The organism is Mucilaginibacter sp. UYCu711 (genome assembly GCF_050433825.1).
Lineage (GTDB): Bacteria > Bacteroidota > Bacteroidia > Sphingobacteriales > Sphingobacteriaceae > Mucilaginibacter.
On sequence record NZ_JBNPWM010000008.1, the window covers coordinates 1 to 115,343 of the forward strand.

A 115,343-nucleotide genomic window follows, 5' to 3' on the forward strand; every position below is an offset into this window, starting at 1 on the left:
AATATTCTTTAACAACCTTGCCTTTAAAAATTTCATCGTGCTTCTTATTCATAAAAATGCCCCCAAATAGTGTCTAACTTTTTGGGGGCAGTCTATAACGGTTAGCCTTTTTTGTTATATGTTGACGCCTTATTATTCAGACGGGATCAAAACCAGTTTCATAGTTATAGGCGAAGTTGGTTTAACAGGTACACCGCCATTAACAGGTTGCGAATACACCACCATATGCAAAGTATTGTTGCTTACATAGTGAAAATAGCTGTATGATACGCCATTAAAAACTTCCGGAATTTGCTCATATACGTTACTAAAGAATGAGAAATAAACTAAAGTAGCATCTGTCTTGCTAAAAAACTCAATTCCTTGTGGTAGCGGGATATCAACAGAGTCTGATTTACCATCAGTAGTTTGTTTCCAATCTGCCGGCTGAATAGCCGGGTTTGTTATGAACGTCTTGTTGGGCACATTTGCCACGTTAGTTATATATTCTTTTTTACAAGAAGCAAATGCTGCCACTACAAGGGCCAGGCATGCGATAGATAATATTTTTTTCATGGTATTGTTGTTTTATACATCTGTAAGATGTTTGTAGAACGAAAAGGTTTAATGTTTAGTTTACTTTTTTTTTATTTTTTAAAAACCGGGAAATGTATATAAAAAAAGTGCCCCCGGTTTTCGGGGGCTCTTTGATATTATAAGCTTAATTTTGCTCTTCCTGCTTTGGTTTTTTAGTGGAAGCTTTTTTGGCAGATATGGTTATCTCCTCGGCTTCTTTATTATAATCAACCATCATGGTATCGCCTTCATGCAGCTCGCCTTTTAGTATCTCTTCGGCAATTGGGTCTTCCAGGTATTTCTGGATAGCACGTTTTAACGGGCGTGCACCAAATTGCGAATCGTAGCCTTTATCGGCAATGAACTTTTTAGCTTCAACTGTTAATTCAATTTTATATCCTAAGGCGTTAACACGGCCAAATAAAGCGGCTAACTCAATATCAATGATCTTGAAGATCTCTTCCTCGCCTAACGAGTTAAATACAATCACATCATCAACACGATTCAAAAACTCGGGAGCGAAAGCGCGTTTTAAAGCATTCTCTATTACACCGCGCGAATGTGAATCAGCTTGAGTGCTCTTGGCGTTCGTAGTAAAACCTACACCCTGTCCAAAATCTTTCAACTGGCGTGCACCAATGTTTGATGTCATGATGATAATAGCGTTCCTGAAATCAACCTTACGGCCTAATGAATCAGTTAACTGTCCTTCATCCAACACCTGTAACAGTATGTTAAATACATCCGGGTGAGCTTTCTCTATCTCATCCAGCAATACTACAGCGTATGGTTTACGGCGTACTTTCTCGGTAAGCTGTCCGCCTTCTTCGTAACCCACGTAGCCCGGAGGCGCTCCTACTAAACGGGATACCGCGAATTTCTCCATGTATTCGCTCATATCAATCTGTATCAGCGCGTCTTCGGTATCAAACATAAAGCGGGCAAGCTCTTTAGCTAACTCTGTTTTACCAACACCTGTAGGGCCTAAGAAGATAAACGAACCAATTGGCTTTTTAGGATCTTTTAGCCCGGCGCGGGTACGCTGGATAGCACGGGCTAATTTCTTAACCGCGTCGTCCTGGCCAATAATTTTCTCACCTATCTTTTCAGACATGTGCAGCAATTTCTGGCTATCTGCCTGGCCCACTTTCTGTACCGGGATACCGGTCATCATAGATACTACCTCGGCAACATTATCCTCAGTAACTGTATAGCGTTTTGATTTTGTTTCGGCTTCCCAAACTGCTTTGGCCTGCTCTAACTCTTCCAACAAATGCTTTTCGGTATCGCGTAGTTTAGCGGCCTCTTCGTATTTCTGGCTGCGTACTACTTTGTTTTTCTCAACCTTTATCAGCTCTATCTTGTTCTCTATATCCAATATATCCTGCGGAACATGGATATTGGTTAAGTGAACCCGCGATCCTGATTCGTCTAAAGCGTCAATAGCTTTATCCGGTAAAAAGCGGTCGGTGATATATCTTGTAGTTAAAGCAACGCAGGCAGCAATGGCTTCATCTGTATAAGTTACACCATGATGCTCTTCGTATTTGTCTTTAATACGGGTTAATATCTCAACAGTTTCTTCAGGCGTAGCCGGTTCAACCATTACTTTTTGGAAACGACGGTCTAAAGCGCCATCTTTCTCAATGTATTGGCGATATTCATCTAAAGTAGTTGCGCCAATGCATTGGATCTCTCCCCTTGCCAAAGCCGGTTTAAACATATTTGATGCGTCAAGCGAACCTGAGGCACCACCAGCACCAACTATGGTGTGGATCTCATCAATAAATAAAATTACATCCGGCGATTTTTCCAGCTCATTCATTACGGCTTTCATCCGCTCTTCAAACTGGCCGCGGTATTTTGTACCTGCTACCAGTGATGCCAGATCTAAAGTAACTACACGTTTGTTAAACAACACGCGCGATACTTTACGCTGTACGATACGCAATGCCAAACCCTCTGCAATGGCAGATTTACCAACACCGGGCTCACCAATTAATATCGGGTTATTTTTTTTACGACGCGATAAAATTTGCGATACCCGCTCAATCTCTTTCTCGCGGCCCACTATCGGGTCCAGTTTACCGTCTTCGGCGGCGCGGGTTAAATCGCGGCCAAAGTTGTCCAGTACCGGTGTTTTTGATTTAATGTCTGATACTTTTTTAGGCTGATTAAATGCTTCTTCTTCCTTAAAATCATCATCCCCGCCGGTTGATGAGCCAGGCATCTCGTCGGTAATGTTATTTTTATGCGATTCTACTTCGCCTTTAAACACCTCGTAATTAACATTAAACTGCATCAGTATCTGCGATGCTATATTATCTTCATCGCGCAAAATAGATAGCAATAAATGCTCGGTACCTATTACATCGCTTTTAAATATTTTTGCTTCAAGGTAAGTTATCTTCAATACTTTTTCGGCTTGTTTTGTTAATGGTATGCTGCCAATATGTACGTTAGTTCCAATAGTTCCCTTCACAGCGTCTTCAACAGACCTGCGCAATCTTGCTGTATCAACCGCCAGTTCCCTAAGCAGTTTTATAGCTACACCGTCTCCATCACGGATAAGGCCAAGTAAAAGGTGTTCTGTTCCAATATAGTCATGTCCAAGGCGTAATGCCTCTTCCCTGCTGTATTGTATCACATCCTTAACCCGTGGCGAAAATTTTGCTTCCATATATTCTCCTATTGTACGTCCTAATATATTAATTTGTTTCTATACTTGGAACGCCTTGTTTTTTTAAATTATCAACAATATTGTTGCCAAGTTTACCACTTACCAATAAACAGACATTATTATGATGTGCAATCTATCAAAAGTTAAACTTTATGCAACATTTATCAGTAAAAATTAATGTGTGATGACTGATTTTTACTTTGATAACGTAGTTACTGCTTATTTGATATACGTAAAGTACAATAGTTTAGTTGATTAAGGAGTAAAATTAACAACTGTGGAAAAAAAGGCAGGTTAATGCGCCAATGATGACATTACGGCATGGTGTTGTGTAGCAGTTGCAGTGGCAGTAGCAGTAAGTATTGATCTAACTGCTACTGCCACTGCGGCTTGCTACTTCTTCAAACCAAATTTACGCGGGTAATAAGCCAACGTAAGCATAAAATACTGCTGTAACACATTGGCCGTAGTAGTAGTAAGCCTATTCGCGCTGATATAGTTCTCTAATGATCTGTTTTGGTGCAGGATATCGAGCATAGAAAACTTGACCTCGCCTTCTGCCCCCTTCAGGAAACGGTACCCGATGTCTGCGTTCCATATAGTGTAATAAATATTATGATCAGCTGCCGAAGTTTTATTATTATTAAAGTCTACACGGGTGTTAAAGAATATACTTTTAGGAAAAGCGAGGCCTAAACCCAAATTGGTTCCCCATTTATAATTAGTATACCGGTTCAGTCCTATTTGGTTGGTTTTTGAACCTTCAAAACCCTCGCCAATATCGGCCTTCCAGATGGCCCTATATGTATATGTCAGTGTGGCCGACACATCGAGCGAATGTGCCTGGGTCCGGTAATCATTCGCGTTTTGATTGATTGTATATTCTGAATATCCATACTCTGAGTTACCTGAAAGTTGAAATTGGTGATCTTTTAAATTAAATGCTTTGTTTACCCAGCCATTGTAATTGGCTGATCTTCTATTACCCAAATTAACAAAACGATGTACTGAACGGCCCAGTTCGTCATAGCGAGAGCTATCGGTTATATTGTTTTTTATCAGGTTGGCAGAAAGAGAAATGCCATAATTTATTGGGTTTTTCTTTTTCTGATCGTAATAAGAATAGTTTGCATACAGGTCATGTTTATAAGCCGGCTTCAAACTCATGTTACCAATAGTGACACTGTAAACATTGGCATTATCAATCAATGGTGCTAACTGATAAACGCCCGGGTAATTTACCGATGTGTAATATCCGAAGCTATACCTTTTATTGTATTCGCCGTACTGGTTATTATAATAAGTAAAGTCAGTAGCTGGTATAAAATAACTATATGACCGGTCTATATTTTGAAAGGTCTGCAATGCATCGTTCTTCTGAGAAAATATTTGCTGCTGCGCATTGATAAATACCCGCCATGATTTGTAAAAACGATTATCAAGCGATTTGTAAAAGTTTTTTGAGAAGACCACGCCCGGCTTTTCATTAATGGTTTTATAGTGGCTGATATTAGTAAGGCCCGTATTAGGCATGTATGCAGACCCGCCGGATATCAGGTCGCCTACATTATCATTTTCGTTTTCGTTGTGCAGACTTAAGGAGTTATTAATGTCGATCTGTAAAAATTGATTTCCGCGCCGCTGAAACATCTGCGTGATGTTTTTAAAATTAGTAACAAAGGTGTGCGTGCCACCATCTATATCTTTTAAATATTGCCGGTTAAAATATTTGTTTTGCGTAACATCCGTGGCCGTAAAATCAGTAATGTTCTTGCTATCCTCGCTACTATGGTTCAGATCAAATGTATACTTAAATTCAGCTTCTATCGACCTGCTTTTCTGCTTGCTGAAATCATACCACCTACTTGTATTGAAGCCGACAGACCCACTGGCATTGGTAGTATTACGCGTAGTGTTTTGTTGGGCAAAATTTTGGCTTTTATCCTGTGTCTGGTCATTTACAGATGTGCTGTTCTGCGTAGCCTCTGATGTGCTTCGCGAGTTATTAACGTTATATTGTGCATTAACGTAATCATGCTCGGTCCGTTTTTGATAACTGCCGTTTGTGCGAAGGTTGAGATCATTGCTGTGCCTCGTATCGTCAGATGTTTGGTTTAAGTGCGCATTGTCTGCCAGCGAAATTTGAGTTTGGCTTTGTGTTAAGGTCTTGTTATCCAAGTCACTGCTAAAAACCTCACCTTTAAGTTGGTTGGTTTTAAAATACGACTGCCGAGGGTCAGAATCTTTACTAAAATCCTGCGAGAACGTTCCGCCGCCGCCTCTAAACACGTTTACCCCGGTCTTCCTGAAATCGCTATGATAATCATCATTTATACCTGCGCCTTTAAATGAGTTAAAGCGCATTAGTGTGTTAACATCATAAGCGGTCTTGTTCACATTATTAAAGGCCCCCACCAAACTTACCTGTGTTTTTGGCGAAAAATAAGTGAGCATTCCATCACCCGCGTAACGCCCGTGGCTGCCATATCCAAAACCAAATTTCCCAAACATGCCGTCCTGCTTATCTTTCTTCAACACAATATTCATGTCGGTTTTAGGGTTTACCGGGTCCTTATCATTCTTATCCTGGTAAACCTGGATCTTTTGCACCGAGTTTTTAGGAAGGTTGTCCAGCGCAATTCTATTGTCACCTCCAAAAAAGTCCTTGCCATTAACCAATAATTGGTTTATTTTTTTTCCGTTAACGGTAATCACACCATCCGCCCAAACGGTTACCCCAGGCAGGTTACGCAACAGGTCGCCAACTACAGCGTTGCTATCCAGTTTAAAAGCGCTGGCATTAAATTCAAGGGTATCGCCACGCATTTGCATAGGTGCCTGCTCTCCCTTTATCACAACCTCTTTTAATGAAAGGTCTATCCGCTCCATGTTCATGGTCTTGAGGTCGATATTTTTTGTTTTGGGCGATATTAAAAAATCCTTCCGGTTTGATTGATACCCAACATGTGTAGCCACCATATACAACCGCACGCCCACAGGCATGTCTTTAAATTGGTAGCGGCCAAAATTATTGGTTAACTGGTAACTCACCAGCTCATTGCCATGTGTTTTATAAATAGCCACCGTAGCAGATTGCATAACGTAGTTATGTACACTATCGCGCAATGCGCCGATAACGGCGCCTATATTAACGGTATCTTTTTGAGGGGTTTGCGCTTTGGCAGGTTTAACCAGCAGCATACAAAAGAAGCACACTACTACAAGTTTTACATATTTATTCACGTGGCGAAGAGGGTTTAGGTTGATCTAAGAATTTTGTTTAATAACTGATCTATAACTCGTCTTTGAGCTTAAGCTGCATAATTACCGGGTTGTCTTTTCTAGATCCTTTTTTGAAATAGTTATCAAGCGCGGGCGGATATTTTGCTTTTTGGTCGGCATATTTTTCACGGTATTGAAACATGCCTAATGATGACGCCGAAGTGTACAAGTAACCACCGGTACAAGCCAATATGCCGCTATTATTAAAAGTATTGCCCCCGTTTGAATCGTCATAAATGGGCAGGAAATTCGATCTTTCATCTTGCAGGATATGTTTGTAAGCAATCAGCGTCCCTGTCTTCAAATTATATATCAAATTATCTTCCTTGTTATCCCAACCCCAGGTGGCCGTCCTGAATACCAGATTATTTTTCATCTGGTAAAAATTAGTGATACAATAGATAGCTTTAGGATGCTTTTGTATGTATTCTATTTGTTTCTTCTTATAATCCGGGTTGGTGGCAAAATCACCGGGGATCGAAACGTAGAATGGAAAAATAAACTTGTAAGATAGATTTATAGCGTCGGGCTTTATCGTATAAATATTGGTATAGTAGGGCTTTGAATAATAAAACGCGGTATCGCCAACACTGTTAAAGGGCCAGATACCTGTCGATATGATATTAAGGTCCTCGCCTTCTTTTTTATCGAAACCCAGGCCGTGGGCATATACTTTGTTTTTTTCGTCTGAGTACATTATGAGCGACCTTGAGTAAACTTTATAGTACTTTGAGGTCGAATCTACATTATTGGGGAATGAATAGGAAACGCCTTTATCAGCGGCAAAATAACGCATGTTGCCGTCGTTAACCTCGTCTTTGGCCAGTTCGCCGCCGGTTTTAATAGTACGTAACGTTTTCCCGTCAAAATCGCAAAAAGTATAGGTCTTATATTGATCCCTGCTGTATCTGATCTCTTTAGCAAACCGGTTAACAGAAAAGTCCCATATCGGCAAGTTATCTGTACCCTTTATTTTAGCGTGAAACTTTCCGTTCTTATTAAAGATGAGTATCGAACGGGTGTTACGATCAAGAATGATGAAATAGTCGTCAGTAACCACCAGCTTATTAATACTGCCAAACAAACTTTGGTCAGTAGTTTCCAGGGGGATGTAATTTACTTCGGTAAAAAAGTCAGAAGCGTTACCACCCATGGCATTTGAAGGATCGACACGCAAGGTCATTACATGACTGGAATCAACTTTAATAACTTTTTGAGCGAGGACAGTAGATTCTGCACCAAAAAGCAGGCATACAAAAACAGTTAGTTTTTTAAATACAGAAATGAGGTTCATTTTGGTTTGTGAGGCTTAGATTGGGGTATCTACCCCAATGATAAACAAAATAATATTAAATCAAAGCCTTCATTAAGGCACAGTTAGATGTTTTTAACGTAATTTAACATTGCTTAACATATCGGCGCCCTGGCAGTAACACTAAGTTGCTTATAAATTGCCCTCCACTACAACATACATTTAGTAAAAAGCGGTAATGGGTTAGAATTTGGCGCTTGCACTTAACTTTGCTAATGCCCATATTTGCACTGATATTTACCTATCAAAAAATTCAATCAATCAGTAATTCACTCAATCAATAATTACCATACATGGCAGACGAAAAAATAATTTTTTCAATGGCCGGGGTTAGTAAGGTTTACCCCCCGCAAAAAACAGTATTAAAAAACATATACCTCAGCTTTTTTTACGGCGCTAAAATTGGCGTTATCGGTTTAAATGGTTCGGGTAAATCATCCCTGCTAAAAATTATTGCAGGTATTGATAAAACCAATATCGGCGAGGTTGTATTTTCGCCGGGCTATACCGTAGGCTACCTGAGCCAGGAGCCCGAGCTCGACCCCAACAAAACCGTACGCGAAATTGTAGAGGAAGGCGTAAGCGAAACCACCGCCCTGCTTAAAGAATACGAAGAGATCAACGAGAAATTTGGTCTTGAAGAATACTACAGCGACGCCGATAAAATGGATAAGCTAATGACCCGCCAGGGCGAACTGCAGGACCAGATTGATGCCGTTAACGCGTGGGAACTGGATACCAAATTAGAGCGTGCCATGGATGCCCTGCGCTGCCCCGAACCTGATACCAGGATCTCGGTACTATCGGGTGGCGAGCGCCGCCGTGTGGCTTTATGCCGGTTGCTGTTAAAAGAACCTGATGTATTGTTACTGGACGAGCCTACCAACCACTTGGATGCCGAATCTATCGATTGGCTGGAGCAACACTTAAAACAATATAAAGGTACCGTTATAGCTGTAACGCACGACAGGTATTTCCTTGACAATGTGGCCGGCTGGATCCTGGAATTGGATCGCGGTGAAGGGTTGCCATGGAAAGGCAATTACTCGTCATGGCTTGATCAAAAATCAAAACGCCTGGCCCAGGAAGATAAAACCGAAGGCAAGCGCCAAAAAGCATTGGAGCGCGAGCTGGAATGGGTACGTATGGGCCCTAAGGGGCGCCACACCAAATCAAAAGCACGTTTATCAAATTACGAGAAACTGGCATCCGAAGAAACCAAGGAACGCGAAGAAAAACTGGAGCTGTTTATCCCGCCCGGCCCGCGTTTGGGTAACGTGGTTATAGAGGCTAATGGCGTAAGCAAAAGCTATGGCGATAAGTTATTGTTTGATAACTTGAACTTCTCTTTACCACCCGCCGGTATAGTTGGTATTATCGGTCCGAATGGTGCCGGTAAAACTACATTGTTCCGTTTAATTACCGGTCAGGACACACCTGATTCAGGTACTTTCCGGGTTGGTGAAACGGTGCACTTAGGCTATGTCGACCAGATGCATGACGACCTTGACCCTAACAAATCTGTCTGGGAAAACGTAACCGGCGGACTGGAAACCATTATGGTGGGTAACCGCCCGTTAAACTCGCGTGCCTATGTATCGCGCTTTAACTTTAACGGTGCCGATCAGCAGAAAAAGGTTGGGGTATTATCTGGTGGCGAGCGTAACCGGGTACATTTATCTATCACCCTTAAAAAAGGCAGTAACGTATTATTGCTGGATGAGCCTACCAATGATATCGACGTAAATACGCTGCGTGCATTAGAAGAAGCTTTAGAAAACTTTGGTGGTTGCGCGGTAATCATCAGTCACGACCGCTGGTTCCTTGACCGGATCTGTACGCATATCCTGGCGTTCGAGGGTAACTCGCAGGTTTATTTCTTCGAAGGTAACTACACCGATTATGAAGAGAACCGTAAAAAACGTTTAGGTGATGTTGGGCCGAAGCGGATAAAGTATAAGAAATTGACAGTGTAATAATTAAGGCTAATCGAGAGGTTAGCCTTAATTATTGGGGCCATTTGTTATAATCCATGCGATTATCAACCATGCCTACAACTGAAACCTTTTTCTCATAAACAATATAAAAAAACAGATAACTGTTTGCTTAAAACCGCTCGCCGGGCTTTTGAGTTTATTATGCTTTTAGGATAAATTTCAGGGAATGCAGAAACAATTTTCTCAAATTTTTCGAGCATTTTATAGAAGTTTTTTACTTCCCTTGGGGTAAATTTAAACAGTAAGAAGTTTTTTATAGTTAGAGCGTTTGCAACAGCGCGATCTGAATAAATTACGGGCAATATTTCTTCAGCCATTTTTCAATTTATGCCAAAATTCTGCAGAAGATATGGTGCGCCCTTCTTCTAAATCTTTTATTCCCTCATCAATATTCTGTCGTTGGGCTTCTGAAAGATCATCCCACCAATCACCGCTCGTTTTAGAGTCTTTTAAACTCTCTAAAAAAGATAACATATTCGTATCTGAAAGTTGCTCGATCCAGGCGATCAAGTTTGATTTAGTTTGTTTAATTTCAGCTATTGACATGGCTTCATTCTCCTTTAAACAAATTTAATAATTCTACCTCAAATAAACAGCATCCTCTTCGCCGGTCTCACTCAACACCACATCAATATGTTGTTTGATGATGGTTGATAGCGCGATGCCGGAGTAATCAGTCGTTACCGGGAAGTTTTTATGGTTACGATCTACCAGTACAACTGTACGCAGCTTTTTAAGTGGAACGTCAAGGAAAACACCAAAACCATAGGCTAATGATTTACCACTGTTCAGCACGTCATCTACCAAAATAACCACTTTATCATTACAGATCTGGATATCGGCATCTGTAGACGCATTTAGTTTAGTGCCAAATCTGTCAAGATCAATGGTGATCAATGTACTCTTAAACGGAGCTATTCCATCCAGCACTTTTTTTAATCGCGCAGCCAAAAAACCACCACGCGGCAACATACCGGCAATGATAATTTCCTGCTCATCAAAATTATCTTCCAATATCTGGTAGGCAATACGATCTATCTTTTGCTGTATTTGCTGTTGGTTTAGTATGAGTAGTTTTTTGTTTTCCATTGCCTTAAATATTAAGCTCCCCTCTTGAGAGGGGGTGCAGCAGGCCTGCGGGATGGCAGGGGTGTGTTATGCGCTTTAAAGGACACACCCTCCCCCCTCTCAAGAGGGGAATCGCACTGGCCAATGCTTTTGTAAATATATTAAATATGTTTATCCCTACTCATACGGCACAAACACAAAGTTTGCACCTTCGGGTACTACCACAAACACGCACATAAACTCTTTGGCGCTTTTGTAGGTATCAATAAAACGCTGTTTTAGTTCGGGTTTTATTACGCCTACTTCTATAAACTCTTCCATTGTAGAGGCGTGGATACTCCATTCGGTGCCCAACTCGAAGCGGTCCAATATCAGCTCGCCTAATTTTAATTCATGCTGATGGGCTATGAAGATGGGGTACTTAGATAATCCTTCTACCATTATCTCAACAGCTACCTCATACAACGATTCGCTGAACATTTTCAAATCCCTGCGCAAACTAACCAGCGGACTATCAGCTGCAGGCTTTGGTTGTTCGCCACGGTTTTCATTAAGCAATTCTTCCGGTTCCATATTCTTGTCTTGCTACTAAATACTCCTTAATTTCAACAGCACCACGTTCTCCACATGCTGCGTATGCGGGAACATATCTACCGGCTGTATCTTAACCGTATCATATTTCTCTTTCAGCACCAGCAGGTCGCGGGCCTGTGTGGCGGCATTACAGCTAACGTAGACGATCTTTTCGGCTTCTATCTCCATCAGCCTCGCTACCACATCCGCGTGCATGCCTGCGCGCGGCGGGTCGGTTATGATCACGTCGGGCTTGCCATGCTCGGCCACAAATTCGGCAGATAGTACATCTTTCATATCACCCGCATAAAACTTAGTATTGGTGATCTGATTGATGGCGCTGTTTATTTTGGCGTCTTCAATAGCACTGGGTACATACTCTACCCCCACAACTTCTTTTACATTGGCTGCCACAAAATTGGCAATGGTGCCTGCGCCAGTGTATAAGTCATAAACCAGCTCATCGCCTTTAAATTCGGCAAAATCACGGGTTATTTCGTATAGGCGCAGGGCCTGGATACTGTTGGTTTGGTAAAATGATTTTGGACCAATGCGGAACTTGATACCCAGCATTTCTTCATGAATATATTCGGGCCCTTTCCAGGCAAATACTTCCTGGTCAAAAATGGTATCGTTTTTCTTTTCGTTAAGGATATAAAGCAATGACGTTATCTCCGGGAACTCAGTCTCAACAAAGGTCATCAGCTTGTTTACTTCCATCTCGTCCGCGTAAGCGAAAACAACAATTACCATCAGCTCGCCGGTTGACGACGTGCGGATAATCAGGTTACGCAAATTGCCGGTATGGTTACGAATATCGTAATAGCTATAGCTGTTAGCCTTGGCAAAATCATCTATTTTATTGCGGATACCGTTACTTGGGTCGGCCTGCAAATAGCAGTGTTGAACATCCAATATCTTATCAAAACGGCCGGGGATATGAAAACCCAGCGCGTTCATGTTTAAGGTTTCATCATCGCGGCTTTCGCCGTCATATAACCAGCGTTTGTTGCTGAAGGTAAACTCCAGCTTATTGCGGTAATACCTGTCGGCAGGCGACGGTACTATCGGCATGATACCGGTTACATCTATCTTGCCTAAACGGCTCAATGCATCGGCTACCGACTTTTGTTTGAACTGTAATTGCGCCCCATACGTCATGTGTTGCCATTTGCAGCCCCCGCAGGTGCCAAAATGCGGGCAAAATGGCGTTACCCTATGCTCGCTCGGTTTTTTTATATTGATGATCTTGGCTTCGCCAAAGCTTTTTTTACTTCGGTAAACCTGCACATCGGCAATGTCGCCGGGTACGGCTTTTTCAATAAACAGCACAAATTCATCGGCCTTGCCTACACCCTTACCTTCTTCGGCAATATCAATAACGGCAACGTCTTCAAAAATGTGGTTATACGGTATCTTACTCATTGCCGCAAAGGTAAGTTTAGATGTGCGGATGTGCAAATGTGCGGATGTGCAGATTGGTTTTGTTGATTTTTAATCGAATTGTCATTTTGTGGCGATGATAATTAATCAAAAACCACCTTCTGCAAACCTTCGTAGATTAAGTATACCTATTTATAAAATTGTTATGTATAATAAAAGTGTAATAGCCGCCAATATCAAGAGTGCAAGGATGCACAGGAACTACTCGCAGGAGTACCTTGGTATAAGGCTAAAAATCTCGCAGAACGCGTATAGTAAAATTGAGTTGGGGCTTTCAAACATTAACCTGCAAAGGATCTTTGAAATTGCCGAAGTGTTTGAGGTTGATGTATGCGATTTGATTGATACCCAAAAGCCATTTGCCGTAAAACTGAGCACCAATTAGCCGATACTACTTTTTTAAACTTACCAAAAACAACAAAGGCCCCTTATGCAGGAGCCTTTACTTATATTAATACATTGATATTATTGCTTGGTATATGTACCGGTAAGCAGGTTTATTAAATAAACTGTCGTGCCCACGGTTAAAGTAGCCTGGTTGCTTCCTTTAAATATCAATATGCCGGTATAATTAAATGTACCTGCCGCGGCACTGCCCGATATGGTAATAGTGGCCGATCCGCTTAGTATTTCGCGGCCGGGTTTACTTAGCAATACATTGGTTGCCGTTATAGTAACGTTACTGCTACCACTTGGTTTGCCGCCTACTTTTGATGTGAAAGACCCTTTACGGTTATAAGTACCATTAATAATAAAGTTAGTTGCGTTTGCAGTTAAACCGGCAATGGTAATACTTGATGTACCCGCATCGGTTGATGTTAGGCGCGGGCCGTCAAAGTTGCCTTTAAAGGTTATGGTATTCACCAGATTATCTGGCTGGCTGCTGGTGTTGCAGTTTAACGTGCGTACGTATTTGTAAAAGGCACTAAACGTAACAGATGAATTAGCAGCCGAGCTAATAGTAAGGCTATCTGCAAGTGTAGTGCCGCAAGCCTGGCGCGATGAGCCGATTGCATTTACCTGTTGGCCACCTGCACTAACCGAATTGTTAAGTGTTTGCGCGTTAAGGCCAACATTATCAGTTACTGACGCAAAACCAAACGAATTTGTCGCTACCGCGCTGGCAGCCATATCTGCGGCTTCGTCGGTAGTCACTGCACTGGTGACGGTTGTTTTTTTACATGAAATGGCAAATAACAATAGCGGTGCAATTAAAATAATTTTTAACGCTTTCATAATTTTAAGGGGGTTATGATTTACGACTTTGTTTGTAAGTTCTTTAGTCTGTATCTTTAAACGTATAGCAAATACCTTTTGTTTTGAAAAACCGGTATTTAACATTTAAACTTACGCACATCTACCCAAATATTATCGATTGTTTTTAACCATAATGTTTTGACGGCGAGGTAGTTAACTATTGGTAAATAGTTTTGTTTGGGTGCAAAAAACAGTGAAATATGATCCCTGTCCAATGTCAGAAACTTCAAATACCTGATATTGACGAGTTTGGGGGCATCTGCCGCCATTAAATAGTGATGGCCGCCTTAACCAAATAGGGCAGGATCTCTTTCTGGAAGGATACAAAATTTTTGCGCACGTCGCTATCGCTTACTGAAGTGAATGCGAAGCTAAACACAATGCTTTTGCTGCATTTGATGAGGAAACGCATGCGTTGCTGGTAATTATCCGTTTTGCGAATGGCAGTGATACGGGTAAACGAGGCCATTAGCAGGTCCTCCAGCTCATTACTCAAATTCTTTAAAAAATCCTGCGAGTTGGCGCTTTCGCGGATGAAATCCCAACCGATGAACTCGTTACAAACAGTATAGCTTAAGCGGCAGGTTTTCATAATCAAATTGCCCAGGTGGGTTTCTTCATCCATTTCGGGCGCGTTGGCCGCTATCAGGTCATCAACGCTTACGCGGATATAATCCATCAACAGGGTATGCAGCACGTGCTCTTTGCTGTCAAAATATTTATAAATAGTAGCTTTAGCTATCTTGGCGCGCTTGGCAATCTCGTTAACACTGGTTTTATGGTACCCGAATTTTCGAAACAGTTCTTGCGCTGCACGTTTAATGCTATCTTTTATTTTGTCGGCTTCCATGTATCAGTTAGACACAAATATCTCAAAATTACTGATATTAACTGAATATTCTTTAAGAGATTTAACAGCAGGGGCCTTAACGGGGCTGCCATCCTCCAACAACCATTTAGCACCACTTGCCGGATCTGTACACGTTAAAGACGGATTATCTAACATTATAGCCGATTTATTTTGAGGTAAATAAGGGCTGCACCTATCATAAGCTGCATAACCACCACCCGACCGGCGGAAAATAATAAGCCCGGAAACGCCATAACCATTAATGATTACCGCGCCACCGGGATTATGTAAAGTATTTAGCGCCGGGTTTGCCAAAGCCATCTGGAAATTTACAGATACATTAGGGACATAGTCGCCGGTTTTACCACAGGCAAGGCAGCTTAATATAAGCGCTGTTATTATCCCTAACTTTTTGATCATGCTATATAATTTCAGTCTGGAACTGTTTTAGGAAACGTTCGTCGTTCTCACTAAATAAACGCAGATCACGTATAACATATTTTAAGTTGGCTATACGTTCCATACCCATGCCAAACGCGAAGCCGGTAAATTTCTTACTGTCTATACCGCAATTTTCTAACACGTTAGGGTCAACCATGCCGCAGCCCAGTATCTCAACCCAGCCACTGTATTTACACATATTACAGCCAGCGCCTTTACAAATGGTGCATGATACATCCATCTCGGCAGATGGCTCGGTGAACGGGAAGTATGAAGGACGGAAACGCACTTGTGTACCCTCGCCGTAAAGCTCCTGTACAAAGTGGTAAAGCGTTTGCTTCAGATCGGCAAATGATACATTCTCATCGATATACAAACCTTCAACCTGGTGAAAAAAGCAGTGCGCACGTGCAGAGATAGCCTCATTACGGTAAACACGGCCCGGCATTATAGCGCGGAACGGCGGTTTGCCATTCTCCATCATCCTTACCTGTACCGACGAGGTATGGGTACGCAAAGCGATATCATCCTTACCGGCATTTTTCTTAATGAAAAAAGTATCCTGCATATCGCGCGCGGGATGCTCTTCCGGAAAGTTTAGGGCCGAGAAGTTATGCCAGTCGTCCTCTATTTCCGGTCCCTCGGCTACATTAAAGCCAAGGCGTTTAAATATATCAATGATCTCATTCCTTACTAACGACAGAGGGTGGCGCGAGCCTACCTGGAAGTTATCGCCGGGTAAGGTTAAATCGATATCTGAGTGTTGAGTTGTGGGTTCTGAGTTATGAGTTTCTTTTAACTCAGCATACTTCGCCTCAGCCAGTTGTTTAAACTGGTTCAATACTTTGCCAAACGTACGTTTCTCTTCAAGGCCAACAGTTTTAAAGTCTTCAAAAAGGTCTTTTATCAATCCCTTGGTACCTAAAAATTTTATACGGAATGTTTCCAGTTCATCCACGCTAGCTGGTGAAAAGGCATTGATCTCGGCAGTGTATTGATCTATTTTTTCTTGCATTATACTACTTTCTTAAGTTTAGTTTGGGACTCTTCTTCTACGATGTACTTCAAAAAGAGGCTTTCAACAAAATGAGAGACTGTCATATTTCTTTGCTTAGCTATCAATTTTATTCCATTGACAATCTCTGGCGGTAAATCTAATGTCAGTCTCCTTTTCATCTTTATTTATTGTTACTGATGCAAATTTAAGATTAATTTATCACCTTCAATTCCTTACCCACCTTGGTAAACGCTGCTATTGCTTTATCCAAATGCTCCCTGTCATGCGCAGCAGAAATCTGTACACGGATACGGGCCTTGCCCTGCGGAACAACCGGGTAATAAAACCCGATAACATAAATACCTTCCTCAAGCATCTTAGCGGCAAACTCCTGCGCCAGCTTGGCATCATACAACATCACCGGCACTATAGGGTGCACACCCGGTTTGATATCAAACCCTGCATCGGTCATCGCTTTGCGGAAATATTGGGTATTGCTTTCCAGTTTATCGCGCAGTTGGGTGGTTTCGCTCAGCATATCTAGTACGGCTATTGATGCGCCGGTAATTGCCGGGGCCAACGTGTTCGAGAACAAATACGGCCTTGAACGCTGGCGCAGCATATCAATAATTTCTTTCCTGCCTGATGTAAACCCGCCCGAAGCACCGCCCAACGCCTTACCTAACGTACCGGTAATGATATCTATTTTACCCATGACGTTATGATGCTCGTGTGTGCCTCTTCCTGTTTTACCCATAAAACCCGAGCAGTGGCTTTCATCAATCATCACTAAAGCATTATACTTTTCGGCTAAAGCGCATACTTTATCCAGTTGGGCGATTGTACCATCCATAGAGAACGCGCCATCGGTAACAATAATACGGTGACGTAAGCCGGCAGTTTCCTGTAGCTTGGCTTCAAGGTCGGCCATGTCATCGTGCTTGTAACGGTACCGCTGGGCTTTGCATAAACGCACACCATCTATAATTGACGCATGGTTCAGTTCATCAGATATGATGGCGTCCTGCGCATCAAACAATGGTTCAAACACACCGCCGTTGGCATCAAATGCAGCAGCGTAAAGTATGGTATCTTCGGTGCCTAAAAATTCGGCTATCTTCTTTTCAAGTTCCTTGTGGATATCCTGTGTACCGCAAATAAAACGCACCGACGACAGGCCATAACCATGGGTATCCATCGCTTTTTTAGCGGCTTCGATAACTCTTTTATCGCCGCTTAGGCCCAGGTAATTGTTGGCGCAAAAGTTTATTACTTCCTGGCCGCCGGCAACCGTAATATCGGCACCTTGCGCCGAGGTTATAATGCGTTCTTTTTTATAAAGGCCTGCTTCTTCTATAGCCGCAAGTTCCTGTTGTAAAACCGGTTGTAGTGTATTGTACATGTTGACAGTTAATTTTTACAAAATTAAGCATTATAGGTCATTTAGCTTCAAAACCTTGCATTTTTAATAATAATGGGTGCCTGTGCAAACATTTATGCCTTTAAACGCTTATTTGTGAACTATATGAAAAGATTTTTACTACCGGTTTTTATATTTTTAAGTGCTCTCGTTTTGAAGGCATCGGCGCAGCAATATGTTTTGTCGGGCAAAATAACCGATGCTAAAGGCAATCCTATCTCCTACGTATCGGTTTACATCCGCAACTCTACCTACGGTACAACTACCAACGAAGAAGGAATTTATAAATTCAATATCAGCCCCGGCACTTACGATTTGGTTTACCGTTACGTAGGTTATAAGGAGCGTATTGAAAAAGTAACTATTAACGACCAGGCCGAACGCCGTAACATACAATTAGAAGACGAAATATACCAGCTAAAAACTGTAACTATCAGGGATAAGGACGGCATAGATACCGCGGCCAATATAATTATGCGCAAGGTTATTGCTAAGCGCGAATATTATTTAAACGAGATCCAATCATACTCGTGCGCTATTTATGTAAAGGGTGTGCAAAAACTGGTTAGCGCGCCTAAATCATTATTAAAAAGCGGGGTATCAAAAGTATTGGATTTGGATAGCAACGGCCGTGGGATCTTATCCCAGTCGGAAACCTTATCAAGCTTTAACTACGAGCGCCCGAATAAGGTTAAGGAAATTACTATAGCATCACGTGCCGCAGGTATTACGCCAACCTTTAGTTACAACAAAGCGTCGGACCTGCAGGCAAACTTTTATAATAATGTTTTTGTGATTAATGGATTAAGTGCTAATGGTTTTGTATCGCCTATTGCTGAAGATGCTTTTTCATATTATCGTTATAAGTTGATCGGGCAAACAGTTACCAACGGGCGCACTATTGATAAGATCCAACTATTGGCCCGTGGCCTGGGCGACCACGCCTTTGAAGGCGATATTTATATAGTTGAGGGCGACTGGCGCATTTATAGCGTAAATCTGCGCTTAACCAAGCGCAGCAACAAGCTTAATTTGGTTGACACCATGACCATAAGCCAGCAATATGTGGCAGTGGTTGACAGTACGTGGATGCCGGCATCTATACAGTATGATTATAACGGTGATGTATTGGGGTTTAAATTCGCGGGATATTATATAGGCGTTTACAACAATTATAAAATTAACACAGAGCACCCCAAAGGCTTTTTTAATGGCGAGATATTAAGAATTGATACCAACGCAAACTTAAAAGATGCCGGTTACTGGTTTAAAAACAGGCCAGTGCCATTAACTGCGCTGGAAACCCGCGATTACCAGAAAAAAGACAGCATTGCGCGATTGCAAAAAACCAAGCCTTATCTCGATTCGCTGCAAAAAACCAAAAACAAAATATCGCCGATCCCCTATATAGTGGTTGGATATACTGCAACCAGCCGCGACAACAAAGACTCATTATATGTGTACCCTTTTTTACAAACTGTTTTTTACAATACGGTTGAAGGTTGGGGTATAAATTTAAAGGCGCGATATTCTAAAACGTCCGACGATTTTAAAACGCTCAGCTTCACACCGGCTATAAGGTATGGTTTCGCTAATAAATTGTTTAGTGCAAACCTGCACACCGCCTACACTTATGATCCTTTTCATGCGGGAGAGTTTTTTGCCGATTTTGGAACGGATGTACAGGACCTTAATAACGTAGGCACCCGATCTTTATATTTTAATACCTTAAGTACGCTGTTAAGCGAAAACAACTACGTTAAATATTACCGTAACGAGTTTGGCAGCCTGGGTTACATGCGCGAGCTATCCAACGGTATTTTGTGGCGGGCCAGTTTATCATATGCCAATCGTACACAGTTGTATAACAACTCCTACAATCATATTTTCAACAACGCCACCCGCGAATTTACCTCGAACAACCCACTGGCGCCCGCGGGCACACCGGCTAATGATATGTCAACTTTGTTTCCGCAGCACCAGGCTTTTACGTTCAACACATCAGTTAAATTCACATTTGCCCAGGAATATATTACACGCCCAAGCGGTGTGGTTTATTTAGCGCCGAAATATCCAACAGTAACTCTAAATTATCGCAAAGCAATAGCCGGAGTTTTTGGATCAGATGCCAATTATGATTTTGCTTCGGTGGATGTATCAAAAGATCATATCCGCCTGGGCCTTATGGGATATTCTGCCTTCAAATTATCGGCCGGCGATTTCTTTACTCATAAAGCCTTGTATTATATGGATTATAACCATTTTTTAGGCAACCAGGGTACTACCTTCGATCCTACCTATGTGGGTAGCTTCCATTTCCTGCCGTTTTACACTTACAGTGCCAGTGGAGCCTACTTAGAGGCACATTACCAGCATAATTTTTCCGGATCGCTATTAAGGCGACTGCCATGGGTGGGTAAATTAAAACTGGAAGAAGTAATAGGTGCTAATTACCTGACAGAAAAAAATAACCCGAACTACTCTGAGGTATATGTTGGTTTACAGCGGTTAGTTTTCAGGATTGATTATGGCGTGTCCTATGCAGGCAATAAAAAGTATCTGCAGGGGATAAGAATATTCTATGGTATAAGATAAGCTGAAAGGCAAAAGCAGAAAGCTGATTAAATTTCGTTCTTTCTGCTTTAGTCTTTTAGCTTTCAGCTCAAAAACTTATCTTTGCACTTCATTTAACACCGTTTGCAGCGGCATCAATGATTTTATGGGACAATACAACACACTACTTTACTATTGTTATTCAACAATAGCAGATGCGGAGCAATTTGCTGCCGATCATTTAAAATTTTGCAAATCGCTTAATCTTACCGGCCGTATTATTGTGGCTAACGAGGGCTTGAATGGCACCGTTTCCGGTTCGGCTGAATCCTGCAAGATTTATATGGATACTTTACATGCCGATGAGCGTTTTGCAGCTATCGACTTTAAAGTTGATGAAGTGGATACGCCGTCGTTTGTTAAAATGCACGTGCGTTATAAAGATGAGATCGTACACTCGGGACTGCGCGATCCAAACATCATTAATCCGCAGCAAAAAACCGGCAAGCATTTAGCGCCTAAAGAGTTTTTGGAACTGAAAAACAGCGAGGACGTAGTGATTCTGGACGTACGCTCGAACTACGAACATAACCTGGGCAAGTTTAAAAACGCCATAACACTTGATATCGAAAATTTCCGCGATTTCCCGGATAAGATCAACGAGCTTGCCCAATACAAAGACAAGAAAATAATTACCTACTGCACCGGCGGTATTAAATGCGAGAAAGCATCGGCCCTTTTACTGCACGAAGGCTTTACCGATGTTTATCAACTGCACGGCGGGATCATAAAATATGGTAAGGAAGCCGGTGGCGAGGATTTTGAAGGCAAATGCTATGTGTTTGATAACCGCTTATCTGTCGAAGTAAATACGGTTAACCCGGTGGTGATATCTGCCTGCTACAATTGCGGCAAAACAACCGAGAAAATGATAAACTGCGCCAATCCCGAGTGCAACGAGCACTTTACCCAATGCGACGAGTGCGGCACTGCCATGGAAGGTTGCTGTAGTGATGCCTGTAAAGAGCATCCCCGCAAACGTGTTTATGATGGCACCGGGTATTATGTTAAAGTACCGCAGCCGGTTAATGTGAAGGCTGGCAAAGTTCAATTAGCTTAATAAATATACTTGATTAACAGGGGTGTCACCCTGAGGCACTCGAAGGGTGCGCGTAAAGGCCTTTGCCCGCATGCTTGAGCACCTCAGCTTGACAGCCGTTTTTTGTTAGTTAACTTCCTCTGCCACAATCTTGGCCGACAACAAACACAAAGGTATCCCACCACCCGGGTGTACACTTCCTCCCACAAAATACAGGTTTTTTATTGCCGATTGATTAGCATGGCGGTTAAACGCGGCGTACTTATTATTTGAGCTTGTGCCATAAATTGATCCCTGGTAGGACGAGGTTTTACTTTCGATATCGCGCGGATCGAGCACTGTTTCCCTGATGATAAGCTTGCTGATATTTTCATTAAGCAAGCTGGCTAGCTTGACCAGGATATTTTTTCGGGCATCTGCTATTAACGTATCCCAATCCTGCCCGGTATTGGCGGGGACGTTTATCATTACAAACCAGTTCTCGCATTCTGGCGGGGCATCTTTGGGTTTTAATTTGGAGGTAATATTAACGTAAACGGTTGGATCGTGATAGATTGTTTTTTCTTTCCAGATCTGGTCGAACTCGGCTTTATAATCGGCGCTGAAAAATATGTTATGCAGATCAAGCTTGGCAAACTTTTTATTTATCCCCCAATAAAACACCAATGCAGAACTGCTGCGTTCCTGCGCCAATATTTTTTTGGGGTGAAGCTTTGGATAGTCCTTTAACAATTTATTGTAGGTAAACCAGATATCCATATTAGACACCATAATGTCGGCATTAATAACCTCGCCTTTAACTTTTATGCCCGTTGCCTTTTTACCATTTAAAACGATCTCGTCAACCGGCGAATTATAGTTAAATTTCACGCCAACCATGGTTGCCAGGTCAACCAGGCTGGTGACAATGCTATACATGCCCCCTGTTGGGAAATAAGCACCCAACTCTTGCTCCAAATGCGGAATGATATTTAACGTTGCAGGCGCGGCATATGGGTTCGAGCCGTTATAGGTAGCATACCGGTCATAAAACTGCACTATCCGCTCATCTTTAAAAATACCTTGGTTAGCCTGGTGCATGATGCGCCCAGTATCCAGTTTCTTTAAATTTAAAAATGCCTTGAAACCATCTTTGGTAAAAATCTCCTTGAAACCTTTAAATGCACGTTCCAGAAAAACCGGGTTAGTTAGTTCAAAGATCTGCGCACTGTTTGCTGCTTGTCTTTGCAGCGCTTCGGCAGATTCGCCAGTATGGGTAGTTATTTCCTTTTCAAACTTTTCTTTATCTGCGTAAGCAGTTAGCCTGGTTCCGTCTTCGTAAAAATATTTGCAGATAACGTTCAGCTTTTGATATTGGAAATATTTACCTGCATCTTTTCCCGCCAATGCAAATAGTTCATCAATATATTGCGGCATGGTAAGCAGGCTTGGCCCGGCATCAAACCTGAATTTATCATTCGTTACCTCGGCCAGTTTACCACCAGGCGTAGCATTCGCCTCAAAAACCTCAACCTCGTAGCCTTTTATAGCTAAGCGTATAGCCGTTGCAATTCCGGCTATACCTGCACCAATAACTACAGCTTTTTTTGAGGACATGGTACAAATTTAATAAAGCAAGTGGTCTTACAGCAAAAAAAGGGACAACCAACCGGTTATCCCTTTTAACTTTCTTATTTATTCCCCCTTCAGGGGGTTAGGGGGCTTAAGCTTCTACAGCCTGCCCTACCAAATGATTAGCTACCAGGTACTCGGCAATTTGTACCGCATTGGTTGCAGCTCCTTTGCGCAGGTTGTCGCTCACTATCCAGCAGTTTAAAGTGTTTGCCTGGCTCTCATCACGGCGGATCCGGCCTACAAATACCTCGTCTTTATCGTGCGCGTCAAGCGGCATTGGGTATTTAAGGTTGGCGACATCGTCGGTAACAATAATACCCGGCGCTTTGCTTAATATGTCTCTTACTTCGGCCAGATCAAAATCATTGGCAAACTCAATGTTTACAGACTCTGAGTGACCACCCATAACCGGGATGCGGACAGTAGTAGCCGTAACACGGATACTGTCGTCGCCCATAATTTTGTTGGTTTCTTTAACCATTTTCATTTCCTCTTTGGTGTAGCCGTTCTCGGTAAATACATCAATATGAGGCAAAACGTTTAAATCAATTTTATATGGGTATGCCATTGGGCCTTCAATGCCCGCGCGCTCGTTCATTAACTGGTCTACCGCCTTAACGCCGGTACCTGTTACTGATTGATAGGTTGAAACAACCACGCGTTTAATTTTATACCTGTCGTGCAATGGTTTTAAGGCCACTACCATTTGTATGGTCGAGCAGTTTGGATTGGCAATTATCTTATCTTCGGGAGTTAATACATCGGCATTAACTTCGGGCACAACCAGTTTCTTGGTTGGGTCCATACGCCAGGCTGATGAATTATCAATTACCGTAGTACCTGCTGCCGCGAAAAGCGGAGCCTGTACCAATGATGTGCTGCCACCTGCCGAAAATAGGGCGATGTCAGCCTTCTGTTTTATCGCATCCTCAACAGAAATAACCTTTATAGCCTTACCCTTGAAAGTGATTTCCTTACCAACACTTTTCTCTGATGCGACTAATAATAGTTCTGTAATGGGGAAGTTGCGTTCTTCAAGAACCTGCAACATTTTAGTGCCAACTAATCCTGTGGCGCCTACAACTGCGATTTTCATTGTTACTTTAAATTGTTAATTAATAATTATTTATGGACGGTAAATATCGGCATTTTTTTATTGACTGACTACACTTTATGTAATTGATAGGTGATATTTTGTATCCATCATGTCAAAAAGCTAATCATTTCGCCCAAATTTTTACCTTTGCTGCAACTGATACTCTTTATGACCGAAAAGATAATTGTAATTGGCTCTAACGGCCAAATTGGCACCGAACTGGTGATGAATTTACGTGCCAAATATGGTAACGGCCAGGTGGTAGCATCTGATATCCGCAATACTGATAATGCTGTTATAAACGCGGGACCGTTTGAGCTGGTTAATGTGCTGGATAAAGATATCCTGTATAAACTGTTTGAGAAACACCGCCCCACACAGATCTATTTATTAGCCGCCATACTATCTGCCGTAGGCGAACAAAAACCAAAACTGGCCTGGGACCTGAACATGAACGGGCTGATACATATACTGGACCTGGCTGTCGAGTTTAAAACGGCTAAAGTTTTCTGGCCAAGCTCTATTGCTGTTTTCGGTCCGCACTCGCCTCGCGAGCATACGCCGCAATTTTGTATAATGGACCCGAATTCGGTTTACGGCTTTAGTAAATTGGCCGGTGAACGCTGGTGCGAGTATTATTATGTTAAATATGGTTTGGATGTACGCAGCATCCGGTACCCCGGCCTAATAGGCTGGCGGTCTGAACCAGGCGGCGGCACTACAGATTACGCGGTCGATATTTTTCACCAGGCATTGGCTAAAGGCGAGTATGAAAGTTTCCTATCTGCCGATACCGCTTTGCCGATGATGTATATGGAAGATGCCATACGCGCCACCCTGGAGCTGATGGAAGCGCCGGCGTATAAATTAACCATCCGTTCATCGTATAATTTAGGCGGCATTAGTTTTACACCTGCCCAGTTATCCGCAGAAATAAAAAAACACCTGCCCGATTTTAAAATAACTTATGCTGATTTTGACCCGCGCCAGGCCATAGCCGATAGCTGGCCGAAGAGCATTGACGACACCTACGCCCAAAAAGATTGGGGCTGGAAACAAAAATTTGACCTGGGCAGCATGACTGCTGATATGTTGGAGAACCTGAAAAAGTAAATTTTCTTAGAGTCAAGAAACAAGAATCAGGATTCAAGACCTTAAATAACGTTTGTCTTGGCTCTTAACTCTTGTTTCTATTGCATAGCAATAAACATTATATTTGCACCTCAAAACCCTACCTAAAAGGGGTTGTTTATTACACTATGGGAAGAGCATTCGAATTCCGTAAAGAGAGAAAATTTAAGCGTTGGGCCAAAATGGCCGTACAGTTTACCCGTTTGGGTAAAGAGATAGTGATGGCTGTAAAAGCCGGCGGTGGTGATATTAATACCAATTCGCGTTTGCGCACAGCGGTACAAAACTCGAAGGCTGTTAACATGCCTAAGGACCGTGTGGAAGCTGCCATAAAAAGAGCTACCAGCCGCGATGAGAAAGATTACGAAGAACTGGTTTACGAAGGTTATGCCGCCCATGGTGTAGCTGTATTGGTTGAAACCGCTACTGATAATATTAACCGTACGGTAGCCAACGTGCGCAGCTACTTTACTAAATACAATGGCGCGCTGGGTAAAACCGGGTCGCTTGATTTTATATTTACACGTAAAGCGGTATTTACATTTGTTCCCGGCGACCGCGATTTGGAAGAGCTGGAATTTGAACTGATAGATGCCGGTTTAGAGGATCTGTTTGTTGAGGCTGATGAAGAAGGAAACGATATAGCGGTGCTGCATACCGCTTTTGAGGATTTTGGTAAGATGCAGAAGGCTTTAGAGGAGTTGGGTATAGAAGTAAGGTCGGCAAAGTTAGAGCGCATTGGGCAGTCATTTAAAGACGTTACCGAGGAACAAGCTGTTGATGTATTAAAACTGATAGACCGCTTAGAGGAAGATGATGATGTACAGGCGGTGTATCATAATATGGCAGAGTAATTTGATGATGCGGTAATTTGAGAATTTGAAAATGCAGAGAAATTTTCAAATCAGCACATCTTCAAATTTTCAAATCAATTAATCATGGCACTATTATATTCACGTAAGCAGGAAAAGAAAGTTAAAGTAATGTTTAACAATGGCCTCCTGTTGGTTGAAAAGGAGGGCGGCAAACAACAAGTTTTTCCGTTAGAGTGGTTCCCAAAATTAAACAACGCAACCGATGAAGAGCGAGAGGATTGGGTACAGACTGATAAAGGAATACATTTTAATAAATTGGATCTGGATATATCCATTTGAGGAAGTGTCAATTTGAACATTTGAAAATCAAACGATATTTTCAAATCAGCACATCTTCAAATTATCAAATAAAACAATGACTTTCGAAGAGTTTTTTAAAAAGAAGCGGATAGACCTGGCAGCCTTACAACAAGGCGAACCGGCCCTATTTGCCGAATTTAAATTACACTACGAACAAATGGGCGAAAAGAGTTTTGACCATACCAAGAAATATTGGTTCAATAAAATTCGCCTTATATATAACTTACCACCCGAGATTAACACCGAGAAGCCACAAATAGAAAACCAACTGGCCGAGCAAACCGTAAACGAAAGTTTAAGCGAAATGGCAGCCCCCGCACCAAAGGTTGGTTTTACGCCGAGGTTTAAAGCAGCCGTTCCGCCAAAAACTGTTGAGGAAACCCAGGAAGAAAAGAAAGAAGGCGTTGCAGCCGAAACGGCACCCAAAGTTGGTTTTACACCACGATTTAAAGCAGGTGTTACTAAACCTGTCGAAACACTATCCGAAGAGAAAAAGGAAGAATCCCCGGTTGACGATAAACCTAAAGTTGGGTTCACGCCACGATTTAAAGCCGGAGTCACTAAACCTGTTGAAGCACCATCCGAAGAAAAAGTAGAAGAAGCACCGATTGGAGATAAACCTAAAGTAGGTTTCACCCCACGCTTTAAAGCAGGTGTGACCAAACCTGTTGAAACACCATCCGAAGAGAAAGAAGAAGAAGCTGACGAGGATAAACCTAAAATAGGATTTACGCCGCGGTTTAAAGCGGGAGTTACCAAACAAGCACCTCCGTCACCTCCCGAAGAATAAAATTCTCCTGTAACAATTTGCTTTTTCAACTATCTAAGTTTTGTAATCAAAACTTAGCCTCATGAATTGGAAGTTTTTTAAGAAAGACCCTACCGCTGTAAAAGCAAAGAAATCTAAAACCCGCGAATGGGTTGATGCCATTGTGTTTGCAGTTGTGGTTTCAACTGTTGTGCGTGGTTTATTATTTTCTGCGTACGCCATTCCTTCCGGATCAATGGAAGGCACGCAGCTTACCGGCGATTATTTATTTGTAAGCAAGATAAGCTATGGCCCGCGTATGGCTAATACACCATTTGCAATTCCGTTTACCGAGCCTACGCTGTATGGTGTCAAAACTTATTGGGATGGTTTACAGCTACCTTATTTCAGGCTGCCGGGATTTACCCATATCAAGAACCGGGATATTGTTGTTTTTAACAAACCTGATGAAGCCGGCCCGGAGTACAACCTGCCGGTTGATGAGCGCACCTGTTTGATTAAACGCTGCCAGGCTATCCCCGGCGATGTATTGACCATTGTTAACGCGCAGGTTTATATCAATGGTAAACCTGCCCCAAATGCACCCAAACAGCAAACATCATACGATGTTGTAACCAACGGATTGGATATAAACCCGGAGATTTTGCAAGAGCAACATATAACTATCCAAAACCACATGCCGCCAAATACTTTTGAGATGGTGATGTCGGCAGAAGCGGCCGCAACGCTTAAAACATTCTCGAACGTAAAAAGTGTAACGCCGATTGTTGCACCGGCAGGCGCCTATGATGCCCAGATCTTCCCGCATAACGAAAATTTTAAATGGAACCTGGATAATTTCGGGCCCATCCGCCTGCCTAAAAAAGGCTGGACAACCCCATTAAACGACTCTACACTTACTTTATACCGCCGCGCGATAGAAGTATACGAAAACAATAAAGTGGCTGTAAACGGCAAGGATATCTTTATCAACGCCAAGAAAGCCGATAGCTATACTTTTAAAATGGACTACTACTGGATGATGGGTGATAACCGCCATGATTCGTTAGACTCGCGTTTTTGGGGATATGTGCCTGAAGACCATATCATTGGCAAAGCCGTGCTTACCTGGTTCAGTACAGATTCTACCCAGAATATATTTAACAGGGTTAGGTGGAACAGGGTTTTGAGACCGATCAATTAAACTGTAAATCCTGAGTATAGCGAAGAATCTTCTAAAAGCAATAAGCATTATGTATAAGATCGTTCGCTATGCCCAGGATAACAAAAAAGATTATTAAGAGGGACCTTTAATTCAGCATAAAATTAGGCTCAAAGTATTGTTTGATATAAATAGTATCACGGTATTTAATATTAGCAACGCCTACAGGTTCGCGTATTATTTTTGCTTCAATAAGCCAGCGGGATTTATCGCCGCGTGACGTGGGGGTGGTATTCTCTCCTTTTACAAAACCATCAACAGGCTTCACACCAATTAAATCACAGCTAGGGCATATATCCAATACTACTACTTTACCCGCAATAATATCCGCTTTAGTTAACGTAAAGCTATTGCCTTGCATAGGTGCTTTGATGAACATTTTTTGGGTAACTACACTTTTTTTAGTTTCACTCCAAAAAAGACGGTAACTACCGCTAATTAAATTGTAACCCGGAATAGCAATATCAGCACTCTCTGAAAACAGGAACTGGCAATCTTTGCAATTAGTTAATCCCGGCTCGGGGTTACCTTGTTTATTATTGCACGAGGCTAACGACACTATGCCAACACATAACATACTTAAACGATAGACAAAATTTTTCATGTGGTCTTAATTTTATAGATAATACGAGTATCTGAAATAAAACGCTACAAATAACTATGTTATGTTTATGTTAACAGGAACGGTCATGAAACAATTAAGCCTCCCACAATTGGAGGAGGCTTATTCGATTATGCTATCACTCTCCCTTCAGGGGGCCGGGGGCTACCCTTTCACCCGCTCCACATAAGTACCATTAGCTGTGTCAACCTTAACCTTATCACCAATGTTAATGAACAGGGGAACATTAATTTCTGCGCCGGTTTCAACGGTAGCTTTTTTCATCGCGCCGGTTGAGGTGTCGCCTTTTACGGCCGGCTCTGTGTAGGTTATTTCCAGCTCAGCTGACGCGGGGATGCTGCCCATTATAGGCTCTTCGCTTTCAAAGGCTACTATAACGTTCATGCCTTCTTTTAAAAACTTTACTGCCGGTCCAAATAAAGCCTTGGGTACCGTATGCTGGTCGTAAGTATCGTTATCCATGATCACCAGGCCTGTGCCATCGTCATATAAATATTGGTAATTGTTGGTTTCAACACGGGCAATAGTTACATCCTCGTCTGTACGGAAACGATATTCAACAAGCTTACCGCTTTTAACGTTACGCATACGCGCCTGGTAAAAAGCGCGCAGGTTACCCGGTGTACGGTGTAAAAATTCTTCTACCTGTAACAGTTCGCCATTAAAGCGCAGAATGTTACCATTTTTTACTTCGGATGCTTTAGACATAGTAATATTATTGAAGGGCAAACTTAGGGAGTTATGCGGAAAGTTGCAAGTTTGGAGGTAAAAGCTTAAAGGCAAAAGGTCAAAGGCTTTTCAAGGATTATATCACCCTTAACCTTTTACCTTTCGCCTTTAATCTAACAGCTTTATAAGGTTGCCATATCAATCACAAACCTGTAACGCACATCGCCTTTAACCATGCGGTCATAAGCTGCGTGGATATCTTTGATATCGATCATTTCTATATCTGAAACGATCTTATGCTCTGCACAGAAATCCAGCATTTCCTGGGTTTCGGCTATACCGCCGATACCAGATCCGGCTAAACTTCTACGTCCGCCCATTAAGCTAAAGGCTTCAATGCTTGCCGGCTCTGGTGGTACGCCTACGCAGATGTGTACGCCATTGATTCTTAGTAAACCCAGGTACATGTTAAAATCGTGTGGTGCTGAGACGGTATCCAATATAAAATCAAAAGTATTTTTAGCAGCTTCCAATTGTGCAGGGTCGGTAGTTACTACAAAATGATGTGCACCCAGGGCTTTAGCATCAGCCTCTTTGTTTGGCGATGTGCTTAACACCGTAACCTCGGCACCAAAAGCAACACCAAATTTAACGCCCATGTGGCCCAATCCGCCTAAACCTAAAACGGCCAGTTTGTGGCCTTTACCAACTTTCCAGTGGCGCAGTGGCGAGTAGGTAGTTATCCCCGCACATAATAAGGGCGCGGTTGCAGCCAGGTCAACATCCTCTGATATATGTAACACAAAATCCTCGTTAACCACAATGCTGTTTGAGTAGCCACCGTAGGTAGGTGTTTTCTTATCCTGCTCTAAACCGTTGTAGGTTTGCGAGCTGCCCGGGATACAGTATTGCTCCAGGCCTTCTTTACAATTTTCGCAAACACGGCACGATTCGACCATACAGCCGGTACCCGCCAGTTGGCCAACCTTAAATTTCTTTACATGGTCGCCAACTTTAACTACGCGGCCAACAATTTCGTGGCCCGGCACCATCGGGAAGATCCCCGGGAACCAATCATTTTTTATCTGGTGCAAATCAGAGTGGCAAACACCGCAAAATAAAATATCAAATTGTACATCGTGCGGGCCAACGTCACGTCTTTCAAAATCCCACGGGGCAAGATCTGTTGTCGGCGTTTGCGCCGCGTATCCTTTTACTGGTATCATAAGTAGTTTTGTTTATACAATAAACAAGCAAAGTGATGGGATTTTGTTTTGCCATGATTGTCCTACTTGTGCAATAATTATAATGGTGTACCAGGTTTGGATGGGTCCCTGGGACATCACATTTATTTCCTCAGGGTTTCAAGACACCCTGAGGGGACAGTAATAATATAGTTTGTTACACTGTTACAGAAACAGGTGTGCCACCTGAAACCCTTGTAACACCTGTAACAGTTGATAGGACAATCTCAGCGGTTGGTCGGGATAATAGCGACGTAAGTCTACTTTCTTAAATTTTTATTTTTAAGATGGTTAGCTTTAAATTGTAAACGCAACACATTGAAAAATAATAGGCCACCGGTTTGGTTATTCCGCACCAGGAATATAGTAATAACATTATTGGTTTTAATAGCGATAGTTGTTGCCAGCCGAAGAATGCTAACGTTGGGCGGGATAATAAAACCTTATGTCAACCCCAAATTCGGGGCTTTTGACAGCGGTTTTGTTGTATATCCTTTTTTAACTTTCCTGCATATTATTCCGGGCGTGTTGTTCCTGGTTTTAACACCGTTTCAATTTTCAAAAAAGCTGCGCGGGCGCAATATTCAAATCCATCGTGTAATGGGATGGATAGTTGCCTCCTGCGCATTTATCATCGGCATAACGGCTTTGGTAATGAGCTTTAATATGGCGATAGGTGGTGTTATTGAAACTGCGGCGACAGTAACGTTTGCTTTATATTTCTTATTCGCGCTGTTTAAAGCAGTGTACCATATCAAACAAAAACAGGTGTCGATTCATCGTAAGTGGATGATAAGGATGTTTGCTATTGGTTTAGCTATCGCGACAGTACGCCCGATTATAGGGCTTTTCTTTGGATTTTCAAACCTTGGCCCGCACCAATTTTTCGGGTATGCGTTCTGGATAGGCTTTACCTTGCATGCTATAATAGCTGAAATTTATATCAGGCGATATAAGTGGGTTTAAATTACTCTTCCTCACCCCGCAGCATAGCCAGCGAATAAAAGCTATCCCGCCAATAAATGCCGCCTTGTTTTAGGGTAATAAATGCGGACCGGGCTACAATATAGCTCATCAAAAATCCTGCATACGGTATCATCAACGCATACCACCATTTGGTATGTGTTACTACAGCCATATAAAAAAACTGCACGCCAAAAAGCAAACAGGCCATTAAACGGATATCGGTATTACCAAATATCACCATTACGGGCAGAGGCAGCGCAACGAATAGTAAAGCTCCCAAAACGTCGGCAACTGACCTGAATATATTATAGTTGCCAACCGCGAAGCTATTTTTCATTAACCCATCTCTAAACTGTTTTACAGTTTTATACCATTCTAAACAAATAAGGCTCTCGCCGCTTAATACATCCTGACGCAAGCCGGCGCGTTTAATGTTTTGCCCCAGCTTTAGGTCATCATCCGGCCGCAACCTTATTTTTTCGTGAGTGCCTGCTTTTTCGTAAGCGGCACGCTTAACCAGGTTAAAAGCGCCTACACCTATAAAGCCGCTTCTTTTGGGTTTCCTGGCATCCCAGGGGCGGATAACCAGCATTAACATCAGGCTGAATGTTGCCAGCACACTATTTAACAGGATCGATCTTGACCTGACATCGGGTAATATACTCAGGTGGTCCAGTTCTTGTTTTGCTACATAACCAAATGCCCTGCTAATAGCGTCCGGGTGAAACACTACATCGGCATCTGTAAATAACAGCCACTCTTCGGTGCTTGCCAAATAACCCCGATATAGTGCATTGTTTTTACCCAGCCAGCCATCAGGCAAAGTATCAATGGTAATTATTTCGAGTTTAGGGTGATCAAATTCCTGCAATATCTCGGCAGTACGGTCGGTCGACCTATCATTTACAACTATAAGGCGATGGTTGTTATAGCTAATATTACATAGGCTTTGTAAGGCTTTTTCCAGATCCTCTTCCTCGTTGCGTACCGCTACAATTATGGCTAGTGCGGGTTCTTCGGTAATAATTGATTGTGCTTTTAGTTGTTTTATCTGCCTAAGGTTAAGCAGCAGATATATCATCAAGGCTACCCCAAATACAGTTACGGTTACGCTATAATAAAATATCATTGTTTATAGTCGGCTATGCTTAACCTATGGGTGCAAAAACTATATTCGTGCTCCTGGTTGGAGCAGACGATGGTCAAACGATCCTTAGCAAACTGCTGCACTAAACTTAAATACCACTCCACGCCCTGGGCATCTAAATTTGAGGTAGGTTCATCAAGCATCAATATTGGGGTGTCAGCACAAAAGGCCAGCGCCAGTTTTAGCCGCTGTTTCATACCTGATGAAAAATAGCGGATCAGCTTATTTGCACTGCCCGGTAAATTAAGCAGGTCAATTATCACCGCTTTATCTATCCCCGTTTTATAGGTTTTAAACTTGAAATGAAAGTCGATCATTTCCTCCAGCGAAAACTCCTCTATCAGTTCCAAATACGGCGCGGCAAGGCTAAGGTATTGAAAGACCTGTTCAACCTCCACCTCTTTATCCTCAAAAAAATAATTGATTGTGCCGGCCGATGGCGAAAGACTGCCGTTTAACACGGCTAATAAGGTTGATTTGCCCGATCCGTTAGCTCCCAGTATCGCATAGCTTTCGCCGCTGATAAATGTATGATCTACCCCCCGGAAAATCCAGTCGCGGTTAAAGCGGCGGCCTATATTTTGGAGGGTGATTTGCATTTGCTACTATAGTGTTTAATGTGTGGGGGCTGTCACCCTGAGGCCCTCGAAGGGTGGGCGCAATGGCCCCCGCACGATGCTTCGACGGAGCTCAGTATGACAATGCTCTTTTTTGTTTTTTATGGATTGCCAAACCCCTTCATGATACCGCGCTGCGAGTTTTGTACAAAGTTGATGATCTCGTCGCGCTCTATGGTTGGGTTAAATTCAGCTTCAATAATATCTAAAGCTTTGGTCATGTTGTACCGTTTCAGGAAAATGATCCGGTAGATCTCCTGGATCTCATTAATGGTTTCGTTTGAAAAACCACGACGGCGCAGGCCCACCGAATTAATACCGATATACGATACCGGCTCGCGGCCGGCCTTGGTAAACGGCGGTACATCTTTACGCACCAATGATCCGCCTGATATCATGCTATGCGCGCCTATCTCAACAAACTGGTGCACCAATGATCCGCCACCTATAAAAGCAAAATCATATACATTAATGTGGCCCGCCAGCTGCACCGAGTTGGCGATGATTACATTGTCGCCTATGACGCAATCGTGCGCAACGTGCACATAGGCCATCAATAAACAATTGTTGCCGATAGTGGTTGTATTTTTATCTAAAGCGGTACCGCGGTTAAGGGTTACGCATTCGCGGATAACGGTGTTATCGCCAATAGTTACTGTGCTTGGTTCGCCTTTATATTTTAGGTCTTGTGGCGGGGCCGATACAACAGCGCCTGGAAAAATGCGGCAATTTTTACCAATGCGCGCGCCATCCATAATTACCGAGTTTGACCCGATCCAGGTGCCTTCGCCAACTTCAACATCCTTATGGATGGTTACAAATGGCTCAATCACTACGTTGTCGGCTATTTTAGCCTGTGGGTGTATATATGCTAAAGGCTGGATCATGCTTCGTCAGTTTTTGTTTTTTTAACTATTTGTGCCATTAGCTCGGCCTCAACAACAACACGTTCGCCTACCATACCAACACCCTTCATCTGGGCTATGCCGCGACGGATAGGCGCAATTAAATTACAATGGAATATTATAGTATCGCCGGGGATAACTTTATCCTTAAAACGGGCGTTCTCTATCTTTAAAAACAGGGTGATATAATTCTGCGGATCCGGGACAGTATTTAATACCAATATCCCGCCTGTTTGTGCCATAGCTTCTATCTGCAACACACCGGGGAACAACGGCGCGCCGGGGAAGTGGCCCATAAAGAGTCCTTCGTTCATGGTCACATTCTTTAACCCTACCACATGGCTCTTGGTAAGTTCAAGGATCTTATCGATCATTAACATCGGGTAGCGGTGCGGCAAAATATCCATGATCTGCACGGTATCATAAACCGGTTTCATGTTGGGGTCGTAAACCTTAAAGTGTTTACGGCTGCGCTCTTTTTTTATCAGTGTTTTTATTTTTTTAGCGAACGCCACGTTTGCCGCGTGGCCCGGCCTTGCAGCCATAATGTGTCCGCGCAACGGAACGCCTACCAGCGCCAGATCGCCAATCATGTCCAGCAATTTATGTCTTGCCGGCTCGTTTTGGTGGCGAAGTTCGATGTTATTTAAAATACCTTGCGGCGCTACGCTGATATCCTTGCGGTTAAACAACTTGGCCAGGTGGTCAAGTTCTTCCTGGTCAACATCCTTGTCAACTACCACAATGGCATTGTTAAGGTCACCGCCTTTTATCAGGTCGTGCTTTAACAACATTTCCAGTTCATGCAAAAAGCAAAAGGTACGGCATGAAGCAATATCATCAACAAATTCGGTAATGGATGATATACTTGCGTGCTGGCTACCCAGTACCTGCGAGTTATAGTCAACCATACAGGTAAACCGGTAATCGTCATCCAGAGGCATTGCCACCATCTCTACCTTACGGTCGGGTTCTGAATAGTGAATGTTATACGGTATATGGTAATACTCGCGGTCGGCTTCCTGTTCGGCTAAACCGGCACTGCGAATAGCTTCAACAAATTGTATAGAACTACCATCCATTATAGGCGTCTCAGGGCCATCCATATCTATCAGCACGTTATCTATCTCCAAACCAACCAAAGCGGCTAAAACATGCTCTATGGTGCTTACACTGGCGCCGTTTTGTGATATAGTGGTGCCGCGAGAAGTATCAGTAACATTATCTACATCGGCATCAATAATAGGCATACCCTCAATATCTATCCTCCTGAATTTATAGCCATGATTCTCTGCCGCCGGGTTAAATGTCATGGTAACCTTCTCGCCGGTATGTAAGCCTGATCCCGAAACAGAAACGGGTGCCTTAATAGTTCTTTGTTTGATATTCATTCTTTACTTAGTTCATTGGTCATTGGTCATTGGTCATTTGGTCATTGGTCATTAGTATGGCTGGCTATTAAAGCCCAATTAACAAATGACCAATGACTAATTAACTATTTCGCAGTTCAGCAATTATTTTTTCTAATTCTATTACTTTTTTTTCTAATGCAGGTAAACGCGATGCTGCCGACTCGATCCGCAGGTTTTCCATATAAGGCGCGAAGAATGGGATACCACCCCACTTTTTACCTTCCTCAACAATATTTTTGTTGATGCCCGATTTGGCCATGATCTGGCTGCCATTAGCAATGCTGATATGGCCAACCATACCTACCTGGCCGCCAACTACACAGTTGTCGCCAACTTTAGTGCTGCCCGATATGCCGGTTTGTGCGGCAATTACGGTGTTCGATCCAATTTCGACATTATGGGCTATCTGCAATAAGTTATCCAGCTTGGCTCCTTTATGTACAACGGTCGACCCCATTGTAGCGCGGTCGATAGTTGTATTTGAGCCCACTTCCACATTATCTTCCAGGATAACATTACCTATCTGGCTGATCTTATTGTAGGTACCATCAGGGTTTGGCGCGAAACCAAAACCATCGCTGCCTATTATAGCTCCCGAATGGACAATCACGTTATCACCCAAAACACAATCAAAATAAACCTTAACACCCGCAAACAGCGTAGTATTTTGGCCGATGGTTACATTATCGCCTATATAAGTATTTGGGTAAACCTTGCTTTTGTCGCCCAGCTTTACACCCGGACCAATATAAGCAAACGCGCCTATATAAACGTTCTCGCCAATTTGTGCAGATGGATGGATAAAGCAAGGCTGCTCTATACCGCTTTTATCTAATTGTATGGTGTTATACGCTTCAAGCAATACAGAAAACGAGCTGTACGCGTTCTCTACCCTTATTAAAGTTGCTTTAACTGCTTCGGCTAAAACCTGGTCGTTATTAACAATAACTATAGATGCGTTGGTGGTATACAGAAAAGGCTCGTACTTAGGGTTAGCTAAAAACGAAAGCGTACCCGGGGTAGCCTCCTCTATCTTAGCCAATTGGTTAACCGCCACAGACGGATCGCCCTCAACGGTGCCGTTGAGTAATGAAGCTATTTGCTGAGCGGTAAATTGCATGGGCGCAAATTTAATTAAATATTAGTGATTAGAGATTAGTTAATTAGAGATTAGGTTACTGTTAAATCATAAGCCATTGATTAGCGCGAATGCAACTAATCACTAACCTCTGGTTAATTAATCTCTGTCATCAAATCTTTACTATAACAAAGTATATACTTCTCTATCGTTTTAGCTAATGCTTCAAGGTTTGAGTAATCGCTGGCGGTGGCAATGTCTTTTACGGTGCCGTCCTTCATTAAGATACCTATGTTGCCGTCGCCTACGCGATAGGCATTATTTTGTATGGAATCGGTAAAAACAAAATAAGGCACTTCCTTTTCAGTAATGCCGTATTTGGCTATTGCCTTATTGCTTAAATCGGTCACTAATTGCCGGCTTGGTGGTTCATTGGTAATATCTACATGAAACACTTTACGGTGCACAAAATCAGTACATAGTTTAGACAATACAAAATCATCATTAGTGGCCCAAACCTTTACTGCCGACAGGATGTCTGTATCATCCAGCCGAGTAAATATTTCTAAATGTCCATCTTTTATAAACGCCTCGCGGGTTAATTCATTGTTCAGGAAATGACTAAGAGCCGGTGTAGCAAAAAGCTTCTCGCCTTTTAACACCAACTCGCGACTGCGCTCCAGGATCTTAACCAGCAATTGCTCGGCTGCTATAACCGTTTTATGCAGGTACACCTGCCAGTACATTAACCGGCGGGCAATGATAAACTTCTCTACCGAATAGATCCCTTTCTCTTCAATAACAATATGGTCATCTACTACATTCAACATCTTGATGATGCGGTCCGAACTGATAACCCCTTCAGAAACACCTGTAAAAAAGCTATCGCGGTTCAAATAATCCAGCCGGTCCATATCCAGTTGGCTTGATACCAGCTCGTGCAAAAATCGCTTTGCGTAAGTATTTTTAAAGATACTTATAGCGGTAGTTAGTTGCCCGTTAAACTGTTGGTTCAGTTTATCCATTAACAGGATAGAGATATCTTCGTGCGATACGCCATTAACTATAGTATGCTCTAACGCGTGCGAGAACGGCCCGTGGCCAATATCATGCAATAAAATGGCAATGGTTAAACCCTGCTCTTCTTCGACAGTAATTTCGTGGCCCTTGCTGCGCAAGGTTTCAATGGTCATCTTCATCAGGTGCATGGCACCTAAAGCGTGATGGAAACGGGTATGCAGCGCGCCGGGATAAACCAGGTGCGTCATGCCCAATTGCTTAATATAACGTAACCGCTGGAAGTAAGGATGCTCGATCAGATCGAACATCAACTCGGTAGGTATACTTATAAATCCGTAAACCGGGTCGTTTATTATTTTCTTTTTATTCAATGTGTAGTTTATGCGCTGCAAAAGTGTTAAATTATGATAAACATTGTATTTTATATTTGTTAATTTATGTTAATACTGCGTCATAGTATGTAACAAAACGTTCTGTTAAAGGTTATATGCCTATGTTTGGTCTAAATTATGCTTTAACAGGCCGAATTACTGAACGATATTTAATTACCGATATTATAAAAAAACACCATGCAGGATACCACAATATTATGGGCTGATGACGAGATTGACCTGTTAAAACCACATATACTTTTCTTAAACGAAAAAGGTTACAAAGTAACTACCGTAACTAACGGTAACGACGCCGTTGAAGCCTTCAAAAATAACTATTTCGACCTGGTTTTTTTGGACGAAAACATGCCCGGCCTAACCGGGATTGAAACACTGGCGCAGATCAAGAACATTAATAACGATGTGCCTATAGTAATGATAACCAAGAACGAGGAAGAATATTTGATGGAGGATGCCATTGGTTCAAAAATTGGCGACTACCTGATAAAGCCCGTTCACCCGAAGCAAATATTGCTTACCATAAAAAAACTGACCGAGAACAAGCGCCTGGTTACCGAAAAAACAACCATGGCCTACCAGCAGGATTTCAGGACGCTGGGCATAACGCTGAATGACAACCTTAACCACCAGGAATGGGTTGATGTATATAAAAAGCTGATTTATTGGGAGCTTGAGCTTCAACAACTGGAAGATGCCGGCATGCACGAGATCCTGACCTTGCAAAAAGCCGAGGCAAATACACAATTCTGCAAGTTTGTTGAGCGTAATTACCTGGACTGGATCAAGAACCCGGATACCGCGCCAACCAGTTCGCCACAGTTATTTAAAAAGAAGGTATTCCCTAAGTTGGAAAGTAACTTACCTGTATTTTTTATTTTGATTGATAATTTAAGGTATGACCAGTTTAAGATCATTAACCCTATTATATCGCAATATTTTAAACTGGAAGAAGAAGATACTTATTATAGTATTTTACCTACCGCTACGCAATATGCACGTAACGCTATCTTCTCGGGCCTGATGCCTTTAGAGATGGAAAAACGTTACCCCGAAATGTGGCAGAATGATGAGGACGAAGGCGGCAAGAACCTGTTTGAGTCTGATTTCATTGCCGACCAGATCAGCCGCGTTTATCGTAAGGATATTAAGCATTCGTACCATAAAATATTAAATATTGATGAGGGCCGCGCACTGAACGATTCGGTAAGCAACCTGATGAAGAATGATCTGAACGTGGTAGTATATAACTTTGTGGATATGCTGTCGCATGCACGCACAGATATGCAAATGATCCGCGAGCTGGCAAGCGACGATGCTGCCTACCGCTCATTAACGTTGTCGTGGTTTGAGCACTCACCATTGTTTGATCTGCTTAAGTTTTTGGCGCAAAAACAAGTACGTGTGGTTATCACTACCGACCATGGTACCATCCGCGTTAAAAAGCCAAGTAAAATAATTGGCGACCGTAATACCAATACCAACTTACGCTACAAACAGGGCCGTAACTTAAACTTTAACCCTAAGGATGTGTTCCATATCCGCAACCCGCATGATGCCATGCTGCCGCGCCTGCACGTAAGCTCAAGCTTTGTATTTGCCAAGGAGGATACTTACTTTGTTTACCCCAACAACTACAATCACTTTGTGAATTTTTATAATGAGACCTTCCAGCACGGCGGTATATCGTTAGAAGAAATGATCATCCCAATTGTAACTTATGGGCCTAAATAAGATTTTTATATTTTTGTCATTGCACAGCCACTGTGCAATGACATAGTTAAAATGACAATTAAAGCTACCACCCTTTCAGACCTCCCTGCCGCCGCATCGCAATTGGTAACTTTTGCCGGTGCCGAAAAAATATTCCTTTTTAACGGTGATATGGGCGCGGGCAAAACCAGTTTCATCAAATCGCTTTGCGAAGCATTAGGTGTTAAAGAAGCTGTTACCAGCCCTACGTTTGCTATAGTAAATGAATATCGCGGCGCGGATATTAAAATTTATCACTTCGATTTTTATCGCCTTAAAAACCAAACCGAGGCTTTGGACATGGGCGCCGAGGAGTATTTTTACTCGGGCAATTACTGCTTTATTGAGTGGCCCGAAAAGATCTCAGATATGTTGCCGCTGCATTGTATCAACGTAAGTCTAAAGGTTTTAAATGACAATAGCCGCGAAATAACAATTGAAAAAATTTAATGTATTTTTCTTATCTTCATAGTCCATAAAAAACAAGTATGAGTTCAGGGAAATACAGTGGGTTTTCGGACATTGCAAAGCAGGCAATGATGCAGCCCCAGGAGTCGATGCTCGAGGTTAAAAACAAAAAGAACCAGCTTTATATTGGTATCCCAAAGGAGGTCTCGTTTCAGGAAAACCGTATCCCCCTCACCCCCTTATCAGTTGCTTTATTGGTTAATAATGGCCACCAGGTAATGCTGGAAAGCAATGCAGGTAAAGCCGCCAAGTTTTTAGATAAGGATTATGCCGAACAAGGCGCTCAAATTGTATTTGATACCAAAAAAGTTTACGAAGCCGATATCATTATAAAAATTGCTCCGCCTACTTTAGAGGAGATAGCGATGATGAAGCCGGGGCAGCTATTAATATCGGCCCTGCAGGTTTCAACGTTAAAACCCGAATGCCTGCACGCGCTGTTAAATAAAAAAATAACGGCCTTGTGTTTTGAGCACCTGCGCGACGAAGGCAACTCATTATCAGTAGTACGCGCCATGAGCGAGATTGTAGGCGCAACATCTATACTAATAGCTGCCGAATACCTGAGCAATGTTTTTGATGGCAAGGGACTGATGCTGGGAGGTATAACCGGCGTGCCGCCAACCGAAATTGTAATTTTAGGCGCAGGTACGGTTGGCGAATATGCCGCGCGCACCGCCATATCATTGGGTGCCGAAGTAAAAGTTTTCGATCCATCAATTTATAAACTGCGCCGTTTGCAAAATAATATTGGCGCAAGGGTATTTACGTCGGTAGTGCAGCCCATTGTGTTAGAAAAAGCCATCACCACCTGCGATGTTGCCATTGGCGCCATGCGTGCCGAGGATGGCCGAAGCCCGTGTATTGTAACCGAAACTACCGTGAGCAAAATGAAACCGAACTCGGTAATTATTGATGTGAGTATTGACCAGGGCGGTTGCTTTGAAACATCAGAGATAACTAACCATACCCACCCGGTATTCAGGAAATATGACGTGATACATTATTGTGTGCCTAACATAGCATCGCGCGTAGCGCGTACGGCCACTTATGCATTAACCAATATTTTTGCACCTATATTATTAGAAATTGGCGAGCATGGCGGCATCAAGAATGTTATCTGGCAAAAAGCAGGTATCCGCGAAGCTGTATATATTTACCAGGGCCATTTAACCAACAAGCATCTGGCCGAACGGTTTCAATTACCCAGCAAAGACCTTGACCTGTTAATCGTATCACACCACTAAACCCTTTTATGAAAATTTTTACTCCCTTAAAATCTGCAGTTTTACTGTTTTTACTTTTTTTCTGCAATCAACTTTTTGCACAAACTACTTTACAAAATGCCTGGCAGGCTTTTTTTGACAATAACCGAACAAACGCCCGGGCATTATTTACCACAGCCTCGGCCCAACAAGAAACCGCCGGCGAAGCCTATTTGGCATTAAGTCTTTTGGCACAAATGGACAAACCATCGGCAGAATCCTTTGGATATTTTAAAAAGTTTTACAGCCAAAGCACCAATCCCCAGCCATATATTTTTGCGCTGTGGACCACACCTTCGGTCAACGAGTCGTATGGCAAAAAAACAGCTGATCAACTGGATTTTTTACGCGCGCTAACTCAACGTAAAGATTTTGACGGAACTATTACTGCCATGGCTTACTCCATGATAGGTAATCATTATCAAAACAGTAAACAAGCTATTTTGGCAGATAAGGAATTTAGTAACGTGGGTTCGATAGACAACTGGGCCATAAGTGCTAATTTTGAAAATATTTCAACCAGTGGTTTTGACAAAACCTATGAAACGTTAACGCATCCGGAAGATAACGCATCGTTTAAAAATAAAAAAGGAGTTAATATACCATGGCATACTGTACCCTACTTACGCCATGACAAATGGTTTGATTTTACTTATTATACCGATGCTTACAGCGCCATTGTATTTGCACAAACTTTCGTTAAATCTGACACCGAACAAGAAGCACAATTACGTATAGGTGTATCTGGTTCATTAAAAGTTTGGGTAAATGACCAGCTGATTATAACCGAAGCCGAAGAGAGGAATAACGACATTGATACCTACATACAATCAATTAAGCTGCATAGTGGCTACAACAGGGTGCTTGTGCAAATAGGTGAGAGCTATGCAGACCGATCTAATTTTTTAGTACGCATAACTGATAAGAGCGGACATGCACTGCCAAATATGGTTTCTACCGCTAAATGTCAGCCTTATACAAAAGAGGAGAAGTATATATCGCAAAAATCAGAACAATTTGCCATAGCTTATTTTGAAGAACAGCTTAAAAAGAACCCTAACGACTATCTTTCGCAATTGCTATTGGCCCAGGCCTATCTGTTAATAGATAAAACATTTGAGGCTCGCCAGGTAATTGAGCCGCTATCAAAAAAATTCCCTAACAGTACTTTTTTAAACGGGATGCTTTTAGAGCTTTTTGCCAAAATCAAAAACAGAACCGGACAAGAAACTGTAAAAGAAACCATCAAAATGGCCGATCCTGAAAGCAGTATCGCATTAACTTTACGATATAATGAATTATTTGATCAGAAAGATTATGCAAAAGCAACCGAAATTATTAATCAGATTGAAAAACTTTATCCTTACCGGGATGAGTTTATTTTATCAGCAAGGTTAAGTATTGCCGATAATAATAATGCTACGCAAGCCGAGGTTATAAAACTTGCCGAGGCCGGATATGTAAAATATCCTGACAACCATAATTTTATGAGATACAAGTATCTTATTGAAACAAACCTTAATAAAGACGTACCAAAAGCTATCGAAGTAATAAAAAAATATGTAGATAATAATGATGCTTACTCGGACGCCGAAGATTTGGCGGATGCCTATTTTAATATGGGTAAGGCAGCCGCAGGATTTAAGGTTTATTTAGACGAGATCGCCTTTGACCCTATTGGCGTTGGTATCTACGCAACACTTGCCGACCAATACTACAAACAACAATTATATGCCAAGGCCGAAGAAAAATACTTAAGCTGCCTGGGCATATCATCAACTACAGGCAAATATTATACGGCGCTTGCCAAAATATATGAGGCCACTAATCAAAAAGAAAAAGCAATACAATATTATCAAAAATCCTTGCAATTAGATCCTACTCAATATGAATCGATTAAACTGTTAAGAAAATTAAGCGGGAAAGCCGAAGTGTTTAGTTATTTCAAAGAGCCGGATATAAATGCGATGGTAAAGAACGCTCCAAAAGCATCAGACTATCCGGATGACAATTATGCCATACTGGACCAGGAAATACAAAGGGTTGTGTATGAAAATGGCGGATCGGAAGACAAAAGATATGTGGTTATCAAAATATTTAATCAAAAGGGTATTGAAACATGGAAAGAATATTCCGTGGACACAGACAATGAACAAAGTTATACTATTGAGGTTGCTGAGGTTATAAAAGCTAACGGCACTAAAGTACCGGCAGAAAAGAATGATAATAACCTTGTGTTTACTAACCTTGAAATAGGCGATGTGATTAATATAAGATACAAAACCGGAAACTATTATAAAGGTACGCTATCATCACATTTTTGGGACTCTTTTTATTTTACCAAAGGATGCCCGTCGGTTAATTTAAACTACTCGCTGTTAATTGATAAAAGCAAGCCATTTAGTTATAAATTTTCCGGAACAGCTATTGAGCCTGAGAAAAAAACTGTTGATGAATTTGAGTTATATACCTGGAAAACCAATAATGTTAAAAGTATAAAGCCCGAAGATAAAATGCCCGCGTTTGGTGATGTTGCCAATGTGCTGTACATTACTTCGATACCTGATTGGAAATATATCTCAAACTGGTATAATGACCTTGCATCCGCGAAAGCGCGGACCAATTACGAGGTGAAAGCAGTGATGAATGATTTGTTTGGCGATAAGGCTAAATTAACCGACCTGCAAAAAATCGAAAAAATATATAACTATATAACTGGTAATATTAGTTACAGTTCTGTATCATTCAGGCAAAGTGGTTTAATACCTCAAAACCCGGCTGATGTAATTAATACCCGTATAGGCGATTGTAAGGATGTATCAACTCTTTTCGTTACTATGTGTAAAGAGGCTGGTATCAAAGCCCAGCTTGTATTAGTTAAAACCCGCCAATATGGGCTTAACAGTATGGTATTGCCAAACATTGATTTTAACCATTGCATAGCCAAAGTAAACCTAGACAACCAGGATTATTATATAGAACTAACTTCTAAATATTTACCATTCCAGTCTATATACAGTCAGTCGTTAAACTCATCAATGCTTGATATTGGCAACGCACCAACCTCATCAGGTATTAGCTATCTTAATCCTGCTAACCGTAAAAGAAATAATATTATCAGGTTCTCTGATGTAACTTTCAGGGGTAAGGATATGATAGTTAATGAAAATGCTATAGAAACAGCTGCTATGGCCGCCATTCTTAAAGCGTTTTATAGGGACCTATCGCCTAATGATCAGGTTAAAAAAACCAAAGAAGCGTTCTCAAGTCTATATCCGGATAATGAAGTGAATGAATTGAAATTTAAAAATATTGATAACCCGACTGCAGATACAGTTTATGTTAAATTAAATTATGAAATAAAAAATACAGCCAAAGAAATTGCAGGCATGTCGATATTTTCATTGCCATGGTCCGACAAATTTTCAGCAGCGCTTTTCCAGGTTGCATCACCACGTACCAGTGGTATTGATGTAAGCCAATTGTTTAGTATGGATAGCGAAACAGAAACCATAACCCTTAATTTACCAGCCGGAAAAACAATTGTCGAGACGCCAGTAGCCGTAAATTTAACATGCGACATGATGGAGTATAGCCTGTTACCCAAAATGCAAAATAACAAACTGGTTATAACTCGTAGCTTTAAGTTAAAACAAGATCATATCCCGGTTGATAAAGTAGCCGAGTTTAATACCTTTTTCAAAAAAGTTGTTGAATCTGACACCAAAGAACTTGCAATGAAATAAATCATTTTTACCGCCGGTAAACACTAAATTTAATGGCTGTTCATCGGCGGTACGAACGACGGATAGAATTTCTGGATGATATACTGTTGTGGTATTTCGGTATCGTGGTGTTTTTTGCCGTAGTTGTTTACAAAAATCTCACGGCTATCGTTTTCATTTATGGTGATAGAAAACAGCAGGTCATAATCATCTTCGGTTAATTCTGTAAAAGGCGGCGTAACGCCCAGTTCGCTTATAATTGGCATAATATCTTTATACTGTGCTACTATCAATACATTAGTGCCCTGAAAATTGCGGGTTATCTTTTTTATAAACGCGCTAACGCTATCCGTATAAACCCGGGCCAGTATCTTAGCTTTTGCCGATAGCGGCTCCACTGTTTGCCCGGCCGCTTTACCTGCCGGTATATAAATTGTCTGTATTTTTTCGTGTTTTAATACCTTTAATAAAGCTTCGGCGCGATCATGCCCTAGGTTTGACAGGCCTGGAGAAGTATTGTTGGCTGCCAGCACGGCCTCGCTTTGTTCGGCAATCCTAACAATAAATATATTGGTTTTTTGTGCACGGGCACTAAAATTGCTAAGTAGTAATACCGTTAATATTAATTTAAAAAAGCCGTTAAAAGCATTTAATTGTTTCATGGCAATATGCGCGGGGCTATTTAAACCGTACATTACAAATATATTTTAATTTATGATAAGAATTTTCAGGAAAGCCTACCTTAAAAAGATCTGGAAAATTTTAGCAGCTACATTTAGTGGTTTTATTGACGACAATGGCTTGAAATTAAGTGCCTCACTGGCTTACTATACTGTTTTTTCTTTAGCGCCACTGTTAATTTTGGTGATATCTTTAGCCGGTCTTTTTTTTGGAAATGACGCTGCTGCTAACCGTGTGTATCCACAAATTGCCCAATATGTTGGACCGACTGCGGCTTCACAGATACAGGAAATGTTAAAGAGCCTGGCCTTTTCGGGCAAAACAGGTATCGCTGTAATAATCGGTGTTGTCACTTTATTAATAGGTGCCAGCAGTATATTTGTTGAGATACAGGATTCAATCAATATTATTTGGCGGGTAAAAGCTAAACCAAAAAAAGGATGGCTTAAATTGCTTCAAAACAGGTTTTTGTCATTCTCACTTATTGTAAGTTTGGGATTTTTATTGCTGGTTTCGTTAGTGATTAATTTCTTGATGGACGCCTTAAGCAAAAAGCTGGTGCACTTTTTACCATATGTTACTAATCTGTTATTAAAAGGCATAAACCTTGGCATTACGCTGGTTGTGATCTCTACTTTATTTGCTATCATATTTAAGGTACTGCCTGATGTTAAAATAAGGTGGAGAGATGTACGTATAGGCGCTGTATTTACCGCGCTTTTGTTTATGCTTGGGCAATATTTAATTAGCCTATACCTGCAATATGAGGCCCAGACATCAGCCTATGGCGCTGCAGGTTCCCTTATTCTGCTTTTACTTTGGATCTATTATACCGCAGCAATATTGTATATCGGGGCAGAGTTTACAGAAGTATATGCCGAAGCTATCGGCTGTAAAATAGAGCCGGCAGAATATGCGGTATTTGTAATACAAACAGAAGTTGAACATGTTGTAAAAGTCCTGCCCCCGCAAAATCCAGATATTAAGGGAGAGCTTGAAACGCCCGAAAAGACTTAATTGGCTACTTAAAAAAATTATTACGCTAACATAACCGTAATAATTTTTTAATTTTAGTATCCAATTATAAAATTTTGCACCAACCGCTAAAAAATATTAAGTGCTATTGTATTGCAGGGTTAACAGGCATGCTATGCTTTTTTTGCCTTACAGCCAATGCTCAATATTTTACGCTTGATGGCGGCCGGAGCAAAACTATCCCTTTTGAGCTTGTACGCAATTTGATAGTGATAAAAGTAAGTATCAACAATAAAGGGCCATATAATTTTGCTTTAGATACCGGCGTAGGCTTTATGCTGATAACCGACCCTGCCTTATTAGACTCGATTAACATCCCCAATAAACGCAGCATAAAAGTAAATGGCTTTGGCGACGGGCCGGGGTTTGAAGCCTATCTAACCCCTGAGTTAAAAGTTGATATCGACGGCTTGGTAAGCAATAACGTAAGCGCTGCAATATTTAAGAAAGACGCGTTTGGCCTGTCCAACTATTCTGGCAGGCCCATACACGGTTTAATAGGGTTTGAGTTTTTTAGCCGCCTGGCGGTTAAAATTAGTTTTACTGATAGTACCATGCGCGTATCGTTACCTAAAAATATGCGCTTTTACAGGCGGGCTACCAAAATCCCCATAAGCATTGAAGATAAAAAGCCCTACTTTACAACTAAAGTAGTTTTTGCAGACGGATCAGAAAAGCAAAGCAAATTAATAGTTGACCTGGGGGCCGGGCATTTTATCTCGCTGGAAAATGTTGCAAATAAAGCTACCATCCAAAAAAGGTTTGTTAATGCTAATTTGGGAATGGGCATAAACGGCCTTATAAGCGGCACATTAAGCAGGATAAAAGAAGTTGCGTTAGGAAACTATAAGGTTAAAAATGTCATAGCAGCTTTTCCGGAGGATGAGGCACGCACCCGTGCTTTAAGTGTACCACGCGACGGAAACTTAGGCATTGGCCTGCTTAAAAAGTTTGACCTGATAATTGATTACCCTGATAGCGTGATCTATTTAAAGCCTGGGCCCAATTACAGGAAAAATGAAGAGCATGATATGAGCGGTTTGGTTTATTTTGCTGATGTACTGGATGACCTGCAACATATCATCATATACCAGGTAGATCCAGGGTCAGCAGGTGAAGCAGCCGGTTTACAACCTGACGATGAAATTGTGGCGATAAATTTCAAGCCCGTCTCGCCTTTATCCATGCAACAAATTGATGAGCTCTTCAGATCATCAGACGGGCGCATTCTTATCCTGGGTATTTTTCGAAACAAAAAATATCAAAATGTAATGCTTACTTTGAAACGCAGAATTTAAACGCCGTTATTTAAGCTGGCTTATGTTTTCAAAAAAAGCTGCTTGCAAATCAAGCAATGAGTGCACACTCACTTTTTCGCCATACATATCAAAACATAAAAACTTTGAACTTTTAGTGTCGCCGTCTTTGTTTCTTTCAAAAAAATTAAATGTTTCAAAAAAATAATGGTTAGTTGTAACCTTATTTCTTTTATCGGTTTGCGATGCATTTAGCCTGAAACCAATGGTATCTATCCAATTATGCACTTTTGCGTGCAAGGTGCGTATATTATTCATGGGTTAAATGTTTCTTAACAAACGAAAAAAAAGAAAGTATGTTTTAACAAAAAAGCCTCAATTATAAACAGATGTTAACTATTGCTTAATCGCGCATGTTAATTTTATATAACAAAAAGAAAATAATTTACCGTCGGCACAATCATTGAAACTAAAATGGTTTATCTTGCGTAAAAAACGTCACTATTCCGCATACTATATCATGAAGGTCAGCTATATATTACCCTTTTTTTTGTTTGTTATAATTAGCTTAAATGCTTGCAAAAGTTCAAGTGATCCGGGCCCGGCAGGGGCTACCGGTGCCACAGGGCCGGCAGGAGCAACCGGGGCTACCGGCGCAGCAGGTGCTGCAGGGCCCGGTGGCCCGCAAGGTGTAGCCGGGGCTACGGGAGCCACAGGGGCAAATGGCACAAATGGTACGGTAGGCGCAACCGGGGCTACGGGCGTAACAGGAGCAACCGGGGCAACAGGTGCAAATGGAAGTGACGGGGCTACCGGCGCAACCGGGGCTACAGGAGCAACGGGGCCATCTACATCAGTAGCTAATTATTTATTTACCAACCAAACTGTATTTTTAGTAGGCAACACGCGCTTCTTGGTACCTGCAATTACCCAGGCAATTGTAAATCAGGGCATAGTTTTAGTATACTTCAGAAACACCGGCACCACAACATCCTGGAACCCATTACCCTATAACGAATCTGGCAATACCTTAAATTTATTGGCCTATGGGGTTGGATATATAGATCTGAAAGCAAACTTTACATCACCCGGCTTAGATATAAGGGTAGTTATAATAGCTGGTACATCACTAACCAATTTGATGTTGCATAACCCGGGGCTTAACCTAAATAATTTCGAACAAGTTGCAAAGGCCACCGGCATTAATTAAAAAACTGATCTCTATATAATGCTAAGGCTCCCGAAAATTCGGGAGCCTTTTTATTTAGCATCATTTAACCTAATTTGGCGCTAATGCAAACCAACCCCATCTATTTTACCAGAACGCGCATAGCCCCTACGCCAAGCGGATATTTACATTTAGGTAACGCACTGTCGTTTGCATTAACCGCAGCCTTGGCTCGCAAATCGGGAGCAAAAATTTTACTCCGGATAGACGATCTGGACCAGCAGCGCGTAAACCTAAATTACCTACAAGATATTTTTGATACCCTACGCTTCTTAAACATCCCCTGGGATGAAGGGCCGCGTGATCTGAATGATTATAATGCCGGCTGGTCGCAGTTGCACCGGATGGAGTTATATAAAGAAGCATTGGAGCAATTAGCCGATCAGCGCGAAATATTTGCCTGCCAATGCTCAAGGGCGCAATTGCAGGATGGCATTTATCCCGGCAGTTGCCGTAACCGTTCTATCCCCTTAGACACACCCGACATTGCCTGGCGCTTATATACCGACGAAAAAGAGTTGGTTATTAAAGCCCTCAATAAAGGTATTATAAAAGCACGGTTAGCAGATAACCTAAAAGATTTTGTGGTGAAAAAGAAAGACGATTTCCCGTCATATCAGCTGGCTTCGTTAATTGATGATCTGCACTTTGGCGTGGACCTGGTAGTGCGTGGTAAAGATCTTTATCCCTCCACTATAGCTCAGCATTATTTAGCAGAAGTATTGCAGCAGGATAGCTTTAAAGACATCACCTTTCATCATCACCCTTTATTAATGGCAGGAGGCGATAAAAAGCTATCCAAATCTGCCGGGGCTACTTCTATAAAGTATTTACGCGATGAGGGTAAAAGCGCCGGGGATGTTTATGGTGAGATAGGCCGGATGCTGGGCATTGAAGGGTTGCAAAACTTTGAACATTTCGTAAACCTGGTATAACCATATATTAACTCAAAACAACATTCTGCAATAAAAATCACCTCATTTACACCGCATTATTTATATTTGGAAGCACTTTAACCTTCAGGCATTTAATTTATATCAACAACAGCAAATGAAAAAAGTAATTTTGGTAACAGGGGCTTCATCGGGCATTGGCTTAGCCAGCGCCACCGCATTACATGAAGCCGGACACACCGTTTATGGCACTACCCGTAACCTTGCAAAAAAGGTAAACGTACCCTTCAATTTAATTGAACTGGACGTAACAGACGATGCTTCGGCTAAGGCTGCTGTTGATAAAATAGTAAAAGCCGAAGGAAGGATTGACGTGCTGGTAAACAATGCCGGTAACGGTATTGCCGGCCCTGCTTACGCCATGCCGGTTGATAAAGCCAAGCAACAATTTGAAGTTAACTTTTTTGGTGTGGTACGTATGTGCAGCGCAGTTATACCCGAAATGTTGAAGAACAACAGCGGTATTGTGATAAACATAAGCAGCTTAGCAGGCTTATTTGGTTTGCCTTACCAAAGCATGTATGTAGCATCAAAATACGCTGTAGAGGGATACTCTGAAAGCATGCGCATGGAATTAAAAAAAACCGGTATAAAAATTACCACTATTAACCCGGGCGATTTTAAAACCGAGTTTACCGGCAGCCGCGAAAAGATACCTTTTACGGTTGATAACGAAAAACTAAAAGCTAATTACGATGTAGCCATAGCTAGCATTGAAAAAGACGAGAATGCCGGTGCCGACCCAATTGCTATTGGTAAACAACTGGTTAAAATAGTAGCTAAATCAAACCCCGCACACCAATACCTGGTTGGCGCTATTGGCCAAACCATTGCAGTTACTTTAAAGAAAGTATTACCGATAGGTGTGTTTGAAGGCTTGATGGCTGACCATTACGGGATAAAATAACAACAAGTATAATACATTCTTTCATTTCGAACGAGTACAGGGAGAAATCTTGTATGAGCTACAATTAGCGTGGCGCTTAAGATTTCTCCATTCTGTTCGGAAATGACATATTTTTTGAATTGTGGGAAAAGATAAACTAAGACACTTTGCCGAGATAGAAACGTTCGACAACGTTTTACAACTGGATGCAGGGAAGCCTTATAAGGGCCAATGGAGCAACAACTTTTTTAAGAACGATAACCCGGTGGTGTTGGAGCTGGCCTGTGGTAAAGGCGAGTATACCGTAAACCTTGCCGTGATGTTTCCGGATAAAAATTTTATTGGGATAGATTATAAAGGCAACCGCATTTGGCGCGGTGCCAAAACGGCTATAGAGGATGGGGTAAATAATGTAGCCTTTATAAGGATGCAGATAGAAACACTTACTGAATTTTTTGCGCCTGGCGAGGTTGATGAGATCTGGATAACCTTTCCCGATCCGCAACCACAACTGAGCCGTGAGAAAAAGCGGCTGACTTCACCAAGATTTTTGAATATGTATATCGAGGTGTTGAAACCGGGTGGCTGCGTTAACCTTAAAACAGATAACGATGGTTTTTACGAGTATACTGCCGAAAAAATAAAAGAGTTAAACTTAAAGGAACACGTTAACACGGCCGACCTGTACAAGTCTGAATATGCTGACGAGGTATTATCCATCAAAACCTACTACGAAAAGAAATATTTAAAGGATAATAAGAATATTAACTATCTTAAATTCTCATTTGAATAAGCCGTTATGCCCGATTATAACTTTTATGATAACGTTTACGACGTAGCCCGCCAGATCCCTGCGGGCCGCGTAACATCATACGGTGCTATCGCCAGTTATTTGGGTACAAAAGGATCGTCAAGGATGGTGGGCTATGCTATGCAAGCCTGCGGCAATGCCAAGCCGCCCGTGCCAGCGCACCGGGTTGTTAACCGCCAGGGATTATTGACTGCCAAGTTCCATTTTGGCGGCGATACCATGCAGCAGCTGTTGGAAGCTGAAGGTGTAACGGTTAAAGACGATCAGGTACAGGATTTTAAAACCGTGTTTTGGGATCCTGCGATAGAACTTGCTCTATAGAAATCAGAATGACAAAAAGAGCATAAGGCTTCCGCTATTGTTGCCCTTCAGGGGTTAGGGGCTAAACTCCAACTCCAGCAACATCGGGCAATGATCAGAATGCTTTGCTTCCGGTAAAATTGCTACCCGTTTAATATTATCTTCCAATTCCTTACTCGCCATAGCATAATCAATGCGCCAGCCTAAGTTTTTAGCGCGGGCGTTAAAGCGGAAACTCCACCAGGTATAGTTGTGCGGCTCTTTGTTTACATGGCGGAAGGTATCCACGTAGCCCGACTCGATAAAATTCTCCATCCATTCGCGTTCTTCGGGTAAGAAGCCGGATGAGTTAGCGTTTGACTTTGGGTTATGGATATCAATAGGACGATGGCAAATATTATAATCGCCGCAGATAACCAGGCGCGGATGAGTGACTTTTAACAGGGTAAGATATCTTCCAAACTCATCCAGAAAACGAAACTTAAATGCCTGTCTTTCCTCGCCGCTTGAGCCTGATGGGAAGTAGACACTCATTACCGATATCTCATCAAAATCAACACGAATGTTGCGGCCCTCGCGGTCGAAATCGGGAATGCCGCAGCCGTACTCGATATGGTTTGGTGTGCGTTTGGTTAAAATGGCGGTACCGCTATAACCTTTCTTTTCGGCCGGGAACCAGTAGTGCTCGTAGCCTAAAGCCTCAACCAGGTGCAGGTCGGTCAATACATCAGGCGTAGCCTTAATTTCCTGCAGGCAAATTACGTCGGCATCAGTAGCCTGTACCCAGGCCAGCCAGTTTTTATTTATCGCAGAGCGGATACCATTAACGTTGTAGGTGATTATCTTCATGTCGGTGTGATTTAGGATTTCGGATGTTCTTTCGGATTTAAGTTATTGTGCTAAAGTCTTCTTCATCAAGATTGAAAATTTCTTTTTTGTCTTCAAATTGATTATGAAAGGCTGGGTAGATTTCAAGTTTAACATCGTTAGTAAATCGGCCTAAATGCACCATGTCAAACACCCTGTCAAATTCGAAAATAGTTTTAGACTTTAAATTGTAAAAGTTAATACTAAAATACCAGCTATATTTTGAAACGTTATTGTATTTCACAAAGAATAGCCGACTAGTGTTTTCTTGATAAACGAAGTTGTCCACTATACAATTTTTTGAAATAAAGTCTGTTCCCAAAGAAATGTCGCCTATCCACGGCCCACCCATATTTAAAATCTGGTTAGCATTAGAGATTGTTAAATCAAGCCCCTGAACTATTATTTTCATGTCGTTGTGATTTGGCTATTTTAATTCCGAAATCGAACATCCGAAATTCGAAATAAAATCTACAGCCCCAAAAGCTTATCCAAATCCTTACACTCACCTTTTGATAGCACGGTAACTGTCATCGGCACATTTTCTAAGGGACGATCGTGCCCATCTTTTTTAACGGCAGCTATACGGTCGACCATATCAACGCTGGTAACTACTTCGCCATAAACGGTGTAATTTTGGTCAAGATGTGGCGCGCCGCCGACGGTTTTATAAATTTCACGTTGTGCGGCAGGTATTACCCGGCCTTTTAAGCGTCCTGCAATCAGCTTATCCAGGTCCTCATCGGTAAAGCGTTTGCCTTCTACAATATAAAACTGGCAGCCGCTTGATGCCTTAGTTGGGTTGTCATCGCGCGCGGCTGCTAATGCCCCGCGTTTGTGGAAAAGCGACTCATAAAACTCGGACGGTACGGTATAGCCAACATCGCCGTTACCTAACTCGGCACCGGGTTTGTTTTTGCTCGTGTCGCGCGAATCGGGGTCGCCGCCCTGGATCATAAAGTTTTGTATCACTCTGTGGAACAGCGTGCCGTTATAAAAACCTTTTTTGGCCAGCTTTATAAAATTATCGCGGTGCTGCGGGGTTTCGTTATATAAACGGATGATCACTGCACCATTAGCGGTGCTTATTTTTACGTATTGATTCTTGGGCGGTTTGGCAAAAGCGGTTACCGTAAATAGTATAAATACAAGCGTAAAAAATCTTTTCATATCGTTAATTAATTTCGTCCTCAAAATAGTTAATTATTAGTGATTTTAGTACCATTTCCTGCTCTAATAATGTGTAGTTAGGGATTACTTTTACCAGTTTCCAGTGCGGCCAGCCATCCTGGTCCAAACCTTCCAGCTCATAAAAGCCCATCATGCTAAATAATTTGCAGTTTGCAATATGCATCAGTTCTTCTTTTTGGCGCTTGCTAAACTTGCGCGGGCCCTGCCCCAACTCCTGCACGCCAATTAAAAATAGCATTACCTTAACATCGGGTATATCGCTGTCAAAATCCTCAGCTATGCGCTGCTGTAACTCACTCCATTTCTTGTTGATCTCTGCCGGTGTCATACCGGCAAATATACATTGCCGGCGGTGCTATTTATAGACAAAATGCAATTGGTATTGCAACATTATTGCTTTTGCTTATTGATTTTACATTTTAATGCTTAATTTTGCGGTAGATTTAAAAAAGCACCTGCTTATTTTGAAAAGGAACAAGGCAAATATATTTTACTCGTGGCTGTTATTGGCCTGCTTTATAGCGGGGCAATATACTGTTTATACTCACCAGCATAAAATTAATGCCAGCCAAAGTTCTAAATCGCATGGCGTAGCTAAAAACCTATCGCGCACCATAGTTCAGGAAAAATGTTCGGTATGCGATGCTATGCACCATACAACCGCGGTAATTAACCACGTTACTTACTTTAATCCCAATATTGTTACAAAGCATTTTTACAGGGTTTATAACTACGATTTTGTAAGTATTGCCTTAGTATTATCAGCCGGGCGCGCTCCGCCGGTTTTAGCATCCTGCTAAATTATAATTTGACGATTGTTTTATCGTTCAAAAAGTACCCTAACAAATTTAAGCGCAACAAGTACGCAATTCTATTAAAAGAGTGCTGTACTCAAAACATAACTTCACAATGAAATTCCATATAAAATTAATAGGCCTGCTGTTTATCCTGCTGGCAAATACTACACTTACCAAAGCGGAAGAACCGGAACCGGGAACAATAACAGGTACGGTAACTGATAAGAAAGATGGCTCGCCCATTATAGGTGCCACTGTAAGCGTCCCCGACCTAAAAACCGGCACTGTTACCGATGCTAACGGGAAATACACTTTAAGTCATTTATCAAAAGGGATCTATATTGTCCAGGTTAGCTATGTGGGCTATTCCAGTGTTACCCAACGGGTAGATTTTTCGAAAGCGACAGTATTAAATGTACAGCTGCAAACCTCGTTCATAGAAGCCGGCGAAGTAATTATCACCGGCGTAAGCCGCGCTACCGAATTAAAACGCAGCCCTATACCAATGGCTGCTGTAGGTAAATTGTATATCGATCAGCACGCCGCATCCGGCAACGTAATTGATATGATAGCAAGTCTGCCGGGCGTAAGCGCGGTAACTACAGGCCCTAATATTTCTAAGCCTTTCATTCATGGTTTGGGTTATAACCGGGTTATTACGCTGATGGACGGCATTCGCCAGGAAGGCCAGCAATGGGGTGATGAGCATGGGGTGGAGGTCGACCAAAACTCGATAGACCGTGTGGAAGTAATAAAAGGCCCCGCAAGTTTAACTTACGGGTCGGATGCTATTGGTGGTGTGGTGAATTTAATATCGCCGCCGCCGGTGCCTGAAGGAACTATTTCAGGATCTGTAATGGGGACATATGGTACCAACCAGGGGTTGTTTAATAATTCATTACGGTTGCAGGGCCATAATAATGGTTTGGTATGGGGGACGATCCTGTCGGCCAAAGAAGGTAAAGCCTACCAGAACCAGCACGATGGCCGCGTATTCGCTACCGGTTTTAAAGAAAAAGATGCACGGGCTATGATTGGCCTTAACAAAGCCTGGGGATACTCTTATTTCAACGCGTCGTTATTTGATGACCAGCAGGCTATCCCCGATGGCAGCCGAGATGATGCAACCCGCCAGTTTACCAAGCAGGTTACAGAGGGTGATGCATTCAGGCCTATTGTTTCTCCGTCCGAATTAAACTCGTACAGCATCCCTGCATTGCACCAGCATGTGCAGCTTTATCGCATTTATAACAACAGTAATTTCATCCTTAATAATGGTGCAAACTTATTTGTGAATTTAGGTTACCAGCTTAGCCACCGGCGGGAATATACCCACCCGGAAGATGCGACAACTGCGGGCCTTAACCTGCATTTAACCACTTATACTTACGACTTTAAATACAACCAAACTTTTGGCGACGATTATGAAACAACCTTCGGTTTAAACGGGCAATACCAAAACAATACAATCGGTGGCGCTACTGATTTCCCGATACCTGCATATCACCAGTTTGATATAGGGCCATTCGCGGTTATTAAAAAGAGTTTTGGCAAGCTGGACCTATCCGCCGGTGCGCGGTATGATTACCGGTCGTTTAACGGACAAGCGGCTTATATCGATACTTTAAGTGCCAAATATCCGCAGTTATATACGGTTGGGAACACATCCACTACTGGTGTTATTAAACAGTTTGATGCTTTAAGCAAAAGCTTTACCGGGTTCTCGGGCAGCTTTGGCGCAACCTATAATGCAACCGACCGCTTCTTTTTAAAAGCGAACATATCGCGCGGTTTCAGGGCGCCAAGTATTTCAGAGCTTTCGGCTAACGGGCCTGATCCTGGTTCGCAGATCTATCATACCGGTAACAGCTCCTTTAAACCCGAGTTTAGCGTGCAGGAAGATATCGGCGCTTTCTTAACCTTGCCCAATGTATCGGCGAGTGTGGAATTGTTTAATAATGATATCCAGAATTACATTTATCAGCAACAGGTTTTAAACCCTGATGGTAGCGCGGCTATTAATCCTAACTATCCGCAGTATACCATATTTACTTATACCCAAAGTAAAGCACGCATTAATGGCGGCGAGGTTAGCCTGGATATCCACCCGACATCATGGCTGCATATTGAAAACAACCTGGCCCTGACTTATGGCAAAAATTTAGGCAATGGCGGCCCGGTTGCCGACAGCTTGAAATACCTGCCGTTTATTCCGCCGTTGCATTCGCATTCTGAATTGCGCGGTACGTTTGCTAAAGGATTTTCAAAATTTAAGAATGTTTATGCATTTATCGGCCTGGATCATTACAGCGCGCAGGATCGTTTCTTTTCGGCATACGGAACAGAAACCTATACCGCTGGATATAACCTGTTAAGCGCAGGCATAGGCGGCAACCTGGTTAACGCGGCAGGCAGGAAGGTAATTGAATTATTTATCGAAGGCACTAACCTGGCTAACGTAAATTACCAATCGAACATGAGCCGCTTAAAATATTTTGATAACGCTGAAACTGCACCGGGTGTGCAACGCGGCATATTTAATATGGGCCGCAATATAAGTTTTAAGGTGATTGTACCTTTTGAGTTGGCGCATAAAGCGGCTGTGGCTAATTAGTATAGCAGGCAACGCCGGGTATCAATAGCGATGGGTTTAAAACCTATCGCTATTTTTTATTGTGGAAATCCTAATATCAAATTAGGATCAGGAATATTTTCTAACCATTTGTCCTTTTCAGAAAAACGGGCCACGCCCGGATAATCGCCGGTTTTACCTTCCATATCAAACATTAGTTGGAAATGCAGGTGAGGGGGCCAGTGGCCATTTTCTTTAATATCCCCTAAAGTTGCTATCTGTTGATTTTTGCCTATGAATTGCCCGGCGCTTAAGCCATGAAAGCTAACGCGTGATAAATGCCCATAAAGGCTAAACAATTGCAGCCCGTCGAGATCATGCTGCAAAATTATCGTCGGGCCGTAATCGCCGAAATTGTCATTGTCCTGAAAGCTGTGAATAGTTGCATCCAGCGGTGCATAAACCGGTGTACCGGCATCGCCCCAGATATCAACACCTAAGTGCAAGCGTCGTGGTTCGCCGTCAGTGTCAAAGTGCTCGCTGCGGGCATAGATTGTGCGATGTTCCATATAACCACCAATGCCATAGCGGTAATTACATGCGGCAAGTTTATTGTTGATCCATTTGCTAAACTTTTGGCTATCGGTAACGGTATCAAGATCCAGCCCGGTATTGGCTGCGGTGAAATCGAAAGCATAGAGTTTATCTTTGGCCTCGTTATAATCAACTACCTTGCCAATAGCAGTTGGGTTTGCTTTAAGGTAGGCGGTTAGTCTATCAGACGAATTCATCAAAAATTACTCTGTATCCGGCTGTTTCTCTTCCCTGTGTATTTTATCAAAGATTTTATCCATACGATCAACGTATTCGCTGGTATCATCGATAAAAAACTCAAGTTGGGGTATTACCCTTACCTGGTCCTTGATGCGGCTGCCCAGTTTATAACGAATCTCTGAGGCATGCAGCTTTACAGTTTGCAGCGCCTGAGCGTTATTGGCTGTATTAAAAAAGCTTAAAAACACCCTTGCAATTGCCAGGTCGGGTGTAACCCTTACTTTGGTTATGGTTACCATAGTATTTGGTAAATAATTCATCCCTTCGCGTTGAAATATAGCAGCAAGGTCCTCTTGTATTACTCCGGCAAATTTTTGTTGACGCTTTGATTCCATAATTATTTAATTAACGCCAAACAGGCAAATGAGTTTCAATTTTAAAATTAACAAATTAATATTAAGACAGTTTACCTGCAATTAGCAGGTATATCCTTTGTGATGTTTATTAATTTAGTTACCACCAAAGTACTGTCAAAAGCTACACCGGCACCCGATTTTATTTTCTTACCTTCTGCTTCAATATATACCTGCTCACCGTTTTTTTCAAAGCTAATTAATTGCGTGTATTTAAGCTCTAATTGTGCACAACTATCGGCAACCCAAAAATCGGTTTGGGTACCGCAGGGCCGGAAGGTTTTGGCCCCGGGTTCAAAACTGTATAATCCTTTGAAAACATTCGGGGTCCGGGTTTCTTTTTTATCAGCCTTGTGTTTACAGGCTAACATACCTGTTACGATAAGCAACCCTACAAAAACATATCTCACAACTAAACGCATAGCTCAAATTATAAATCCTGTTTAATATCATCCAAACTCTTAACGCTAAGCCCCGCACTTATCCCCGATGCAATAACCGATATAAACATCACCGTTAAAAATACTTCTATAAAATCGCCGTACCTAATATCAATAGGGTAAGCATTATTGGCCACCCCCAGGGTTTCATTAACTTTTACTAAGCCGTAGTGTTGCTGCAATATACAAAATACCAAACCAAGCACAATACCAATTGCGCAGCCAATAAGTGATATCATTAAGCCTTCAAAAAAGAAGATGCGTTGTATTAATTGCTTGTTAGCACCCAGGCTGGTAAGTATGGCAATATCCTTGCGCTTCTCCATCACTAACATGGTTAACGACCCAACAATATTAAAAGCGGCTATTATTACCACAAAGGCCAATATCATAAACATAGCCCATTTTTCGAAGTTAAGGGTTTGATACAATGCCGTGTTTTGCTGCCTGCGGCTCTTTACTGTAAACTGGCTGCCAAGTTTACTTTCTATATCGCTTTGTATGGCGTCAAGGTCGGTGCCCGGTTTATAATTCAGATCGATGTAGGATACGCCAGCAGGTTCTTCAAACAAATCGCGCGTAAACTCGATAGGTACGATAACCAGGTCGTCAAATTCCTGCTGTACGGCAAAGGCACCGGCTGTGTTAATATTGCGCGAGATGAATTCATCGCCCGGGTTTAACGATATGCCGTTACCGCGCCTTGGCGCATAGATCCGTAACGACCGCATCTCGTCATGAATATTAACGGATAAATTATTTTTTACTGTGGCCCCCATAACCGCTAAGGGCCTGCTGTCAAGGTGTAGGGTAAATGAGCCGTCCTGTATAATACTATCCAGGCGCGGGTTCTTTAAAAATTCTTCGCTAACACCCCGTATGTTGGCTATAAAAGTTTTGCCGTTATACTGCACTACTACCTTATCCTCCAACACTTCGGTGTACGAGAATACCCGGGAATCCTGATGTATCGCTTTAAATTGCGATGTATTCGGGTCGAAAGTTTTACCCAACTTTGGCGCTATCCTTATCTCGGGCGAGAAGTTGCTGTACATGTTTAATATGGTCGACTCCAACCCATTAAATACAGACAGCAGTATGATCAATGCCCCGGTACCAATTAAGATCCCCAGCATAGATATCCCGGATATGATATTGATAGCATGCATTTTCTTGGTAGAAAACAGGTACCGCTTAGCTATGTAGATGGACGTGTTCAATTATGTTGTACGTTACGTTATACCTTTTCATGGCGTAAAAGTACGTAAAACGTATAACGTTAAACGTACAACATAACGCTACGTTAAAAAAGGATTATGCAATTTCTCAAAGCCGATAGTCGTTTCGGGGCCGTGGCCGGGATAGATGGTGCAGCTATCTGGCAGGGTTAATAGTTTTTGTTCAATGTTAGCTATCAGCGTTTTAAAATCACCGCCGGGCAAGTCGGTGCGGCCAATACTGCCCCTAAACAGCACATCGCCGCCAATCAACAGGTTAGCTTCCTCATCATGAAAGCATAGATGCGCGGGCGAGTGGCCGGGCGCATATATTAAACTTAAAGTAGTGTTACCAAAGGTTACGGTACCGGTTTCGCCCAAAAAAGTATCGGGCATTGGTGATGGCTCATAGCGGATTCCAAATTGTGGGGCATAACCTGCAACTGCTTCCAGCACCGGCAATTCGCCTTTGTTAAATTGCGGCTTTAGGCCATACATATCAAACACAAATTTATTGCCTAAAACGTGGTCTATATGGCAATGCGTGTTTAATAGCAATACAGGTTTTAAGTTATTATCCCTTATAAAATTTACCACGGCGTTTTGCTCGGCGGCATTGTCCATACCGGGGTCAATGATGGCGCATTCGCCGGTTTCATCATATAAAATATAAGTGTTTTCCTGGAAAGGATTGTTGGAGAGTACTTTTACTGAAGCCATGTTATGTTGTACGTTTTACGTAGTACGTTATAGCGAATTATTTATATCAAACTTTAAAAACGTATAACGTAATACGTACAACGTCAAACGTTGCTATTTCCACTTAAAGCTTTTTATCATCACATTAATATCCTGCTTAACAAAATTAAGTACAGGCTGGATGGAATCAAGCCGGGGTTCGTTATTAAAATATAAAGCTCCACGCATATAGTTTTTTACACTATCGGTTAAAAAAAACTGTACTGATGATGCCGAGTTGCCGCCAATAGTATAGTAAAGGCCGTAAACTTTATGCTCGGGTACGCTGATGTTCCCCTGGTCAATAGCCGTAGCTTTTACAGTATTTTTAAAGGCAAACTTCCTCGCATCTTCTGTTAATTGACGAAATACATCCTTTGATGTTATAGTTTCATAACTTAAATGCAGCGTACCGTTAAACTGCGGGAACTGCATATTTAACAGGTGGTTCATGTTGATCAGCTTTGGACCAATGCGGGTTTGCGTATCTTTTTCTATCCGGGCATATACCGGGTATTGGAATGAGAACGGGTAACCTGATACAAACTCTTTATATTCTTTTTTAGGAAACTCGATCCTGAAATATCCCCTTGGCTTAGGCGAATAATCATTATTACTGCCACAGGCCGAAAAAAATAGCACCGCTACTATTAAAATTGCAAATATCCTCATGGATGTTTTTCTTTTGAGTTCCAGATCTCCCATGATTTTTCGGCTTGCAGTATCAGCATCTCGTAACCATTTTTAGGGGTCGCGCCACGCTCGGCGCCTTTTCTTAAAAATTCTGTTTCAGGAGGGTTGTAGATCAGGTCGTAAAGTAAATGATCGTCGGTTATAGCATCGTACGGGATGGGCGGAAACTCGTGGATATCAGGCGCAGTGCCTAACGGGGTAGTATTGATAATTAAATTATGGCCCTTAATGTGGCGGGGTTTAAGATCCTTAAACAACAAATTTTCGCCATGTGGTTTGCGGGTAACAATCCGGAAGCTGATATCTAAGTTTTGTAATACACATTTAACCGCTTGTGCCGCGCCCCCATCGCCTAAAATTAACGCGTCGGTATGGCGGTCCTTTAAAAGCGGGCGTAATGACATTTCAAACCCATACAGATCGGTATTAAAGCCTTCCAGCCTGAAATCGTGTCCGCCCACTCCAACTTCGCCATTAAATGCGGCAAGTACCGGGCTTTCTTTGGTAATGCGGATACAATTTACCGCGCCTGCTTTACGGGCATCATGTTCTATCCAGTCTAAATATCTTAACACATTTTTTTTATGCGGAACAGTTACATTTAACCCGCATAAGTTGGGATTAGCATCCAAAAGGTCCTGCAGATCTTTAATGTGCTCAAGCGTATAAAGATCATATACAGCATCTTTAATATCCTCATCTAAAAACTTTTGGGTAAAGTATTTTTTTGAAAAAGAATGTGAAAGCGGAAAGCCGATCAACCCGTATTGTTTCATGCTGTAATATTACCAACAAACAACGAGGATTTTTAATTTTTTGTTTGGATAGGTTAATTGATTATTGCTGATGTGCCAACTCATCCCGATAGGAACTCTTCGGGGCTGGTTATCACCATCATGCAATAATCGCAAAATGAATACTTTACAATTTCACTTTGACCGCGAAATGTGTTATTTTTGCATTTCAAAAAAAAATTAAAACGCTATGTCATCAGTAGAGACCGCTTACACCAAGTACAAAGTAAAAGACTTTTCGTTAGCCGAATGGGGCCGGAAAGAGATCGGATTAGCCGAAGCAGAAATGCCGGGCTTAATGGCGCTTCGCCATGAGTTTGGTGCTGCACAACCATTAAAAGGTGCGCGCATTGCAGGTTGCCTGCACATGACCATCCAAACAGCTGTGTTAATTGAAACACTGGTTGCATTGGGTGCCGAAGTTACCTGGTCATCATGTAACATTTTTTCAACTCAGGATCATGCCGCTGCTGCAGTTGCCGCTGCAGGTGTTTCTGTTTATGCCTGGAAAGGTTTAAACGAAGTTGATTTTGATTGGTGCATCGAACAAACATTGTTCTTTGGCGAAGATCGTAAACCGCTAAACATGATCCTTGATGATGGTGGCGATTTAACCAATATGGTATTTGACCGTTATCCTGAATTAGTTGCCGGTATTAAAGGTTTATCAGAAGAAACCACCACCGGTGTACACCGCTTATATGAGCGTGTTAAAGCCGGTACATTACCAATCCCTGCTATCAACATCAACGACTCTGTAACCAAATCAAAATTTGATAACAAATACGGTTGCCGCGAATCATTGGTTGACGCGATCCGTCGCGCTACCGACGTTATGATGGCCGGTAAGGTAGGTGTTGTTTGTGGTTATGGCGACGTAGGTAAAGGATCAGCAGATTCATTACGTAACGCCGGTGTACGTGTTATTGTTACCGAGATTGATCCTATCTGCGCTTTACAGGCAGCTATGGAAGGCTTCGAGGTTAAAAAATTAGGCACCGCTATTACCGAGGCTGATATTGTTGTAACTGCTACAGGTAACAAAAACATTGTTCGCGAAGAGCATTTCCGTGCATTGAAAGATAAAGCCATCGTTTGTAACATTGGCCACTTTGATAACGAGATTGACATGGCCTGGTTAAACAGTGCTTATGGCAATACCAAAATCGAAATTAAGCCACAGGTTGATAAATATACCATTAACGGCAGCGACGTAATTGTATTAGCTGAAGGTCGTTTAGTAAACTTAGGTTGTGCTACAGGCCACCCAAGCTTTGTAATGAGTAACAGCTTCACCAACCAAACTTTAGCGCAGCTTGAACTTTGGACAAACAGTGGCGCTTACGAAAACCTTGTTTACACTTTACCAAAACACTTAGACGAGAAAGTTGCCCGTTTACACCTTGCTAAAATTGGTGTTGAGCTGGAAGTACTTGACCAGGATCAGGCTGAATATATCGGCGTAACTGTTGAAGGTCCGTTTAAACCGGAGTATTATCGTTACTAATAACTATAGCGATGGGTTTAAAACCATCGCTATTTATAAAAGCAAAAGGGCTTGATTTTAGGATCAAGCCTTTTTTGTTAATTATCTTGGTATAAACACCACCAATATTTTTGAGCAGGTTCATAGTTAGTACGAGAGCCTTGATTGGGTACTACATCAACTATGTTTTTTGTGCTTAGTCCCATTGGTAATGTAACAAAATCTACCGCGTTGCCTGTTAGTGAATTTGACGAAGTACCGTTATCAAATAGGATTTTAAAAAGGCAATAGCCCATACCAGATTCGGCTGCTTTGTAAAGTTTATTAGCAAAATTTGGGGGTAGTCTATTCGGACTGTCTTTAATTACATCTACGTTTTCTATTAAAATATATTGTTTTCCTGCATCTTGATCGGGCATTACTCCCCACGTTCTTAAATAACTCCCCAGTTCAGCTAAATATACGTTGTCGATGATAAGTCTACTTTTTAATTTTATTTGACATGGATAATAATACATTCCATCACCATCCGATGGAATGATGTTAATGAGTTGTTGTTTTTGATTATCCGAAATTGTTTGGATATCCATAAATGATCAAACTTAATTTATAAAGGCCCTATGGTATTATGCCAAACTTACGAAGCTTTCAAAAGCTTCGTAAGCCTTAAAGCAATACTAATCTAATTAGCCTGGAACTCCATCCTGATTGTAATAGAGCCGGTTTTGCGCCTGCTTGACGTGTTGAATGAGCCGCCATAGCTATAGTCTTCGTTGCTGTTTTTCCCTGTTATTTGAAAAACACCCATAGTAGCTTTTTTTAATTTACCTAAAGAGCTGCCTGCATTTTTTGCAATGGTTTCGGCTCTTTCTTTAGCATCGGCGCTGGCCTTGCCCAGCAGTTCCATTTTAACCTCGTTAAGTTTGGTGTTATAAAAAAAAGGCGATGACGAATTTAACTCTATGCCGGTTTCTATCAGTTCTGTTGCCTCACGCGAGATCTTGTCAACCTTGTCTATCTCGGTCGATTCTACCTTTACAGCTTGCACCAGGCTATAGCCGGTAAATTTTTGGCCGATGTTTCTGCCACTCCCATCAAGCATTGGCCCAAACTCTTTGTTTATGGTTACTGCTGAAAAAACCATTTCGGCATTGTTGATACCCTTTTTTAAAAGATATTGGCGAATGGTGTTTTCATCACCTTTAAGCGCCGCGTAAGCACTTTTTAAATCATCCGATTTACGCGAGTAAGTGCCATTCCAAACTATTAAGTTGCTGTTAAAATCTTTTTCGGCCAGGCCGGTAACAACAATAGTTTCCATGGTGGTGGAGCGGTATTTGTAGGCGCCACCAATTATGGCAAATGCAATTATGGCCGAAAGGCCAATAATGACAGCAGTAAGATATGGTTTCATGTATCTGAATTTATTTCTATGACGCTAAAAAGCAATAATGGTTTAGGTAAAACGCAGATCTGTATAATAATGTTTTCGTAACTCTTATGGTGTGCCAGGGTGTACCACCCGTGCCAGGTGTTACACCTGTGCCTGGTACAGTACAGCACTCCCGTTATAAAGTGCCACAGTCAATAAGCAAAAAGCCGGTGCGAAATAAAAAACCTTTGCCTATGCCGACCAGCCCTTTATCGTATCGATATAGCTGGTACCTACCGGCAGCTCAATAGCATGCAATTGCACTTTTCGGTTATGTATCGACTTAACCTGTTTTAACGAAATAGCATAACTGCGGTGAATCCGGACGAACTGCTTTTCAGGCAGCTTCTCTAAAAGCGATTTAAGGGTTTGCAGGGTAAGTATAGGTTTTGAATTTCCTAACAGGTAGATTTTAACATAGTCCTGCATACTTTCCAAATATTCAATCTCCTTTAGGTTTATTTTTATGGTGCGATATTCTGAGTGTACATATATGGCTTCGTCCTCAACACTGCTTTCGCCAGATTTGTATTCATAGTATCCTATGGCCTTTTCAACGGCGGCGGCAAAACGTTTTTGATCTATCGGCTTAAGCAGGTAATCCAAAGCCTGCAGCTCAAAGCCCTCGTAAGCAAAGTTTTTGTAGGCGGTGGTAAATATCACCATAGGTTTATCGTCGCCCAATGCCCGCACCAGGTCAACGCCGGAAATATCGGGCATATTGATGTCGATGAATAGCAGGTCGATCTTGTTCTTTTTCAAAAACTCGGCGCCCGATATCGCGTCCTCAAACGTATGAAACAGCTGCAAAGCCGGAACCTGCGAGATATATTTCTTGATGATCTCCAGCGCCAGGGGCTCATCGTCAATAGCGACACATTTTAATTGCATAATAAGGGGATTAACAATCTATTTCTAAATGTACGGTAAACAAGTTATTCTCTGTATTGATATCCAACCGGTGCTTGCCCGGATAAATATGATTTAATCGTTGCCGGGTATTTTTGATGCCGATACCTGTACGATTAAGCTTTGAGCCATTCTCTATAATGCTGTTCTGGCTAAAAAACGATAATTTGTCGGCCTCGACAGTTAACTTGATTGTTATGTTGGTAGCTTCATGTTTACTGATACCATATTTAAATACATTCTCAATAAATGTCATCAAAATTAATGGGGCAATACGCTGGTAACCTATAGTGCCGGCCAGTTCAAAATTAAGCTTGGTTTTTTTACCTAACCGCAACCGTTGCAAATCGATATAATCGTTAATGCAGTCCCACTCATGTTGTAATGACACCTCGTCTTCTTCTACCTCGTCAGTAACATACCGCATAATATTTGATAGCTTCATGATACTTGCCGATGTGTGCTCGCTACCCGTAACAGACAAGGCGTAGATATTATTTAGCGTATTGAACAAAAAATGCGGATTTATCTGTGCTTTTAAAAAGGATAGTTCGGCAGTTGCTTTTTCGGCTTCCGCTTTTACCATGCGTTGCTCTGTAAACTGCCATTTTTGCACAGTGCTTACGGCAATACTCAGCCCCATAATCACAATAAATATAAACAGGCCCACCATATCAATGTTACCCGCCTGGTGTATAATTACAATGCCGTTTGATGGCTTTGGCTTTGGGTCCTGCATCCGCATATCCTGGTGGGGCAGCGGGCCAAAGGGCAGGCTTTTGGTGTTGGGGCCTATGCTTTCCGCATTTGGTAAGCCAATGTTTTTGGGTTTGGGGCTTTCGCGTAAATTATGTCGCAACAGGTTATCAAAAGGCTGCAAATAATAAACCGAACCTGATAGGAGCAGTACAATTACACCATATACAAAATACTTTTTCCTGAATACAAATTGCGGTACCAGGTACCAGGCGTTCAGGTAAAACATAAAAATATAGGTGAGACAAAATAGCCAGTAGTAAGGCGATGATATAACGAAGTAGGTACTGCTAACGTTATCCTGCGTACGGTTCATAAACAGCAGCGGAAAACCCAGGAACATTAGCCAGCCCGCCGCATGTATAATAAAACCGGTTAGCTTAGAGCGGTGCATCTGTAAAAAAATTATTACTCATAAATATATTGATTACACGCATCATTTTATAATTGTTAAACTCCCCGTTATGGGCTTGCGCCCGCTTTTGGTATCTATAATATAGTAATATACACCAAACGGCAGTACTGTTCCGTTATGCTTACCATCCCACGGCACAGTATAGTTGTTTGAACTAAATACTTTCGATCCATTCCTGTTAAACACCTCTATAATGGCTGTAGGATAAGCATCTAAATATTTGATGTTCCAGGTATCGTTTATGCCATCATTATTGGGGGTGAATGTGTTAGGTACAACCGGGGTTTTTAAAACCGAAACCAATACTTGAGCCGACGAACTACAACCTTGTGCTGAGGTTACAGTAAGTGTATATTTGGTATCGGCACCTGGGCTAAAAAACGCATTAAGCATAGTAGGGTCGCTAACGCCGGTAACAGGCGTCCAGGAATATTTTAAATTACCGCCACCACTTACAGCTGGGTTTAAAGTTGTTTGCTGGCCTTCTAACGCCACGGCTGTTGGGGCCAGCGTTATTACCGGTAAAGGGCTCACCGTAATTTTAAAAGTTGTGGTGTAAGTGCACCCGGTATTATCTGCAGTATACAAATACTTAATAGTAAATGTGCCGAAACCTGAAATTTTCGGGTCAAATACCCCATCGGCAGTTATACCCTCCCCCGTAAATGTTGGTTTGCCTGCTATATTGGCCGACGTTTTAATATTTATTGGCCCGGCATCCTGGCATAAAACAAACGGACTTACAAGCGTGGTACCGTTTACTGATAAAACGGCCACCGGATCAGGGTTAATAATTACGTCCTGTTTAAATGTCGGATCAGGGCATGGGCCTCCAATGCGGGCTATTAGAAGCGCGTGATAAATTTGTGGCGTTGCGGTATTATTTACCCCGTAAAAATAACGATACTTATTATCGCTGCGCATTTTAGCCTGAGTAATTACTACGCTATCTGTTGGATGATTATCAACATCATAAAACCAAACCAATCTTTTTATATTACTGCCAACATCCGTTTTATCAATAAAAGTAACGCTATCGCTGCTACAAAGGTTGGCTTTATTTTCTATCTCAAAATTGGCTATGGGCACTCCGGTTGCTGTAAATGTTTTTTGCTGTATGCTAGGTGGGCATCCGTTTTGTGCCGAAACTGTTAAGGTTATTGTATAGTTACCCGGATTTACATATTTATGGGTGGGGTTTTGCAGTGATGATGTATTTGGGTTAGCTGTTGTTGCAGCCCCGTCACCAAAATCCCAGCTAAAGGTAAAACCGGGGGTACCCGGCTTTACAGTTACATCAGTAAACTGGGTAACATCTCCGGGGCATATGGTAAAATTCGCTGCTGCAGCCGCAACCATTTTTGAAAATATATCGCTTACACAACTTTTAGATGTTGTTACCTCTAAAGATACTTTATGATCTCCGGTGGTGGCAAAGGTATGAGTAAAAGGCGCGCCACTTGTTAAAACAAGCGCGGGTGTACCGTCATCAAAACTCCAATGCCATTTTACTATGGGGTCGATACTTGTAGATTTATCAGTAAAAGTAACCGGCGAATTGGGGCATAGCGATACAGTTGCATCAAAATTTGCCACTACCTTTGGTGTTACGTGTACTATTTGCTGAGAGCTGGATGCACAACCCGTGCTGTTTGCAACCGTAAGTGTTACAGGGTAATCGCCTGGAGTTTCATAGGTATGCGACGGGTTGGAATCAACACTCGTTTCACCATCGCCAAAATCCCATTTCCAGCTGGTTATAGGAGTGCCGTTGGGAGCTGATTTATCTTTGAAGTCGATTGTTTTAAGCAGGCAATTCGCATTATTAGCAGCTACAAATGATGCAGCCGGTGAGCTACCCACCGTAAGTGTTAATACGTTTGATGATACCTGGCAGGATGCGGAGCCACTATTAGCAGCTTCTGAAGTTACCATACGGTATTGATAAGTGCCTGCAACGGTCGGCTGATTTACCGTATAGGTTGTTGTGTTTGCTCCGGCAATATTTGCCCAGGACGACCCGACACTTACCTGCCACTGGTACGATGGATTAGCGTAGGCGTTATTTACCACTGTAGAGCTTAACGTATAGCTTTGTTTTGTACCGGTACAGGCATTTTGCACGGTAGGCTGAAAATTATCCACGATAAAGCTTGAGCTAACATTAGGGCCACAGGGTCGAAAAGTTATATCATCTAAAACCAGGTCATTGCCTGGTATGCCGCCAGGTGAGTTATTTGTTATTTGTACTATAACATCCGACTCTCCTACCGGCATTTTAAAACTTGTTCCATATTGTTTCCAGGTTAAACCACCCGGCGTTACAGGAATAATGCCCGTATTAAACGTTGCAAGCACAGAAACTCCATCCGTTTTAAATATAGTAAAAGTGAGGTCTGGTGGACTAACGTCCGTAGTTCTTATCAGATTTGCAGCCCAGGCCGCAAACTCGAACGTGGTGCCCGAACATAAGCCGCTAATCGTAGTTTTATAAAAATAATCTGTTTTTAATGAGCTGGCATTTACAACCATCATATAACCACCAGTATTGCCGGTATGGTCTTTAGTGCTCCACCAAACGTTGCCTGAACCCGCGGTGGTATTTTCGACCGTGTATGATCCGTCGCCGGGAAAATCATTAGGGCTGTAGGTATAGCTTGTAGTACCTGCAGGTAATGCCCCTGCGTGCACTGAACTGCCGGCTCCAAAATCAAGCTTTACAACCGCATCGCCCAAACTGCCGGAACATAGCTGCGCATAACTTGTAGCAGGTAAACCTACAAGCAGCGCCACAACTAAAGTAACTAAACTATATTTCTTTATAAGGTTTACTGTACTCACTATACATAGTCCCGGACAAGTTCAATTTCACAAACAGCAATCGCACACGCTATTCCTGTGATACTAATCAAATATAGTTAAAGTTGCTTGCGGGTCAAAAATGTATCGCCGAATGATAGGTTTGTATAGATGAATGAATTTAAGAGGTCAACAGCTATTTATTCCTGACCAATAGGCAGCAGTCTTTTATAAAAACGCGCCAGTAAAAAAAGGGCGATAAATGTGTGTAATGTAATTAATAACGCTGTGCCCATTATCCACGGGGCATTTAAAAATCCCTTATTTAGCAGCGTGTTTAAAGCGGTAAGTACATACGTTAATATAAACACCAGCGGCAGGGTTAAGAAGCCGGCTATATACAACCACGCCATTTTATTTTTAAGGGTTCGATATGCTTTTATGATTGGCGGCAGCCCTATTAATACCAGAATAAATGAACACGTTAAAACCAATTGATTATGGTTTAAACTGTCTTTAAGCAATTCCCTGGTAACTATCATTTCATCGCCGCTACCCATCATCGCCTGCGTAATGCGGCCAAAAGGGATATTGGCAAATATTAAAGCAAATCCAATAGCTTTATAATTATTGTTGGCCGAGTATAACAAAAACATCCCTGCCCACATCAGCGTAAATGAAAACAACGGACCAGCTAAAGTTGCCAGCCACGAGTTAGGGTGATGTACGCTGCAATCTTTACATAAATTCCAAACATTAAAGTCCCTGCTGCCCCAGCCGCCGCAGATAATGCGCCCGATTGTGATGTGTACTGTTTCATGCAATTCAAGCATTACCAGTGTGAGCAATAAAAAAGCAATTATATAGCCAAAGGATAGTTTAAGTTTCATGGAAACTCAGACTACCGGAATTAGTTTTAGGTTACAGCAATTTCTTGCTACATCACCCTGCCTAATCCAAACTGATCGCCCGCCCTAACAGGTTTACCATCTTTAAAGTCTATCTCCAGTACTTTTTCGCTTGCTACATTATTGTAATTTTCGTCTTGAAGCACGGTTATTATCTTGCGCGTTTTAACGTCAATAACTTCTCCGCTTGATGGATAGGCGTATTTACCATCAATAGTAAAAGTTATCCAGCCGGGCATATCCTGCAAGAGTATTGTTGTTAACTGCTGATAGGGTGCCACAGCACTAAAAACATGCATGCGCATGTTAAATCCGTCGCATAGCCATACTTCTTTTTCATCAGGAGTTAAGCCTATACCATGGCTTGGGCACGAGTGCCGCCTAACGGGGCCTGTTGTCCAGCCTTCAACTTCCTTATGTGCTATTTTTTTACCGGTTGTAATGTCGCCTACTTCAAATCCTAACAAATCATTACAATTAACAAAAATGCGGGTCTCTTTTCTGTTGATGGTAAATGGTCGCACAAAATTGACAAATGGGCCAACCTGGGCAGTAACTTCGTTGGTTTTGGTATCGGCAATTTTTACCATAGTATTTTTTATATCGGCCAGGTAAGCATGTTTGCCCGATAAAGCGTAAATAGTATTATGCGACGCGTTAAAACCATCTAACCGTTTTATAATATTTCCGGTTTCGCAGTCTATCACGTTCCAGTAATGGCTCTCTAACGATGGCAGGTACATAGTTTTACCATCCGGAGAAACTGATAAGCGGTCGCACCCGTCGGGGATAGGTTTTTCCCAAATAAGTTTACCAGTTACAATATCAATACGCTGCAGCCCTTCAAGCGTGGTTACATACACACTATGCAGCGGCAGACTTACCCCTATACCCTTAACATTTGATGGCAAGCCATTTTTGGGATGCAAACCGTTTAACGGGATCCGCTTTACAAACTTATGGCCATGATCAATATCAAATACCATCAATCCGTGGCCACCGTAGCCCAAATAATCCCGGATACCGGGTGCCGCTACAAACAAGTATCGCCCGTTCATTAACGATGAAGCCGCGCTTGCTTGACGAGCTATCCGTGCATACGGCCTCCATGATATGGTAAAAGAAATAACAGCGCAACATACAAGCGCAACGGCTATGCGGGTGATGATTTTCATAAAAAGCTTATTTTTAGGAATATTGGTTGCGTTAAGATAAGTAGTCGGTTTTAAAATAGCAAGCGTTATTTTTTGCAGATGTAATAGCCATTTTTAATGCCAGGTCAATCCATTAAATCATATTTATAAATACTATATAAAAACATATATATATAGATATAAACTATAGCCTATTTAAACTTGCAATACACCTCCTCCTTCAAATTGCGTATATTTGTGTGAAATTTAAAAACACATAATTTATATATGATTACCATAGGACAAAAATTCCCGGCATTCTCTAAAACAGCCGTAGTAAGTTTAGAAAAAGGAAAAGAATTTGAAACATTAACTTCTGATTATTTAGTTAATGATGATAATGTTTGGACCGTAATGTTTTGGTGGCCAAAGGATTTCACCTTTGTTTGCCCTACAGAAATTGCCGAGTTTAACAAAAACTATCGCGAGTTCCGCGACCGCGAGACCCGTTTAATTGGTGCATCAACTGATTCTGAATTTGTGCACGCCGCCTGGAGAACCCACCATGATGATCTGCGCGATTTGAAATTCCCGATGTTGGCCGATACTTCAAAATCATTAGCCGAAGAGCTGGGTATATTAGAACCTACCGAAAAAATTGCTTACCGTGCTACTTTTATAATTGACCCTACCGGTATTGTACGTTGGGTATGTGTTAACGATTTAAGCGTTGGCCGTAACGTTAAAGAAGTATTACGTGTATTAGATGGTTTACAAACCGACGAGCTTTGCCCATGTAACTGGGAAAAAGGACAGGAGACATTAACTGCTTAAACTTTAAATCCCCGCCAAAACGGGGATTTTTTTATTATCATAAATTATGCAAATACCATGAGCGAAAGCACAGAAACTATAAACGAATTACTACAAAGTATTGGCGTTGATACTGCTTACCGGACCGCCAGCCTTACTTTGTTGGAACAAGGCGAGTCGCGCTATTTACGCGATTTGAAATTAAACTTTACCAGCACACTAACCTCAGAGCAGCTGAGCACTAAAGAATGCGCCTTATTGGGTTTAAGTGTAGCCATTAATAACAACAATCTGCCGCTTACAAATTACTATACCGAATATGCTACAGAGCAGGGAGCAACTGATGCCGAGATTTCAGAAGCCGCAGCATGTGCGTCATTATTGGCATCAAACAATATATTTTACCGTTTCAGGCATTTTACACAGAAGGAAAAGTATACCCAGATACCGGCGCGTATCCGTATGCAGATCATGATGAAGCCCGTAACCGGCAAGGAGTTTTTTGAATTAATGAGCTTAACTATATCTGCAGTAAATGGCTGCGAAATGTGCGTTAACGCGCACGAAGATTCACTTATAAAGCTCGGCACCAGTGAAGAACGCATATTTGATGCCATCCGCATAGCATCGCTCGTAACAGCAACCGGAAAAATTATATTTTAATTACTCATATTTTTTCGATATTTATATTTAAATTGTATAAACCGACGTTATTAACCGCCTAAAAAAGCCTAATAATAAGCCGGTTTATAAACGTTATATTAATATCCCCCCCTCATGGCCGATAAAAAAATAACAATACTCTATGTAGATGACGAAGAAAACAACCTGTTTTCTTTTAAAGCGGCATTTCGTTTAAAATATCAGATTTACACTGCCATCAGCGGTGATGAAGCTTTTAAAATACTAAACGAAAAACCGGTACATATTATCATTACGGACCAACGTATGCCGGGCATGACGGGCGTTGAGTTTTTAGAAAAAGTTATCCCGATATTTCCCGATCCGATCAGGTTATTGCTAACCGGCTATGCCGATATGGGTGCTGTTGTTGATGCCGTTAATAAGGGCAAAATATTCCATTATTTGAGCAAACCCTGGAACGAAGAAGAGTTGGACATAACCATAACACGTGCTTACGATGCCTATTTAGAAAAGCTGAAACTTAAAGAAGAAAATGAAAAGCTGGGCACATCAAATGATCAGCTGGAATTTTTATTGAGGCAGAAGCTATTATCGTAAAAAGGTTTTAGTCAATTTTGAGATTAAAACGGGCCTTTATGTTGTTTAGCAGCGCGCTGATATCTTCGGCCAGTAAGGGTTTTGTTATTTTTCCCCTAACCGCCGGATACGAACGGATACGGTTAATATCAGACGTTTCAATAGATGAGGTAAGGGCTACAATGTAATATTTATCTTGTATGGCTTTATCTAATTTCTCAAACTCTTCAACAAATTCAAAACCATTCATTAAAGGCATATAGATATCTAAAAAAACAAGGATAATTTTAATACCGGCATCGTGGTTATCAGCCACTATATACTCTAAAGCCTGCGATGCATCTAAAAAGCTCTTAACCTTAAAAGCGTTATTTGCATTAGTGATCATTTTACGGGCAATAAAGTGGTCAAGCTCTGTATCATCAATAATTATAAATGACAATTCCATGCAGCGCTTATTTGGTAGGAATAGTTACTTTAAAAGTAGTGCCTTTATTTAAAACGGAGTTAACCTCTATCTGTCCATTTAACTTTAACAGGGCACTTTTTACGTTATATAAACCAAAGCCAGAGCCGGCTTCCTGCGAACTTGCCCTATAAAACAAGTTAAATATCTCGCCCAGGTGATTGCCCAAAATACCTATACCAGTATCTGCCACCTGTATTGTGGCTACACCTTTGTACACCTCAATATTTAATTCAACCATTTTTGCGTCGTTGTTTTTATTCTGATACTTAAACGCGTTCGACAACAGGTTATTAAGGATCAACTTAAGCGGAACCGTATCGCTTCTAAAGGGTTCGCGCTGGTTTATGTTTACTTTAAAGTCGATATTGGCGGTACTGGCAAAAACCTTATAAATGTCTTTAAACTCATCTATCATCTTTTTAAAGTCAATATCGCCAATATGTAATTCGCCGCGCTGCAGGCTATAATAATCATGCATACTCAGGATGTAGGTATCCAGTTTTTTTAATGATTTCTCCATTAAAAAAAGCATTTCCTTCATTTCGGAAATATCATGCATATCACGCGCTACATTTATAGCCCCCAATATTCCCGATAAAGGCCCGCGGATATCATGGCTTACACTATAAGCAAACTTGTCCAGCTCACTATAAGCACGTTGCAACTCATCATTTTTAATGGACAGCATGGAGTTGGCCTGGTAAAACTTATTGGCTTCCTCGATAGCCGAAATCACCTCTGCCTCTACCCACGGTTTTTTAACAAATCTGAAGATGTTACCCCTGTTTATTGAGTCAATTACCGAGTCAATATCGGTATATGCAGTTATCAGTATCCGCATAGGCAGGGGGTGTGTACTGCGAATGCTTTCAAAAAACTCGACCCCGGTTTTACCCGGCATCCGCTGATCGCTAAATATTACCCTGATATCAGGATGTTTCTCAAGGTGCTCCATGGCACCCTGTATATTTACTGCCGTGAATACCTGGTAATCAAGCCTTAGTGTGGCTTTAAAACCCGTGAGATTATCTATCTCATCATCCAGGTAAAGTATTTTAATTTTCTCTGCCATTGCTGTGTATTTATTTTCCAGTTATCGTGTAGGTTAGTTTATTTACGTTATGATGCGGCTTTTATATCGTGTACGATTGGTATTTTTAATACAAACTCAGTGCCCTCGCCCAATACAGAATTAAGCAATATTTGACCGTTATGTTTTTTAATAGTGTTGTAAGCAATACTCATCCCCAGGCCTGTGCCTTCGCCTACCTCTTTGGTCGTAAAAAATGGTTCAAATATTTTTTTCTTGGCTTCTTCGGACATGCCCGTTCCGTTATCAGTTATAGTTATAACTACATTCTCGCCGTCGTTAGCAGTGCTGATCTTTATTTCGCCACCGGGGTTATTTCCAAATTGTTTGTTAACTGCATAAATGGCGTTTGATAAAATATTTAAAAAAACCTGGTTTAATTTACCTGCATAACATTCAACCAGGGGCAGCCCCCCATATTCTGTAATAACTTTTATATTACTATTTAATAAATTATTGGCTATAATAAGTGTCGATTCCATCCCTTCGTTGATATCTGTCTTTTTCAGATCGTCTTCATCCAGGCGCGAAAATATTTTAAGGCCCTTAACTATTTCGGCTGTTCGCGATGCACCTTCGTGGATTCCCTTTATTAGGTGCCTGATCTCAACCACCAGGTAATCAAAATCAATTTCTTCTTTATAATCAGCAATCTTTTGTCGCTTATCTGCATCCGAGGCATCAGACTGGCTTACATTTTCGATCGTACTCATAACCTCCAATATCATTTCAACATCGCGTTTTAGCGGGTTTATATTTGATGTTACAAAATTGATAGGGTTGTTTATTTCGTGCGCTATACCCGCAGTTAGCTGACCCAGCGACGCCATTTTTTCCGATTCGACCAATTGCGATTGAGCTTGCTTTAAGTCGTGAAGTGATTCATTCAATTCGTGGGTGCGTTCATTAACCTTTGTCTCTAACACCACATTTTGTTCGCGGATAATACGCGCGTTCTCTTGTAACGCGAGCAACCTTTCTGCCTGTGATGCTTCTTTTTCGCCTTTAAGGATATTTATTTTATTGGCAAGTGCGAAGGACAGGAATATAGCCTCTAATGCCGATCCTATTTCTACAGAATGCACAGTGAACAGGTTATAAGGGACGATGTTATAATCCTTAAACACAAATATTAGTATACTGGTGAAAAAGATGCTCCAGCTAATTAGAAAAAACTTTGCTGACGCCTGTTTTTTACGATAAACCGCAAACGCCACGATCATGATCAATATAGATACTATTGCAGCGTTAAGATTTACTACCTGGAACGCGATAACCCCATTACCCGTAAACAGTAAAATTAATGCAATAGTATATAAACCGACTGTTACATTAAGAGCGATATCAAGCTTACGAACGATTTGGCGGGTATGTAAAAACGATTTGGCAAACATTATAGTAGCCAGGCCAGACATCGCCCCGCAAAAAATAACCATGTTTTTTGACAGCCATAAATTATCGGTCCACAGAAAGCGGTGCGAATAACCCGTCAAGCTCATCTGCGTTAATGCTACCCAAAAAATGTAATGACAATAAACTATATAATCCCGGTCTTTTGTCGTAAAGTAAATAAATAGGTTATACAGTAACATTACCAACATTATACCCAAGTAAATACCGGTACGGGTATCGGTATTGCTAATTTCGGGGACTATTGTTTTTGCAGTTTTCAAACTCAGTGGAGCCATAATCTGCTGGTTGCTTTTTAACCGCAGGTAACAATCAACCGTGTCTCCTTTTTTTAGTGAAATGTTTAACAAATAAAACTGGTGGTTATATTCTCTATTCCTTAACGGCTCATAATTAGAATTTTTAATGCTATCTATATGCTGGCCATTAATTGTATACAGATCAGCCTCATCAATTATAGGGTTAGGGATGTCTAAGATAACCTTGTCAAATTCAGAGTCATTAACTAACCTGAATTTTATCCAGTTGTTAAACGGGCTTATGCCCAGGTTAGGCACCGCCAATTTGCTCGCTTTAAACAAAGCAGGCGATTTGCTGATTTTTTCAAAATTTAACTTATTGCTGGTATCCTGGTATAAATAAACATTATTACCAAAGTATTCTTGCTGTAGTGTGCTTTTAACCCGCACAATATTTTGCGCATGCAAAAAACTGCTTACTAATAAAAATAAGATAATTAAGGCCGGTTTATTTAAATAGTGCATTAATGGGGTTCTATATAATTAAGATATGTTAAATAGGTTCTTCATTAAAAATGGCATCCAGGTCAACATAATAGCGGCCTGATTGCTGATGCTCTCCCAGCAAAATACGCCGGGCTATATCTGTTGTAATTGCACCGCCAAGCACTACAGACGATGCCAGTTGCGGCCAGGTATTTATAGTCTTTCCAATTTCGGCCATAGATAGTTTCATCCGTTCTGACAATGAATCAAAAGACAGGATAGACATTAAGATTCCCCGGCGGTTCTCATCAGTTACCACAATTGCATTATCATCTATAAATGCATCCAACAGCCCATGCATTATACCGCGGTCGTTTTCCAGATCAAAACGTTCTATGTCCAGCATCCCGCGGTCATTAGTATCCATAACCACAGGTATTTGTAACTCTTTAGCCTTAAAGCGGCTGTCTAATTTAATGTCAATACCATCGCAAACCTCAACAAACAGGTCAAGCTTACCACCACCGGTAAAAAAATCGTCCATATTACCCTGGTGTAACCCATCGCTAAATAATTTAACCTTAATAAAAGGGTCTATTTCAACAATCTCCCTTGCTGCAATTACCGTTTTAGCTAACCCAAGGTTATGCGACCCCGTGCGGATCCTGTTTAGATTACTTAATTCGGCTGTGTCAAAATCTGCCAGGCGCAATTCGCCGCAAATGCGTTCCATTGCTAAAGTTAATGCTATAGATTGACCCACAGACAATCCCACCACGCCAATTGTCTTACTTTTTAATACTTGTTGCTCTTCGCGCGTAATTTTATTTCTATTTCGATTTGTGCGTACCTCAACAAATTCATCTTCATCAAGTAAATGTACCAGGCGTTTGCTCCACGGATAATAAACCCAAACCCCATATTCATTAATATCTTTACCTGCAAGGTGGTTAGCAATTAGTTCGGCATATTCTTCCTCTTTAATTTTGATGGAGGGACGCTCGCATTTAACCAATTCCTGCAATTGCCCATAAATTTCATCCTGCACAAACAACACGTCGCCGTTTTGTATTAACTGATCGAGCGACTTCTTATCAAAAGCGTTACTTAACCGCAGGATAACCGGCATATAAACTTCTTTCAGTTGTTCTGAACTTGCTACTAACCTTTCTATATTTTTCATTTTTATTTAAATATCTGTTTACACAGATACAATTATCGGGTTTGGTTGTTAAATAAAGTCCCAGTCTTTATTACTATCGTGCGGCATCATCATATTTTTTTCTGCGTTGGCTATGATTTTTTTCAGATCCCATTTGTCAAGATTAGGGATCCGCATTTCGTAATGGATGGTAATTTTCTTCCCCCGTAATTCTTCAACTCTAATTGTGTTCCAACTTTCTCTAACCCGTAAGATAGCGTCTTTATCCTCTTGATGGGCCTTGCTTAATATTGGCACATCCTTTAGCAACATTGTTGTCGCTATAAGGTCGAGCTTAGGATAATAAAAGGTGCCTTTGTTGCCGATACTTGTTTCAAGTTCCATCCCCACTGCCTCTACAGGTTTTACTGTATACGGCGCACATAACGCAAAAAGCGATTGCAAACCTATTTGATAGGCAATAGCCACTGCGGCACGGATTAAAAATATGCTACCCACGCCATAACCTGCAATTTCCCGGGAGTTCCATAAGCCGCAAAGTTCGCCGGTGCCATATTGTGCATATTTCCATACAAGGTTATATATGTTACTATCTATGGCGCATGTGGCCGTTTCAATTGGCAATGGTTCCGATCCGCCCGATACGTGAACCCGCGCGCCGCCAAATACGCGTTTACCATCTAATGATTCTACCACCATTACAAACGCGCCGGGGTTATTTACCCATTCATTTTTACTGTAGGATACCTTAGTGACCCCTATATTGGTTAAAACGTGTGTATGTCCTTCAATAAATAAAGCGCAAGTTTCGGGCTCATCAATTGCCCGAAATGCTCTGAGTCTTACTTCGGGAGCGGCTTTATTTATGGCATTATCCATTTGTTGTTCTTGTAAAGTACATCAATAGTGTTAATTAACAGGTAAGCCTTAAAACGGCAAAACCATTAACTATGTTACACTGCGATACCTTAAAATTGGCATTATTAGGCTGCCGCATTTTAAACCGCATTGCTTATAGGTTTAATTATCGAAAATTAAGAATTTAATTCCTAAAAAGAGTACGCTAAAAAAACTTTAAACACATTATAAACATATTTATTTATTCGTACCAGTTAATAATTTGTTAACTGTTGGTGTATTAAGCTATAGTTAATAATCTGGTTATTAATTGGTTTTCTATAAATTTAATAAATTATTTTTATTGCTTATTATACCGTTAAGTATTAAATGGCCGTTATTGCTTATTATTGTAACGTTTGTGTGATTGTAAAATATTAGAATGAGAAAAAGTTACTTAATGTGTGTCACGGCCTTGTCGGCCGTATTATTTTCAACCCTGTTTATTGCTTCCTGTAAAAAAGATCCTCAAGTCAACCCTATAGTTACCGAGCCGTCCAATTTGGCAAGATTGGGCTTATATGAACAAATAAGCGGTATTAACAGGCGCATATTTATAGCTTGCTCAAAACTGGGTGACCAGGCTACTGTAAATTATGGACTGGTATTTGACACCGGATCTACCGGATTAACCATTGATGCTAATGGCATCATTCCAGCATCCATGATCACTACCAACGGATTTGTGATACCCGGCGACTCTGTAGTTGTTAACGGCATTACTATTACATCACAACAAGCTGTAATAACTTATGGCAGCGTTAACAGCTCTATAAGTGAATATGGCAACCTTGCTTATACCGCTGTTACCATAGGCGATGGCAACGGTAATATTACCACACCACGCATACCTATATTTTTATATTATAAAATTGTTGATAATACCGGCAAGCAGCTATCTGCACATGCTGCTGATGTTTTTGGCGTGGGGCCTGGCGTAAGCTCAACCAGCAGAAAGATCGGTAGCCCGCTTAGTTATTTTAAATTGGCTGATAATGTCGCCAGTGGTTTCCGTTTGGCAAAGCTTAATAGTTCAAATTTTGGCAATAGCGCCACTTATACGCCCAATTTGCTTACCATAGGGTTAACCCCAAATGATCTGAATGCTTCAAGCTTTGTTATGCACCCGCTTGCTTTTAATGCCATAAGCGGTTACTCATCCAATATTGCTTCAACTATAACTTACAACAATAAAAATGTAGCAGGCAAAATATTATTTGATACCGGCACGCCATCAACCCATATTATTGAAGACCCTACCGCTACAACTAATACTGCAGCGCTACCTGCTAATACAACCGTATCTTTTGTTACCGGGCCGGGTTTTAGCTACCAGTTTGCTACTGCAAGTAATTATAATTTTACTACAGTGCAAAAGCCGTCGTATTCGGGTGATGACCGGACCATTTTAAGCATAAATTTTTTCCTGGATAACGAATTTTTAGTTGATTATACCAATCACCGTATTGGCTTAAAAAATTAATTAAGGTATTTTTGGCGAATGTATACCCCCCTGCTGCAACATATCCGTAAATACGTAGGGTTAACCGATGATGAGGGTATGCTCATTTGTTCTAAGTTAAAATCGCTGCAATTCAAAAAGAAAGAATATTTGCTTACTCCCGGCAAGATCTGCAAGGCTAACTATTTTGTAAGTAAAGGCTTATTGCGCTTATATATCATTAACCAAAAAGGGAATGAGCAAATCACTCATTTTGGATTGGAGGGCTGGTGGTTAACCGATTTTGGCAGCCTTGACAGTAAGCAACCATCGCGCGTATATTTACAAGCAGTAGAAGATACCGAAGTGATTGCCTGGGAACCCGCGACACAGGAGGAATTAATCCATGCTATACCACAATTAGATACTTACTTCCGTAAGGTTTTACAACGTGCCTATGCCGCTGCCCAGCGCCGTATAGAATTTATATACTGCTATACTGACGAAGAGCGTTATCGTTATTTCAGCACACATTTTCCGGGATTTATACAACGCGTGCCGCAATATATGCTGGCATCGTACCTGGGCTTTACGCCTCAATTTTTAAGTAAGATCAGGGCGAAGAAGTAGCCCCTCCTAAATCCCCCCGGTAGGGAGGACTAAAAATATTACTAAACAAAAGTAAGCCTCCCCTACCGGGGGAGTTTTAGAGGGGGCGCCGTTTCTTAATCAGGATTAATTTTTTGAACTTATTTAATGCTCACCTTTGTTGTATAAAACATACAGCCATGAGCAAAAGAATAAATATATTTCAATTAGAACCCGAGGTTTACAAATCCATAATGGTTTTAGAAAACTATGTTGTAAACAGCGGTATCAGCAAAACACATTTGGAGCTAATAAAAATACGCGCTTCGCAGATAAACGGGTGTACTTACTGCCTGGATATGCATACGCGCGATGCCCGCAAAGCCGGCGAAACCGAGCAACGTATTTACGTTTTAAATGCCTGGCGCGACACCTCGTTTTTTACCGAAGAAGAAAAAGCCATACTGGCCCTTACCGAAGAAATAACTCAAATAAGCCATGCAGGCGTATCAGACCAAACTTATCAACAAGCTGCAAGTGTATTGGATGAGCATTACCTTGCTAAAGTTATCACAGCCATTAGTGTTATAAACGTGTGGAACCGGATAAGCATAAGCACCCGTTTAGAGCCTAAGCTGGAGGCATAGCCCTACAATAAGTTTTGTTAAGGATATATTATGGAAATAGGCCGAGAGATCGCACATAAAATTTAGGAGTTTATTTTTTAATACTTTAGGGCAAACAAAAACATTTGTTTTTTATTATAGTTATATATATAGCTTCACAGCAGAAGTTTTATAAAGCCTATGAGTATTGATACTAAACGTAAAATCATAATTTTTGATGACGACGAAGATATTCTGTCTATCTGTAATTATATTTTAGAAGAAAAGGGCTGGGAAGTTCACACCTTTACGGATTGCAATTCAATAACCGAAAGGGTATCGGGCATTATGCCTGATGTAATATTGATGGATAACTGGATCCCTGATGCGGGTGGCATTATAGCTACGCAAACGCTTAAAAAAGCCGAAGATCTGAAAGACATACCGGTCATTTATTTTTCTGCCAACAGCGATATTCAGTTATTGGCCAGCCATGCCGGCGCAGAAACTTATTTAGCTAAGCCATTTGATCTGGAAGAGTTGGAGCGCGTTATAAGCACCGTTGCATAAACAACACTATTATAAAAAAGAATCCCCGGCTGATTATCAGCCGGGGATTCTTTTTTATATAATGATTTAAATATGAGCTGATTTTTATTGGCCGAAACTACCGCCGCCGCCACCACGCTGACGATCACCACCGCCACCGCCATCTCGACCACGGCCGCCGCCTGGAAAACCTCCCGGACGATCACCTTCCTGGGTTGGTGCACGGCCCGCAAATTTTTGCAGGCGTAAAGAGAAAGTAAGCATATAATAACGGCCCAACCTGTTTACGCTGGTTTGGGTAACACTGCTACCATCGCTGGTAACAGAAAATCCTGTGTTCTGATTAAACAGATCGACAGCCGCCAAACGTACGGTAGCCCTGTTTTGTGCCAGGAACCTGCGCTCAATATAAGCACTTAAGATATTAGGATTAGTAACAGGTATGCTATATCCTTTATTAATTTGCTTGCTGTAATCGTAGCTTAAAGTCCAGTTACCAAAATAATTTTTACCGGTAAGGCCTAATGTTGTTGTCCTAACATTAGTGTTCTGGCTAAATAAGCTACTGCCTGATAATGAATTATCAGTTTTGCTGATAGAATAGTTTGCACTTGCCTGGGCGTCAATAACATCCTTTATATCTAACCTAAAACGAAGACCCGGGGTGAATGTTAATGTTTTAGATATGTTTTTTAAAGTCGCCGATGTTACGTTATTAACGTCAACACTATCAACAAACGATGGATACTTAGCGTAGTTAACATTGGCGTTAAATGATACGGTATATTTACGCTCATCCCATGGTTTTGAGTAAAAACCTCCAAAGTTTGCGGCAGAGTAACCGTCAGCATTTAAATACCGCGTTAATGTTGCATTCCTGAAGCTTTTCAGATCAGGGTTTGCCGCTATTACTGTAGCGCTTAAGTTACGGTAAGTAGTGGTACGGGTTGCAACATAATCGCCGATGGTATTGTATGATGCGTTTATAAACAAAATATTTCCAGTCTCTATACCAAACGAATTATAGCGCAGGAAAATATTGTTATTGAATGCTTGTTTCAGATCAGGATTACCTTGTACCGGGTATGATGCACTTGAAAGATCAACAACCGGCTGTAGCTGATTAAATGATGGCTGAGTACTCGATCCATTATAGTTAAAACTTAATGATTGGTTCCTTGAAAAATTATAAATGAAACGGGCCGAAGGCACATAGTTTAACTGGCTTTTATGTGTAGTAATATTGTTGGTTATTGAACGTCCGTCCAAGACCGACGGCTGTACACCTAAACCAACTGTATAGTTATACTTAACATCAATAACACGGTAATTTAAGCCTACACGGTTGGTTATAAATGTATAGTTGTAATTATTGCTTAAACGCTGATAGTTATTTAAAGTATTGGCTAATGATAAAGTATCAGTTTCTTTATCGTTTGATGTATAAGAATGATTATAGTTATAATTTAACTCTAAATAAGATATAGCACCAATTGGTTCTAAGTATGATATATTACCACCGAATGTTGTTGTATGATTTGTGGTATTGATAATCTGATTCAACGGCACGTTTGGCGAACCAATTGTATAATTAACAATAGGGTTGCTGGCCGATTTTGAATCAGACGAATTAATATTAAAGAACAAGCTAAAGTTACGGCCCCGCTTAGCAAAACGGTGGTTAAACAATAAGTTACCACCAAAGCTTGGCGCGGTCGAGTTGCTGCGGATGTTAGTTGTATAAGCTTGGGTTATTGTACCGTTTTGCTGGTAAGTTACATTCTCGATAGAGTTAGAGTTAGTACTTGCATAGCTAAATGAAGGGGATATTTTCAAGTAATTAATTGTATCGGGTTTCCACTCTAAATTGAAGTTAAACCTGTGATTTATCGGGTTATCATTAGCTGTGGCTTGATTACTATTCCTGGTACCTGCGCCATTATTTGTACGCTCTGTGTTACTGTTTGTATAAGTAGAGTTATCAGAAAAGCTGTAGCTGCCGTATACAGATATGTCCTTACCCCATTGGTCGCGGTAGTTTGTACCAATTGCACGGGCAATAGTTATACCATCCTTAACACTGGCTAATCCGTTGTTACCGCCACCGCGTTGAGCGCCACCGCCACGCTGGCCACCACCGCCGCCGCCAAAATTAAAGGTGTTGCTGTTAATGTTGTTAATATTGCCTAAAACAGTTATTTGCCTGTTACCTTTAAAATTAAAGAAGTTAACAGAACCTATATAACGGTTCTCGTTGGTTATACCTGGTGCTGCAGGTAAGGCATCCTTACCTGCACCGGCATTTGCCTGTAATGAGTAGCCGTAGTTTTTATCGTTACGGATAGTAAAGTTCAAAATCTTGTTTGGCTCGCCGGTTCTAACACCTGTAAGGTTGGCCTGGTCGCCGTAATCATCTATAACCTGTACGCTTTCCAATATATCAGCAGGGATATTTTTTGTGGCAGACTGCACATCGCCACCCATATAGTCCTTACCATTGATACGTACCTTGGTAATAGTTTTACCCTGTGCAGTAACGTTACCGTTGTTATCTACATCAACACCCGGCATTTTTTTCAGTACGTCCTCAACCGGGGCATTTTCGCGCACGGGGTATGCTGCGATTTTATAATCGATTGTGTCTTCTTTAAACTTAATAGGATTCACGCCAATAATAACAACTTCTTTCAACTGCCTGCTTTCGCCCTTTAAAACAATTGGAGGGATAACAAACGCCGCATTATCTGTAGGCGAAAATGTATAGTGTTTTATAATACCCTGGAAACCAAAAGATGATATATAAAGCGTAATTTTTGAGCCTTTTATATTAGAGAAATTGAACTTACCGTCGATATCGGTAGCAATTGTAGTACTGTCGCCCAGGTCGGTCACTAATTTCACCGCACTGCCGGGTAATGATTGTTTGGTCGAATCTATTAACTGCCCGCTTACGCCCCGGCCTGTTTGCGCATTAGATTTGCCGGCAAATAAAAGTGCTAAGATTAAGGTTATGTATATATATTTCATAAAAATTTAATGCGCTGATATTAATAATATTTAATACAGGAATTATTTAGATGCAAAGGTTCAATTTATATTACGTTTAATAATTAACCTTAATAGTATTGTTACATTATTAATGCCTATTGATTTAATAATACTATGATTGTTACATTTAATAATATATCCCTGCAAAATATAACTCCAAATAAAACAAGCAGTTATTCATCAGTTTTCGCTACCATGCAACTAAATAACTATCAAATTGTTTGAGACTATTAATAAGTAATAATGATATTTGCGCTTTAAAACACGTTATACCATGACCCGACTATCTGTTAACATCAATAAAATTGCGACCTTACGTAACTCGCGCGGAGGTAACAATCCCAATTTAATACAGGTAGCCAAAGATTGCGAACGTTTTGGCGCCCAGGGTATAACCGTACATCCACGACCTGATGAGCGGCATATCCGCTACAATGATGTTTTCGAGCTAAAAAAAATAGTCACCACCGAATTTAATATAGAAGGCAACTGCCAGGAGCAAAAGTTTATAGACCTGGTATTGGCCAACAAACCCGAGCAGGTTACCCTGGTGCCCGATGTGTTGGGGCAGATCACCTCAAACCACGGTTGGGATACGATCAAAAATCAGCAGTATTTAAAAGACATGATCGCTGTATTTAAAAATGCAGGGATCCGTGTTTCTATTTTTGTTGACCCGTTGATTGAAATGGTTGAAGCTGCCGCCACAACCGGCACCGACAGAATTGAGCTATACACCGAAGCCTACGCGCATCAATATCACCAGGATAAAGCCGCCGCCATTGCACCCTATGTAAAAGCGGCAGAAGCAGCACATAAAGCGGGTTTAGGCATTAATGCAGGGCATGATCTTGACCTGAACAACCTAAAATATTTTGCAGAAAACATTCCGGCTTTAGACGAGGTAAGCATAGGCCACGCGCTGATAACCGATGCCTTATATTATGGGTTGGAAAACACCATACAAATGTATTTGCGCCAGTTAGTTTAATATAGTTTAAATCGCTTAAAAAAGCCGATATTATTCTGCTTTTTAATCGCTTAAACAAATTAAATTTCCCCTGTAATTTTATGTTGACGATTGTGTTTATCGATTGATAGTCAACGGCTAAAATTGTACCTTTACACCTTCAAATAACTGATACTTATTTCATGAAATTAAACACCGCTTACGAGGAAAAATTTGAGGGAAGGCACATCGCACCCAATAAGGCAGACACCGCAGAAATGCTTAAGGCTACAGGCGTTACTACGCTTGACGAGTTGATAGCACAAACTGTACCGGCAAAAATCCGGTTGAAAAATCCGCTTAATCTGCCTGCAGCAAAAAGTGAGTTTACTTACCTCAAAGACCTTAAACAAACGGCATCAAAAAACAAAGTTTACCGCAGCTATATTGGCCAGGGCTATTATGATGTAATAGTGCCCGGCGTTATCCAACGTAATATTCTTGAAAATCCCGGATGGTATACTCAGTACACCCCCTACCAGGCCGAGATTGCCCAGGGACGTTTACAGGCGCTGTTAAACTTCCAGACAATGGTTATTGATTTAACCGGGATGGAAATTGCCAATGCATCGTTATTAGACGAGGGCACCGCGGCAGCCGAAGCGATGTTTATGCAATATACCCTGCGTAAAAAAGACAGCGCTAAAACCTTCTTTGTATCAGAAGAAGTTTTCCCGCAAACTATAGATATTTTAAAAACCAGGGCCGAGCCTTATGGCATTACCCTGCAAATAGGCGACCACCGCACCGTTGAATTAACCGACGATATGTTTGGCGCCATAGTGCAATACCCTGCCGGCCATGGCGCGGTTTATAACTATGCCGACTTTGCGGCTAAAGGGCACGAAAAAGGGATTAAGCTAACCGTAGTTGCCGATTTGATAAGCCTGGTGCTCCTAACCCCTCCGGGCGAATGGGGTGCTGACATAGTAGTTGGTACCACCCAACGCTTTGGTGTACCGATGGGTTTTGGCGGTCCGCATGCTGCCTATTTTGCAACTAAAGAAGAATACAAACGCTCTATCCCGGGCCGTATAATTGGTGTTACTATTGATAGCGCGGGCAACTACGCTTTACGTATGGCCCTGCAAACCCGCGAGCAGCATATCCGCAGAGACAAAGCAACCTCAAATATCTGTACCGCGCAGGCTTTATTGGCTATCATGGCCGGTATGTATGCAGTTTATCATGGACCTAAAGGTGTAAAGTTGATTGCCGAACGTGTACATGGTTTAGCTATCCTGTTAAGCCAAAGCTTAACCGCATTAGGGTTTAAGCAATTAAACGAGGCTTATTTTGATACCGTTAAATTTGACCTGGGCGATTTGGTTGGCCCTATCCATTCGGAGGCGTTAAATAACGAGGTTAACTTAAATTACAATGGTTCGATAGTAACTATTTCTGTTGATGAAACTACATCGCCGGATGATATTAAAACCCTGGTGCGCCTGTTTGCCAAAGTAAAAGGCAAAACTATAAATGATGTTGATTTTGACGGATTACAGGCTAATCTAACTACTGTTATTCCTGCTGATCTGCAACGCACATCGGCTTACTTAACGCATGGGCTCTTTAACTCGCACCATTCAGAACACGAAATGCTGCGTTATATCAAATCATTAGAGACAAAAGATCTTTCGCTTTGCCACTCCATGATTGCTTTAGGCTCATGTACCATGAAACTAAACGCGACTACCGAGATGGTACCTGTTACCTGGGCCGAGTTTAGCCGTATGCACCCTTTTGCACCAATCGACCAAACAGGCGGTTACATGCAGTTGTTTGATGAGCTAAACCGCTGGTTAAGCGAGATCACCGGCTTTGCAGCCATGAGCCTGCAGCCAAATGCAGGCGCACAAGGCGAGTATGCAGGTTTGATGGTCATCCGTGCTTATCATATAGATCGTGGCGATCATCACCGTAATGTGGTGCTGATCCCATCATCGGCACACGGTACCAACCCTGCATCAGCAGCAATGGCCGGCATGAAAATAGTAATTGTTAAATGCGACGATAACGGTAACATTGACGTTGCTGACATGAAGGCAAAAGCCGAAGAGCATAAAGGCGATCTGTCTTGCTTAATGGTAACTTATCCTTCAACTCACGGTGTATTTGAAGAGTCGATCATTGATATCTGCCAGATCATTCATGACAATGGCGGCCAGGTTTATATGGACGGCGCCAACATGAACGCGCAGGTTGGTTTAACCAGTCCTGCTACTATTGGTGCCGATGTTTGCCACTTAAACTTACATAAAACCTTCTGTATCCCGCATGGCGGTGGCGGCCCGGGCATGGGCCCTATCGGCGTAGCTAAACACCTGGTGCCTTATTTACCAGGACACGCTGTTGTTGATATAGACAATGGCAAAGCTATCCACGCGGTATCTGCAGCCCCCTGGGGTTCGGCATCTATCCTCATCATATCACACGCTTATGTAGCCATGATGGGCGGCGACGGGCTAACCAACGCCACTAAATACGCTATCCTTAACGCCAACTATATCAAAACAAGGTTAGAGAGCCATTACCCGGTGCTATACACCGGCTCGCATGGCCGTTGCGCACATGAGATGATATTAGATTGCCGCTCGTTTAAAGCAGCAGGCATTGAGGTGGTAGATATTGCTAAACGTTTAATGGATTATGGTTTCCACGCCCCTACAGTATCGTTCCCGGTTGCGGGTACGGTGATGATAGAGCCTACGGAATCAGAGCCTAAGCACGAGCTTGACCGTTTCTGCGATGCCATGGTAGCTATCCGTAAAGAGATAGCCGCTGTTGAAGCAGGCGCATCAGACAAAACAGACAACCCGCTTAAAAACGCGCCGCATACGGTTAGCGTTATAACTGGTAACGAGTGGGAACATTCATACAGCCGCCAAAAAGCAGCCTTCCCGCTACCTTATGTAGCAGCTTATAAATTCTGGCCATCAGTAGGCCGGGTTAATGATACCTATGGCGACAGAACGCTGATATGCTCATGCCCGCCGTTAAGCGAGTACGAATTGGAAGAAAGCGAAGTAACAACTCCGGAATACGGAACATGATAATTTGTAAAGGCTCCCATAAAACGGAGCCTTTTTTATTTGACATATAAATTAACAACATGATAGCCCAAACCCCAGCAACTCCCTACTACGCCGTAATATTTACCTCCATCCGCACCGAAGGCAACAATGGCTACGCCGCCATGGCAGATGCAATGGATGAGCTGGCTAAACAACAGGAAGGTTACTTAGGTATCGAATCGGCCCGAAATGAAATTGGCATTACGGTATCGTATTGGCAATCCCTCGAAGCTATCCGCAACTGGAAAGCAAATACGGATCATGCAATCGCCCAAAAATATGGCCGCGAAAAATGGTATGCTAATTATAAAGTGAGAATATGTAAAGTGGAGCGGGATTATGAGTTTGATAGTTCCCTGATCATTTAGGAGGCACCTCCGGAGCCAAAACCAATTAATTCTTTTTTCTATAAACACGAGACTCCTCCGGAGTCAAAGCAAGCAGAGTTATTAACTCCGGAGGAGTAACGTGTTTATAGAAATCCTTACAAGTTTTTAGGCTCCAGCGGAGCCTCCTTTATAAATATGCAAATCACATCGCAATTGCGCGCGGCCGGGTAACGCACCATCTCATTTACATCTGCACATTCGCATATCTGCAAATCCGCACATCTTCATTATTTGAATTTCGCAAACATCCGATTGATTTATCCAAACACCTGCTTCAACATTGCAGCGATCTTTGTGTTATAAATTAAAAGAAAGATGGAAAACAAAAATAAGATAGCTTTAGTAACAGGCGGCAGCCGCGGATTAGGTAAAGACATGGCGCTTAGGCTGGCCGAAAAAGGGATAGGTGTTATCCTTACTTACAACAATAAAGCTGATGATGCAAACGAAGTAGTAACCCAAATAAAAGAGATTGGGCAAAAAGCCGCGACGCTGCAACTCAACACCGGCGATATCAAAAGCTTCGGTGCGTTTGTTGAAAATTTAAAAAGTGCTTTAAGTGATACATTCGGTGCGGATCATTTAGATTTCTTAATCAATAATGCCGGCTTTGGTCACCATTCACCTATCGACCAAACCACCGAAGAAGCTTTTGATGAGTTGATGAATGTTCATTTTAAAGGCGTTTACTTCCTGACACAAAAAATGTTACCCATCCTGAATGATGGCGGTGGTATCGTTAATATTTCATCAGGTTTGGCCCGTTTCAGCATGCCGGGCGCATCTGCCTATGCTTCAATGAAAGGCGCTATCGAAGTATTTACCCGCTACCTGGCAAAAGAACTGGGATCAAAAAAGATCCGCGCCAACATAGTTGCACCAGGCGCAATAGCTACCGACTTTGGCGGAGGCCGTGTCCGTGATGATGAGCAAATGAACCAAATGGTAAGCAGCCTAACAGCATTGGGTCGCCCGGGCGAAGCGGAAGATATTGGCGGTGTAGTTGCCTTTTTATGTACCGACGATGCCAGGTGGATCAACGGCCAACGCATTGAAGTATCGGGCGGCATGTTATTGTAAAAAGATTTCACAGATTTTGGTTTGATTTCGCAGATTATTCAGGGTGATTTATTAATTTAGTTTAGATTCAATCGATTGATCTGCGCAAACCAGAAAACCGGTGAAATCAAAATCAATCGGTGTAATCAAAATAATAATATGATAGGCAAAACATCTTTAGAAGGCTTTTACGAAGAAAGTTCGGCGCAGCTGCCAAGCGGTATTGCAAAAGAGATAGGCCACTTTAATGTGTTTGTTACCGAAACCCTGTTTGATAAAAAGACAGGTGCCCGCGAGATGCCCTACAGCCGCAGGGAGTATTATAAAATAAGCTGGATAAGAGGAAAAAGCAGGGCCGAATACGCGGATAAAACTATTGATATCCCGGAAAGCGCCCTGCTTTTTGCAACGCCTAAAATACCTTATAACTGGGTACCGGAGACGGGTAATCAAACCGGGATGTTCTGCATTTTTACGGCTGATTTCCTGGCTCCGGGAAAGGCCGGGGTCGATCTGGATGACCTGCCGTTGTTTCAACCGGGACAGGTACCAATATTTCAATTAAATCCCGAGGAGGTTAAGGAGATAGCATACATCTTTAAAAAGATGCACCGGGAGATAGCCTCTGATTATCGGTATAAATATGACCTGTTGCGTAACCTGGTGCTGGAGCTGATTCACTACGGTCAAAAATTGCAGCCTGTGCTGGCCGTTGAGCCAGCCCACAATGCCTCCGAGCGGATCTCGTCATTATTTATCGAGCTATTGGAGCGGCAATTCCCGGTGGAGTCACAACATCAACGCTTAAAGCTGCGTGCTGCCAAAGACTACGCCGACCGGCTGGCTGTTCACGTTAATCATTTAAACAAAGTATTAAAAGAGGTTACGGGCAGTACTACCACGCAGATCATCGCTAACCGCGTTATACAGGAAGCCAAGATCCTGCTTAAACAAACCAACTGGAACATCGCTGAAATATCATACACGCTGGGGTTTGATGATATAGCACACTTTTCTAATTTCTTCAAGAAACAAACTTCGGTGGCGCCGGTAGCATTTAGAGGGTAAGTAGTTTACCCGGGATCCTGTCTTACTTTAGCAACCTTGCCATTGTTAAATTCTATATAAAGCATGTCAGGATCAATTGCAAAACCGGGTATTATACCAAGGTAATAAAACCAGGTATTGCTGTGGCTATTATTGCTATTACTATCATCCTTGCCCAATAATGCTTTAACCTGATCTTTGGTCTTCCCTATCAGCATATGGCTTTTGATGATATTGGCAGACATTTCGTAACGTTTTCCAGGACGCGCAACCCACCTTTGTTTCTCGAAATCAACTGCCTGATAATAAAACATCCAAAATAATAAAAGATAAATAGCCCCTCTGTATATAAGCGGTGCTGTTAAAATGGTTGAACCCCACGTAGCTATTTGCCGTTTGCGGTAATCCTTAATAAATTTCAGGTATAGCCATCGCCAAAAAATATATACCGGAAGCTCATTACCAGTATTATCAGAATTTCTTCAAAGTATTGCATCAGGATAGGTTTGGGTATTTGACGGAGAACTTTTGTGAAAGTTACAAACAACGTTAAACCTGGAACCAGTCGTGGACTTTAGGCATTAAAATGAAAAATGGAGGGGGCTATACCGTCAATGATTTTGTCACCAGATTTTAAGTTAATAATTTTAACTATTATGGTGTTCCGGGGTGTTCCACACCGTTCCGGGTGTTCCGCTTTCGCAAAATGGAACACCTATTAAAATTACGATACGGTCAACTCGCCCCTTAAATCAACCTCTAACAAGCGTTTCACTTCTTTAGGGTCATCTAACTGGCCAAGCAGGTACATCATTTTGGTTACGGCCGCCTCAAAGGTCATATCATACCCGTTGGCTACGCCGATATCTTTTAGCTGCTTGCTGGTTTCGTAACGGCCAAGCTCAACCGTGCCTACCTTACATTGCGATATGTCAAGAATAACTTTGCCGCTGTCTATAGCGCCTTTAAGCAGGTCTATAAACCACTGGTCGGTTGTTGTGTTGCCCGCGCCAAAGGTTTCCATTACTACGCCACGGATATCGGCATTTAAAGTAGCTTCAACCACCTTAGGATGAATGCCCGGGTATAATTTCAATACGGCTACTTCGTTAACCAGGTTTTTATGCAGCAATAGCGGAGCATCGGCAGGTTGTCTTATATCATTGGCACTAAAGCGCAGGTGCACGCCCGACTCGGCCAGTATGGGGCAGTTAGGCGAACGGAAAGCTTCAAACTTTGATGAGTTATATTTAAACGAGCGGTTACCACGGAAAAGTTTATAATCAAAATAGATACAAACTTCGGGGACGCGCGCACGGTCGTTCTTTTTAGATTTAGCGATCTCGATAGCCGTCATCAGGTTTTCCTTCGCATCTGTACGGATAGCGCTAATTGGTAATTGCGAGCCGGTAAATATCACGGGTTTAGCCAGGTTCTCCAGCATAAAGCTTAAGGCTGACGCGGTGTAAGCCATGGTGTCCGAGCCATGCAGGATCACAAAACCATCAACCTCATCATAATTAGATTCAATTAAACCAGCCAGCTCGCTCCAGATCCCGGGGTTCATGTTTGATGAGTCGATGATCTCTTCGAACGAATGGACTTTAATTTTACAATTAAGCTTCTCCAGTTCGGGCACATTATCCATTATCTGTTCAAAGTTAATGGGTTTAAGCACCTTGGTTACCGGGTCGCTCATCATACCAATTGTACCGCCTGTGTAGATGATAAGTATTTGGCTCATTAATTGGATATTGCTGCTAATATTAAACTGGTTTATACACCGAAAATTTTCTTCGAGTTCGCTGTGGTTATATCGGCCACGGTAGCTACATCTGTTTGATACAGTTCGGCTACTTTTTGTGCGATATAAATCAAATACGAACTTTCGTTAGGTTTTCCTCTATGTGGAACGGGGGCAAGATACGGAGAATCTGTTTCTAAAACGATATGGCTTAAATCAAATTGGGGTAAAATTTTGTCCAGCCCGGCGTTTTTATAAGTCACTACACCGCCTATGCCTAAATAAAAACCCAGATCAATGGCACGTTGTGCTTGTTCCGCATTACCCGTAAAGCAATGGAATATCCCGTGCAGGTCATCATCATTTTCTTCTTCCAACACCTTAAATACTTCATCAAAAGCCGCGCGGCAGTGTATAACAATAGGTAGCTTTAATGATTTTGCCCAGTTGATTTGCTCTATAAAAGCTTTTATCTGTATATCTAAAGTGGTTTTATCCCAATACAGGTCAATCCCAATTTCGCCAATGGCGTATATGGTATTGTTTTTTTTGCTGGCGCGGATAATGGCCAGTTCTTCCTCCCACCCCTCTTTAACCGAGCAGGGGTGCATTCCTAACATGGGGTAGCACATACCGGGATATTGATTAACCAAACCAAAAACCTGCGGCACGGAGGCTGCATCAACATTTGGTAAAAACAATCGCTTAACATCATTATCAATACAACGCTGTATCAGTTCGGCACGTTTAACATCGTCGCCCTGGTAGTATAAATGGGTGTGCGTATCCGTAAGTATCATGCTACAAAATTAAAAAAGCCTTTCGGTTTATCCGAAAGGCTCTCTATTATATCTCCTATTAGTTATTGTTTCTTTTTTGTTGCAACAGGCTTTTTAGCAACTGCCTTTTTTGCAACCGGTTTCTTGGCTGTTGATGCAACAGGTTTACTGCTTACCGCACTTGTTTTAACGCGGTTAACTTTTACCAATTCAACATCAAATACCAAAGTGCTAAAACCCGGCAAATCCGGACCGGAAGGGTCAGGGCCATAAGCTAACTTTGACGGTATAATAAGCATAGCTTTACCCCCTTCGTTTATCAACTGTAATCCCTCCTGCCAGCCGGCAATTATACCCTGGCTTCCAATTACAAAAGTTAATGGTTCATAAACACGGCCCGGCTGCTGTAAACCACCCGCTTTAGCAACAGCTTCTATACTGCTATCAAACACTTTACCTGCAAGTGTATGCCCAACATAGTTTACAACTACCGTATCGCCCACAGCAGGTTTAGGTTTAGTACCCATTTTTGTAATTTTATACTTTAAACCGGATGCAGTGGTAGTTACCGCCAGTTTATGATCTGCAACATATTTATCAGCAATAACGGCTTCCTGCGCTTCTATTTTCGCAGCTTCTTCTTTTGCTGCAGCCATAGCCTTGTCCCGGTCGGCCATAGCTTCGGTTAAAGATTGCACCTTAATTATTTTAATTAAAATAAGCAGGTTACTGCCTTTAGGTAAAAAAGGGGGGCGATGATCTTCCTGTGCTTTAAAAATGGTATCAGTTGGTACTTTAACCAATACACTATCATTTAAAGCCAGTAACGGGAAAATATCCATCAAATCGCCCTGTGCCTGCACCTGCGCCTGCGCCGGCCGGCCAGTTTGGTAGGTGCTGGATAGTAACGAGTCCTTATCGGTTTTCTGTGTTACGTGGAAAGTGATAACATCGCCTATTTTTATCTTGTCGCCGGTATTATTTGCAAGTATTTTGTACTGTGTGCCTTTTACGCTGGGCTTAAAACCATCCTGCGCGTTAGCTTTAACTGCTAATACCGTAATTAAAATATATAAAAAGTATTTTTTCATAATTAAAAAAGCCTTCCTTGTAGCAAGGAAGGCTGTATAAAGTTAATTTATATTATTTTTTTGCAGCAGTTGCGGGTGCTGCGGTTCCTCCTTTAGGGTGTATAATGTCTATAACTTCCAAATCAAATCTGGTTGCTGCATAGCCTGGTATAGGGCCGCCACCTGTAGCGCCATAAGCAAGGCTTGACGGAACAATGATAGTATATTTTGTGCCTTTATTTACCAACAGGAAGCTTTGATCCATACCCGGTATAACTCTTTTGGCACCAACAGCCACACGCATAGGTGCATATGGGCGTTGCTCCAAACCAGGAAGCTTAGCTTTTGCTGCCTCTTCTTTAACACTGGTATCAAAAACTTTTCCGTTAAGCAAACTGCCTGTGTAATTTACAACTACTGTATCTCCATTTTGAGTTAACGGGCCTGCTCCGGGTTTATTTATAACATAGTATAGGCCAGAGTCGGTTTTTGTAACGTTCAATTTCTTGTCGGCAATATAATTTTTGATCTTAACCGGCTCAAGGGTTTTTTCAGCCGTAGTAAGGTCTGTCATATACTTTGTAATCGTCGACTGAAAAACAGCATCAGTCATGGTACCTTTAGGTATTACTTTAATGATCTTTACATCGTATATAATAAATTTACCTTTAAAGCCCGGTGGTTTTGGCTGTCTTTTAAATATGGTATCAGCAGAAAGTTTAATAGAAGCGCTATCGCCTTCGGTTAATAATTTTACGCCGTCAAAAATATCACCTTTAAATTGTGGTTTAGGCAAGATCATAGGGCTTGGGCGGCCTTGGTCATAAGTACTTAATAACACGGAGTCGGCATCATTTTTAATTACAAGGTTAGCCAACACAAAATCACCTTCTTTAATTTTTGGACCGGATTTGTCTGTATATATATTATATAACAATCCGTTATCGCCCTTTTTGTATCCACCATTACAGCTTGCCAGTCCTATAGCGACAAGCGTTAAACACATCAGTTTTCTTTTCATTTTTTATTATTGAATTAACAGTTTTTTATATTTGGGTAAAATTAGTTTAAATTGATTTACAACCTCTTGCAAGCTTGCCGAAGATTGTCCTCCGGCTGCATTTCTGTGGCCGCCGCCGCTAAAGTACAATTTACAAATCTCATTTGCAGGAAAATCGCCCTTTGATCGTAAGGAAAGTTTTACCTTATCATCTCTTTCAACTATAAAGGCAGCTAACCGTATGCTTGCAATTGATAACGCGTAATTAACTATGCCTTCTGTATCGCCGGTATTAACGTCGTATTTTTCAATATCTTGTTTATTAACGGTAATAACTGCGGTATTAAATTCAGGCAGCACTTCAAGGCAATTAGTCAGGCAATGGCCCAAAAAGCGCAGCCGGTTTTCGGACGCGCTATTATATACCAGCTCATGTATGCGTGAATTAGGAGCGCCGGCATCAATCAAATCGGCAACAACCCTGTGTACGGTTGATGTAGTATTAGGCAGCCTGAATGATGCAGAATCTGTCATTATACCGGTATACAGGCAGGTAGCTACATCTTTATTTATAAGCGCTTTGTTATTAAGAATGTCCACAATAAAGCTATATACCAATTGCGCAGCAGCGCAGGCGTTTATATCCCAATGGCGGTAATCATCAAAATCCTCAGGTTCGAGGTGATGATCTATCATTATTTTATAGGCTTTTGCCGCGCGTACCAATTCGCCCATGTCATTAATGCGGCTCAGGTTATTAAAGTCGAGGCAAAAAATCAGATCAGCATCAGCAATTAATATGGCTGCTTCTTCTTTTTTATCGGTATAGATCATAACCTCCTGGTTACCCGGCATCCAACTCAAAAAGTCGGGATAATCTGTCGGGGTAATTACGGTGGTATGATGCCCTTGCTGTATTAAATAATTATATAAGCCTAATGACGAACCCATAGCATCCCCATCAGGTTTATGATGGGTTGTGATAACTATTTTTTGGGGTGTTGCTAAAAGATTATTAAGCGCGGTAATATCCAACATCAATTTTTAAAAAAGAGTTGCAAAGCTATGTAAATAAATATTAAAGCATTCATAAATTAATGAAAAAAGCTTTAGCGTTCGGTTGCAAAACCCTACTTTTGCACAATATTTTACAAAATGGGGATCATACATATGCCCCAAAACGGGATAAAACCCCAAATAAAAACACAAATGGCAAGTAATAGAACATTTACAATGATTAAACCCGATGCTGTTGCCAATGGCCACATCGGTGCAATTTTAGATAAGATCACCAAAAACGGATTTAAAATAGTTGCTTTAAAACTTACGTCGTTAAGCGCCGAAAAAGCAGGCGAATTTTATGCAGTACACAAAGAGCGTGGATTTTACAATGACCTGGTTTCTTTTATGTCATCAGGCCCTATTGTGGCAGCTATATTAGAGAAAGAAAACGCTATCGAAGATTTCCGTAAGTTGATTGGCGCTACCGATCCGTCTAAAGCAGAGCCGGGAACTATCCGCAACCTGTTTGCAAAATCAATTGATGCAAACGCGGTTCACGGGTCAGACTCTGACGAAAATGCTGAAATTGAAGGAAATTTTTACTTCTCAGCTTTCGAGAGAGTTTAAAAATTTCTCCATACGAAAAACGGTTTCTAAAAGTTTCGATTTTTTCGGATTTTTAGAAACTTTTTTTGTTTTACGCTTGCATCCAGCTAATTAATTAATAGTTTTACATTATGATGCCGTTAGGATGGTACGATAGTTGCCTTACTTATTTGCAATCAAACAAAACAAAGATGAAACCGATACTCAAATTATTACTTTACATTTTTATTATAGCGGTAGTGGTATTGGTTCATGCCTTATTTTTTATTCATCACCCGCCAGAAGTACAACTTGCGTTTTTAACGCCGGGTATTACTTTAATTGGCTATTCAATTATTCGTGATGATTTCTATAAGAAGCCTACGTTGCGCACGGCTAGAGGAAGATAATCTCTTCAATTAATACGCTTTTAGCTTCATTATTAATTTTCTCGATTATCTGCGAGCGGATCATTGTGAGTTCGTTTTTTATTACCGACGACTCAATACGTAGAAAAAGTTTCTTATCGTGTATAAATAATTCCTTAGTACGATTGGCTACCGATTTCCCCACAAGTTGGGGCCATTGCGCTAAAATACCCGTTTCATCAAACTTGCGTTTAATTTTATAAACCTGCATCATTTGCTCTATCGCCTCTTTAAGCGATTTATCATTAGCTTTACGCATCTATTGCTCCCTCTATTACTTTAAATATACGGATAGGTACATTCATACCGTCAAAAATATTTCTTACACGCGCATCGCTGGTATCTGTAATAAACACCTGCCCAAAATCATTATTTGATACCATTTGCATGAGCTTGGTAACGCGTTTATCGTCAAGCTTATCAAAAATATCATCAAGCAACAACAAGGGTTTAAATCCTTTTTGCTGATCAAGAAAACTATACTGAGCAAGCTTAAGGGCAATTAAAAAAGATTTTTGCTGCCCCTGCGATCCAAACTTTTTCATGGGCATGCCGTGGATAGTAAACTGCAGCTCATCCTTATGTATCCCCATTGTGGTACGTTCCAGCACGCGGTCGCGCTCCATGCTCTTTTTAAGCAACGTGGCAAAATCGTCATTAAGCAATTGCGACTCATATATAAACTCCACCTGCTCGGCATTATCGCTTAAAAACTGGTAGTGTTTATTAAATATAGTAGTGAAGGTTTCCATAAAGGCACGGCGCTTATTAAATATGCGGTTACCTGATACCATCAGCTGTTCGTCCAAAACCTCCAGCAAACTGGGGTCATATCGCCCCGTATCAGCAATTAGCTTTAAAAGCGCATTGCGATTGGTTAATACCTTATTATATATTATCAGTTCATCAAGATAGTGGTTATCCGTTTGCGATATAACATTATCAATAAACTTGCGCCGCTCTTCACTGCCTTCTATAATAATACTAATATCGTATGGCGATACCATAACCAGCGGCAGTAAACCAATATGATCGGCCAGGCGCTGATAATCTTTCTTATTGCGTTTAAATTGTTTTTTTTGATTGCGCTTTACCGAGCAAGCCACAGCTTCCTGCTGTTCGTTCTTGCTAAATTGCCCGGTGATGATGAAAAAGTCGGTGCCTTGTTTTATCTGCTGGCTATCAATGGGGTTAAAATAACTTTTGCATAACGACAGGTAATGGATAGCATCAAGCAAATTAGTTTTACCAGCGCCATTATTACCCAAAAAAGCGTTTACCCCTTCGCTAAAAGATAGTTCGGCTTCTTCATAGTTCTTGAAATTAATTACTGACAGTTGTTTAAGATACATAAGGATGCACCAAATTTAGCAATTACCCTAATGCTTTTTAAGCTTATAACACATTAAAAAAATCGGTGTCATTTATTAGTAAAAAAACCTGTTGCTAAAACTTTATAAAAAGTGTAGTTTTGCAACCTTTAATTTAGAATAGAAATGTCAAAAACACCCGAAGCTACTACTGTACAGGTAAAAGACGACAACCTTGCACAAGTAAGTAAATTTACACGCGAGAATCAAAAAAGCTTAATATTTATAGCTTCGGCTATAGTTGCGATGATATTAGTTTATGTACTTTACCAAAAATTATATTTAGCGCCGAGAGAAGCTAAAGCTGCCGACCAAATGGCCATGGCGCAAGATTTTTGGGCAAAGAAAGATTGGGACAAAGCCATTAAAGGCGATGCCGGCTATCCTGGCTTTGAAAAAATAGTTACCGAATACAGCAATACAAAATCTGCAAACCTGGCTTGTTTTTACTTAGGTGTTGCCTACTTAAACAAAGGCGAATACCGTAAAGCTATAGAGAACCTTAACAACTACCGTGGCGATGATGCAATGGCTGCAGCTGAAGCTTTTGGCAGTACAGGTGATGCTTACGTTGAGTTAAAAGATTACGGCAATGCCGCGTCATATTTCAAAAAGGCGGTTGATAAAGCAAGCAACAACTTTTTATCGCCATTATACTTAAAGAAATTAGGCTTGGTTTACGAGGCACAAAACGACAACAAATCTGCCGCCGACGCTTATAAATCTATCAAAACAGACTACCCAACCAGCGCTGAAGCTCAAAATATAGAAGAGTACATTGCTCGTGTAGAAGCAAAATTATAAATTAGAGACCAGAGGTTAGTGATTAGAGATTAGTAATTAATTGATAGTAACTAACCTCTGATCACTTATCTCTAATCACTCAAAAATGGCAACTCAGCTTAAAAACTTATCAGACTTTTCGGCTATAACCATCCCCTCGGCTGCGCCATATAGCTTTGGCATTGTGGTTGCCGAATGGAACACCGAGATAACCGGTGCATTATATGAAGGTGCCCATAAAAGCCTTTTAGCACATGGTGCCCTTGCTTACAATATCCATACCTACGCGGTGCCCGGCAGCTTTGAACTAACGTCAGGCGCTGACCTGCTTTTAAAAAATGGCGGGTTTGATGCAATAATTTGCTTAGGCTGCGTTATACAGGGAGAAACGAGGCATTTTGATTTTATTTGCGACGCAGTAGCTAACGGATTAAGTAATGTTGCTATAAAGTATTCAAAACCTGTTATATTTGGTGTATTAACTACCGACAATCAGCAACAGGCTGTTGACAGGGCCGGTGGCAAACATGGCAACAAGGGCGACGAAGCAGCGATAACAGCCATAAAAATGGCCGATCTTGCTAAAACTTTAAAAGGTTAATTTTCGTATAATTAGAAATAATATAGATATTAGTAAAATGAGAAAAGCAATATATATAGCACTTCTGGCATTAACCCTGGGTAGCGTCATCTCTTCATGCTCAAGTAAAATTTGTCCTGCTTATAGCTCTTATCCAAAAGGAGGCAGATAATCCATCTTTTTTTCGGGCTTTCTTGAAACAATTATTTGTTTGACTTTGTAATTACTTAGAAGGCAATTGGCATTCTTATCTTTGCAGTATGATGACGTGGATACAATTAGAGTCGGCAGAGCAGCTGAATAATATTAAACAACAACCCGGCTATAGCTTAATTTTTAAACACAGCACCCGTTGCTCCATCAGCATGATGGCCAAAAGGCGATTTGAGTTAGACTGGGAGAACCTTCCCGAAGAAATGCCCTTGTATTTTTTAGACCTGATACAGCACCGTGATATATCAAGCCAGGTGGCACAAACATTCCAGGTGCACCACGAATCACCCCAATTATTATTAATTAAAGACGGCGAGTGCATACTTGACCAATCGCACGGCGAGATCTCTGTGGATGAGACTTTATTAGAGATTAGTTAATCGGTAATTAGAGATTAGGTTGATGACTATCAGTAAATCTCGATTACTAATCACTAACCTCTAATCACCAAATATTATTACTTTTGTTTCATGATTGAATTGCCGGTAGTACCTGTTGAACAAAAACAACGCAAGCCTGATTGGCTTAGGGTAAAGCTTCCTGTAGGGAAAGAGTATGCCCATGTGCGTGGTTTGGTTGATACGCATAAGCTGCATACCATTTGCGAAAGCGGTAATTGCCCTAATATGGGCGAGTGCTGGGGCGCAGGTACAGCTACTTTCATGATATTGGGTAATATCTGCACCCGCTCATGCTCGTTTTGCGCTGTCGCAACCGGCAGGCCATTGGCTGTTGATATGGACGAGCCCAATCGCGTAGCTAATTCTGTTAAGTTAATGCAGGTTAAGCATTGCGTAATAACCTCGGTTGATCGTGATGACCTGAAAGACGGCGGTTCTATTATCTGGGCCGAAACTATTAATGCTATCCGCACGGAAAGCCCCGAAACTACTTTAGAAACCTTACTGCCAGATTTTAGGGGACAATGGGATAATCTTGCCCGGGTATTAGAGACCCGCCCTGAAGTAGTATCGCATAATTTGGAAACGGTAAGGCGCCTTACCAAAGAGGTACGCATACAGGCAAAATACGACCGCAGTCTGGAGGCATTAAAGCAGGTATCAGCGGCAGGTTTACGTACAAAATCGGGTATTATGTTGGGACTGGGCGAGAAAGAAGAAGATGTTTTAGAAGCAATGGATGACCTGTTTGCAGCGGGTGTACATATATTGACATTAGGCCAATATTTACAGCCAACACGCAGTCATCACCCGGTGGTGGATTGGATTCATCCGGATCAATTTGCTTTTTACAAACAAATTGGCCTTGATAAGGGTTTTAAGTATGTTGAGAGCGGGCCGCTGGTGCGTTCATCATATCATGCTGAAAAACACTTATTTGAATTCCAATAATTCCTTTATATCTTCACCAACTTGAGTAAGAAAAAAATAACCCTTTCAGAAGAAGAGCTGGTGCTTGCGCTAAAAAACCGCGAAAAAATAGCGGTTGAAGCGTTGTACGATATGTATTCGGCATCGCTATTTGGTGTAATATCGCGCATTGTTATTGATGAGGCTACATCTGAAGATGTTTTACAGGAAACCTTCGTAAAGATCTGGCACTCCTTTCCAAGTTATAGTGCCGACAAGGGCCGCTTGTTTACCTGGATGGTAAACATAGCGCGTAACCTATCAATAGATAAACTAAGATCGAAGGATTTTAGGAATCAAAACAAAAACCAAGAGCTGGAAAACAACGTAACTTTCATAGACGAACAAAGAAACACAGTATACAAGCCTGAGTTATTGGGAATAAAGGATCTGGTGCAGAAACTTAAGCCCGAGCAAAAATCCATCCTTGATCTGGTATATTTTAAAGGTTACACCCATGTGGAAGCCGCCGACGAACTCGGCATACCGCTTGGCACCATTAAAACACGCTTGCGGATGGCAATAATTGAACTTAGGAAGAATTTTAATTGAGAGCCGAAGTGGACGACATAAAAACATTTATTGAATCAGGGATCTTGGAACTTTACGTTCTGGGGGACATCACTCCGGCAGAAAAACAGCAGGTTGAGGTGATGGTTCAAAAACATCCGGTTGTGGGGGCAGAATTAGAGGAGATGGAAAAGGCGCTGGAATCGTACGCATTAGCCAATGCAATGCAACCTTCAGAAAATCAACGCGGTAAAATATTAAACAGCCTGGTTACTAACTTAGCCGACGATAGTACTTTTAAATCTAAAAAAGAAGAAGCTACCGTTGTAGCTATGCCGGCACAACAAACTAACAATTTTTACAAATATGCTTTTGCCGCAAGCGTGGCCCTGTTAATAGCCAGCACTATTGCGTTATATAGTTTAAACACCCAACTGCAACAGAAAAAAGAGGAATTAGTAGCTATGAATACCCAAAACCAACGCTTTAGCAAAACTGTTGGTTACATGGATGAGCAATTAAGCATTTTTAGGGATACCAGCTATAAAGTATTAAGATTAAAAGGAACCAAAAACCTGCCTGCAGGCAATGTATTAGTTGCCTGGAGCCCTGCTAAAAAGAAAGTAATGCTTGACCTAAAATCGTTGGATATGCCGGTCAATGATAAAGAACATCAATACCAGTTATGGGCATTAGTTGGTGGCAAGCCGGTTGACCTGGGCGTATTTGATAAATTAGACAACGACACGCTGGATATGAAGCAGATGAAACCTATTGCCTTAGCCCAAGCTTTCGCCGTAACCCGCGAACCGAGAGGCGGCAGCGTTAACCCAACCATGAACGAAATGATGCTTATTGGGCAATTTTAACAAAATTTAACATTATACATTGTAACTAATCGATACCCACATACGTCTTATAGAAAACAAAGCAAGTATTAGTTCTTTATAAGATCAGTTAATAAGTTAATTAAAAAGAGGCCGTATAATACTTGCGGCCTCTTTTTTTATGCTAGTAATTTTGCCATTGTTATGGGTAATTGTTTGGCAAGCTGCCCCGGCAAAACTACGTTCATTCTATGTGATAGCGCTAATTCGTCGCCTGCTTTACCGTGTAGATATACGCCAATAATACAAGCCTCCTCGGATGTATATTTTTGAGCTAGCAACGAAGCGATAATCCCGGTCAGCACATCGCCCATGCCGCCTGTTGCCATTGCAGGGTTACTTGTAGAATTAAAGCAGACCTTTCCTCCGGGGGTAGCCACCAACGTATAATCATTTTTTAAAACGATATAAATATTATGCTTCTTAGCCATTTCAATACTACGTTGCAGCCTTTGCCACCAGTTTGCATGTTTACCAAACAGGCGGTCAAATTCTTTCATATGTGGCGTTAATATGCTGCCGGCCGGCACCTTTTTCCAAAGCGCGGGGTTTTCGGCTAATACGTTTAAAGCATCAGCATCAATAACCATTGGGCTTTTATAATTATCAAAAGCTTCTGTCAGCAAAGCTAATGTGGTTTTATCTTTACCTAAACCAGGCCCTATAGCTATGGCGGTAAATTTATCCCATTCAACCTTAGGTGGTTCATCGCCTTTTCTAACTATCGCCATAATTTCGGGCAGGTAAGAGTTTAAAGCCGTAAGCCCGCTTTCGGGGACACAAGCGGTAGTTAACCCGGCACCGGCATATACACTGCCGGCCGAACTTAACAGCGCGGCGCCCATCGTTTCGCGTTGGCCGGCTATGATCAAAGCATGTCCGTAAGTCCCTTTATTGCTGAAATGGCCGCGAGGTTTCACTAATTTTTTAATATCCTTATCCGTTACAAATTGATAAGGCGACTTCAATCCTTGTATAAATTGCTCATCCAAATTAATATTTACTACCTCCCAGCATTTAATATGCGGTGCAGATTCGGGCAGTAAAAAATTGATCTTTGGTTGCTGAAAGGTGATAACCAGGTCGGCCTTTATAGCGGTCGCGTCTTTTTCCATTTCGCCATCGGTAAAAAAGCCTGTCGGCACATCAACTGCCACTACTGTTTTGTTAGCTTCGTTTATAAATTCGGCTAATCTTTTATAGTCTCCCGCTAAAGGCTTATTTAAGCCACTGCCTAATAGTGCATCAATAATAATTTCACTTTTTTCGGCAGGGAATAAACCATCAGGTTTAAGCTCGCGGAAGTCTAAACCCATGTGTTTAATGCGCGCAAGATTAGCTTCAAAATCAGGCGAAGACTTTTCTGAGAACCGCGCTATCTTAATATCGATATTAAAGTATTTGTGGCCATACAGCATGCGGGCAATGGCCAAACCATCGCCGCCATTATTGCCTGTGCCGCAATAAACACTGATAGCTAAATTCTTATCCGGGAAATGATTGATGAACCAACCCACAAACGCCTTTGATGCACGCTCCATTAAGTTTACAGAACTTATAGGCTCGTTAGCAATAGTATGGGCATCCGCTTCGCGGATCTGTTGGGCAGTTAGTAAGGATAGCATAGGATATAAATTTAAACTTTATATCTTTTGTTTTAATAATAGTTTTTGAACAGGCCTCCCGGCAAAACCTCCATACCATAAATTCGCTATAAACTCTTAAATTGCACTAAACTATTCCCAACACAATGAAAGTACTTTTTACCCTTTTGCTGATCCCTGTTTGCTCGGTTACCTTCGCTCAAAAGCTGGAGACCCTTACTGTCGAAAAAATAATGCGCGATCCAAAATGGATGGGCGTGGCCCCATCGGCTATCCGCTGGAGCAATGACAGCAGGAACATTTATTTTAACTGGAACCCTACCGGCGCAGATCGTGATGAACTATATACCATAACGCCTACGAACACCAAGCCCGGGAAGGTCAGCATAGCCGATCAGCGTAATATTACACCTGAGCGGGCTACCTGGAATAAAAAGCATACTGCCATACTCTACGCCAAAAACGGTGACATCTATCTTACCGATATTAAAACTAATAAAACACAACAGCTAACCAACACGGTCGAAATTGAAGGCGGCGCAACGTTCAACGGCGACGAAAGCAAGGTGCTGTTTACGCGGGGCGATAACTTGTACTCGCTTAAATTAAACGGCGGCGAACTGGTGCAGCTAACCAACTTTACGCATGCCGCAGCAGGCGTTGCTCCTGCTGTTATAGTTGGCCCTCCGGCCGGAAGGCGTGGCGGTGGTGGACAAGGCGCTGCAGCCGGCGCACGTGTGCAATCAACCGGCAATGCGCAGGATAGGTGGTTAAGGGCACAACAACTGGAACTATTCGATATCATAAAAGTAAATGACAAAAACCGCAAGCTGGACTCGGCCGCCCGCAAGGATCTTGAGGTTAAACGGCTAAAAGACATAGCGGTAGGCGACCAGCAGGTTAACAGCGTGACACTAAGCCCCGATGGCCGTTTTATAACCTATACCTTAGTAAAGCCAGCTACCGATGTTAAGAGCGCAATTGTACCAAATTATGTAACCGCTTCTGGTTTTACAGAGGATATCCTTAACCGCACCAAAGTTGGTGTGGCGCAGGATAGCTATGAATCGTTCGTATTTGATACGCAGCGCGATACGGTTTATAAAATAAACACAAGTACCATTCCGGGTATCAAGGATATCCCCGCATATTTTAAAGATTACCCTAAAGAACTGGAGCGCCGCACAAAGCTTAACGAAGACAGGAAAGTGTTTATGCGATCAACCTATTGGAACGAGGATGGGAAGTATGCGGTGGTAGTAATAAGCGCTCAGGATAACAAGGACCGCTGGATAATGAAACTTGACCCAACAACCGGAGCTTTAGCTATACTGGACCGCGAGCATAACGATGCGTGGGTGGGCGGCGCAGGGTCGCGCAATTTTGGGTGGTTGGATAATACGCACTTTTATTATGAAAGCGAGGCCAGTGGCTATGCTCATATATATGTAGCCGATGTAACCGATGGCAGCAAAAAGCAACTTACCACCGGCAATTGGGAGGTACAAACCCTGCAATTATCAAACGACAAAAAGACGTTCTACATTACTGCCAATGTCGAGCATCCGGGTATAACGCACTTTTACCGCCTGCCGGTTACAGGTGGCGTGCCTGTTAAATTAACCTCAATGAAAGGCGGCAATGTGGTTGCCCTATCGCCTGATGAAAAATGGCTGGCTGTCAATTACTCGTATGCCAACAAACCGGGCGAACTGTACGTGCAAGCCAATAAAGCCGGCGCGGCACCGGTACAGGTTACTAACTCGACAACCGAAGAGTTTAAATCATACCCATGGAAGGACCCGCAACTGATCACCTTTAAAAACCGTTATGGCAGCGATGTTTACGCGCATTTATACCTGCCTGCAAAACCAGATCCGGCTAAGCCTGCAGTGGTGTTTGTGCATGGCGCGGGCTACCTGCAAAATGTAACCTATGGCTGGAGCAGCAGCTATTTCCGCGAGTATATGTTTAACAACATGCTGGCCGACAATGGGTATACCGTATTAGATGTTGATTACTCGGGCAGCGCAGGTTATGGCCGCGACTGGCGCACCGCTATCTATCGCCATATGGGTGGCAAGGACCTAACCGACCAGGTTGATGGTGTAAAAATGCTGGTTGAGAAATATGGTGTCAATCCTAAACATGTGGGTCTATATGGCGGCTCGTACGGTGGCTTTATAACCTTGATGGCCTTGTTTACCGAACCTGATGTATTTGCAGCCGGCGGCGCTATCCGGTCGGTAACCGACTGGGCGCATTATAACCATGGCTATACCGACAATATCCTGAATGAGCCATATAATGACGAGAAAGCGTATCGCCTAAGTTCGCCCATTTACTTTGCCGATGGCTTAAAAGGCAATTTGTTAATGCTGCATGGCATGATCGATCAGAATGTAAACTACCAGGATATCATCCGTCTTACTCAAAAACTGATAGAGCTGCACAAAGATAATTGGGAGCTGGCATCATACCCGGTAGAAGACCACGGGTTTGTACAGCCAAGCAGTTGGACAGATGAGTACAAGCGCATCTATAAGTTGTTTGAGCAAAATTTAAAGGCAAAGTGATCCATTTTAAAAAGCGGATCACCTGGATCACCATTTTTGACTAAATATCTGTAAATTAATAATTTAGGGTTTTGATCGGATCACTTTGGATCACTCTTATTCGTCAGGTTTTTTAAGTATATTTTTTAATTAATATATTGATAATCAAGCAACTGAAAAATGACCATTTTTTATCAATTTTTTAAGGGTGGATCACTAAAAGTGGATCACCCTGGATCACCCCGGGAATGGGCAAAATATGGCGTGCTTTTACTCGCGTTTTGTTTCGGTTGCAGGCCTACACCGTCTGCAACACTCGTGCATATCAGTCTTACAGACAGCAACAAATCCCTAAAAATAACCGGCATCGACCCGTTAATATTAAATGACATTAACCGCGATACCATTAAAAACTGGCAAAGCCTTTTCGCAATCTATCGCCTGCCGGCAGATACGGATGCAAAGGATTATCAGCCTATCCAACCCGGCCAATATCAGCTCAAAGACAGCGCTGTAGTGTTTACACCCGATACGGCTTTTGTAAAGCAACAAACCTATTTTATGCGCTATTATAATTATGCCGGCAATAAAAGTATCTGGGACTATATACGGGGTAAAACCACCAAAGGGCAATTACATTATACCGATTTGATTTTTAAGCAATAAAGGCTTTGAGGATTTCATAATATTCACTATATTTGCATCAAATTAAGACTGAGGGGGCCATTTGCCCCCTCTTTTAGTTTCCTCCCGATAGCCATCGGGACATTCCGGTAACGGAAAAATAGAGGCGGATATGAATATTGAAAAAAGGGTTGTTGAACTGGTTGAAGAGAAGATCGCTGAGATAGAGCGGCCCGACCTGTTTTTAGTTAGTGCTAAATTATTGCCTAACGGAAAACTGATGATACTGGTTGATGGTGATAACGGAATTGGAATAGCCGAGTGCGCGCAGATAAGCCGTTATGTAGGTTTTAAGCTGGAAGAAGAGGATGTGATAAAAACAGCCTATAACCTTGAGGTTTCATCGCCGGGGATTGATTTCCAGCTGAGCATGACAAGGCAGTACACCAAAAACATAGGGCGCGACCTGGCCATTAAAATGACGGATGGCAGCAAACGCGAAGGTACTTTAACGGCAATAACAGAAGACGCCGTTATGATTGACGAAACAATAAAAGAAAAAGGGAAAAAGGCTACAGTTATTGAAAGCGTTATCCCGATAGAGCAAATAACAGAAACAAAAGTTGTAATATCATTTAAGTAAGAACCATCATGGGCCGCTCAATAAAAATTAAGCCCATGATAGCTTCATTACCTTTATAAAAACAATTAATTTCAATGAAAAATGAGCAATATTAATTTAATTGATTCTTTCCAGGAATTCAAAGATTTCAAAAACATCGATCGTCCAACGATGATGAGCGTGCTGGAAGACGTTTTCAGAAGCATGATCCGTAAAAAATACGGAACTGACGAAAACTGTGACGTAATTGTAAACACCGACAATGGTGACTTGGAGATTTGGCGCACACGTGTGGTAATGGAAGATGGGTTTAGTGAGGATGATGACCTGGAGATTGAGTTAAAAGAAGCAAAAACGCTTGATCCGGACCTGGAAGTTGGCGATGATTATATCGAGCTGATTACTTTAGAGAGCTTTGGCCGCCGTGCAATTTTAGCCGCACGCCAGACACTGGTATCTAAAATTCTGGAATTAGAGAAAGACGAGATCTTCAAAAAATATAAAGACCGCGTTGGCGAGATTGTTACCGGTGAGGTTTACCAGGTTTGGAAAAAAGAAACTTTGGTTTTGGATGATGAAGGCAACGAGCTTTTATTACCGAAAACAGAGCAGATCCCGGCTGATTACTTTAAAAAAGGTGATAGCGTAAAAGCTATTGTTTACAAAGTAGATATGCTGAACAGCAACCCTAAGATCATTATATCACGTACCGCCCCTGAATTTTTACAGCGTTTATTTGAACTTGAAGTTCCGGAGATATTTGATGGTTTGATCACGATCAAGAAGATTGTACGCGAGCCGGGCGAAAGAGCCAAGGTAGCTGTAGAATCATACGATGACCGTATTGACCCGGTAGGTGCCTGCGTAGGTATGAAAGGATCACGTATCCACGGTATCGTACGCGAATTGAAGAATGAAAATATAGATGTTATAAACTATACCAACAATATCCAGTTATACATACAACGTGCTTTATCGCCGGCTAAGATCACCTCTATTAAGTTAGACGATGAGAAAAAAACAGCTGCAGTATACTTAAAGCCCGACCAGGTATCATTAGCTATTGGCCGTGGTGGCCATAACATTAAGCTGGCAGGTAAATTGACCGGTTACGAAATTGATGTTTACCGCGAGGCAGATGAGCACGATGAGGATGTGGATATTGAAGAATTTTCTGACGAAATTGAAAGCTGGATCCTTGACGAATTTAAGCGTATTGGTTTAGATACAGCAAAATCAGTTTTAGCATTAACCGTAGGCGAACTGGTTAAACGTACAGATTTAGAAGAGGAAACAGTAAAAGAAGTGCTATCAATATTGCAGGCAGAATTTGAATAAAAGGAATTAAGCAAAATTAAAATCGTATTTTTGCATAAATAAGCAGAGAAAGTTATAATAAATGTCAGAAGACAAATCAATAAAATTAATAAAAGCAGTAAAAGAGCTTAACATTGGTATGGGTACCATTGTTGATTTTTTAGCTACGAAAGGCTATAAGGTTGATAAACAACCTATGGCGAAGCTGGATAACGACATGTACAGTGCCTTGTTAAAGGAATTTGCTGTTGATAAAAGCATTAAGGAAGAAGCCAAGCAGATCAGTATCGGCAAGATACGTAAAGAAGAAGCTACGGCTATTCCTGACAGGCCGGCTGAGACCCGCCGTTCAAGGGATTTCGAGAACGAAGAGATCCTGATAAAGAACGCCGGTAACTTTACCGCGCCACCAACGCCAACGCCAGCTGCGGTTGAAACACCGAAGCCGGAACCAGCTCCTGCCCCGGCTCCAACACCTGCAAAGGTTGAGGAGAATAGCGGTGATTCGCTTCCGGGCGTGAAAATTGTAGGTAAAATAGACCTTAACAATTTAGGTGGCAAACCGGCTGAAAAGGCTAAAGAGGAAGCTCCGAAGCCAGAGCCAGTTGCCGAGGTTAAAAAAGAAGTTGTTCCTGAAGCGCCAAAAGCCGAAGAGGTAAAAGCACCCGAACCAGTTGCCGAAGTTAAAAAAGAAGTTGCTCCTGAAGCCCCAAAAGTCGAAGAAGTGAAAGCACCTGTAGTAGCCTCCCCTCCTGCCGTACCAACACCAGCTGCTGGTACAGGTGATGAAGAAGGTGGCGACCCGGATGTGATAAGAGCTAAAGCCGAGCGTTTAAGCGGCCCTAACATTATTGGTAAGATAACTTTACCTGTTACACCAAAACGTAACCCGGTAGCGTCATCATCAAACACCAACGCCGATCATAAACGCAAACGTAAACGTAAAGACGGACCAGGCCAGGGGCCGGGTGGTAATAATACACCTAACCAACAGCAAGGTACTAATCCTGCCGCTGGTGGTAACGCGCCGCAAGGTGGTGGTGGCGCCAATAACGCCAACCGCCCTGATTTCAGGAACCGTCCGAACAATACCGGTAGTGGTTACCAGGGCAATCGCCCTAATAATAACTTTAACCGTAATACACCGGCAAATACCGGCCCTAAAGAAGAACCATCTGAAAAGGATATACAAGATCAAATTAAGGCTACCCTTGCCCGTTTAAGCGGCGCTGGTAAGTCTGGTAAATTTGCTCAGCGTGCCAAGTTCCGTCGTCAAAAACGTGATGACGTTGCTGCTACTGCCGATGAACTGGCAATGGAGCAGGATGCACAATCAAAAGTATTAAAGGTTACAGAGTTTGTTACGGCTAATGAGTTAGCTATAATGATGGATGTATCTGTTACGCAGATCATCTCAACCTGCATGAGCCTTGGTATGTTCGTATCTATCAACCAGCGTTTGGATGCCGAAACACTAAGCATTGTTGCTGACGAGTTTGGTTACCAGGTTGAGTTTGTTAAACCACAGGATGAAGAGTTTATCCTTGATCAGCCGGATGCTCCGGAAGATCTGGTTCCCCGTGCACCGATAGTAACTATCATGGGGCACGTAGATCATGGTAAAACATCATTGCTTGATTTTATCCGCAAAACCAACGTAATAGGTGGTGAAGCAGGTGGTATAACCCAGCACATTGGTGCCTACGAAGTAACTTTACCTGATAACAAAGGAAAAATAACATTCCTGGATACACCGGGACACGAAGCGTTTACCGCTATGCGTGCCAGGGGTGCACAGGTAACAGATATTGTAATTATTGTTATTGCTGCTGACGATAGCGTGATGCCGCAAACCCGCGAGGCCATAAACCACGCGCAGGCTGCCGGTGCACCAATTATCTTCGCATTCAATAAGATTGACCGCCCGGGCGCTAACGCAGATAAGGTGCGTGAGCAACTATCAGCCATGAATATTTTGGTTGAAGAGTGGGGTGGTAAATATCAAACACAAGAGATCTCAGCAAAAACAGGCTTAAATATCGAACTGCTTTTAGAAAAAGTATTGTTAGAGGCCGAATTGTTGGAGCTGAAAGCTAACCCTAATAAACGTGCCGTAGGTACTGTTATTGAGGCTGCTTTAGATAAAGGCCGTGGTATTGTTACCACCATATTGGTACAAGCCGGCCGCTTAAAAGTAGGTGACCCGATATTAGCCGGTTGCTATAGCGGACGCGTAAAAGCGTTAACTAACGAACGTGGCCAAAGGGTTGAATCTGCAGGCCCGTCAACACCGGTACAGGTGTTGGGTATGCAGGGCGCGCCTACAGCGGGTGATAAATTTAACGTGTTAGAGACCGAGGTTGAAGCACGCGAAATTGCCAACAAACGCTTACAATTACAACGCGAGCAGGGCTTACGTACTCAAAAA

At 41.8% G+C, this 115,343-nt stretch carries 110 protein-coding genes (1 of these 110 running past the window's edge); 49 read left to right on the forward strand and 61 right to left on the reverse strand.

The annotated features are described in order from the left end of the window. Positions 1–132: 132 nt before the first annotated feature. The 4 genes from ABIB50_RS17065 to ABIB50_RS17080 all read right to left on the reverse strand — a co-directional run bounded on the left by ABIB50_RS17065 (position 133) and on the right by ABIB50_RS17080 (position 7,811). A complete protein-coding gene (locus ABIB50_RS17065; protein ID WP_429381556.1) occupies positions 133–555 on the reverse strand; it encodes a hypothetical protein in 423 nt (140 codons plus the stop codon). 145 nt (positions 556–700) lie between these two features. Next, on the reverse strand, positions 701–3,235 hold the full coding sequence (locus ABIB50_RS17070; protein WP_429381558.1) for an ATP-dependent Clp protease ATP-binding subunit: 2,535 nt from the start codon (positions 3,233–3,235) through the stop codon (positions 701–703). Between the two features lie 393 nt (positions 3,236–3,628). Then, complete coding sequence (locus ABIB50_RS17075; RefSeq protein WP_429381560.1) at positions 3,629–6,478, reverse strand: outer membrane beta-barrel protein; 2,850 nt, start codon at positions 6,476–6,478, stop codon at positions 3,629–3,631. Positions 6,479–6,527: 49 nt separating this feature from the next. After that, entirely contained in the window at positions 6,528–7,811 is a 1,284-nt protein-coding gene (locus ABIB50_RS17080) for a 6-bladed beta-propeller (protein WP_429381562.1), read from the reverse strand. A gap of 311 nt (positions 7,812–8,122) precedes the next feature. On the opposite strand from ABIB50_RS17080, the gene ettA reads away from it, so the two are divergent. Then, positions 8,123–9,805: an energy-dependent translational throttle protein EttA gene (gene ettA, locus ABIB50_RS17085; RefSeq protein ID WP_429381564.1), complete on the forward strand. Its 1,683-nt coding sequence runs from the start codon at positions 8,123–8,125 to the stop codon at positions 9,803–9,805. A gap of 95 nt (positions 9,806–9,900) precedes the next feature. Here ettA and ABIB50_RS17090 read toward each other — a convergent pair whose 3' ends face one another. From ABIB50_RS17090 to rlmD, 5 genes are all read right to left on the reverse strand, one after another. After that, a complete protein-coding gene (locus ABIB50_RS17090; RefSeq protein WP_429381566.1) occupies positions 9,901–10,143 on the reverse strand; it encodes a hypothetical protein in 243 nt (80 codons plus the stop codon). After that, complete coding sequence (locus ABIB50_RS17095) at positions 10,136–10,372, reverse strand: hypothetical protein (RefSeq protein WP_429381568.1); 237 nt, start codon at positions 10,370–10,372, stop codon at positions 10,136–10,138. Before ABIB50_RS17095 ends, ABIB50_RS17090 begins: the two co-directional genes overlap by 8 nt. Before the next feature lie 33 nt (positions 10,373–10,405). Then, entirely contained in the window at positions 10,406–10,915 is a 510-nt protein-coding gene (locus ABIB50_RS17100) for a phosphoribosyltransferase family protein (protein ID WP_429381570.1), read from the reverse strand. A 156-nt stretch (positions 10,916–11,071) separates the two neighbouring features. Beyond that, positions 11,072–11,467 carry a hypothetical protein gene (locus ABIB50_RS17105; RefSeq protein WP_429381572.1) on the reverse strand — a complete coding sequence of 132 codons (396 nt, stop codon included), beginning with the start codon at positions 11,465–11,467 and terminating at the stop codon, positions 11,072–11,074. 15 nt (positions 11,468–11,482) lie between these two features. After that, positions 11,483–12,892 carry a 23S rRNA (uracil(1939)-C(5))-methyltransferase RlmD gene (rlmD, locus tag ABIB50_RS17110; protein WP_429381574.1) on the reverse strand — a complete coding sequence of 470 codons (1,410 nt, stop codon included), beginning with the start codon at positions 12,890–12,892 and terminating at the stop codon, positions 11,483–11,485. 163 nt (positions 12,893–13,055) lie between these two features. Here rlmD and ABIB50_RS17115 point away from each other — a divergent pair, with 163 nt between their 5' ends. Continuing rightward, positions 13,056–13,295, forward strand: a complete 240-nt coding sequence (locus tag ABIB50_RS17115) for a helix-turn-helix domain-containing protein (RefSeq protein WP_429381576.1) — start codon at positions 13,056–13,058, stop codon at positions 13,293–13,295. An 80-nt stretch (positions 13,296–13,375) separates the two neighbouring features. On the opposite strand, the gene ABIB50_RS17120 is transcribed toward ABIB50_RS17115, so the two are convergent. The 6 genes from ABIB50_RS17120 to kbl all read right to left on the reverse strand — a co-directional run bounded on the left by ABIB50_RS17120 (position 13,376) and on the right by kbl (position 17,857). Further along, on the reverse strand, positions 13,376–14,146 hold the full coding sequence (locus ABIB50_RS17120; RefSeq protein WP_429381578.1) for a hypothetical protein: 771 nt from the start codon (positions 14,144–14,146) through the stop codon (positions 13,376–13,378). A gap of 289 nt (positions 14,147–14,435) precedes the next feature. Then, entirely contained in the window at positions 14,436–15,017 is a 582-nt protein-coding gene (locus ABIB50_RS17125) for a TetR/AcrR family transcriptional regulator (protein ID WP_429381580.1), read from the reverse strand. A 3-nt stretch (positions 15,018–15,020) separates the two neighbouring features. Then, on the reverse strand, positions 15,021–15,437 hold the full coding sequence (locus ABIB50_RS17130; protein WP_429381581.1) for a Rieske (2Fe-2S) protein: 417 nt from the start codon (positions 15,435–15,437) through the stop codon (positions 15,021–15,023). Position 15,438: 1 nt separating this feature from the next. Beyond that, positions 15,439–16,473 carry a phenylalanine--tRNA ligase subunit alpha gene (pheS, locus tag ABIB50_RS17135; RefSeq protein ID WP_429381583.1) on the reverse strand — a complete coding sequence of 345 codons (1,035 nt, stop codon included), beginning with the start codon at positions 16,471–16,473 and terminating at the stop codon, positions 15,439–15,441. Further along, positions 16,473–16,634 (reverse strand): DUF6364 family protein, encoded by a 162-nt coding sequence (locus ABIB50_RS17140; protein ID WP_429381585.1) that lies wholly within the window; start codon positions 16,632–16,634, stop codon positions 16,473–16,475. The genes pheS and ABIB50_RS17140 overlap by 1 nt, the downstream gene beginning before the upstream one ends. A gap of 32 nt (positions 16,635–16,666) precedes the next feature. After that, the gene (kbl, locus tag ABIB50_RS17145) at positions 16,667–17,857 is read right to left on the reverse strand and encodes a glycine C-acetyltransferase (protein ID WP_429381587.1); all 1,191 of its coding nucleotides are present in this window, start codon (positions 17,855–17,857) and stop codon (positions 16,667–16,669) included. Between the two features lie 123 nt (positions 17,858–17,980). On the opposite strand from kbl, the gene ABIB50_RS17150 reads away from it, so the two are divergent. Together ABIB50_RS17150 and ABIB50_RS17155 are read left to right on the forward strand one after the other, a co-directional pair. Then, positions 17,981–20,470, forward strand: coding sequence for a DUF5686 and carboxypeptidase regulatory-like domain-containing protein (locus ABIB50_RS17150; protein ID WP_429381589.1), 2,490 nt, complete (start codon positions 17,981–17,983; stop codon positions 20,468–20,470). A 124-nt stretch (positions 20,471–20,594) separates the two neighbouring features. Then, the gene (locus ABIB50_RS17155) at positions 20,595–21,548 is read left to right on the forward strand and encodes a rhodanese-related sulfurtransferase (RefSeq protein WP_429381591.1); all 954 of its coding nucleotides are present in this window, start codon (positions 20,595–20,597) and stop codon (positions 21,546–21,548) included. Positions 21,549–21,653: 105 nt separating this feature from the next. On the opposite strand, the gene crtD is transcribed toward ABIB50_RS17155, so the two are convergent. Both crtD and ABIB50_RS17165 read right to left on the reverse strand, forming a co-directional pair. Then, positions 21,654–23,123 (reverse strand): 1-hydroxycarotenoid 3,4-desaturase CrtD, encoded by a 1,470-nt coding sequence (gene crtD / locus ABIB50_RS17160; RefSeq protein WP_429381593.1) that lies wholly within the window; start codon positions 23,121–23,123, stop codon positions 21,654–21,656. Between the two features lie 106 nt (positions 23,124–23,229). Further along, positions 23,230–24,237, reverse strand: a complete 1,008-nt coding sequence (locus tag ABIB50_RS17165) for an aspartate-semialdehyde dehydrogenase (protein ID WP_429381595.1) — start codon at positions 24,235–24,237, stop codon at positions 23,230–23,232. A 168-nt stretch (positions 24,238–24,405) separates the two neighbouring features. Between ABIB50_RS17165 and ABIB50_RS17170 the strand changes: the two genes are divergently transcribed. The 5 genes from ABIB50_RS17170 (at position 24,406) to lepB (ending at position 28,495) form a co-directional block, all read left to right on the forward strand. Next, on the forward strand, positions 24,406–25,350 hold the full coding sequence (locus ABIB50_RS17170; RefSeq protein ID WP_429381597.1) for an NAD-dependent epimerase/dehydratase family protein: 945 nt from the start codon (positions 24,406–24,408) through the stop codon (positions 25,348–25,350). Positions 25,351–25,496: 146 nt separating this feature from the next. Beyond that, positions 25,497–26,222: a YebC/PmpR family DNA-binding transcriptional regulator gene (locus ABIB50_RS17175; protein ID WP_429381599.1), complete on the forward strand. Its 726-nt coding sequence runs from the start codon at positions 25,497–25,499 to the stop codon at positions 26,220–26,222. A gap of 84 nt (positions 26,223–26,306) precedes the next feature. Beyond that, complete coding sequence (locus ABIB50_RS17180) at positions 26,307–26,522, forward strand: DUF2442 domain-containing protein (protein WP_429381601.1); 216 nt, start codon at positions 26,307–26,309, stop codon at positions 26,520–26,522. Positions 26,523–26,598: 76 nt separating this feature from the next. Further along, a complete protein-coding gene (locus ABIB50_RS17185) occupies positions 26,599–27,333 on the forward strand; it encodes a hypothetical protein (RefSeq protein ID WP_429381603.1) in 735 nt (244 codons plus the stop codon). 61 nt (positions 27,334–27,394) lie between these two features. Next, the gene (gene lepB, locus ABIB50_RS17190) at positions 27,395–28,495 is read left to right on the forward strand and encodes a signal peptidase I (protein ID WP_429381605.1); all 1,101 of its coding nucleotides are present in this window, start codon (positions 27,395–27,397) and stop codon (positions 28,493–28,495) included. A gap of 106 nt (positions 28,496–28,601) precedes the next feature. On the opposite strand, the gene ABIB50_RS17195 is transcribed toward lepB, so the two are convergent. The 3 genes from ABIB50_RS17195 to ABIB50_RS17205 form a co-directional block, all read right to left on the reverse strand. Further along, positions 28,602–29,117 (reverse strand): hypothetical protein, encoded by a 516-nt coding sequence (locus tag ABIB50_RS17195; protein WP_429381607.1) that lies wholly within the window; start codon positions 29,115–29,117, stop codon positions 28,602–28,604. A 162-nt stretch (positions 29,118–29,279) separates the two neighbouring features. Next, positions 29,280–29,843: an elongation factor P gene (efp, locus tag ABIB50_RS17200; RefSeq protein ID WP_429381609.1), complete on the reverse strand. Its 564-nt coding sequence runs from the start codon at positions 29,841–29,843 to the stop codon at positions 29,280–29,282. Between the two features lie 143 nt (positions 29,844–29,986). Further along, positions 29,987–31,030 (reverse strand): NAD(P)-dependent alcohol dehydrogenase, encoded by a 1,044-nt coding sequence (locus tag ABIB50_RS17205; protein WP_429381611.1) that lies wholly within the window; start codon positions 31,028–31,030, stop codon positions 29,987–29,989. Positions 31,031–31,366: 336 nt separating this feature from the next. On the opposite strand from ABIB50_RS17205, the gene ABIB50_RS17210 reads away from it, so the two are divergent. Further along, a complete protein-coding gene (locus ABIB50_RS17210) occupies positions 31,367–32,014 on the forward strand; it encodes a DUF2306 domain-containing protein (protein ID WP_429381613.1) in 648 nt (215 codons plus the stop codon). A gap of 1 nt (position 32,015) precedes the next feature. On the opposite strand, the gene ABIB50_RS17215 is transcribed toward ABIB50_RS17210, so the two are convergent. The 6 genes from ABIB50_RS17215 to ABIB50_RS17240 form a co-directional block, all read right to left on the reverse strand. After that, positions 32,016–33,143 (reverse strand): glycosyltransferase, encoded by a 1,128-nt coding sequence (locus ABIB50_RS17215; protein WP_429381615.1) that lies wholly within the window; start codon positions 33,141–33,143, stop codon positions 32,016–32,018. Further along, complete coding sequence (locus ABIB50_RS17220; RefSeq protein ID WP_429381617.1) at positions 33,140–33,760, reverse strand: ABC transporter ATP-binding protein; 621 nt, start codon at positions 33,758–33,760, stop codon at positions 33,140–33,142. Before ABIB50_RS17220 ends, ABIB50_RS17215 begins: the two co-directional genes overlap by 4 nt. A gap of 119 nt (positions 33,761–33,879) precedes the next feature. Next, entirely contained in the window at positions 33,880–34,665 is a 786-nt protein-coding gene (gene lpxA, locus ABIB50_RS17225) for an acyl-ACP--UDP-N-acetylglucosamine O-acyltransferase (protein ID WP_429381619.1), read from the reverse strand. Next, the gene (locus ABIB50_RS17230; protein ID WP_429381621.1) at positions 34,662–36,074 is read right to left on the reverse strand and encodes a bifunctional UDP-3-O-[3-hydroxymyristoyl] N-acetylglucosamine deacetylase/3-hydroxyacyl-ACP dehydratase; all 1,413 of its coding nucleotides are present in this window, start codon (positions 36,072–36,074) and stop codon (positions 34,662–34,664) included. The genes lpxA and ABIB50_RS17230 overlap by 4 nt, the downstream gene beginning before the upstream one ends. A gap of 100 nt (positions 36,075–36,174) precedes the next feature. Next, on the reverse strand, positions 36,175–37,215 hold the full coding sequence (gene lpxD, locus ABIB50_RS17235; RefSeq protein ID WP_429381623.1) for a UDP-3-O-(3-hydroxymyristoyl)glucosamine N-acyltransferase: 1,041 nt from the start codon (positions 37,213–37,215) through the stop codon (positions 36,175–36,177). Between the two features lie 113 nt (positions 37,216–37,328). After that, positions 37,329–38,564 (reverse strand): HD domain-containing protein, encoded by a 1,236-nt coding sequence (locus ABIB50_RS17240; protein WP_429381625.1) that lies wholly within the window; start codon positions 38,562–38,564, stop codon positions 37,329–37,331. 198 nt (positions 38,565–38,762) lie between these two features. Between ABIB50_RS17240 and ABIB50_RS17245 the strand changes: the two genes are divergently transcribed. From ABIB50_RS17245 to ABIB50_RS17260, 4 genes are read left to right on the forward strand one after another with little or no spacing between them, the layout of a single operon-like run. Next, on the forward strand, positions 38,763–40,316 hold the full coding sequence (locus ABIB50_RS17245) for a PglZ domain-containing protein (protein WP_429381627.1): 1,554 nt from the start codon (positions 38,763–38,765) through the stop codon (positions 40,314–40,316). Positions 40,317–40,367: 51 nt separating this feature from the next. Then, positions 40,368–40,784, forward strand: a complete 417-nt coding sequence (tsaE, locus tag ABIB50_RS17250) for a tRNA (adenosine(37)-N6)-threonylcarbamoyltransferase complex ATPase subunit type 1 TsaE (protein ID WP_429381628.1) — start codon at positions 40,368–40,370, stop codon at positions 40,782–40,784. Between the two features lie 38 nt (positions 40,785–40,822). Next, positions 40,823–42,049 carry an alanine dehydrogenase gene (locus tag ABIB50_RS17255; RefSeq protein ID WP_429381630.1) on the forward strand — a complete coding sequence of 409 codons (1,227 nt, stop codon included), beginning with the start codon at positions 40,823–40,825 and terminating at the stop codon, positions 42,047–42,049. Positions 42,050–42,057: 8 nt separating this feature from the next. Then, a complete protein-coding gene (locus ABIB50_RS17260; RefSeq protein WP_429381632.1) occupies positions 42,058–45,813 on the forward strand; it encodes a DUF3857 domain-containing protein in 3,756 nt (1,251 codons plus the stop codon). Between the two features lie 29 nt (positions 45,814–45,842). Here ABIB50_RS17260 and ABIB50_RS17265 read toward each other — a convergent pair whose 3' ends face one another. Further along, positions 45,843–46,487: a hypothetical protein gene (locus ABIB50_RS17265; RefSeq protein WP_429381634.1), complete on the reverse strand. Its 645-nt coding sequence runs from the start codon at positions 46,485–46,487 to the stop codon at positions 45,843–45,845. A gap of 19 nt (positions 46,488–46,506) precedes the next feature. On the opposite strand from ABIB50_RS17265, the gene ABIB50_RS17270 reads away from it, so the two are divergent. Both ABIB50_RS17270 and ABIB50_RS17275 read left to right on the forward strand, forming a co-directional pair. Then, positions 46,507–47,490: a YihY/virulence factor BrkB family protein gene (locus tag ABIB50_RS17270; RefSeq protein WP_429381636.1), complete on the forward strand. Its 984-nt coding sequence runs from the start codon at positions 46,507–46,509 to the stop codon at positions 47,488–47,490. Between the two features lie 128 nt (positions 47,491–47,618). Further along, positions 47,619–48,806, forward strand: a complete 1,188-nt coding sequence (locus ABIB50_RS17275) for an aspartyl protease family protein (protein ID WP_429381637.1) — start codon at positions 47,619–47,621, stop codon at positions 48,804–48,806. A gap of 6 nt (positions 48,807–48,812) precedes the next feature. Here the strand turns inward: ABIB50_RS17275 and ABIB50_RS17280 are convergent, their stop codons facing one another. Continuing rightward, positions 48,813–49,082 carry a hypothetical protein gene (locus tag ABIB50_RS17280; RefSeq protein ID WP_429381639.1) on the reverse strand — a complete coding sequence of 90 codons (270 nt, stop codon included), beginning with the start codon at positions 49,080–49,082 and terminating at the stop codon, positions 48,813–48,815. Positions 49,083–49,284: 202 nt separating this feature from the next. Here ABIB50_RS17280 and ABIB50_RS17285 point away from each other — a divergent pair, with 202 nt between their 5' ends. The 5 genes from ABIB50_RS17285 to ABIB50_RS17305 all read left to right on the forward strand — a co-directional run bounded on the left by ABIB50_RS17285 (position 49,285) and on the right by ABIB50_RS17305 (position 52,963). Continuing rightward, complete coding sequence (locus ABIB50_RS17285; protein ID WP_429381641.1) at positions 49,285–49,974, forward strand: collagen-like triple helix repeat-containing protein; 690 nt, start codon at positions 49,285–49,287, stop codon at positions 49,972–49,974. An 83-nt stretch (positions 49,975–50,057) separates the two neighbouring features. Further along, positions 50,058–50,927: a glutamate--tRNA ligase family protein gene (locus tag ABIB50_RS17290; RefSeq protein WP_429381643.1), complete on the forward strand. Its 870-nt coding sequence runs from the start codon at positions 50,058–50,060 to the stop codon at positions 50,925–50,927. A 115-nt stretch (positions 50,928–51,042) separates the two neighbouring features. Next, the gene (locus ABIB50_RS17295; RefSeq protein WP_429381645.1) at positions 51,043–51,852 is read left to right on the forward strand and encodes an SDR family oxidoreductase; all 810 of its coding nucleotides are present in this window, start codon (positions 51,043–51,045) and stop codon (positions 51,850–51,852) included. Positions 51,853–51,973: 121 nt separating this feature from the next. Further along, a complete protein-coding gene (gene trmB / locus ABIB50_RS17300; protein WP_429381647.1) occupies positions 51,974–52,624 on the forward strand; it encodes a tRNA (guanosine(46)-N7)-methyltransferase TrmB in 651 nt (216 codons plus the stop codon). A 6-nt stretch (positions 52,625–52,630) separates the two neighbouring features. Further along, entirely contained in the window at positions 52,631–52,963 is a 333-nt protein-coding gene (locus ABIB50_RS17305) for an MGMT family protein (protein ID WP_429381649.1), read from the forward strand. Positions 52,964–53,017: 54 nt separating this feature from the next. Here ABIB50_RS17305 and ABIB50_RS17310 read toward each other — a convergent pair whose 3' ends face one another. From ABIB50_RS17310 to ABIB50_RS17325, 4 genes are read right to left on the reverse strand one after another with little or no spacing between them, the layout of a single operon-like run. Beyond that, positions 53,018–53,791 (reverse strand): exodeoxyribonuclease III, encoded by a 774-nt coding sequence (locus ABIB50_RS17310; RefSeq protein WP_429381651.1) that lies wholly within the window; start codon positions 53,789–53,791, stop codon positions 53,018–53,020. 37 nt (positions 53,792–53,828) lie between these two features. After that, positions 53,829–54,221, reverse strand: coding sequence for a hypothetical protein (locus ABIB50_RS17315; protein ID WP_429381652.1), 393 nt, complete (start codon positions 54,219–54,221; stop codon positions 53,829–53,831). A gap of 59 nt (positions 54,222–54,280) precedes the next feature. Continuing rightward, positions 54,281–54,979 (reverse strand): peptidylprolyl isomerase, encoded by a 699-nt coding sequence (locus tag ABIB50_RS17320; RefSeq protein ID WP_429381654.1) that lies wholly within the window; start codon positions 54,977–54,979, stop codon positions 54,281–54,283. Positions 54,980–54,983: 4 nt separating this feature from the next. Continuing rightward, the gene (locus tag ABIB50_RS17325; protein WP_429381656.1) at positions 54,984–55,328 is read right to left on the reverse strand and encodes a hypothetical protein; all 345 of its coding nucleotides are present in this window, start codon (positions 55,326–55,328) and stop codon (positions 54,984–54,986) included. 136 nt (positions 55,329–55,464) lie between these two features. Between ABIB50_RS17325 and ABIB50_RS17330 the strand changes: the two genes are divergently transcribed. Together ABIB50_RS17330 and ABIB50_RS17335 are read left to right on the forward strand one after the other, a co-directional pair. Then, the gene (locus ABIB50_RS17330) at positions 55,465–55,800 is read left to right on the forward strand and encodes a hypothetical protein (protein ID WP_429381658.1); all 336 of its coding nucleotides are present in this window, start codon (positions 55,465–55,467) and stop codon (positions 55,798–55,800) included. A 109-nt stretch (positions 55,801–55,909) separates the two neighbouring features. Further along, positions 55,910–58,411 (forward strand): TonB-dependent receptor, encoded by a 2,502-nt coding sequence (locus tag ABIB50_RS17335; protein ID WP_429381660.1) that lies wholly within the window; start codon positions 55,910–55,912, stop codon positions 58,409–58,411. Between the two features lie 56 nt (positions 58,412–58,467). Here the strand turns inward: ABIB50_RS17335 and ABIB50_RS17340 are convergent, their stop codons facing one another. The 7 genes from ABIB50_RS17340 to ABIB50_RS17370 all read right to left on the reverse strand — a co-directional run bounded on the left by ABIB50_RS17340 (position 58,468) and on the right by ABIB50_RS17370 (position 63,420). After that, positions 58,468–59,160, reverse strand: coding sequence for a peptidoglycan DD-metalloendopeptidase family protein (locus ABIB50_RS17340; protein WP_429381662.1), 693 nt, complete (start codon positions 59,158–59,160; stop codon positions 58,468–58,470). A 6-nt stretch (positions 59,161–59,166) separates the two neighbouring features. Then, entirely contained in the window at positions 59,167–59,538 is a 372-nt protein-coding gene (gene rbfA / locus ABIB50_RS17345; RefSeq protein ID WP_429381664.1) for a 30S ribosome-binding factor RbfA, read from the reverse strand. Between the two features lie 71 nt (positions 59,539–59,609). After that, positions 59,610–59,978 (reverse strand): hypothetical protein, encoded by a 369-nt coding sequence (locus ABIB50_RS17350; RefSeq protein WP_429381666.1) that lies wholly within the window; start codon positions 59,976–59,978, stop codon positions 59,610–59,612. A gap of 8 nt (positions 59,979–59,986) precedes the next feature. After that, entirely contained in the window at positions 59,987–61,216 is a 1,230-nt protein-coding gene (locus ABIB50_RS17355; RefSeq protein ID WP_429381668.1) for an FtsX-like permease family protein, read from the reverse strand. A gap of 78 nt (positions 61,217–61,294) precedes the next feature. Further along, positions 61,295–61,933: an MBL fold metallo-hydrolase gene (locus ABIB50_RS17360; RefSeq protein ID WP_429381670.1), complete on the reverse strand. Its 639-nt coding sequence runs from the start codon at positions 61,931–61,933 to the stop codon at positions 61,295–61,297. A gap of 93 nt (positions 61,934–62,026) precedes the next feature. Next, positions 62,027–62,623: a gliding motility lipoprotein GldD gene (locus ABIB50_RS17365; protein WP_429381671.1), complete on the reverse strand. Its 597-nt coding sequence runs from the start codon at positions 62,621–62,623 to the stop codon at positions 62,027–62,029. Next, the gene (locus tag ABIB50_RS17370) at positions 62,620–63,420 is read right to left on the reverse strand and encodes a shikimate dehydrogenase family protein (RefSeq protein ID WP_429381673.1); all 801 of its coding nucleotides are present in this window, start codon (positions 63,418–63,420) and stop codon (positions 62,620–62,622) included. The genes ABIB50_RS17365 and ABIB50_RS17370 overlap by 4 nt, the downstream gene beginning before the upstream one ends. Before the next feature lie 208 nt (positions 63,421–63,628). Here ABIB50_RS17370 and ahcY point away from each other — a divergent pair, with 208 nt between their 5' ends. Then, positions 63,629–64,945, forward strand: a complete 1,317-nt coding sequence (ahcY, locus tag ABIB50_RS17375; protein WP_429381675.1) for an adenosylhomocysteinase — start codon at positions 63,629–63,631, stop codon at positions 64,943–64,945. A 77-nt stretch (positions 64,946–65,022) separates the two neighbouring features. Here ahcY and ABIB50_RS17380 read toward each other — a convergent pair whose 3' ends face one another. The 7 genes from ABIB50_RS17380 to ABIB50_RS17410 form a co-directional block, all read right to left on the reverse strand. Then, positions 65,023–65,514: a hypothetical protein gene (locus ABIB50_RS17380; protein WP_429381677.1), complete on the reverse strand. Its 492-nt coding sequence runs from the start codon at positions 65,512–65,514 to the stop codon at positions 65,023–65,025. A gap of 92 nt (positions 65,515–65,606) precedes the next feature. Further along, on the reverse strand, positions 65,607–66,338 hold the full coding sequence (locus tag ABIB50_RS17385; protein ID WP_429381679.1) for an SIMPL domain-containing protein: 732 nt from the start codon (positions 66,336–66,338) through the stop codon (positions 65,607–65,609). A gap of 210 nt (positions 66,339–66,548) precedes the next feature. Beyond that, a complete protein-coding gene (locus ABIB50_RS17390) occupies positions 66,549–67,247 on the reverse strand; it encodes a LytR/AlgR family response regulator transcription factor (protein WP_429381681.1) in 699 nt (232 codons plus the stop codon). Between the two features lie 10 nt (positions 67,248–67,257). Next, positions 67,258–68,415 (reverse strand): sensor histidine kinase, encoded by a 1,158-nt coding sequence (locus ABIB50_RS17395; RefSeq protein ID WP_429381683.1) that lies wholly within the window; start codon positions 68,413–68,415, stop codon positions 67,258–67,260. Positions 68,416–68,457: 42 nt separating this feature from the next. Next, positions 68,458–71,277, reverse strand: coding sequence for a PKD domain-containing protein (locus tag ABIB50_RS17400; protein WP_429381685.1), 2,820 nt, complete (start codon positions 71,275–71,277; stop codon positions 68,458–68,460). 158 nt (positions 71,278–71,435) lie between these two features. Further along, a complete protein-coding gene (locus ABIB50_RS17405) occupies positions 71,436–72,125 on the reverse strand; it encodes a hypothetical protein (RefSeq protein ID WP_429381687.1) in 690 nt (229 codons plus the stop codon). A gap of 47 nt (positions 72,126–72,172) precedes the next feature. Beyond that, positions 72,173–73,318, reverse strand: coding sequence for a YncE family protein (locus ABIB50_RS17410; RefSeq protein ID WP_429381689.1), 1,146 nt, complete (start codon positions 73,316–73,318; stop codon positions 72,173–72,175). Positions 73,319–73,564: 246 nt separating this feature from the next. Here ABIB50_RS17410 and ABIB50_RS17415 point away from each other — a divergent pair, with 246 nt between their 5' ends. The 3 genes from ABIB50_RS17415 (at position 73,565) to ABIB50_RS17425 (ending at position 75,331) form a co-directional block, all read left to right on the forward strand. After that, entirely contained in the window at positions 73,565–74,110 is a 546-nt protein-coding gene (locus tag ABIB50_RS17415) for a peroxiredoxin (RefSeq protein ID WP_429381691.1), read from the forward strand. Between the two features lie 57 nt (positions 74,111–74,167). Beyond that, positions 74,168–74,752, forward strand: coding sequence for a carboxymuconolactone decarboxylase family protein (locus tag ABIB50_RS17420; protein WP_429381693.1), 585 nt, complete (start codon positions 74,168–74,170; stop codon positions 74,750–74,752). Positions 74,753–74,866: 114 nt separating this feature from the next. Next, the gene (locus ABIB50_RS17425; RefSeq protein WP_429381695.1) at positions 74,867–75,331 is read left to right on the forward strand and encodes a response regulator; all 465 of its coding nucleotides are present in this window, start codon (positions 74,867–74,869) and stop codon (positions 75,329–75,331) included. A 7-nt stretch (positions 75,332–75,338) separates the two neighbouring features. Here ABIB50_RS17425 and ABIB50_RS17430 read toward each other — a convergent pair whose 3' ends face one another. Genes ABIB50_RS17430 through ABIB50_RS17450 form a run of 5 tightly spaced genes read right to left on the reverse strand, consistent with a single transcriptional unit; the run spans position 75,339 to position 81,045 of the window. Next, entirely contained in the window at positions 75,339–75,758 is a 420-nt protein-coding gene (locus ABIB50_RS17430; RefSeq protein ID WP_429381697.1) for a response regulator, read from the reverse strand. Between the two features lie 7 nt (positions 75,759–75,765). Then, complete coding sequence (locus tag ABIB50_RS17435; protein WP_429381699.1) at positions 75,766–76,851, reverse strand: hybrid sensor histidine kinase/response regulator; 1,086 nt, start codon at positions 76,849–76,851, stop codon at positions 75,766–75,768. A 47-nt stretch (positions 76,852–76,898) separates the two neighbouring features. Next, complete coding sequence (locus tag ABIB50_RS17440; RefSeq protein ID WP_429381701.1) at positions 76,899–79,043, reverse strand: sensor histidine kinase; 2,145 nt, start codon at positions 79,041–79,043, stop codon at positions 76,899–76,901. Between the two features lie 28 nt (positions 79,044–79,071). Next, on the reverse strand, positions 79,072–80,187 hold the full coding sequence (locus tag ABIB50_RS17445) for a ThiF family adenylyltransferase (RefSeq protein ID WP_429381703.1): 1,116 nt from the start codon (positions 80,185–80,187) through the stop codon (positions 79,072–79,074). Between the two features lie 48 nt (positions 80,188–80,235). Then, entirely contained in the window at positions 80,236–81,045 is an 810-nt protein-coding gene (locus tag ABIB50_RS17450; RefSeq protein ID WP_429381704.1) for a hypothetical protein, read from the reverse strand. Between the two features lie 400 nt (positions 81,046–81,445). On the opposite strand from ABIB50_RS17450, the gene ABIB50_RS17455 reads away from it, so the two are divergent. The 4 genes from ABIB50_RS17455 (at position 81,446) to ABIB50_RS17470 (ending at position 84,267) form a co-directional block, all read left to right on the forward strand. Next, the gene (locus tag ABIB50_RS17455; protein WP_429381706.1) at positions 81,446–82,546 is read left to right on the forward strand and encodes a hypothetical protein; all 1,101 of its coding nucleotides are present in this window, start codon (positions 81,446–81,448) and stop codon (positions 82,544–82,546) included. 18 nt (positions 82,547–82,564) lie between these two features. Further along, a complete protein-coding gene (locus tag ABIB50_RS17460) occupies positions 82,565–83,134 on the forward strand; it encodes a Crp/Fnr family transcriptional regulator (protein ID WP_429381708.1) in 570 nt (189 codons plus the stop codon). A gap of 158 nt (positions 83,135–83,292) precedes the next feature. After that, positions 83,293–83,739, forward strand: coding sequence for a carboxymuconolactone decarboxylase family protein (locus tag ABIB50_RS17465; RefSeq protein ID WP_429381709.1), 447 nt, complete (start codon positions 83,293–83,295; stop codon positions 83,737–83,739). Between the two features lie 159 nt (positions 83,740–83,898). Continuing rightward, positions 83,899–84,267 carry a response regulator gene (locus ABIB50_RS17470; RefSeq protein ID WP_429381711.1) on the forward strand — a complete coding sequence of 123 codons (369 nt, stop codon included), beginning with the start codon at positions 83,899–83,901 and terminating at the stop codon, positions 84,265–84,267. A gap of 84 nt (positions 84,268–84,351) precedes the next feature. On the opposite strand, the gene ABIB50_RS17475 is transcribed toward ABIB50_RS17470, so the two are convergent. Continuing rightward, on the reverse strand, positions 84,352–87,273 hold the full coding sequence (locus ABIB50_RS17475; protein ID WP_429381713.1) for an outer membrane beta-barrel protein: 2,922 nt from the start codon (positions 87,271–87,273) through the stop codon (positions 84,352–84,354). A gap of 295 nt (positions 87,274–87,568) precedes the next feature. Between ABIB50_RS17475 and ABIB50_RS17480 the strand changes: the two genes are divergently transcribed. The 5 genes from ABIB50_RS17480 to ABIB50_RS17500 all read left to right on the forward strand — a co-directional run bounded on the left by ABIB50_RS17480 (position 87,569) and on the right by ABIB50_RS17500 (position 93,893). Continuing rightward, positions 87,569–88,285, forward strand: coding sequence for a pyridoxine 5'-phosphate synthase (locus ABIB50_RS17480; RefSeq protein ID WP_429381715.1), 717 nt, complete (start codon positions 87,569–87,571; stop codon positions 88,283–88,285). Between the two features lie 161 nt (positions 88,286–88,446). Continuing rightward, positions 88,447–91,356: an aminomethyl-transferring glycine dehydrogenase gene (gene gcvP / locus ABIB50_RS17485; protein ID WP_429381717.1), complete on the forward strand. Its 2,910-nt coding sequence runs from the start codon at positions 88,447–88,449 to the stop codon at positions 91,354–91,356. A gap of 59 nt (positions 91,357–91,415) precedes the next feature. After that, the gene (locus ABIB50_RS17490; protein ID WP_429381719.1) at positions 91,416–91,745 is read left to right on the forward strand and encodes an antibiotic biosynthesis monooxygenase family protein; all 330 of its coding nucleotides are present in this window, start codon (positions 91,416–91,418) and stop codon (positions 91,743–91,745) included. A 336-nt stretch (positions 91,746–92,081) separates the two neighbouring features. Then, entirely contained in the window at positions 92,082–92,846 is a 765-nt protein-coding gene (locus ABIB50_RS17495; protein WP_429381721.1) for an SDR family NAD(P)-dependent oxidoreductase, read from the forward strand. A gap of 138 nt (positions 92,847–92,984) precedes the next feature. Then, complete coding sequence (locus tag ABIB50_RS17500) at positions 92,985–93,893, forward strand: helix-turn-helix domain-containing protein (RefSeq protein ID WP_429381723.1); 909 nt, start codon at positions 92,985–92,987, stop codon at positions 93,891–93,893. Between the two features lie 5 nt (positions 93,894–93,898). Here the strand turns inward: ABIB50_RS17500 and bamE are convergent, their stop codons facing one another. The 6 genes from bamE to ABIB50_RS17530 form a co-directional block, all read right to left on the reverse strand. After that, positions 93,899–94,186, reverse strand: a complete 288-nt coding sequence (bamE, locus tag ABIB50_RS17505; protein ID WP_429381725.1) for an outer membrane protein assembly factor BamE domain-containing protein — start codon at positions 94,184–94,186, stop codon at positions 93,899–93,901. Positions 94,187–94,596: 410 nt separating this feature from the next. Further along, complete coding sequence (locus tag ABIB50_RS17510; RefSeq protein WP_429381726.1) at positions 94,597–95,616, reverse strand: asparaginase; 1,020 nt, start codon at positions 95,614–95,616, stop codon at positions 94,597–94,599. Between the two features lie 32 nt (positions 95,617–95,648). Beyond that, positions 95,649–96,416 (reverse strand): TatD family hydrolase, encoded by a 768-nt coding sequence (locus tag ABIB50_RS17515; protein ID WP_429381727.1) that lies wholly within the window; start codon positions 96,414–96,416, stop codon positions 95,649–95,651. Between the two features lie 62 nt (positions 96,417–96,478). Continuing rightward, the gene (locus ABIB50_RS17520; RefSeq protein ID WP_429381729.1) at positions 96,479–97,486 is read right to left on the reverse strand and encodes an FKBP-type peptidyl-prolyl cis-trans isomerase; all 1,008 of its coding nucleotides are present in this window, start codon (positions 97,484–97,486) and stop codon (positions 96,479–96,481) included. Between the two features lie 52 nt (positions 97,487–97,538). Beyond that, positions 97,539–98,486, reverse strand: a complete 948-nt coding sequence (locus ABIB50_RS17525; protein WP_429381731.1) for an FKBP-type peptidyl-prolyl cis-trans isomerase — start codon at positions 98,484–98,486, stop codon at positions 97,539–97,541. A 6-nt stretch (positions 98,487–98,492) separates the two neighbouring features. After that, positions 98,493–99,503, reverse strand: coding sequence for a DHH family phosphoesterase (locus ABIB50_RS17530; protein ID WP_429381733.1), 1,011 nt, complete (start codon positions 99,501–99,503; stop codon positions 98,493–98,495). 171 nt (positions 99,504–99,674) lie between these two features. On the opposite strand from ABIB50_RS17530, the gene ABIB50_RS17535 reads away from it, so the two are divergent. Both ABIB50_RS17535 and ABIB50_RS17540 read left to right on the forward strand, forming a co-directional pair. Continuing rightward, positions 99,675–100,094, forward strand: a complete 420-nt coding sequence (locus tag ABIB50_RS17535; RefSeq protein ID WP_429381735.1) for a nucleoside-diphosphate kinase — start codon at positions 99,675–99,677, stop codon at positions 100,092–100,094. A 170-nt stretch (positions 100,095–100,264) separates the two neighbouring features. Next, entirely contained in the window at positions 100,265–100,462 is a 198-nt protein-coding gene (locus ABIB50_RS17540; protein ID WP_429381737.1) for a hypothetical protein, read from the forward strand. On the opposite strand, the gene ABIB50_RS17545 is transcribed toward ABIB50_RS17540, so the two are convergent. Then, entirely contained in the window at positions 100,449–100,739 is a 291-nt protein-coding gene (locus ABIB50_RS17545; RefSeq protein WP_429381739.1) for a DUF721 domain-containing protein, read from the reverse strand. The two genes, ABIB50_RS17540 and ABIB50_RS17545, sit on opposite strands and share 14 nt — an antisense overlap. Then, positions 100,732–101,832, reverse strand: coding sequence for a DNA replication/repair protein RecF (recF, locus tag ABIB50_RS17550; protein ID WP_429381741.1), 1,101 nt, complete (start codon positions 101,830–101,832; stop codon positions 100,732–100,734). Before recF ends, ABIB50_RS17545 begins: the two co-directional genes overlap by 8 nt. 144 nt (positions 101,833–101,976) lie before the next feature. Between recF and ABIB50_RS17555 the strand changes: the two genes are divergently transcribed. The 6 genes from ABIB50_RS17555 (at position 101,977) to ABIB50_RS17580 (ending at position 106,175) form a co-directional block, all read left to right on the forward strand. Then, a complete protein-coding gene (locus tag ABIB50_RS17555; protein WP_429381743.1) occupies positions 101,977–102,654 on the forward strand; it encodes a tetratricopeptide repeat protein in 678 nt (225 codons plus the stop codon). 85 nt (positions 102,655–102,739) lie between these two features. Further along, the gene (gene ribH / locus ABIB50_RS17560) at positions 102,740–103,234 is read left to right on the forward strand and encodes a 6,7-dimethyl-8-ribityllumazine synthase (RefSeq protein WP_429381745.1); all 495 of its coding nucleotides are present in this window, start codon (positions 102,740–102,742) and stop codon (positions 103,232–103,234) included. 239 nt (positions 103,235–103,473) lie between these two features. Beyond that, entirely contained in the window at positions 103,474–103,806 is a 333-nt protein-coding gene (ytxJ, locus tag ABIB50_RS17565; RefSeq protein ID WP_429381747.1) for a bacillithiol system redox-active protein YtxJ, read from the forward strand. Positions 103,807–103,896: 90 nt separating this feature from the next. After that, positions 103,897–104,778 (forward strand): lipoyl synthase, encoded by an 882-nt coding sequence (lipA, locus tag ABIB50_RS17570; protein WP_429381749.1) that lies wholly within the window; start codon positions 103,897–103,899, stop codon positions 104,776–104,778. Positions 104,779–104,799: 21 nt separating this feature from the next. Further along, complete coding sequence (locus ABIB50_RS17575) at positions 104,800–105,348, forward strand: RNA polymerase sigma factor (protein WP_429381751.1); 549 nt, start codon at positions 104,800–104,802, stop codon at positions 105,346–105,348. An 8-nt stretch (positions 105,349–105,356) separates the two neighbouring features. Further along, on the forward strand, positions 105,357–106,175 hold the full coding sequence (locus ABIB50_RS17580; RefSeq protein WP_429381753.1) for an anti-sigma factor: 819 nt from the start codon (positions 105,357–105,359) through the stop codon (positions 106,173–106,175). A 137-nt stretch (positions 106,176–106,312) separates the two neighbouring features. Here the strand turns inward: ABIB50_RS17580 and ABIB50_RS17585 are convergent, their stop codons facing one another. After that, complete coding sequence (locus tag ABIB50_RS17585) at positions 106,313–107,818, reverse strand: NAD(P)H-hydrate dehydratase (protein WP_429381755.1); 1,506 nt, start codon at positions 107,816–107,818, stop codon at positions 106,313–106,315. Positions 107,819–107,943: 125 nt separating this feature from the next. On the opposite strand from ABIB50_RS17585, the gene ABIB50_RS17590 reads away from it, so the two are divergent. The 5 genes from ABIB50_RS17590 to infB all read left to right on the forward strand — a co-directional run. Further along, on the forward strand, positions 107,944–110,373 hold the full coding sequence (locus ABIB50_RS17590; protein WP_429381757.1) for a prolyl oligopeptidase family serine peptidase: 2,430 nt from the start codon (positions 107,944–107,946) through the stop codon (positions 110,371–110,373). A gap of 159 nt (positions 110,374–110,532) precedes the next feature. Further along, positions 110,533–111,018: a hypothetical protein gene (locus tag ABIB50_RS17595; RefSeq protein ID WP_429381759.1), complete on the forward strand. Its 486-nt coding sequence runs from the start codon at positions 110,533–110,535 to the stop codon at positions 111,016–111,018. 130 nt (positions 111,019–111,148) lie between these two features. Beyond that, positions 111,149–111,619 carry a ribosome maturation factor RimP gene (gene rimP, locus ABIB50_RS17600; protein WP_429381761.1) on the forward strand — a complete coding sequence of 157 codons (471 nt, stop codon included), beginning with the start codon at positions 111,149–111,151 and terminating at the stop codon, positions 111,617–111,619. A gap of 81 nt (positions 111,620–111,700) precedes the next feature. Next, the gene (gene nusA, locus ABIB50_RS17605; RefSeq protein WP_230547877.1) at positions 111,701–112,936 is read left to right on the forward strand and encodes a transcription termination factor NusA; all 1,236 of its coding nucleotides are present in this window, start codon (positions 111,701–111,703) and stop codon (positions 112,934–112,936) included. Between the two features lie 61 nt (positions 112,937–112,997). Next, positions 112,998–115,343, forward strand: the 5' portion of a protein-coding gene (gene infB / locus ABIB50_RS17610) for a translation initiation factor IF-2 (RefSeq protein ID WP_429381763.1). The gene runs 663 nt beyond the window's last position; only the first 2,346 of its 3,009 coding nucleotides appear in the window; its start codon is at positions 112,998–113,000; the stop codon falls past the right edge of the window.

What these genes read in the sequence shown, in the direction of transcription:
- ABIB50_RS17065 (WP_429381556.1), bottom strand. Translation starts at nt 555, where the DNA reads ATGAAAAAAATATTATCTATCGCATGCCTGGCCCTTGTAGTGGCAGCA.
- ABIB50_RS17070 (WP_429381558.1), bottom strand. Translation starts at nt 3,235, where the DNA reads ATGGAAGCAAAATTTTCGCCACGGGTTAAGGATGTGATACAATACAGC.
- ABIB50_RS17080 (WP_429381562.1), bottom strand. Translation starts at nt 7,811, where the DNA reads ATGAACCTCATTTCTGTATTTAAAAAACTAACTGTTTTTGTATGCCTG.
- ettA (WP_429381564.1), top strand. Translation starts at nt 8,123, where the DNA reads ATGGCAGACGAAAAAATAATTTTTTCAATGGCCGGGGTTAGTAAGGTT.
- ABIB50_RS17090 (WP_429381566.1), bottom strand. Translation starts at nt 10,143, where the DNA reads ATGGCTGAAGAAATATTGCCCGTAATTTATTCAGATCGCGCTGTTGCA.
- ABIB50_RS17095 (WP_429381568.1), bottom strand. Translation starts at nt 10,372, where the DNA reads ATGTCAATAGCTGAAATTAAACAAACTAAATCAAACTTGATCGCCTGG.
- ABIB50_RS17100 (WP_429381570.1), bottom strand. Translation starts at nt 10,915, where the DNA reads ATGGAAAACAAAAAACTACTCATACTAAACCAACAGCAAATACAGCAA.
- ABIB50_RS17105 (WP_429381572.1), bottom strand. Translation starts at nt 11,467, where the DNA reads ATGGAACCGGAAGAATTGCTTAATGAAAACCGTGGCGAACAACCAAAG.
- rlmD (WP_429381574.1), bottom strand. Translation starts at nt 12,892, where the DNA reads ATGAGTAAGATACCGTATAACCACATTTTTGAAGACGTTGCCGTTATT.
- ABIB50_RS17115 (WP_429381576.1), top strand. Translation starts at nt 13,056, where the DNA reads ATGTATAATAAAAGTGTAATAGCCGCCAATATCAAGAGTGCAAGGATG.
- ABIB50_RS17120 (WP_429381578.1), bottom strand. Translation starts at nt 14,146, where the DNA reads ATGAAAGCGTTAAAAATTATTTTAATTGCACCGCTATTGTTATTTGCC.
- ABIB50_RS17125 (WP_429381580.1), bottom strand. Translation starts at nt 15,017, where the DNA reads ATGGAAGCCGACAAAATAAAAGATAGCATTAAACGTGCAGCGCAAGAA.
- ABIB50_RS17130 (WP_429381581.1), bottom strand. Translation starts at nt 15,437, where the DNA reads ATGATCAAAAAGTTAGGGATAATAACAGCGCTTATATTAAGCTGCCTT.
- pheS (WP_429381583.1), bottom strand. Translation starts at nt 16,473, where the DNA reads ATGCAAGAAAAAATAGATCAATACACTGCCGAGATCAATGCCTTTTCA.
- ABIB50_RS17140 (WP_429381585.1), bottom strand. Translation starts at nt 16,634, where the DNA reads ATGAAAAGGAGACTGACATTAGATTTACCGCCAGAGATTGTCAATGGA.
- kbl (WP_429381587.1), bottom strand. Translation starts at nt 17,857, where the DNA reads ATGTACAATACACTACAACCGGTTTTACAACAGGAACTTGCGGCTATA.
- ABIB50_RS17150 (WP_429381589.1), top strand. Translation starts at nt 17,981, where the DNA reads ATGAAAAGATTTTTACTACCGGTTTTTATATTTTTAAGTGCTCTCGTT.
- ABIB50_RS17155 (WP_429381591.1), top strand. Translation starts at nt 20,595, where the DNA reads ATGGGACAATACAACACACTACTTTACTATTGTTATTCAACAATAGCA.
- crtD (WP_429381593.1), bottom strand. Translation starts at nt 23,123, where the DNA reads ATGTCCTCAAAAAAAGCTGTAGTTATTGGTGCAGGTATAGCCGGAATT.
- ABIB50_RS17165 (WP_429381595.1), bottom strand. Translation starts at nt 24,237, where the DNA reads ATGAAAATCGCAGTTGTAGGCGCCACAGGATTAGTTGGCACTAAAATG.
- ABIB50_RS17170 (WP_429381597.1), top strand. Translation starts at nt 24,406, where the DNA reads ATGACCGAAAAGATAATTGTAATTGGCTCTAACGGCCAAATTGGCACC.
- ABIB50_RS17175 (WP_429381599.1), top strand. Translation starts at nt 25,497, where the DNA reads ATGGGAAGAGCATTCGAATTCCGTAAAGAGAGAAAATTTAAGCGTTGG.
- ABIB50_RS17180 (WP_429381601.1), top strand. Translation starts at nt 26,307, where the DNA reads ATGGCACTATTATATTCACGTAAGCAGGAAAAGAAAGTTAAAGTAATG.
- ABIB50_RS17185 (WP_429381603.1), top strand. Translation starts at nt 26,599, where the DNA reads ATGACTTTCGAAGAGTTTTTTAAAAAGAAGCGGATAGACCTGGCAGCC.
- lepB (WP_429381605.1), top strand. Translation starts at nt 27,395, where the DNA reads ATGAATTGGAAGTTTTTTAAGAAAGACCCTACCGCTGTAAAAGCAAAG.
- ABIB50_RS17195 (WP_429381607.1), bottom strand. Translation starts at nt 29,117, where the DNA reads ATGAAAAATTTTGTCTATCGTTTAAGTATGTTATGTGTTGGCATAGTG.
- efp (WP_429381609.1), bottom strand. Translation starts at nt 29,843, where the DNA reads ATGTCTAAAGCATCCGAAGTAAAAAATGGTAACATTCTGCGCTTTAAT.
- ABIB50_RS17205 (WP_429381611.1), bottom strand. Translation starts at nt 31,030, where the DNA reads ATGATACCAGTAAAAGGATACGCGGCGCAAACGCCGACAACAGATCTT.
- ABIB50_RS17215 (WP_429381615.1), bottom strand. Translation starts at nt 33,143, where the DNA reads ATGATATTTTATTATAGCGTAACCGTAACTGTATTTGGGGTAGCCTTG.
- ABIB50_RS17220 (WP_429381617.1), bottom strand. Translation starts at nt 33,760, where the DNA reads ATGCAAATCACCCTCCAAAATATAGGCCGCCGCTTTAACCGCGACTGG.
- lpxA (WP_429381619.1), bottom strand. Translation starts at nt 34,665, where the DNA reads ATGATCCAGCCTTTAGCATATATACACCCACAGGCTAAAATAGCCGAC.
- ABIB50_RS17230 (WP_429381621.1), bottom strand. Translation starts at nt 36,074, where the DNA reads ATGAATATCAAACAAAGAACTATTAAGGCACCCGTTTCTGTTTCGGGA.
- lpxD (WP_429381623.1), bottom strand. Translation starts at nt 37,215, where the DNA reads ATGCAATTTACCGCTCAGCAAATAGCTTCATTACTCAACGGCACCGTT.
- ABIB50_RS17245 (WP_429381627.1), top strand. Translation starts at nt 38,763, where the DNA reads ATGCAGGATACCACAATATTATGGGCTGATGACGAGATTGACCTGTTA.
- tsaE (WP_429381628.1), top strand. Translation starts at nt 40,368, where the DNA reads ATGACAATTAAAGCTACCACCCTTTCAGACCTCCCTGCCGCCGCATCG.
- ABIB50_RS17255 (WP_429381630.1), top strand. Translation starts at nt 40,823, where the DNA reads ATGAGTTCAGGGAAATACAGTGGGTTTTCGGACATTGCAAAGCAGGCA.
- ABIB50_RS17260 (WP_429381632.1), top strand. Translation starts at nt 42,058, where the DNA reads ATGAAAATTTTTACTCCCTTAAAATCTGCAGTTTTACTGTTTTTACTT.
- ABIB50_RS17265 (WP_429381634.1), bottom strand. Translation starts at nt 46,487, where the DNA reads ATGTACGGTTTAAATAGCCCCGCGCATATTGCCATGAAACAATTAAAT.
- ABIB50_RS17270 (WP_429381636.1), top strand. Translation starts at nt 46,507, where the DNA reads ATGATAAGAATTTTCAGGAAAGCCTACCTTAAAAAGATCTGGAAAATT.
- ABIB50_RS17275 (WP_429381637.1), top strand. Translation starts at nt 47,619, where the DNA reads ATGCTATGCTTTTTTTGCCTTACAGCCAATGCTCAATATTTTACGCTT.
- ABIB50_RS17280 (WP_429381639.1), bottom strand. Translation starts at nt 49,082, where the DNA reads ATGAATAATATACGCACCTTGCACGCAAAAGTGCATAATTGGATAGAT.
- ABIB50_RS17285 (WP_429381641.1), top strand. Translation starts at nt 49,285, where the DNA reads ATGAAGGTCAGCTATATATTACCCTTTTTTTTGTTTGTTATAATTAGC.
- ABIB50_RS17290 (WP_429381643.1), top strand. Translation starts at nt 50,058, where the DNA reads ATGCAAACCAACCCCATCTATTTTACCAGAACGCGCATAGCCCCTACG.
- ABIB50_RS17295 (WP_429381645.1), top strand. Translation starts at nt 51,043, where the DNA reads ATGAAAAAAGTAATTTTGGTAACAGGGGCTTCATCGGGCATTGGCTTA.
- ABIB50_RS17305 (WP_429381649.1), top strand. Translation starts at nt 52,631, where the DNA reads ATGCCCGATTATAACTTTTATGATAACGTTTACGACGTAGCCCGCCAG.
- ABIB50_RS17310 (WP_429381651.1), bottom strand. Translation starts at nt 53,791, where the DNA reads ATGAAGATAATCACCTACAACGTTAATGGTATCCGCTCTGCGATAAAT.
- ABIB50_RS17315 (WP_429381652.1), bottom strand. Translation starts at nt 54,221, where the DNA reads ATGAAAATAATAGTTCAGGGGCTTGATTTAACAATCTCTAATGCTAAC.
- ABIB50_RS17320 (WP_429381654.1), bottom strand. Translation starts at nt 54,979, where the DNA reads ATGAAAAGATTTTTTACGCTTGTATTTATACTATTTACGGTAACCGCT.
- ABIB50_RS17325 (WP_429381656.1), bottom strand. Translation starts at nt 55,328, where the DNA reads ATGACACCGGCAGAGATCAACAAGAAATGGAGTGAGTTACAGCAGCGC.
- ABIB50_RS17335 (WP_429381660.1), top strand. Translation starts at nt 55,910, where the DNA reads ATGAAATTCCATATAAAATTAATAGGCCTGCTGTTTATCCTGCTGGCA.
- ABIB50_RS17340 (WP_429381662.1), bottom strand. Translation starts at nt 59,160, where the DNA reads ATGAATTCGTCTGATAGACTAACCGCCTACCTTAAAGCAAACCCAACT.
- rbfA (WP_429381664.1), bottom strand. Translation starts at nt 59,538, where the DNA reads ATGGAATCAAAGCGTCAACAAAAATTTGCCGGAGTAATACAAGAGGAC.
- ABIB50_RS17350 (WP_429381666.1), bottom strand. Translation starts at nt 59,978, where the DNA reads ATGCGTTTAGTTGTGAGATATGTTTTTGTAGGGTTGCTTATCGTAACA.
- ABIB50_RS17360 (WP_429381670.1), bottom strand. Translation starts at nt 61,933, where the DNA reads ATGGCTTCAGTAAAAGTACTCTCCAACAATCCTTTCCAGGAAAACACT.
- ABIB50_RS17365 (WP_429381671.1), bottom strand. Translation starts at nt 62,623, where the DNA reads ATGAGGATATTTGCAATTTTAATAGTAGCGGTGCTATTTTTTTCGGCC.
- ABIB50_RS17370 (WP_429381673.1), bottom strand. Translation starts at nt 63,420, where the DNA reads ATGAAACAATACGGGTTGATCGGCTTTCCGCTTTCACATTCTTTTTCA.
- ahcY (WP_429381675.1), top strand. Translation starts at nt 63,629, where the DNA reads ATGTCATCAGTAGAGACCGCTTACACCAAGTACAAAGTAAAAGACTTT.
- ABIB50_RS17380 (WP_429381677.1), bottom strand. Translation starts at nt 65,514, where the DNA reads ATGGATATCCAAACAATTTCGGATAATCAAAAACAACAACTCATTAAC.
- ABIB50_RS17385 (WP_429381679.1), bottom strand. Translation starts at nt 66,338, where the DNA reads ATGAAACCATATCTTACTGCTGTCATTATTGGCCTTTCGGCCATAATT.
- ABIB50_RS17390 (WP_429381681.1), bottom strand. Translation starts at nt 67,247, where the DNA reads ATGCAATTAAAATGTGTCGCTATTGACGATGAGCCCCTGGCGCTGGAG.
- ABIB50_RS17395 (WP_429381683.1), bottom strand. Translation starts at nt 68,415, where the DNA reads ATGCACCGCTCTAAGCTAACCGGTTTTATTATACATGCGGCGGGCTGG.
- ABIB50_RS17405 (WP_429381687.1), bottom strand. Translation starts at nt 72,125, where the DNA reads ATGAAACTTAAACTATCCTTTGGCTATATAATTGCTTTTTTATTGCTC.
- ABIB50_RS17410 (WP_429381689.1), bottom strand. Translation starts at nt 73,318, where the DNA reads ATGAAAATCATCACCCGCATAGCCGTTGCGCTTGTATGTTGCGCTGTT.
- ABIB50_RS17415 (WP_429381691.1), top strand. Translation starts at nt 73,565, where the DNA reads ATGATTACCATAGGACAAAAATTCCCGGCATTCTCTAAAACAGCCGTA.
- ABIB50_RS17420 (WP_429381693.1), top strand. Translation starts at nt 74,168, where the DNA reads ATGAGCGAAAGCACAGAAACTATAAACGAATTACTACAAAGTATTGGC.
- ABIB50_RS17425 (WP_429381695.1), top strand. Translation starts at nt 74,867, where the DNA reads ATGGCCGATAAAAAAATAACAATACTCTATGTAGATGACGAAGAAAAC.
- ABIB50_RS17430 (WP_429381697.1), bottom strand. Translation starts at nt 75,758, where the DNA reads ATGGAATTGTCATTTATAATTATTGATGATACAGAGCTTGACCACTTT.
- ABIB50_RS17435 (WP_429381699.1), bottom strand. Translation starts at nt 76,851, where the DNA reads ATGGCAGAGAAAATTAAAATACTTTACCTGGATGATGAGATAGATAAT.
- ABIB50_RS17440 (WP_429381701.1), bottom strand. Translation starts at nt 79,043, where the DNA reads ATGCACTATTTAAATAAACCGGCCTTAATTATCTTATTTTTATTAGTA.
- ABIB50_RS17445 (WP_429381703.1), bottom strand. Translation starts at nt 80,187, where the DNA reads ATGAAAAATATAGAAAGGTTAGTAGCAAGTTCAGAACAACTGAAAGAA.
- ABIB50_RS17450 (WP_429381704.1), bottom strand. Translation starts at nt 81,045, where the DNA reads ATGGATAATGCCATAAATAAAGCCGCTCCCGAAGTAAGACTCAGAGCA.
- ABIB50_RS17455 (WP_429381706.1), top strand. Translation starts at nt 81,446, where the DNA reads ATGAGAAAAAGTTACTTAATGTGTGTCACGGCCTTGTCGGCCGTATTA.
- ABIB50_RS17460 (WP_429381708.1), top strand. Translation starts at nt 82,565, where the DNA reads ATGTATACCCCCCTGCTGCAACATATCCGTAAATACGTAGGGTTAACC.
- ABIB50_RS17465 (WP_429381709.1), top strand. Translation starts at nt 83,293, where the DNA reads ATGAGCAAAAGAATAAATATATTTCAATTAGAACCCGAGGTTTACAAA.
- ABIB50_RS17470 (WP_429381711.1), top strand. Translation starts at nt 83,899, where the DNA reads ATGAGTATTGATACTAAACGTAAAATCATAATTTTTGATGACGACGAA.
- ABIB50_RS17475 (WP_429381713.1), bottom strand. Translation starts at nt 87,273, where the DNA reads ATGAAATATATATACATAACCTTAATCTTAGCACTTTTATTTGCCGGC.
- ABIB50_RS17480 (WP_429381715.1), top strand. Translation starts at nt 87,569, where the DNA reads ATGACCCGACTATCTGTTAACATCAATAAAATTGCGACCTTACGTAAC.
- gcvP (WP_429381717.1), top strand. Translation starts at nt 88,447, where the DNA reads ATGAAATTAAACACCGCTTACGAGGAAAAATTTGAGGGAAGGCACATC.
- ABIB50_RS17490 (WP_429381719.1), top strand. Translation starts at nt 91,416, where the DNA reads ATGATAGCCCAAACCCCAGCAACTCCCTACTACGCCGTAATATTTACC.
- ABIB50_RS17495 (WP_429381721.1), top strand. Translation starts at nt 92,082, where the DNA reads ATGGAAAACAAAAATAAGATAGCTTTAGTAACAGGCGGCAGCCGCGGA.
- ABIB50_RS17500 (WP_429381723.1), top strand. Translation starts at nt 92,985, where the DNA reads ATGATAGGCAAAACATCTTTAGAAGGCTTTTACGAAGAAAGTTCGGCG.
- bamE (WP_429381725.1), bottom strand. Translation starts at nt 94,186, where the DNA reads ATGTTTTATTATCAGGCAGTTGATTTCGAGAAACAAAGGTGGGTTGCG.
- ABIB50_RS17510 (WP_429381726.1), bottom strand. Translation starts at nt 95,616, where the DNA reads ATGAGCCAAATACTTATCATCTACACAGGCGGTACAATTGGTATGATG.
- ABIB50_RS17515 (WP_429381727.1), bottom strand. Translation starts at nt 96,416, where the DNA reads ATGATACTTACGGATACGCACACCCATTTATACTACCAGGGCGACGAT.
- ABIB50_RS17520 (WP_429381729.1), bottom strand. Translation starts at nt 97,486, where the DNA reads ATGAAAAAATACTTTTTATATATTTTAATTACGGTATTAGCAGTTAAA.
- ABIB50_RS17525 (WP_429381731.1), bottom strand. Translation starts at nt 98,486, where the DNA reads ATGAAAAGAAAACTGATGTGTTTAACGCTTGTCGCTATAGGACTGGCA.
- ABIB50_RS17530 (WP_429381733.1), bottom strand. Translation starts at nt 99,503, where the DNA reads ATGTTGGATATTACCGCGCTTAATAATCTTTTAGCAACACCCCAAAAA.
- ABIB50_RS17535 (WP_429381735.1), top strand. Translation starts at nt 99,675, where the DNA reads ATGGCAAGTAATAGAACATTTACAATGATTAAACCCGATGCTGTTGCC.
- ABIB50_RS17540 (WP_429381737.1), top strand. Translation starts at nt 100,265, where the DNA reads ATGAAACCGATACTCAAATTATTACTTTACATTTTTATTATAGCGGTA.
- ABIB50_RS17545 (WP_429381739.1), bottom strand. Translation starts at nt 100,739, where the DNA reads ATGCGTAAAGCTAATGATAAATCGCTTAAAGAGGCGATAGAGCAAATG.
- recF (WP_429381741.1), bottom strand. Translation starts at nt 101,832, where the DNA reads ATGTATCTTAAACAACTGTCAGTAATTAATTTCAAGAACTATGAAGAA.
- ABIB50_RS17555 (WP_429381743.1), top strand. Translation starts at nt 101,977, where the DNA reads ATGTCAAAAACACCCGAAGCTACTACTGTACAGGTAAAAGACGACAAC.
- ribH (WP_429381745.1), top strand. Translation starts at nt 102,740, where the DNA reads ATGGCAACTCAGCTTAAAAACTTATCAGACTTTTCGGCTATAACCATC.
- ytxJ (WP_429381747.1), top strand. Translation starts at nt 103,474, where the DNA reads ATGATGACGTGGATACAATTAGAGTCGGCAGAGCAGCTGAATAATATT.
- lipA (WP_429381749.1), top strand. Translation starts at nt 103,897, where the DNA reads ATGATTGAATTGCCGGTAGTACCTGTTGAACAAAAACAACGCAAGCCT.
- ABIB50_RS17585 (WP_429381755.1), bottom strand. Translation starts at nt 107,818, where the DNA reads ATGCTATCCTTACTAACTGCCCAACAGATCCGCGAAGCGGATGCCCAT.
- ABIB50_RS17590 (WP_429381757.1), top strand. Translation starts at nt 107,944, where the DNA reads ATGAAAGTACTTTTTACCCTTTTGCTGATCCCTGTTTGCTCGGTTACC.
- ABIB50_RS17595 (WP_429381759.1), top strand. Translation starts at nt 110,533, where the DNA reads ATGACCATTTTTTATCAATTTTTTAAGGGTGGATCACTAAAAGTGGAT.
- rimP (WP_429381761.1), top strand. Translation starts at nt 111,149, where the DNA reads ATGAATATTGAAAAAAGGGTTGTTGAACTGGTTGAAGAGAAGATCGCT.
- nusA (WP_230547877.1), top strand. Translation starts at nt 111,701, where the DNA reads ATGAGCAATATTAATTTAATTGATTCTTTCCAGGAATTCAAAGATTTC.